Annotated in this window: 74 protein-coding genes, 4 pseudogenes and 5 riboswitches (1 of these 83 running past the window's edge); of the genes and pseudogenes, 41 read left to right on the forward strand and 37 right to left on the reverse strand. The window is 68.8% G+C overall.

What is annotated here, in order from left to right; all coding sequences use genetic code 11:
• On the reverse strand, positions 1-981 hold the 5' portion of the coding sequence (gene htpG / locus K3M35_RS11705; RefSeq protein WP_033096166.1) for a molecular chaperone HtpG. It extends 945 nt beyond the left edge of the window; only the first 981 of its 1,926 coding nucleotides appear in the window; it begins with the start codon at positions 979-981; its stop codon lies off the left edge, out of view.
• 122 nt (positions 982-1,103) lie between these two features.
• Here htpG and K3M35_RS11710 point away from each other — a divergent pair, with 122 nt between their 5' ends.
• The gene (locus K3M35_RS11710; RefSeq protein WP_220666445.1) at positions 1,104-2,354 is read left to right on the forward strand and encodes an FAD-binding oxidoreductase; all 1,251 of its coding nucleotides are present in this window, start codon (positions 1,104-1,106) and stop codon (positions 2,352-2,354) included.
• On the opposite strand, the pseudogene K3M35_RS11715 reads toward K3M35_RS11710, so the two are convergent.
• Positions 2,329-2,799 (reverse strand): annotated as a pseudogene (locus K3M35_RS11715) (PadR family transcriptional regulator); the annotation flags it as partial. The gene K3M35_RS11710 and the pseudogene K3M35_RS11715 sit on opposite strands and share 26 nt — an antisense overlap.
• Here K3M35_RS11715 and K3M35_RS11720 point away from each other — a divergent pair.
• The 13 genes and pseudogenes from K3M35_RS11720 (at position 2,789) to mnhG (ending at position 19,141) form a co-directional block, all read left to right on the forward strand.
• Positions 2,789-3,289 (forward strand): DUF1707 domain-containing protein, encoded by a 501-nt coding sequence (locus K3M35_RS11720; protein WP_235367122.1) that lies wholly within the window; start codon positions 2,789-2,791, stop codon positions 3,287-3,289. The pseudogene K3M35_RS11715 and the gene K3M35_RS11720 overlap by 11 nt on opposite strands.
• 55 nt (positions 3,290-3,344) lie before the next feature.
• Positions 3,345-6,839, forward strand: a complete 3,495-nt coding sequence (locus K3M35_RS11725) for a bifunctional RecB family nuclease/DEAD/DEAH box helicase (protein ID WP_220666446.1) — start codon at positions 3,345-3,347, stop codon at positions 6,837-6,839.
• A 111-nt stretch (positions 6,840-6,950) separates the two neighbouring features.
• On the forward strand, positions 6,951-7,415 hold the full coding sequence (locus K3M35_RS11730) for an SRPBCC family protein (protein ID WP_006553630.1): 465 nt from the start codon (positions 6,951-6,953) through the stop codon (positions 7,413-7,415).
• A gap of 116 nt (positions 7,416-7,531) precedes the next feature.
• Positions 7,532-8,254 (forward strand): phosphatidylserine decarboxylase, encoded by a 723-nt coding sequence (locus K3M35_RS11735; protein ID WP_024101805.1) that lies wholly within the window; start codon positions 7,532-7,534, stop codon positions 8,252-8,254.
• Positions 8,251-9,168 carry a phosphatidylcholine/phosphatidylserine synthase gene (locus K3M35_RS11740; RefSeq protein ID WP_006553633.1) on the forward strand — a complete coding sequence of 306 codons (918 nt, stop codon included), beginning with the start codon at positions 8,251-8,253 and terminating at the stop codon, positions 9,166-9,168. Before K3M35_RS11735 ends, K3M35_RS11740 begins: the two co-directional genes overlap by 4 nt.
• 71 nt (positions 9,169-9,239) lie before the next feature.
• A complete protein-coding gene (locus tag K3M35_RS11745) occupies positions 9,240-11,456 on the forward strand; it encodes an AAA family ATPase (RefSeq protein ID WP_033096170.1) in 2,217 nt (738 codons plus the stop codon).
• Between the two features lies 1 nt (position 11,457).
• Positions 11,458-12,651 (forward strand): hypothetical protein, encoded by a 1,194-nt coding sequence (locus tag K3M35_RS11750; protein WP_033096171.1) that lies wholly within the window; start codon positions 11,458-11,460, stop codon positions 12,649-12,651.
• Positions 12,652-12,852: 201 nt separating this feature from the next.
• Complete coding sequence (locus K3M35_RS11755) at positions 12,853-15,690, forward strand: Na+/H+ antiporter subunit A (RefSeq protein WP_121208847.1); 2,838 nt, start codon at positions 12,853-12,855, stop codon at positions 15,688-15,690.
• Positions 15,687-16,229: pseudogene (locus tag K3M35_RS11760) on the forward strand (Na(+)/H(+) antiporter subunit C); the annotation flags it as partial. The gene K3M35_RS11755 and the pseudogene K3M35_RS11760, both read left to right, overlap by 4 nt.
• Before the next feature lie 191 nt (positions 16,230-16,420).
• Complete coding sequence (locus tag K3M35_RS11765) at positions 16,421-18,010, forward strand: Na+/H+ antiporter subunit D (RefSeq protein ID WP_006553638.1); 1,590 nt, start codon at positions 16,421-16,423, stop codon at positions 18,008-18,010.
• A complete protein-coding gene (locus K3M35_RS11770) occupies positions 18,010-18,558 on the forward strand; it encodes a Na+/H+ antiporter subunit E (RefSeq protein WP_006553639.1) in 549 nt (182 codons plus the stop codon). The genes K3M35_RS11765 and K3M35_RS11770 overlap by 1 nt, the downstream gene beginning before the upstream one ends.
• Positions 18,555-18,815 (forward strand): monovalent cation/H+ antiporter complex subunit F, encoded by a 261-nt coding sequence (locus K3M35_RS11775; protein ID WP_006553640.1) that lies wholly within the window; start codon positions 18,555-18,557, stop codon positions 18,813-18,815. The genes K3M35_RS11770 and K3M35_RS11775 overlap by 4 nt, the downstream gene beginning before the upstream one ends.
• Positions 18,812-19,141 carry a monovalent cation/H(+) antiporter subunit G gene (mnhG, locus tag K3M35_RS11780; RefSeq protein WP_006553641.1) on the forward strand — a complete coding sequence of 110 codons (330 nt, stop codon included), beginning with the start codon at positions 18,812-18,814 and terminating at the stop codon, positions 19,139-19,141. Before K3M35_RS11775 ends, mnhG begins: the two co-directional genes overlap by 4 nt.
• A gap of 40 nt (positions 19,142-19,181) precedes the next feature.
• Here the strand turns inward: mnhG and K3M35_RS11785 are convergent, their stop codons facing one another.
• From K3M35_RS11785 to K3M35_RS11800, 4 genes are all read right to left on the reverse strand, one after another.
• Positions 19,182-20,303, reverse strand: coding sequence for a glutamate--cysteine ligase (locus tag K3M35_RS11785; protein ID WP_039585476.1), 1,122 nt, complete (start codon positions 20,301-20,303; stop codon positions 19,182-19,184).
• Between the two features lie 99 nt (positions 20,304-20,402).
• Positions 20,403-21,044: a superoxide dismutase family protein gene (locus K3M35_RS11790; protein ID WP_121208845.1), complete on the reverse strand. Its 642-nt coding sequence runs from the start codon at positions 21,042-21,044 to the stop codon at positions 20,403-20,405.
• A 91-nt stretch (positions 21,045-21,135) separates the two neighbouring features.
• Positions 21,136-21,780, reverse strand: coding sequence for a LytR C-terminal domain-containing protein (locus K3M35_RS11795; RefSeq protein ID WP_006553644.1), 645 nt, complete (start codon positions 21,778-21,780; stop codon positions 21,136-21,138).
• 77 nt (positions 21,781-21,857) lie between these two features.
• Positions 21,858-22,208 carry a DUF3263 domain-containing protein gene (locus tag K3M35_RS11800; RefSeq protein WP_006553645.1) on the reverse strand — a complete coding sequence of 117 codons (351 nt, stop codon included), beginning with the start codon at positions 22,206-22,208 and terminating at the stop codon, positions 21,858-21,860.
• Positions 22,209-22,340: 132 nt separating this feature from the next.
• Between K3M35_RS11800 and K3M35_RS11805 the strand changes: the two genes are divergently transcribed.
• The 3 genes from K3M35_RS11805 to K3M35_RS11815 are packed head-to-tail and all read left to right on the forward strand — an operon-like array spanning position 22,341 to position 24,747.
• Complete coding sequence (locus tag K3M35_RS11805) at positions 22,341-22,937, forward strand: peptide deformylase (RefSeq protein ID WP_006553646.1); 597 nt, start codon at positions 22,341-22,343, stop codon at positions 22,935-22,937.
• A 22-nt stretch (positions 22,938-22,959) separates the two neighbouring features.
• Entirely contained in the window at positions 22,960-23,925 is a 966-nt protein-coding gene (locus tag K3M35_RS11810) for an N-acetyltransferase (RefSeq protein WP_220666448.1), read from the forward strand.
• A gap of 18 nt (positions 23,926-23,943) precedes the next feature.
• Complete coding sequence (locus K3M35_RS11815) at positions 23,944-24,747, forward strand: exodeoxyribonuclease III (RefSeq protein WP_219129379.1); 804 nt, start codon at positions 23,944-23,946, stop codon at positions 24,745-24,747.
• A gap of 36 nt (positions 24,748-24,783) precedes the next feature.
• Here K3M35_RS11815 and K3M35_RS11820 read toward each other — a convergent pair whose 3' ends face one another.
• Complete coding sequence (locus K3M35_RS11820; protein ID WP_019291107.1) at positions 24,784-25,182, reverse strand: GNAT family N-acetyltransferase; 399 nt, start codon at positions 25,180-25,182, stop codon at positions 24,784-24,786.
• A 158-nt stretch (positions 25,183-25,340) separates the two neighbouring features.
• Here K3M35_RS11820 and thiD point away from each other — a divergent pair, with 158 nt between their 5' ends.
• On the forward strand, positions 25,341-26,186 hold the full coding sequence (gene thiD, locus K3M35_RS11825; protein WP_006553650.1) for a bifunctional hydroxymethylpyrimidine kinase/phosphomethylpyrimidine kinase: 846 nt from the start codon (positions 25,341-25,343) through the stop codon (positions 26,184-26,186).
• 12 nt (positions 26,187-26,198) lie between these two features.
• Here thiD and K3M35_RS11830 read toward each other — a convergent pair whose 3' ends face one another.
• The 7 genes from K3M35_RS11830 to thiO all read right to left on the reverse strand — a co-directional run bounded on the left by K3M35_RS11830 (position 26,199) and on the right by thiO (position 32,238).
• On the reverse strand, positions 26,199-27,671 hold the full coding sequence (locus K3M35_RS11830; protein WP_230809914.1) for a M20/M25/M40 family metallo-hydrolase: 1,473 nt from the start codon (positions 27,669-27,671) through the stop codon (positions 26,199-26,201).
• A 114-nt stretch (positions 27,672-27,785) separates the two neighbouring features.
• Positions 27,786-28,565, reverse strand: coding sequence for an ABC transporter permease (locus K3M35_RS11835; protein ID WP_033096179.1), 780 nt, complete (start codon positions 28,563-28,565; stop codon positions 27,786-27,788).
• Positions 28,565-29,494 carry an ATP-binding cassette domain-containing protein gene (locus K3M35_RS11840; RefSeq protein WP_220666449.1) on the reverse strand — a complete coding sequence of 310 codons (930 nt, stop codon included), beginning with the start codon at positions 29,492-29,494 and terminating at the stop codon, positions 28,565-28,567. The genes K3M35_RS11835 and K3M35_RS11840 overlap by 1 nt, the downstream gene beginning before the upstream one ends.
• 68 nt (positions 29,495-29,562) lie before the next feature.
• Complete coding sequence (locus tag K3M35_RS11845) at positions 29,563-30,096, reverse strand: hypothetical protein (protein WP_230809913.1); 534 nt, start codon at positions 30,094-30,096, stop codon at positions 29,563-29,565.
• A 90-nt stretch (positions 30,097-30,186) separates the two neighbouring features.
• Entirely contained in the window at positions 30,187-30,972 is a 786-nt protein-coding gene (locus K3M35_RS11850) for a thiazole synthase (RefSeq protein ID WP_006553655.1), read from the reverse strand.
• Positions 30,965-31,177 (reverse strand): sulfur carrier protein ThiS, encoded by a 213-nt coding sequence (gene thiS, locus K3M35_RS11855; protein ID WP_006553656.1) that lies wholly within the window; start codon positions 31,175-31,177, stop codon positions 30,965-30,967. The genes K3M35_RS11850 and thiS overlap by 8 nt, the downstream gene beginning before the upstream one ends.
• Entirely contained in the window at positions 31,174-32,238 is a 1,065-nt protein-coding gene (gene thiO / locus K3M35_RS11860) for a glycine oxidase ThiO (RefSeq protein WP_220666450.1), read from the reverse strand. Before thiO ends, thiS begins: the two co-directional genes overlap by 4 nt.
• A riboswitch (TPP riboswitch) is annotated at positions 32,235-32,347 on the reverse strand. Its footprint overlaps the gene before it by 4 nt.
• Before the next feature lie 26 nt (positions 32,348-32,373).
• Here thiO and thiE point away from each other — a divergent pair.
• Entirely contained in the window at positions 32,374-33,063 is a 690-nt protein-coding gene (gene thiE, locus K3M35_RS11865) for a thiamine phosphate synthase (protein WP_033096181.1), read from the forward strand.
• Positions 33,064-33,067: 4 nt separating this feature from the next.
• Here the strand turns inward: thiE and K3M35_RS11870 are convergent, their stop codons facing one another.
• On the reverse strand, positions 33,068-33,922 hold the full coding sequence (locus tag K3M35_RS11870) for an NUDIX hydrolase (protein WP_006553659.1): 855 nt from the start codon (positions 33,920-33,922) through the stop codon (positions 33,068-33,070).
• Between the two features lie 137 nt (positions 33,923-34,059).
• On the opposite strand from K3M35_RS11870, the gene K3M35_RS11875 reads away from it, so the two are divergent.
• The 3 genes from K3M35_RS11875 to K3M35_RS11885 are packed head-to-tail and all read left to right on the forward strand — an operon-like array spanning position 34,060 to position 38,677.
• Complete coding sequence (locus K3M35_RS11875; protein WP_006553660.1) at positions 34,060-35,412, forward strand: hypothetical protein; 1,353 nt, start codon at positions 34,060-34,062, stop codon at positions 35,410-35,412.
• Entirely contained in the window at positions 35,409-36,371 is a 963-nt protein-coding gene (locus K3M35_RS11880) for a transporter substrate-binding domain-containing protein (protein ID WP_220666451.1), read from the forward strand. Before K3M35_RS11875 ends, K3M35_RS11880 begins: the two co-directional genes overlap by 4 nt.
• A 5-nt stretch (positions 36,372-36,376) precedes the next feature.
• Positions 36,377-38,677, forward strand: a complete 2,301-nt coding sequence (locus K3M35_RS11885) for a serine/threonine-protein kinase (protein ID WP_198387757.1) — start codon at positions 36,377-36,379, stop codon at positions 38,675-38,677.
• 7 nt (positions 38,678-38,684) lie between these two features.
• On the opposite strand, the gene K3M35_RS11890 is transcribed toward K3M35_RS11885, so the two are convergent.
• The 5 genes and pseudogenes from K3M35_RS11890 to K3M35_RS11910 form a co-directional block, all read right to left on the reverse strand.
• Positions 38,685-39,899, reverse strand: coding sequence for an acetate/propionate family kinase (locus K3M35_RS11890; RefSeq protein ID WP_006553664.1), 1,215 nt, complete (start codon positions 39,897-39,899; stop codon positions 38,685-38,687).
• Positions 39,896-41,980, reverse strand: coding sequence for a phosphate acetyltransferase (gene pta, locus K3M35_RS11895; protein ID WP_094981023.1), 2,085 nt, complete (start codon positions 41,978-41,980; stop codon positions 39,896-39,898). The genes K3M35_RS11890 and pta overlap by 4 nt, the downstream gene beginning before the upstream one ends.
• Positions 41,981-42,163: 183 nt before the next feature.
• Positions 42,164-43,177 carry a glucose-6-phosphate dehydrogenase (coenzyme-F420) gene (gene fgd / locus K3M35_RS11900; protein WP_220666452.1) on the reverse strand — a complete coding sequence of 338 codons (1,014 nt, stop codon included), beginning with the start codon at positions 43,175-43,177 and terminating at the stop codon, positions 42,164-42,166.
• A gap of 125 nt (positions 43,178-43,302) precedes the next feature.
• Complete coding sequence (locus K3M35_RS11905; protein ID WP_217579530.1) at positions 43,303-44,163, reverse strand: DUF559 domain-containing protein; 861 nt, start codon at positions 44,161-44,163, stop codon at positions 43,303-43,305.
• Between the two features lie 155 nt (positions 44,164-44,318).
• Positions 44,319-44,759, reverse strand: a pseudogene (locus K3M35_RS11910) (LLM class flavin-dependent oxidoreductase); the annotation flags it as partial.
• Positions 44,760-45,077: 318 nt separating this feature from the next.
• Between K3M35_RS11910 and K3M35_RS11915 the strand changes: the two are divergent.
• A complete protein-coding gene (locus tag K3M35_RS11915; RefSeq protein WP_006552923.1) occupies positions 45,078-45,851 on the forward strand; it encodes a sulfite exporter TauE/SafE family protein in 774 nt (257 codons plus the stop codon).
• A gap of 63 nt (positions 45,852-45,914) precedes the next feature.
• On the opposite strand, the gene K3M35_RS11920 is transcribed toward K3M35_RS11915, so the two are convergent.
• The 7 genes from K3M35_RS11920 to K3M35_RS11950 form a co-directional block, all read right to left on the reverse strand.
• Positions 45,915-47,261 carry a bifunctional adenosylcobinamide kinase/adenosylcobinamide-phosphate guanylyltransferase gene (locus K3M35_RS11920; RefSeq protein ID WP_006552924.1) on the reverse strand — a complete coding sequence of 449 codons (1,347 nt, stop codon included), beginning with the start codon at positions 47,259-47,261 and terminating at the stop codon, positions 45,915-45,917.
• A complete protein-coding gene (locus K3M35_RS11925; RefSeq protein ID WP_006552925.1) occupies positions 47,261-48,073 on the reverse strand; it encodes an ABC transporter ATP-binding protein in 813 nt (270 codons plus the stop codon). The genes K3M35_RS11920 and K3M35_RS11925 overlap by 1 nt, the downstream gene beginning before the upstream one ends.
• A complete protein-coding gene (locus K3M35_RS11930; RefSeq protein WP_228045161.1) occupies positions 48,070-49,032 on the reverse strand; it encodes an iron ABC transporter permease in 963 nt (320 codons plus the stop codon). Before K3M35_RS11930 ends, K3M35_RS11925 begins: the two co-directional genes overlap by 4 nt.
• A gap of 107 nt (positions 49,033-49,139) precedes the next feature.
• Positions 49,140-50,045 (reverse strand): ABC transporter substrate-binding protein, encoded by a 906-nt coding sequence (locus tag K3M35_RS11935; protein ID WP_183079202.1) that lies wholly within the window; start codon positions 50,043-50,045, stop codon positions 49,140-49,142.
• 87 nt (positions 50,046-50,132) lie between these two features.
• Positions 50,133-50,262, reverse strand: a riboswitch (cobalamin riboswitch).
• Between the two features lie 19 nt (positions 50,263-50,281).
• Positions 50,282-51,505, reverse strand: coding sequence for an O-succinylhomoserine sulfhydrylase (locus tag K3M35_RS11940; RefSeq protein WP_006552928.1), 1,224 nt, complete (start codon positions 51,503-51,505; stop codon positions 50,282-50,284).
• Positions 51,502-51,912, reverse strand: coding sequence for a rhodanese-like domain-containing protein (locus K3M35_RS11945; RefSeq protein ID WP_006552929.1), 411 nt, complete (start codon positions 51,910-51,912; stop codon positions 51,502-51,504). Before K3M35_RS11945 ends, K3M35_RS11940 begins: the two co-directional genes overlap by 4 nt.
• 70 nt (positions 51,913-51,982) lie before the next feature.
• On the reverse strand, positions 51,983-52,429 hold the full coding sequence (locus K3M35_RS11950) for a membrane protein (protein ID WP_033096188.1): 447 nt from the start codon (positions 52,427-52,429) through the stop codon (positions 51,983-51,985).
• 292 nt (positions 52,430-52,721) lie between these two features.
• On the opposite strand from K3M35_RS11950, the gene K3M35_RS11955 reads away from it, so the two are divergent.
• The gene (locus K3M35_RS11955; RefSeq protein ID WP_033096189.1) at positions 52,722-54,119 is read left to right on the forward strand and encodes an FAD-dependent oxidoreductase; all 1,398 of its coding nucleotides are present in this window, start codon (positions 52,722-52,724) and stop codon (positions 54,117-54,119) included.
• A gap of 90 nt (positions 54,120-54,209) precedes the next feature.
• On the opposite strand, the gene K3M35_RS11960 is transcribed toward K3M35_RS11955, so the two are convergent.
• Positions 54,210-54,692 (reverse strand): DUF456 domain-containing protein, encoded by a 483-nt coding sequence (locus K3M35_RS11960; RefSeq protein WP_006552932.1) that lies wholly within the window; start codon positions 54,690-54,692, stop codon positions 54,210-54,212.
• Positions 54,693-54,799: 107 nt separating this feature from the next.
• Here K3M35_RS11960 and K3M35_RS11965 point away from each other — a divergent pair, with 107 nt between their 5' ends.
• Both K3M35_RS11965 and K3M35_RS11970 read left to right on the forward strand, forming a co-directional pair.
• Positions 54,800-57,583, forward strand: a complete 2,784-nt coding sequence (locus tag K3M35_RS11965) for a vitamin B12-dependent ribonucleotide reductase (RefSeq protein ID WP_259443933.1) — start codon at positions 54,800-54,802, stop codon at positions 57,581-57,583.
• A 23-nt stretch (positions 57,584-57,606) separates the two neighbouring features.
• Positions 57,607-58,035: a hypothetical protein gene (locus K3M35_RS11970; protein WP_200358561.1), complete on the forward strand. Its 429-nt coding sequence runs from the start codon at positions 57,607-57,609 to the stop codon at positions 58,033-58,035.
• A gap of 7 nt (positions 58,036-58,042) precedes the next feature.
• Here K3M35_RS11970 and K3M35_RS11975 read toward each other — a convergent pair whose 3' ends face one another.
• On the reverse strand, positions 58,043-58,423 hold the full coding sequence (locus K3M35_RS11975) for a VOC family protein (RefSeq protein WP_033096371.1): 381 nt from the start codon (positions 58,421-58,423) through the stop codon (positions 58,043-58,045).
• A 92-nt stretch (positions 58,424-58,515) separates the two neighbouring features.
• On the opposite strand from K3M35_RS11975, the gene K3M35_RS11980 reads away from it, so the two are divergent.
• Positions 58,516-58,893, forward strand: coding sequence for a nuclear transport factor 2 family protein (locus K3M35_RS11980; protein ID WP_037217988.1), 378 nt, complete (start codon positions 58,516-58,518; stop codon positions 58,891-58,893).
• 106 nt (positions 58,894-58,999) lie between these two features.
• The gene (locus K3M35_RS11985) at positions 59,000-60,097 is read left to right on the forward strand and encodes a CaiB/BaiF CoA-transferase family protein (protein ID WP_019291085.1); all 1,098 of its coding nucleotides are present in this window, start codon (positions 59,000-59,002) and stop codon (positions 60,095-60,097) included.
• Between the two features lie 51 nt (positions 60,098-60,148).
• Here the strand turns inward: K3M35_RS11985 and K3M35_RS11990 are convergent, their stop codons facing one another.
• The 3 genes from K3M35_RS11990 to K3M35_RS12000 all read right to left on the reverse strand — a co-directional run bounded on the left by K3M35_RS11990 (position 60,149) and on the right by K3M35_RS12000 (position 64,620).
• Positions 60,149-61,630 (reverse strand): PLP-dependent aminotransferase family protein, encoded by a 1,482-nt coding sequence (locus K3M35_RS11990; RefSeq protein WP_220666454.1) that lies wholly within the window; start codon positions 61,628-61,630, stop codon positions 60,149-60,151.
• Between the two features lie 33 nt (positions 61,631-61,663).
• A complete protein-coding gene (locus K3M35_RS11995) occupies positions 61,664-63,202 on the reverse strand; it encodes an alkaline phosphatase (protein ID WP_121208835.1) in 1,539 nt (512 codons plus the stop codon).
• Between the two features lie 128 nt (positions 63,203-63,330).
• Positions 63,331-64,620, reverse strand: coding sequence for an adenylosuccinate synthase (locus tag K3M35_RS12000; RefSeq protein WP_006552940.1), 1,290 nt, complete (start codon positions 64,618-64,620; stop codon positions 63,331-63,333).
• Between the two features lie 252 nt (positions 64,621-64,872).
• Here K3M35_RS12000 and K3M35_RS12005 point away from each other — a divergent pair, with 252 nt between their 5' ends.
• Positions 64,873-65,526, forward strand: coding sequence for a hypothetical protein (locus tag K3M35_RS12005; RefSeq protein WP_024101848.1), 654 nt, complete (start codon positions 64,873-64,875; stop codon positions 65,524-65,526).
• An 84-nt stretch (positions 65,527-65,610) separates the two neighbouring features.
• On the opposite strand, the gene K3M35_RS12010 is transcribed toward K3M35_RS12005, so the two are convergent.
• On the reverse strand, positions 65,611-66,189 hold the full coding sequence (locus tag K3M35_RS12010) for a TerD family protein (protein WP_006552942.1): 579 nt from the start codon (positions 66,187-66,189) through the stop codon (positions 65,611-65,613).
• 188 nt (positions 66,190-66,377) lie between these two features.
• Here K3M35_RS12010 and K3M35_RS12015 point away from each other — a divergent pair, with 188 nt between their 5' ends.
• From K3M35_RS12015 to K3M35_RS12055, 9 genes are all read left to right on the forward strand, one after another.
• The gene (locus K3M35_RS12015; RefSeq protein WP_220666464.1) at positions 66,378-67,448 is read left to right on the forward strand and encodes a glycosyltransferase family 1 protein; all 1,071 of its coding nucleotides are present in this window, start codon (positions 66,378-66,380) and stop codon (positions 67,446-67,448) included.
• On the forward strand, positions 67,445-68,524 hold the full coding sequence (locus K3M35_RS12020) for a glycosyltransferase (protein ID WP_006552944.1): 1,080 nt from the start codon (positions 67,445-67,447) through the stop codon (positions 68,522-68,524). The genes K3M35_RS12015 and K3M35_RS12020 overlap by 4 nt, the downstream gene beginning before the upstream one ends.
• A complete protein-coding gene (locus K3M35_RS12025) occupies positions 68,521-69,513 on the forward strand; it encodes a glycosyltransferase (protein WP_006552945.1) in 993 nt (330 codons plus the stop codon). The genes K3M35_RS12020 and K3M35_RS12025 overlap by 4 nt, the downstream gene beginning before the upstream one ends.
• A complete protein-coding gene (locus K3M35_RS12030) occupies positions 69,510-70,337 on the forward strand; it encodes a glycosyltransferase family 2 protein (RefSeq protein ID WP_220666455.1) in 828 nt (275 codons plus the stop codon). Before K3M35_RS12025 ends, K3M35_RS12030 begins: the two co-directional genes overlap by 4 nt.
• Before the next feature lie 17 nt (positions 70,338-70,354).
• Positions 70,355-70,482, forward strand: a riboswitch (cobalamin riboswitch).
• 35 nt (positions 70,483-70,517) lie between these two features.
• Positions 70,518-70,928, forward strand: a complete 411-nt coding sequence (locus K3M35_RS12035) for a hypothetical protein (protein ID WP_019291078.1) — start codon at positions 70,518-70,520, stop codon at positions 70,926-70,928.
• Positions 70,925-71,296 (forward strand): hypothetical protein, encoded by a 372-nt coding sequence (locus K3M35_RS12040; RefSeq protein ID WP_019291077.1) that lies wholly within the window; start codon positions 70,925-70,927, stop codon positions 71,294-71,296. The genes K3M35_RS12035 and K3M35_RS12040 overlap by 4 nt, the downstream gene beginning before the upstream one ends.
• On the forward strand, positions 71,289-71,936 hold the full coding sequence (locus K3M35_RS12045; RefSeq protein ID WP_033096198.1) for a (2Fe-2S)-binding protein: 648 nt from the start codon (positions 71,289-71,291) through the stop codon (positions 71,934-71,936). The genes K3M35_RS12040 and K3M35_RS12045 overlap by 8 nt, the downstream gene beginning before the upstream one ends.
• The gene (locus tag K3M35_RS12050) at positions 71,933-72,202 is read left to right on the forward strand and encodes a hypothetical protein (RefSeq protein WP_220666456.1); all 270 of its coding nucleotides are present in this window, start codon (positions 71,933-71,935) and stop codon (positions 72,200-72,202) included. The genes K3M35_RS12045 and K3M35_RS12050 overlap by 4 nt, the downstream gene beginning before the upstream one ends.
• 9 nt (positions 72,203-72,211) lie before the next feature.
• A complete protein-coding gene (locus tag K3M35_RS12055; RefSeq protein WP_220666457.1) occupies positions 72,212-72,379 on the forward strand; it encodes a hypothetical protein in 168 nt (55 codons plus the stop codon).
• A gap of 87 nt (positions 72,380-72,466) precedes the next feature.
• Here K3M35_RS12055 and K3M35_RS12060 read toward each other — a convergent pair whose 3' ends face one another.
• The 4 genes from K3M35_RS12060 to K3M35_RS12075 are packed head-to-tail and all read right to left on the reverse strand — an operon-like array spanning position 72,467 to position 76,522.
• The gene (locus tag K3M35_RS12060; RefSeq protein WP_019291075.1) at positions 72,467-73,297 is read right to left on the reverse strand and encodes an ABC transporter ATP-binding protein; all 831 of its coding nucleotides are present in this window, start codon (positions 73,295-73,297) and stop codon (positions 72,467-72,469) included.
• Positions 73,294-74,364 (reverse strand): iron chelate uptake ABC transporter family permease subunit, encoded by a 1,071-nt coding sequence (locus K3M35_RS12065; RefSeq protein ID WP_006552952.1) that lies wholly within the window; start codon positions 74,362-74,364, stop codon positions 73,294-73,296. Before K3M35_RS12065 ends, K3M35_RS12060 begins: the two co-directional genes overlap by 4 nt.
• Positions 74,361-75,446 (reverse strand): iron ABC transporter permease, encoded by a 1,086-nt coding sequence (locus K3M35_RS12070; protein ID WP_220666458.1) that lies wholly within the window; start codon positions 75,444-75,446, stop codon positions 74,361-74,363. Before K3M35_RS12070 ends, K3M35_RS12065 begins: the two co-directional genes overlap by 4 nt.
• A gap of 8 nt (positions 75,447-75,454) precedes the next feature.
• A complete protein-coding gene (locus tag K3M35_RS12075; protein WP_006552954.1) occupies positions 75,455-76,522 on the reverse strand; it encodes an ABC transporter substrate-binding protein in 1,068 nt (355 codons plus the stop codon).
• Between the two features lie 247 nt (positions 76,523-76,769).
• A riboswitch (cobalamin riboswitch) is annotated at positions 76,770-76,846 on the reverse strand.
• A 255-nt stretch (positions 76,847-77,101) separates the two neighbouring features.
• Here K3M35_RS12075 and K3M35_RS12080 point away from each other — a divergent pair.
• The 3 genes and pseudogenes from K3M35_RS12080 to K3M35_RS12090 all read left to right on the forward strand — a co-directional run.
• Positions 77,102-77,620, forward strand: coding sequence for a hypothetical protein (locus K3M35_RS12080; RefSeq protein ID WP_006552955.1), 519 nt, complete (start codon positions 77,102-77,104; stop codon positions 77,618-77,620).
• A gap of 306 nt (positions 77,621-77,926) precedes the next feature.
• Entirely contained in the window at positions 77,927-79,432 is a 1,506-nt protein-coding gene (locus K3M35_RS12085) for a PepSY domain-containing protein (RefSeq protein WP_220666459.1), read from the forward strand.
• A gap of 226 nt (positions 79,433-79,658) precedes the next feature.
• Positions 79,659-79,862, forward strand: a riboswitch (cobalamin riboswitch).
• Positions 79,863-80,005: 143 nt separating this feature from the next.
• A pseudogene (locus tag K3M35_RS12090) lies at positions 80,006-80,623 on the forward strand (5-methyltetrahydropteroyltriglutamate--homocysteine S-methyltransferase); the annotation flags it as partial.
• Positions 80,624-80,743: the final 120 nt, after the last annotated feature.

An 80,743-nucleotide genomic window follows, 5' to 3' on the forward strand; every position in this document is an offset into this window, starting at 1 on the left:
CTCGGGGACGAGATCCTCGCAGTCGTCCATGATGAACACGCGCTTGACGTACAGCTGCACGCCGGTGCGCCGTTCGCGGGCGAACAGGTCGAAGGGCGCGTGCTCCGGGATGAACAGCAGCGCCTGGTACTCGAAGGTGCCCTCGGCCTTGAGCGGGATGACCTCGAGCGGCTCGTCCCAGGCATGGGCGATGTGCTTGTAGAAGTCCGTGTACTCCTCCTCGGAGACCTCGTCCTTCGAGCGCGCCCACAACGCCTTCTGCGAGTTGAGGGTCTTGGTCTCGAAGGTCACCTCGTCGGTGCCGTCCTCCGACTTCGTGGTGCGCGAGACCTCCATGCGGATCGGCCACGCGATGAAATCCGAGTACTTCTTGACGATCTCCTCGAGCTTCCACTGCGAGGTGTAGTCGAACAGGTGGTCCTCGGCATCCTCGGGCTTGAGATGCAGGACCACCGAGGTGCCCTGGGGCGCGTCGTCGACCTCGGCGATCGTGTAGGTGGATTCGCCGCTGGACTCCCAGCGCGTACCGGTCTTCTCCCCGGCCTTGCGGGTGACGAGCGTGACCTTGTCGGCGACCATGAACGACGAGTAGAAGCCGATACCGAACTGGCCGATCAACTCCTCGGAAGCGGCGGCGTCCTTGGCCTCGCGCAGCTTCTGCCGGAGTTCGCCCGTGCCGGACTTCGCGAGGGTGCCGATGAGATCGACGACCTCGTCGCGGTTCATGCCGATGCCGTTGTCGCGCACGGTCAGGGTGCGCGCATCCTTGTCCACCTCGAGCTCGACGTGCAGGTCGGAGGTGTCGACGTCGAGATCCTTGTTTCGGAAAGACTCCAGCCGGAGCTTGTCCAGGGCGTCCGACGCGTTGGAGATCAACTCGCGCAGGAAGGTGTCCTTGTTCGAGTAGATCGAGTGGATCATCAGATCCAGCAACTGCCGCGTCTCGGCCTGGAATTCACGCTGTTCGACGTTCGTACTCATTCCGGGTTCCCTTTCCACAAGCAGAACTTCCCCGGAAATAGTAAGCCGTCCGCGAGTCCGGCCCGTTCGCGCTTCCGGGTCCATGATGGAGGTGCAGACTTCGTCGTTCACAGGAGGTTGCGATGACGGTTCGTCGGACAGTGGTCGTCGGTGCGGGCATCGTGGGTCTGTCCACCGCGTGGTTTCTGCAGGATCGAGGCATCGAGGTCACGGTGCTCGATCGGGTCGGCGTGGCGGGTGACGCCTCGTGGGGCAACGCCGGGTGGCTCGCGCCGGCACTGACCCTGCCGCTACCCGAGCCGGGGGTGCTGCGTTACGGCTTGCGCTCGATGTTCCGGCCGTCGTCGCCCGTCTACGTGCCGCCCACGACGGATGTGCGGTTGCTGCGCTTCCTCGCCGACTTCGCCCGGCACTGCACGAGACGGCAGTGGACGTCGTCGATGAAGGTCTTCGCGCGCGCCAACCGCCTCGCCCTCGATGCCTACGACGATCTCGCCCGCGGGTCGGGCGACACGATCGTCACCGAACCGACGCGGGTCGCCGATCCGTTCCTCGCGGCGTTCACCTCGGACGACGACCGTCGGCTGCTGGTCGAGGAGTTCGAGCACGCGCGTGCCGCCGGCAGCGAGATCGACTTCGACCTGCTCGACACCGACACGCTGCATTCGCTCGAACCGCTGCTCGGGGACTCGGTGCGGGTGGGTCTCCGGATCCGGGGGCAGCGGTTCATCGATCCGCCGCGGTTCGTCGCCTCGCTGGCGCACGCGGTCCGCGCCCGGGGTGCGGAGATCGTCACCGACGTCGACGTCGAGGAGGTGCGCGACACCGGTCGCGGGGTGGATGTCGTCGTGGCCGGTGGGCACTCGCGGTCGGCGGATGCGGTGGTACTCGCGAACGGAGCGTGGCTCGGGTCGCTCGCCCGGCCGTTCGGCGTGCGCACGCAGGTCCAGGCCGGTCGCGGCTACAGCTTCAGCGTGCGGCCGCCGAGCCTGCCGAAGAACCCGGTCTACTTCCCGGCCCAGCGGGTGGCGTGCACACCCCTCCAGGACCGTTTCCGGGTCGCGGGAATGATGGAGTTCCGCAGTCCCGACGCCCCGCTCGACCCGCGACGCATCCGGGCGATCGTCGACGCGACCCGTCCGCTGTTGCGTGAGATCGACTGGGACGGGCGCAGCGAGGAGTGGGTGGGCTCACGGCCGTGCACGGCGGACGGGCTCCCGTTGATCGGCCGCACCCGTTCGGATCGGGTGTACGTCGCCGGCGGGCACGGGATGTGGGGTGTGGCGCTCGGTCCCCTCACCGGACGGCTGCTCGCCGGGTCGATGACCGGCGAGCCGGATCCGTTGCTCAGGTCGTTCGATCCGCTGCGCTGACCGGTCCGGGTTCGAGACGGTCGCGCACGCGGTCGAACCATTCGAGGACGGCCCGTTCGTAGAGGATGCCGAAGTCGAGGGTCGCCGCGGCGTGCGGCGGGAGGATGTCGGCCGCCGCCTGCTGTTCGTAGGCGGCGAGCTGCTCCTCGTGTCTGCGGCGATGCTCGGCGAGCATCGAGGCGAGGCGCTCGGGCGAGAGGTGATCGCCGAAGGCGACGGTCAGCAGCAGCGGATGGCGGATGTTCTCATCGCCCGGTTCGCGGTCGATCCATTCGGCGAAAGCCGTGCGTCCGGCCTCGGTCAGCAGGTAGGGCTTGCGGTCGCGCGGGCCCTTCTCCCCTGCCTCGATCAGTCCCTGCCGTTCCATCGCGGCCAGTTCCCGGTAGACCTGGCTCGTCGTCAGCGACCAGAACTTGCCGATGCGCGCCTGTGCGGTGGACACCACCGGCCCCGGTATCGCGACATCGCCGCTGCGCGTCTCCGATGCCGAGCGCGAAACGATCGTGGAGGAGCTCGGGCGCCATCTCACCGCCGGACGGTTGACGATCGGCGAGTTCGACGAGCGTGTGGCCCGGGTCTACCGCGCCGTGACGCAGGACGACGCCGGCGCCGTTCTCGCCGACCTGCCGTCGACACTCGTTCCCACCCCGTCCCCGCCGGCCGGCAAACCGTTCCCACGTCTGCGCCTGCCGCTCCACCAGCGCATCGAATGGGGAGCATGGGCCACCGTGGGATCGATCAATCTCGTGGTGTGGGCACTGGTCTCGCTCGGAACGGCCTCGTCGATCTACTTCTGGCCGATCTGGGTCGTCGTTCCGTGGGGCATCGTGCTGGCGGTGCGCACCGCGCTCGGGGTCGAGGGCGGGCCCGGCCGCCGCAGTGTGCCCGGTGGGCGCGAGAACAATGGTCCGGCGGGTCCGACCTGTCTGCAATAGTCGGGACCAGCCGTGCCCATCCCGGGCATCCCGCACGCCGGAGACGGAGCTGCCGATGTTTCTTCTCGACGACAGGCTGGTCTTCGGCGCCGGAGATCTCACCCGCGCCGCCTCGTGCGAGTTCGCAGTGCTCCGCAACCTCGACTCGACGCTCGGTCGGCTCCCGCGCCCCGACACCGAACCCGACGCAATGCTCGACCGTGTCGCCGCACTCGGCGGCCGCCACGAGCAGCGCGTCCTCGACCGCTTCCGCGCGCAGGTGGGTGCGGAGAAGGTCGTCGAGATCGCCCGGCCCGAGTACACCGCGCAGGCGCTCACCGAGGCGGCGCAGGCCACCCTCGACGCCGTCCGGGCCGGCGCGCCCGTCGTCTATCAGGGCGCTTTCTTCGACACCGGTTCCTCCGACACTGCCCCCGATCCGCTCGGCATGATCGGCTTCTCCGACTTCCTCGTCCTCGAGGACGACGGCTACGCCGTCTACGACAGCAAACTCTCCCGGCACGCGAAGGTCGAGGCCCTGCTCCAGCTCGCCGCTTACGCGGACGCACTCGCGCGCACCGGGACGACGGTGTCCTCGCACGCGCATCTCGTCCTCGGCGACGGCTCGATCGCCTCCTACCCGCTCGCGGAGATCATGCCGGTCTATCGGCACCGACGCGCCTGCCTCGAAACCCTTCTCACGTCGCACCGCGCTGCCCCCGGGCCGGTGCGGTGGGGAGCGGGTGGGCACACCGCCTGCGGTCGCTGCGACGACTGCACCCCGGAACTCGAACGTCACCGCGACCTGCTGCTGGTCGCGGGGATGCGCAGTACCCAGCGGCTGCGGCTGATCGAGGCGGGCGTGTCGACCATCGACGACCTCGCCGCATGCGCGGCACCCGTCGACGGGATGGCGCGCCGCACCTTCGACGCCCTGCGCGCCCAGGCACGGGCGCAGCTCGAGGAGGAGAGGCGGGACAGTCCCTATGCGGAGGTCTACGACGCCACCCCGCTCGGCATCCTGCCCGCGCCCGACGAGGGCGACATCTTCTTCGACTTCGAAGGCGACCCACTGTGGTCCGAGGGCGGCAGTTCCGAGTGGGGACTCGAGTACCTGTTCGGCGTCGTGGAGGGACCGGCCGACGCACCGATCTTCCGGCCCTTCTGGGCACACGACCGCGAGCAGGAGCGGCAGGCACTGCTGGACTTCCTCGACTACGTCACCGACCGCCGGCGTCGCCACCCGAGGATGCACGTCTACCACTACGCCCCGTACGAGAAGACGGCGTTGCTGCGGCTGGCCGGGCGCTACGGCGTCGGCGAGGAGATCGTCGACGACCTGCTGCGCGAAGGTGTGCTCGTCGACCTGTACCCCGTGGTGCGCAACTCGATCCGGGTGGGTGCCCGGACGTACGGACTGAAGAAACTCGAATTGCTCTACACCGAGGAGAGCGAGGCACGCGACGGCGATGTCGCCGACGCGGGCGCCTCGATCGTCGCGTACGCCGATTACTGCGCACTGCGCGATGCCGGGCACCTCGAGGAGGCGGAACGCGAACTCGCGTCGATCGCCTCCTACAACGAGGCCGACTGCATCTCCACCCTGCGTCTGCGCGACTGGCTGCTCACCCACGCCCGCGACCACGGCATCTCCCCCACCGAGACGACCCACGACGAGGCCGCTCCCGACGCGCAGGCACACCCCGTCGAGACGAAACTCCTCGAATACGTCGGCGGTGCACTGGCGGGCGACCGCACCCCGGAACAGCAGGCGGCCGCACTCGTCGCCGCGGCCATGGGCTACCACCGGCGCGAGCGGAAACCTTTCTGGTGGGGACACTTCGATCGTCTGGCGACGGCTCCCGACGAGTGGGCGGACGCCCGCGACACGCTGGTCGCGGCGACGTGCACACTCGAGACCGACTGGCACAAGGCCACGCCCCGCCGGCGACTGCTCCGGCGTCGGCTGCGCCTCGCGGGCGAGTTCGAGCCGGGCAGCGCATTGCGCGCCGGGCAGGACGTCTTCCTGTTGTACGACGCTCCGGGACCGGACGGACTGCCCGACGGCGGCACCGGGACGCGCGCGTGGTCGCGCGGCGTGGTCGTCGAACGCACCACGGGGACGGACCATCCCGACGTGCTCGTCGTGGACGAGTCGCTACGGACGGACGAGGAGTACTCCGTGCTACCGGTGGCCGTCACTCCCGGCGCGCCGATCTCGTCGAAGAACATCGAAGCGGCGATCGCCTCCGCCGCCGAGGCGATGTGCAGCGAGTTGCCGGCTCTGCCGTCGACCGCGGCGGTGGACGTACTGCGCCGCATCCCTCCCCGCCTGCGCTCCGGTGCCGCGCTGCCGCCGCTCGGCGACGACGCGGCCGGCACGATCGTCACGACCGTTCTCAACCTGGAGAATTCGTACCTGGCGGTGCAGGGCCCACCCGGCACCGGCAAGACGTACACCGGGGCCCGGGTGGTGGCGGCGCTCGTGAACGAGCACGGCCGGCGCGTCGGCGTGGTCGCGCAGTCGCATTCGGTGGTCGAGAACATGCTGGCCGGGATCGTCGCCGCGGGAGTGTCGCCGGAACGGGTCGCCAAGGCGAAATGCCAGAGCCCCGATCCGACGTGGACCGCCTTCCCTGACGCGAAGTCCCTTGCGGCGCATATCGGTACATCCGCCACCGGCTATGTGGTGGGCGGAACGGCCTGGGACTTCACGAATCCGAACTGCATCGAGCCCGGCAGCCTCGACCTGCTGGTGGTCGACGAGGCCGGTCAGTTCTGTCTCGCCAACACCATCGCCGTGGCCACGGCGGCGTCGAATCTGCTGCTGCTCGGCGATCCCCGCCAACTGCCGCAGGTCTCGCAGGGCACCCACCCCGAGCCGGTCGATGAGTCCGCCCTCGGATGGCTCGCCGAAGGGCACGGTGCGTTGCCCACCGATCGCGGCTACTTCCTTCCGGTGACCTGGCGGATGCACCCGGATCTGTGCGCGCGGGTGTCCGAGCTGTCCTACGAGGGACGACTGCAGTCGAAGTCCGAGATCACCACGCGCCGCGCGCTCGACGGCGTCCCGCCCGGCGTGCGGCTCGTGGAGGTCTCGCACGAGGGCAATGCGACCTGCTCGCCCGAGGAGAGCGCCGAGATCGTGCGCGCCATCGCGGCCGTGCTCGGCTCGGCGTGGACGGACGACGCCGGCTCCCCGCCGCGACCTCTCGGCGAGGAGGACGTCCTGGTGGTCGCACCGTACAACGCTCAGGTCACCCGCCTACGGCAGGATCTCGCCGCCGCGGGTCTGCACCGGGTCCAGGTGGGCACCGTCGACAAGTTCCAGGGCCGCCAGGCGGCGATGGTGTTCGTGTCGATGACGGCCTCCGCCGTCGAGGACGTGCCGCGGGGCATGTCGTTCCTGTTGTCCCGCAACCGGTCGAACGTGGCCCTCTCACGCGGCAAGTGGTCGGCGGTGATCGTCCGGTCCGGCGCCCTGACCGATCACCTCCCGTCGACACCGGACGGCCTGATCGAACTCGGGGCGTTCATGCGGCTGACCGGAGCCGACCCGACCGGGGCGTGACCGCACTCACATCGTCCGTTAGGATCGACGACGATCCTGTTACCTCCGGTAGCAGATACACGGGACCCGGTCCCCCGGAGAAGACCCGGTCCCCCGAGCACAGGAGTACACGTGTCGAAGACCCTCGAGGCCACGATCGAGATCACCGCCTCCCCCGAGCAGGTGTGGCGCGTGGTGTCCGATCTGAAGCGGATGGGCGAGTGGAGCCCGCAGTGCCGTCGGATGATCGTGCGCGGTGGGCCGGTGTCGGCCGGCACCACCACGATCAACATCAACAAGAAGGGGCTGCTGGTGTGGCCCACGACGTCGAAGGTGATCGACTTCGAACCCGGCCGTCGCCTGAGCTTCCGGATCAACGAGAACCGCTCCATCTGGTCGTTCACCCTCGAACCCACCGCCACCGGCACGCGGGTCACCCAGCGGCGCGAGGCGCCCACCGGGACCAGCAAGGTCTCGCAGACCCTGGTCAAGTATGTTCTCGGCGGCACCGAGGCGTTCGACGACGAACTGACGATGGGGATGAACGCGACTCTCGCCCGTCTCAAGAACGAGATCGAGGCGGCCGCGCGGGTCTGACCTTCCCTCCTCGGCTCACGTACGCTGGAGTGCCTGTGGACCGACAGGACCCGCCCGCGAGACGGGCGGGTCCCCTGCGGTCCCGGACCACCGATCGCCAGCGATAAGAGGAGCCCGTGGCACGTAAGCCGACGCCCGCCGGAACACCCCCCACCAGCGGGGTAGCCCACATGGTCGACCTGGTCAGGCATGTCGTACCGCCCATGCATCCGGGCGGTATCCCCTTCGTCGCAGCTCCGCTGGCCGTGGCGACCCTCGGCCGCCGCAAGCCCTGGCTGCGCCGCGCCGGTCTCGCATCGGCACTGGCGTGCGCCACCTTCTTCCGGCACCCGCACCGCGTGCCGCCGAACCGCGCCGGAGTGGTCGTCGCTCCCGCCGACGGTGAGATCGCTCTCGTCGACCATGCCGTGCCGCCCGCCGAACTCGGGCTCGGCAGCGAGGAGCGCCCCCGGGTCAGCATCTTCCTGTCCGTCCTCGACGTGCACGTGCAACGCAGCCCCGTCGGCGGCACCGTCCGCTCGGTGGTCCACACCCCGGGCAAGTTCCTCTCCGCCGATCTCGCCGACGCGAGCGAGGTCAACGAGCGCACCAGCATGCTGATCGAGACGCGCGACGGCGCCGAGGTCGCCGTCGTCCAGATCGCCGGGCTGCTGGCACGGCGCATCGTCAACGACGCGCAGATCGGCGACACCCTGCCGATCGGCGACACCTACGGCCTGATCCGCTTCGGATCCCGGGTCGACACCTACCTGCCGGTCGGGAGCACCCTGCTGGTCGAACGCGGTCAGCGCACCATCGGTGCCGAGACCGTCCTCGCTCAGCTGCCCACGGTGTCGTGAGTCCGCACACGCAGGGTTCGCGTGCGGTCGCGACCGGGCGGTCCCGCAATCGGCCCAACGTCGTCCGCCTGCTGCCGAGCGTCATCACGGTCCTGGCGTTCTCCGCCGGACTGTCGGCGGTGAAGTTCGCGCTCGACGGACAACTCGGCACCGCGCTCGGCATGATCGGCGCCGCGGCCGTCCTCGACTCGCTCGACGGTCGCATCGCCCGCATGCTCGACGCGACCAGCAAGATCGGCGCCGAACTCGACTCGCTGTCGGACGCCGTCGCGTTCGGTGTCGCACCGGCGCTCGTGCTCTACGTGACGTTGCTCGACGGCAGCCCCTTCGGCTGGATCGTCGCCCTGCTCTACGCAGTGAGCCTCGTGCTGCGACTCGCGCGCTTCAACACCCTGCTCGAGGACGACAGCGTCCCCGCCTACGCACGCGAGTACTTCGTCGGCGTGCCCGCACCGGCGGCCGCCCTCATCGCGCTCGCACCCGTCGCCGCCCACATCCAGTGGGGCGACGGCTGGTGGACCGCCTACGGGCTGGTCGCGGTGTGGATCCTCGGGACGGCCGGGCTCGCGATCAGCCGCATCCCGACCTTCGCGATGAAGTCGGCGTCCGTGCCCGCGCGACTCGCCGTGGTGCTGCTCGTGCTGGTCGCGATGGCGGCGGCCGCGCTGGTCACCTATCCGTTCATCCTCATGCTCGTGCTGGTCGCGGTCTACCTCGCGCACATCCCCTTCGCGGTGCGATCGCGGCGCTGGGTCGCGGCCCGGCCCGAAACCTGGGACATCAAGCCCTCGGAGCGACGCGCACTGCGTGCCCGCAACCGCGCGCAGCGTCCGCGTCGTGTCGCCGCCCGGCGTGTCGCCACGTCGGCTAGATCTCAGGCGCGACTCGGGCTGCGCCGTCCGCGAGGACGATGACATGCACGACCCCCCAGGACGATGACATGCACGACCCGCGAGGACGCTAGTCACGTTCTAGGCTCGGCGGGGTGACGACCCCACAACTCTCACTCACCGTCCGGCTCAACACCTCCGCCGCCGACTCGCGGCGCGGTGTCGTGCGTCTGCACCCCGAGGCGCTGGCCGCGCTGGGCCTGCGGGAATGGGACGCGATCGCGCTGGTGGGAGCGCGTCGCACGGCGGTCGTGGCGGGTCTCGCCCCGGCCGGCACCCCGACCGGCACGATCTTGCTCGATGACGTGGTGCTGTCGAACACAGGCCTGAAGGAGGACGCGACGGTCGTCGTCGCGCCCGTGACGGTCTACGGCGCGCGCACGGTGACGGTCACCGGGTCCACCCTCGCGCGGCAGTCGATCCCGGAGACCACCCTGCGTCAGGCGCTGCTCGGGAAGGTCCTCACCGTCGGCGACGCGGTGTCGCTGCTCCCCCGCGATCTCGGACCGGGCACGAGCAACGCCGAGACGACGCGGGCACTGTCGCGGACGTTCGCGATCGCGTGGACCACCGAACTGCTCACCGTCTCCTCGGTCGATCCGGCCGGACCGGTGAGCGTGCAGCCGAACACCGCCGTCGTGTGGGGCGGTGGCCCGGGTGCCCTGCCGTCCTCCGTGCCGTCCGCTTCCGGATTCGTCTCGTCGGGGTTCGTCGCCTCCTCCCCCGCGACCGACCGTCCCGAATCGGCCCCCGCCACGCCTCCGCCACCGCCGGTCGAGGATCTCGTGGGTGTGCAGGCCCAGGTCGCGAAGCTCTCCGAGTGGCTCACCCTCTCGCTCGACGAACCCGAACTGCTGCGCACCCTCGGCGCGTCGCCGCATCTCGGGGTGCTCGTCACCGGTCCCGCCGGGGTCGGTAAGGCGACCTTCGTGCGCTCGGTGGTCGCCGACCGGCGTCTGGTCGAGGTCGACGGGCCGGGCGTGGGTGCACTCGCCGCCGACGAGCGGCTGCGCCGGATCTCCGCGGCGGCCGAAGCGGTGCGCGGTGGGGGCGTCCTGCTGCTCACCGACGTCGATGCCGTGCTCCCCGCCGACACCGAACCCGTCGCGACGTTGATCCTCGACGAACTGCGGCGGGTGGTCGACACCGAGGGCGCGGTGCTGATCGCGACCACCGCGCATCCCGACGACGTCGACTCCCGGCTGCGCGCCCCGGAGATCTGCGACCGCGAACTGTCCCTGCCGCTGCCCGACGGCGCGACCCGCCGCGCCCTGCTCGACGTGCTGCTGCGCTCGGTGCCGTCCACCGGTCTCGACCTCGCCGCCGTCGCGGGTCGCACCCCCGGTTTCGTCGTCGCCGACCTCGCGGCGCTGTGTCGCGAGGCGGCACTGCGCGCGGCGTCGCGGGCGAACCGCGACGACGACGAACCCTCGCTCGTCCAGGACGACCTGCTCGGCGCGCTCGAGGTGATCCGTCCGCTGTCGCGATCGGGTTCCGAGGAGCTGGCGATCGGCAGCGTGAGCCTCGACGACGTCGGCGACATGGTCGAGACGAAGCAGGCCCTGACCGAAGCCGTCCTGTGGCCGCTGCAGCATCCCGATTCGTTCGAGCGTCTCGGTGTCGATCCGCCGCGCGGTGTGCTGCTGTACGGCCCGCCCGGTTGCGGCAAGACCTATCTCGTCCGTGCTCTCGCCGGCACGGGACGTTTGAGCGTCCACGCCGTCAAGGGCGCCGAACTGATGGACAAGTGGGTCGGTGCGTCGGAGAAGGCGGTGCGCGAGTTGTTCGAGCGTGCCCGCAACTCGGCACCGGCGTTGGTGTTCCTCGACGAGATCGATGCTCTCGCACCGCGCCGCGGGCAGAGCTCCGATTCCGGGGTGTCCGACCGGGTCGTCGCGTCGCTGCTCACCGAACTCGACGGTGTCGAGCCGCTGCGCGACGTCGTGGTGGTGGGAGCGACCAACCGGCCCGACCTCATCGACCCGGCTCTGCTGCGTCCCGGCCGGCTCGAACGTCTCGTGTTCGTGCCGCCGCCGGACGCCGAGGCCCGGGCCGCGATCCTGAAGACCGCGGGCCGATCGGTACCGCTCGACGACGACGTCGACCTCGACGACCTGGCCGCCGGACTCGACGGCTACTCGGCCGCGGACTGCTCGGCTCTGCTGCGCGAGGCCGCGCTCGCGGCGATGCGGCGCAACGTCGACGCCGCCGTGGTCACCGCCGAGGACGTCGCGGTGGCCCGGGAGAAGGTGCGCCCCTCGCTCGATCCCGTGCAGGTCGCTCATCTGCAGGCCTACGCGGAGGGCCGTTGAGATGGCCGTGACCACCGCGGTCCGCGTCGCCGGACCGGCAGCCGTCCTCGCGGCCTTCCTCGCCGCCGGGGTCGCGATCCTCGTCCCGGCCGCGGGCGAATCGGTCCTCCCTGAGGGTGCGCGCAGCGAATGGGCACCCGTGGTCACCGCCGCGCTCGCCGTTCTCTCGGCGGCCGGGCTGCAGCGGACCGGCTCCCGACGTACCGCCTGGATGCTGGCCGCCGCCTCGATCGTGGTCCTCGGGTCGATCCGCTATCTCGTTCCCGCCGGCATCTCGGCCGACAGCCTGACGGTCGTCGGATGGGTGATCGCCGCGATCACCGGTGTGCTGCTCGGGGCGGCGACCGCGGGCTCGTGGGGTTCGGCGACCGGTCAGTGGGCCCTGATCGCCGGTGGGTGGGCGGCCTTCCTCACCGCCGCGGCCGTCGGTTCCGAGGTCCCCGTGGAGGCCATGCGCTGGACGGTTCCCCAGTGGGCGCTGGCCTTCGCACTCGTGGCAACGGTCGCCGCCGCGCTGACGGTGCCTGCCGGGATGCGCGTGCAGCGGGCCGATCCGCGGTTGCTCGCGATCATGGTGACCGCCGCGGTGGTGCTCTCGGTGGGCTACCGACTGCTGGGTGAATTCGTGGGTTCCCGCGCGAGCGACACGGGTGTGCTCCTGTGGCTGGTCGCCGGTGGGGCGCTCGCGGTGGCGGTCGTCGGTGCCGAGATCGTCGCGCGCCTCGTCCCGCCCGGAGACGACCGGTTCGTCCTCGCGGTCACCGGGGCCGTGGCCGCGGCGTACCCCGTCCTCGTCGAGTTGTGGTCGGGTATGCAGTCGGCGACCGTGCCGTGGTGGGTGCTGCTCGTCGCGGTGGCCGCCGTGGTCGCCGGGGTGCGGCTCTCCCCCTCCATGCCGTACGCGCTTCCCGGGCTGATTCTCGCCGCGTCGATCTCGGCGGCGACGGTGTGGTGGCCGGCGGAGATCGGCGAGGGAATCCCTCTTGCGGTGCGGGTGGCGCTCGTCGCGCTGGGCACCGGTCTCGCACTCGGGGCATCGTTGCCGGGCTCGGCGTCCGTCGCGGCTCTCGGCCTGGCGCTGCCGGTGCCGGCGACGGCCGTCGTCGGGGCGGTGTGGATGCTTCCGGCGGATGCGCAGTGGTCGGCGCTCGCACTGTTTACCGCGGCCGTGATCTGTGCGTGGCAGGTGCGCTAGCGCTCTCACCTCCCCGATTCGCAAGCGTGCGAAGACAACCGTTAGGATGTGCACGATCCGTTTTGCCCGATGACGGCGAGCGGCGTGCATGTCGGGGCGATCCCCGTTTCGGCGGTGTGCCGTCCGCTGTGACGACAGCGAGTCCCACGGCCCGCAGTCAGTTTCACCCCGCCGACAGGCCCGACCCCGACGGAGTGCCTTTTGATCGCCATACTCGTTGCCCATGCGGTCGCTGCCCTTCTGGCGCCGCTTCTGGTCCGAGTCATGGGGAGAAATGCATTCCTGCCGCTCGCGGTGGTGCCCCTCGCGAGTCTCGGCTGGGTCGTCACCAACTGGGGAACCGATCAGAAACTGCAGATCGTGTGGGCCTCGACGCTGTCGATGAATTTCGATCTGCGCTTCGACACGCTCGCGGCGATCATGTGCGTGCTCGTTTTGGGCATCGGCTCGTTGATCCTGCTCTACTGCTCGCGCTATTTCGAGGACGACGAGCCCCGCCTGGGCTTGTTCGCCGCCGAGATGGTCGCCTTCGCCGGCGCCATGTTCGGTCTGGTGGTCAGCGACAACATGTTGCTGCTCTACACCTTCTGGGAACTGACGACCGTCCTGTCGTTCCTGCTCGTCGGGCATTACGCCGAACGCGCCTCGAGTCGCCGTGCCGCCACCCAGGCCCTGCTCGTCACCACGGCCGGTGGTCTGGCGATGCTGGTCGGCATCATCATCCTCGGCGAGACGGTCGGCAGCTACAACCTGTCCGACGTCGTCGCGGCGGCACCTCACGGATGGCTCGCCGGCGTCGCCGTGGTGCTCGTGCTCGTCGGCGCACTGTCGAAGTCCGCCGTGGTCCCGCTGCACTTCTGGCTGCCCGGCGCGATGGCCGCCCCCACCCCGGTGTCCGGATATCTTCACGCCGCGGCGATGGTCAAAGCCGGCATCTACCTCGTGGCCCGGCTCGCACCCGGCTTCGCGGACAGCGCCGCGTGGCGGCCGATCGTCATCGGTCTCGGTCTCGCGTCGATGATCCTCGCCGGCTGGCGAGCGTTCCGCGCCTTCGACCTCAAGCTCATCCTGGCCTTCGGCACCGTCAGCCAGCTCGGCTTTCTCACTGCGCTGGTGGGTACGGGCAGCCGGGAAGCGGCCCTGGCGGGCCTGGCGATGGTGATCGCCCACGCCCTGTTCAAGGCATGCCTGTTCATGGTGGTCGGCATCATCGACCACTCCACCGGCACCCGCGACATCCGCAAACTCGCGCATCTCGGCTCTGCCGCCCCCTACCTGATGGTGATCGCGATACTTGCGGCGTCGAGCATGGCCGGTCTGCCGCCGTTCATCGGTTTCGTCGCGAAGGAAGCCGCGCTCGAGTCGTCGCTGGTGGCCGAGGTGCTCCCCGAATGGGCGCGGATCGCCATGACTGCGGGCATCGTGGTGGGCTCGATCCTCACCCTCGCCTACAGCATCCGGTTCATCTGGGGGGCCTTCGGTCGTAAGCAGCTCAAACGTCCGAGCCCCGCGGTGCAGAACCTGCACGCGCCCGGCCCGCTGCTGCTCACCGCCCCGAGCGTCCTCGCGTTCGCCGGTCTCGCCGCGGGCTTCGCGAGCTCGTGGATCGACCATCTGATCACCCCCTACGCCGACGAGCTGCCCACCGAACTCGACAAGCCCTACCACCTGGCGTTGTGGCACGGATTCTCCTTGCCGCTGGGTCTGACCGGCGTGGTGATCGTGGGCGGCACGGTCCTGTTCCTCGCGCACCGCACCATCGCGCGTCTGCGCTTCGAGCACCCGCCGCTCGGAAATGCCGACCGGATGTACGACGCGACCCTCCAGGGCATGGACACCCTGTCCCTGCGCCTGACCGCCTTCCTGCAGCGCGGTTCGCTCCCCCTGACCCAGGCGACCATCCTCATCACCCTGGTGGCGCTCCCGACGGTGCTGATGTTCTTCTTCGGGCTGAGCACGATGCCGTCGACGCGCGCGTGGGACTCGATCTGGCAGCTCGGGGTGGGGTTGATCATGATGGCCGCCGCGATCACCGCGACGGCCCTGCGCAACCGTCTCGGCGCAGTGTTGGTCGTGGGCGTGACCGGTTACGGGCTCGGGGTGCTGTTCGCCCTCCAGGGAGCTCCCGACCTCGCGCTCACCCAGTTCCTCGTCGAGACCGTCACCCTCGTGATGTTCGTGCTGGTCCTGCGCAAGCTGCCCGCCGAGACCGACCCGGCCGCGGTGATGGGCAGCAAGTTCGCCCGCGCGATGCTCGGCATCGCCGTGGGCGCGGTGGTCGCCGGGATCGGCGCCTACGCCGTCGCGGCACGCACTACCGATCCGATCTCGCTGCTGCTGCCCGACGCCGCCTACTACGGCGGTGACGGCAAGAACATCGTCAACGTCCTGCTCGTCGACATCCGCGCCTGGGACACGCTGGGCGAGATCTCGGTGCTGCTGGTCGCCGCGACCGGCGTGGCCAGCCTGGTCTTCCGCACCCGCCGCTTCGGCACCGCCCCGCGTGTGGCGGACGCACCCGCGGCGCAGCTCGACGCGGTCTCCGCCAGCAACGAGACGACCTGGCTGCTCGGCGGCGATCTCATCGATCCGCGCTACCGATCGCTGGTCCTCGAGGTCACCACGCGACTGGTCTTCCCCACCATGATGATCCTGTCGGTGTACTTCTTCTTCTCCGGGCACAACGCGCCCGGTGGCGGTTTCGCGGGCGGTCTCGTCGCCGGTCTCGCGCTGGTGTTGAGGTACCTGGCCGGCGGACGCTACGAGCTCGGAGAGGCGGTTCCCATCGACGCCGGCAAGATCCTCGGCATCGGACTCACCTTCGCCGCGGGCACCGCACTGGTGTCGATGTTCCTCGGCGCCCCGGCGCTGTCGTCGGCGACCCTCGAGCTCACGCTGCCTCTGCTCGGCGACATCAAGCTCGTGACCGCACTGTTCTTCGACCTCGGTGTGTACCTCATCGTCGTCGGACTGGTCCTGGACGTGCTGCGCAGCCTAGGTGCTCGCCTCGACGCCGAGACCGTGGGTGAGCGCCGATGACCGCGAACATCACGCTCCTCGCCGTCGTCGGTGTGCTCGTCGCGGCCGGTGTGTACCTGCTGCTCGAACGCAGCATCATCAAGATGCTGCTGGGCCTGCTGCTGGCCGGCAACGGAATCAACCTGCTGCTGCTCACCCTCGGCGGCCCCGCAGGTCATGCACCCATCGTCGGTGTGGAGAGCGACGTCGAGCCGGACATGGCCGATCCCCTCGCGCAGGCGATGATCCTCACCGCGATCGTCATCACGATGGGTGTGGCGGCGTTCGTGCTGGCACTGACCTACCGCTCCTACACCTACCGCGCACGGGACGAGATCGAGAACGACCCCGAGGACACCCTCGTGTCGCAGCGGCGCAGTCTCGCCGATCTACCGTCGCGAGACCGCTCCGACGACCCGCTCACCGGTATCCCGAGCAAGAGCGGCGACGCCTTCGACGCCGCGGGCAACCCGATCCCGCTCGATCAGCTCAAGAACATCGAGGACATCGAGGCGTACGAGGATCTGCACGACGGCGACTTCGACGACCCCACCGACTCGGCCTACACGCAGAACCAGGGGGGGACGGACGAGTCCGGCTCTGCCGAAGATTCGGGCGAGGCCGGCTCTATCGAGGATGCCGAGGACGCCGACGAGGACGTCCGCGCGGACGATCCCGACCCCGAGGCCCCCGACCCTGCCGAGGACGAGCGGACCGGAGACGACGAGAAGAACGGGAAGGAGGATCGCCGATGAACCCGAGCGTCGCGAACCTCGTTCCCCTCCCCGTCCTCATCCCCTTGCTCGCCGCAGCCGCAACCCTGATCGTCGGCCGCCGTCCGCGCGTCCAACGGTGGATCACCGTCTTCGCGCTGGTCGCCTCGCTCGTCGTGTGCGTGGCGCTGCTGTACTACGCCGACGCCGACGGCATCGCGGTACTGCAGATCGGTGGGTGGGAGGCGCCGATCGGCATCTCGCTGGTCGTCGACCGATTGTCGGCGTTGATGCTGGTCGTCTCGGCGATCGTGCTGCTGTCGGTGATGCTGTACGCAGTCGGCCAGGGTATCCACGACGGCAACGAGCAGCAGCCCGTCTCGATCTTCCTGCCGACCTATCTCGCGCTCACCGCGGGTGTCAACATCGCCTTCCTCGCGGGCGACCTGTTCAACCTCTTCGTCGGCTTCGAGGTGCTCCTCGCCGCCTCGTTCGTCCTGCTGACCCTGGGTGCGAGCGCCGACCGCGTCCGCGCGGGCGTCTCGTACGTCATGGTCTCGATGGTGTCCTCGCTGGTCTTCCTCGTGGGCATCGCCTTCGCCTACGCAGCCACGGGCACTTTGAACCTCGCCCAGATGGCACTGCGGATGGACGAGATCTCACCGGGCACCCGGGCCGCGATCTTCGGTGTATTGCTCGTGGCTTTCGGTATCAAGGCCGCGGTCTTCCCGCTGTCGTCGTGGCTGCCCGACTCCTACCCCACCGCGCCCGCACCGGTCACGGCCGTCTTCGCCGGCCTGCTGACCAAGGTCGGTGTGTACGCGATCATCCGGGCGCACACCCTGCTGTTCCCGGGCGGCGAACTCGACGACGTCCTGCTCGTCGCGGGTCTGCTCACGATGATCGTCGGCATCCTCGGCGCGATCGCGCAGAACGACATCAAGCGTCTGCTGTCGTTCACGCTCGTCAGCCATATCGGCTACATGATTTTCGGTGTCGCTCTGTCGTCGCAGACCGGTCTCGCGGGCGCCGTCTACTACGTCGGCCACCACATCCTCGTGCAGACCACCCTGTTCCTCGTGGTGGGTCTCATCGAACGCCAGGCCGGGTCGGCGTCGCTGCGACGCCTCGGCAGCCTCGCGCTCATGTCTCCGCTGCTGGCGGTCCTGTTCCTCATCCCGGCGCTCAACCTGGGCGGTATCCCGCCGTTCTCCGGGTTCATCGGCAAGGTCGCCCTGCTGCAGGCCGGCGCGGAGGACGGTTCGGTCCTGGCCTGGGTCCTCGTCGGCGGTGGTGTCGTGACCAGCCTCCTGACGCTGTACGTCGTCGCGCGTATCTGGACGAAGGCGTTCTGGCGGGCACGCGCCGACGCTCCCGAGGGCGATCTCGCGGACATCGGCCCCTCGGCGCTGATCGACGAATCCGCCACCGACATCTCCTTCGAGGAACGCCCGGACGTCGGCCGGATGCCGGCCGCGATGCTCGTCCCCACGGTCTGGCTCGTCGCGATCGGTGTGTCGTTGACGGTCTTCGCCGGTCCCCTGCTCGACATCAGCAACCGTGCCGCGGAGAACCTGCGCGACCGCACGGTGTACATCGAGGCCGTGCTGGGGGGTGAGCAGGAATGATGAAACGCGCCAACGTCCTGCGCATGTTCGTCGTGGGATGGACGACGCTGGTCTGGGTCCTGCTGTGGGGCACCTTCAGCATCGCCAACATCCTCGGCGGTGTGGTCGTCTCGCTCGTCGTCATGTTCGTGCTGCCGCTGCCGCGTGTACCCGTCGAGGGTCGCGTGCACGTCTGGTCCGCGATGCGGCTCGGCGCGGTGATCTTCGGCGAGACCATCCGCTCGACGATCAACGTGGCATGGCTCGCGATCCGGCCGTCCCCGCCGCCGGTCACCGGCGTGCTGCGCTGCCGGCTCACCATCAAGTCCGACCTGGTGCTGACACTGTGGACGGACATCATGAACAACATCCCGGGCACCATGGTGCTCGAGATCGACCAGGTGCGGCGGATCATGTACGTGCACGTCCTCGACGTGGGTACCGACAAGGCCGTGGCCGACTTCTACCGTTCCGCCCGCCTCATCGAGCGTCTTCTCATCCGGACGTTCGAACGCGAGTCGGAATGGCAGGCCAGCCCCTGGCGCAGCGGAACGGAGGAACTGACGTGACCGTGACACTGGCGATCGCGGGGGCACTGCTGTTCGTCTCCGCAATCCTGATCACCTACCGCGTGATCGCGGGCCCCAACTCCCTCGACCGGCTCGTCGGCGTCGACGCCCTGCTCGCGCTCGGCATCTGCGGCATCGCGATCTGGGCGGTGTACACACGCGACACGTCGGTGCTGCCCGCCACCGTGGCCCTCGCCCTGGTCGGCTTCATCGGGTCGGTGTCCGTGGCTCGATTCCGGGTGCGTGACGAAGGATGACGACGATCATCGACACCTTCGCCCACCTCCTGATCCTCATCGGGGCGGTCATCTCGTTGACCGCTGCGATCGGCGTGGTGCGTTTCCGCGACACCCTGTCGCGCATGCATCCGGCCACCAAGCCGCAGGTGGTGGGTCTGTTGTTCGTGCTGGGTGGCGCGATGATCATCCTGCGCAGTTCCGTCGACATCTGGATGATGGCGCTGGCGGGCATGTTCATGGTCCTCACGGCACCGGTGATCGCGCACCGCGTCGGTCGCGTCGCCTACCGGGAGCAGCTCGGTCGCGACGGCCTGCTCGACGAGGACGCTCCCGGCGGTGCGTGACAGGTGACGAGGAGCTGACGGCCGGGACGTCCTCGGACGATCACTCCTTCAGTTCCTGCACGAGCGAGTCCACCACCGCGACGAGATCGCCGTCCGTCCGTTCCGCGAGCCGGCGCTGACGCTGATAGGACGCTCCCCTCACCGGGATGTCCGCAACTCGCGCGAGTTCGTCGGCGCAGCCGAGCCGTACCGCGGTGGGCATGATCTGCTCGAGCAGATCGTTCAGGTCGTCGGTGACGAGCCGTTCGGTACACACCGGGTCGAGGATGACCTCGGCATCGAGTCCGTACCGCGCCGCACGCCACTTGTTCTCCTTGACGTGCCACGGTTGCAGCACAGGAAGTTCCTCACCGCGCTCGAGACGTTCGTCGAAGTAGACGACGAGTGAATGCACGAACGCGACGAGGGCGGCCAGTTCGGCGCGGTTGGTGATGCCGTCGAAGACCCGGACTTCGAGGGTGCCCCATTTCGGCGCGGGCCTGATGTCCCAGTGCATGCCTCCGGGGTGGCTGATGACGCCGGACTCGAGCTGGTCGGCGATGAATTTCGCGTACTGCGGCCAGTCGGCGAAGTGGTAGGGCAGGCCGGCGGTCGGCAGCTGCTGGAACATCAGCGCGCGGTTGCTCGCGTAGCCGGTGTCGTAGCCCGCCCAGATCGGCGACGAGGCCGACAACGCGAGCATGTGGGGATATTTCACGAGCATGGCGTTGAGGATCGGGATGATCTTCTCCGCGGAGGAGACTCCCACGTGGACGTGCACTCCCCAGATGAGCATCTGCCGTCCCCACCAGCGGGTGCGGTTGATCATCTCCTCGTAGTCCGGGGAGGGTGTGACGGTCTGGTCGGTCCACTGCGCGAACGGATGGGTGCCGGCACACATCAGGTCCACTCCGAGCGGATCGGCGGCGCGGCGAAGCAACGACAGCGACTCGGACAGATCGTCGACGGCCTCGGCGACGGTGTCGTGTACACCGGTGACGAGTTCGACGGTGTTGCGCAGGAACTCTTTGGTCAGCCGCGGGGTCTCCCCGGCGATCTCCTCCACCCTGTCGAAGACGACCGCCGCGCTGTTCGAGAGATCGCGGGTGGTCTTGTCCACCAGAGCGATCTCCCATTCCACGCCGATCGTGGGACGAGGTGATCCCGGAAACGCGACTGCCACGTCTCGATCCAACCACAGGGCCCCGCCGACGGATGTCCGTCGCGGGGCCCTGTGTCAGGAATTACCCGGGTACCGAGCTTCAGGGGATTCGAACCCTGCTCACCCGATGACGCCGCAGGCGAGGCGTGCGCCGAGGTTGTCCTGGTGCACGACCACAGAGGCGCCGTCCTCACCTTCGAGGTCCTCGAGGCCGAAGGCCGAGGTGGTGACGGTGGCGGTGGCGGTGCCGTCCTCGTGGACGACGAGCGAGACCAGGTCGCCGCTCTCCGGGACGGAGGTGTTGCCACCGGCCTGCAGGTGGGCACCGGCCGACAGGAAGGCGCCGGGCTCGCCGCCGTTCGGCGCGGTGGACTGGGGCTCGCAACGGCCGAACTCGTGGATGTGGACACCGTGGTAGCCGGGCTCGAGACCCTCGACCTCGATGGTCACCTCGACGTCGCCGCCGTTCTCGGCGAACGACACGGTGCCGGCCGACTCGCCGTCGACCGTGGTGAGCTCCGCGGTGAGCGCAGCAGCGGAGGCGGAGCCACCGGCGTGCGACTCGCTCCCACCCTCGGTGCCGTGGTCGTCGCCGTGGGCCTCGGAAGCGGGCACGGCGGATCCCGTCCACACCGGCGGAGTCGTCCCCGGCTCGGTGCTCGCCTCCTCGCTGTTCGAGCACGCAGTCAGGCCCACCGCGGCGATCGCGACGATCGGGGCCAGAGCACGCCAGGACATGCGACGGGTGGAACTGGAGACCATCAAACCGCTCCTTCGAAGTGCCGAAAAGTCACCCGATCATAACCGGGCGTCTCCGGCGACCACCCGGTGGCGGACCGACACGGTTCCGGCGCTAACGCGAAGTGACGATGACGATCACTCCGGGGGCGGCGTCGCGGATGCCCTCGAAGCGCGGTTGCGCGGTGACACCGAGCGACTCGGCGACGGCTGTCGCGGTCTGCTGCTCTCCGGGAGACGACCCGTAGAACACCGAGGTCTGCTGGAGCAAGCCCTCGCTGTAGTTGCCCGTTTCACTGATGGTGTACCCCTCGTCCTCGAGGTAGGCCGCGGTCTGCGCGGCGAGGCCCGCGACCTCCGAGTTGTTGAACACGCGCACCGGTGCCGTCGCGGAGGCCGAGGTGTCGGACGCGAACGCGGTTCCGCTCCCTACGGGCATGGAAGGAGCCGAAGACACGGCCGTGGTGGTGGTCGCACCGTCCCCGGCGTCGGACGTGCCCCCGTTCGCGGCAGCGGGCGCGGGCGCGGTGGGCACCGCGGCCGAGCGCGTGGACGGTGCGGCCGGCGCAGCAGCGGTCGTCGTCGTGGGTGCCGCCGCGGGAGCGGGTTCGTCGTCGGAATCACCGAGCGAGGCGAAACCGAGACCGGCGAACAGGATGCCCAAGGAGATCAGGACCATCGCGAACGCACGCAGAGGCGGTCCCGAGGGTGCGGGCGCGCGGCTGGGGATCTCGGGGGTTCTGCTCACGACCTCGACCATAGTTGCCCGAGCACACGCAGCGCTGCCGACCGGCCGCGCGTGTCGATATCGCATTATCCGGCCCGACGGCCGCCCGTCTAACGGGTGTCGAAACCGAGCCGGCGGGCCGCGCGGGCCTTCTGACGGCTCGCACGCAACCGCCGCAGCCGCTTGACCAGCATCGGATCGGCGGCGAGCGCCTCGGGACGATCCACCAGAGCATTGAGCACCTGGTAGTAGCGAGTGGCGGAGAGACCGAAGAGTTCCTTGATGGCGTCCTCCTTGGCACCGGCGTACTTCCACCACTGCCGTTCGAACGCCAGGATGTCGAGATCGCGACGGCTCAGGCCGTTCGCCTCGTCGCCGGTGGGTTCCTGCGCGGATGCGCCGTCGCCCTGCTGGGACACGAGATCGGACCGGTCGTTGCCGTGCGCTGCTGCGCCGTCCATTTCCCTCCTCGACTGACTGGATCACACCGTGACGAAGAGTCCTTGCGTCTCGGCGGAAGTCATTCAATCACGGGGTGGGGACACATACCGGTTCGAGAACGCCGCGAGTCGATCCCATTATCCTGTGTCACCATGGCCATTCTTCCCATCGTCATCGTCGGCGACCCCGTCCTGCACAACCCGACCCGGCCGGTGACCGAGTCACCCGCCGAACTCGCTCAGCTGATCGCCGACATGTTCGAGACGATGGACGCGGCCAACGGCGTCGGCCTCGCCGCCAACCAGGTCGGTGTGGACAAGCGACTGTTCGTCTACGACTGCCCCGACCGCGACGAGTCCGGCAAGGTCGCGCGCCGGCGTGGCGTCGTCGTCAACCCGATCCTCGAGACCTCGGAGATCCCCGAGACGATGCCCGACCCCGAGGACGATCTCGAGGGCTGCCTGTCCGTGCCGGGCGAGAACTTCCCCACCGGTCGCGCCGACTGGGCGAAGGTCACCGGTACCGACGAGAACGGTGAGCCCGTCGAGATCGAGGGCCACGGATTCTTCGCTCGCATGCTGCAGCACGAGGTCGGGCACCTCGACGGCTTCCTGTACGTCGACGTTCTGATCGGGCGCAACGCCCGCGCCGCGAAGAAGACCATCAAGCGCGCCGGATGGGGCGTCCCGGGCCTGACCTGGCTCCCGGGTTCGGTGGAGGACCCGTTCGGCCACGAGGAGGACGACTGACGAGGCGACCGGCGAACCGTCGATGACGACCGACCGTCCGGCCCCGTCCGTACCCCTCGGTACCCGGGTGGTGCTGCGGTACCGCCTGCCCGCCGGCTACAGCCACCCGATGACCGATGTCATCGGTGAACTCGTCTCCGTCGAACCGGTGGTCGCGGTGCGCACCGCCGACGGTCGTGTCGTCCAGGTGTCCCCCACCTCGGTCGTCGCGCTCAAGCCGATCGCGGCGCGGCCGATCCGCGTCTCGGAGATCCGCGCGCTCGAGCACGCCGCCGCCGCGGGGTGGCCCGGTCTCGAATCGGCCTGGGTGGACGGCTGGCTCGTGCGCGCCGGACACGGTTTCACCCGGCGCGCCAATTCGGCAACGCCGCTGGGTGAACGCGGCACCGTGGCGGACCCCGCCGATCCGGCGGTGCGCGCCCGGCTCCGTGAATGGTTCGCGGCACGCGGATTGCCGCTGCGGCTGCTGGTGCCCGATCGACTCGCCCGCATCCCCGAGGGGTGGCCGACCTCGGAGCCGGTGCTCGTGATGGGCGCCGACCTCGCGAACATCCCCTTGCCGCCGGAGCCCACCCCGGTCACGATCACCGAGCGGCCGGACGCCGACTGGATGTTGCTCCACCGCGCCGACGCCGACCCGCTGCTCGCGCAGGACGTGCTCGGCTCGGTGGCCGCGGGGATCCTCGGGTTCGGCCGCATCGGTGCACCCGGGCAGCCGCCCCTGGCGATCTGCCGCGCGGCGATCACCGATGCGCCGGACGGACGCCGCTGGGTGGGTCTGTCGACCGTCGAGGTCGCTCCCGAACACCGGCGTCGCGGACTCGGCACACTCGTGTGCGGTGCCCTGCTGCGCTGGGCACGCGAGCACGGCACGACCCACGCGTATCTGCAGGTCGAGGAGTCGAACACCGCGGCGCGCGCCCTGTATCGCGAACTCGGCTTCGTCGACCACCACCGCTACCGATACGCCTCCGAACCCGTCGGATAGGTCGCCTACAGTGGGCGTGTGCGCCTTGCTACCTGGAATGTGAACTCCGTCCGTGCCCGTACCGACCGCATCCTCGACTGGTTGCAGCGAACCGACACGGATGTGCTCGCGATGCAGGAAACCAAGTGCAAGGACGAGCAGTTCCCGTACGAACGCTTCGAGGGACTCGGCTACCGCGTCGCGCACGTCGGACTGAGCCAGTGGAACGGTGTGGCCATCGCGTCGCGCGTGGGCCTCGACGACGTGCAGATCGGCTTCGAGGACCAGCCCGGTTTCTCCAAGGACCCGGAGGTCGATCCGGCGCTCGAGGCGCGGGCGATCGGGGCGACGTGCGCGGGTGTGCGCGTGTGGAGCCTGTACGTCCCCAACGGCCGCGACCTCAACGACCCGCATTACACCTACAAGCTCGACTGGCTCGCCAAGCTGCGCGCCGACGCGCACGCCTGGGCCACCGCAGCGCCCGGGCAGCCCATCGCGCTGGTCGGCGACTGGAACGTCGCCCCCACCGACGACGACGTGTGGGATCCGGCCTTCTTCGAGGGCAAGACGCACACTTCGCAGCCCGAGCGCGACGCCTTCCACGCGTTCGCCGACGTCGGCTACACCGACGTCGTCCGTCCGTACGCGCCCGGCCCCGGGGTCTACACCTACTGGGACTACACCCAGCTGCGCTTCCCCAAGAAGCAGGGCATGCGGATCGACTTCGTCCTCGGATCACCGGCCTTCGCGGCACGGGTGACGGGCGCCGAGATCGACCGCAACGAACGCAAGGGCAAGGGCGCGAGCGACCACGCACCGGTCGTCGTCGACCTCGACCTCTGAGCAGGTCCCGCGTCGGGTGGACCGCCCGCACAGGCATCAGGCCTTGCGGGCAGGCACCTTGCGCTGCGGCTGCTTGCGCCGGGTCTCTTTGCGGTGGGGGTCCGTGCGCGGCAGCTCGAGAGCCACGACGACGTCGCGGTAGTTCTCGTGCGACGACACGAATCGCTGCACATAGGTGCACACCGGCCGCACCCGCCAGCCTCGGCTGCGAGCGAGATCGAGCGAACCACCGACGAGGACGGCCGCGAGACCCCGATGACCGAAATCCTCGACGATCACGGTGTGCATGAAGTCGACGACCGGCGGGTTCGGCGCCGGAACGCGTTCGAAGTCGTAGTACGCCAGGATGCCGACGAGATCGCCGTTGAGGCGCAGTTCGAACCGGTTCTGGTCGGCGTTGTCCGACACGGCGAGGTCCGGCGAACTCGTGTTCATGAGCGCCTCCAATAGGGGTGTTGCGTGATCGAACTGTGACCTGTGCCACTATAGAGCAACGAGGCGACCACCGGCAGCAACGCTGTCGTGTTTCGCAAAGTGCACCCGCCTCAGCGCCTCCCGGCCGTGTTCGAACACACCCTCGGTAGGGTGTCCGCGTGGACCTTCTGCCCCTGTCGCCTCGAGGCGAGACCCCGGTTCGAGCCCTCACCATCGCCGGCACCGACTCCGGAGGCGGAGCCGGCATCCAGGCCGATTCCCGCACGATGGCGATGTGCGGTGTGCACGCATGCGTCGCGGTGGCCGCCGTGACCGTCCAGAACTCCGTCGGCGTCCGCGGGTTCCACGAGATCCCCGCCGAGACCGTGGCCGACCAGGTGCGGTGCGTGGTCGAGGACATCGGGGTGTCCGCAGCGAAGACGGGCATGCTCGCCTCCACGCAGATCATCGAGGCCGTCGCACAGGTGTGCTCCGAGGTGGGCATCGGTCGCGACATGGAGGTACCGCTCGTCGTCGACCCGGTCTGCGCGTCGATGCACGGCGACCCGCTGCTGCACTCGGACGCGCTCGACGCGATCCGCGGGGTGCTCATCCCCCTCGCCACCGTCGTCACCCCGAATCTCGACGAGGTACGGCTGATCACGAGCATCGAGGTCGTCGACGACGCGTCGGCCCGGCGCGCCGCCGAAGCGCTCCATGCGCTCGGCGCCCAGTGGGTGATCGTCAAGGGCGGTCATCTGCGCAGCTCGGAGAAGAGCACCGACCTGCTGTTCGACGGCGACCGTTTCCTCGAGTTCAGCACGCCGCGCATCGAGACCGGCAACGACCACGGCGGCGGCGACACGCTCGCAGCCGCGATCGCGTCCGCCCTCGCGCATGGCCGGTCGGTGCCCGAGGCAGTCGAGTTCGCGAAGGAATGGATCACGAAGTGCCTCGAGTGGTCCTACGACCTCGGTCACGGCCACGGCCCGGTCAACCCGTTGTGGAGACTGCACGAGCGCTGATCGCGCCCGTCTTCACTCGGTGAACTCGGCGCGCACCTCGGCCCGCTGGTCCCCTGCGGGCACCCCGTCGGGTCCGTCGATCGAATTCGCGTAGACAGCCGTGCCGTAGGCGACGGCGGCGGCCGCCGCGGCGAACGCGTCGCGGTCGATGCCGGCCAGGGTGTCCTCGGGGGTGTGGTAGTTCGGGTCGAAGGGCTGGTCGGCGGTGCCACCCCACAGGTCGGCCTGTTCGGGGGTCTTGACGTCGTCGGCGCCGGTGAACACCCCGCCCGCGGGGATGCCGAAGGCGACGAACGGACCGTAATCGGAACGGCCGTCGAAATCCGTTCCGCCGACCTCGATTCCGCGTTCGTCGAAGAACTGCGCGAAGGTCCGTTCGATACCCGCCGAGCCCTCCGGTCCGGGTCCTTCACCGACGGCGTCGGAGTCGTCGCCGTCGAACACCAGATATCCGGCGTTGGGCGAGCCGAGCATGTCGAAGTTCAGGTACAGGGCGATGTCGAGTCGTTCCTCGTCGGACAGCGACTCGACGTACCTCGTGGAGCCGACCAGTCCGACCTCCTCGGCGCCCCAGAACGCGAACCGCACGGCGTTGGTCACGCCCGGCTCGCTGCCGAGTTGCAGCGCGGTCTCGAGGACGGCGGCGACGCCGGTTCCGTTGTCGTTGATCCCCGGTCCTTCGGGGACGCTGTCGAGGTGCGCGCCGACGACGACCACGTCGTCGGTCGAGCCGGTGCGCGTCTGCGCGATCACGTTGCGCGACTTCCGGTCCTCGGTGCGGGTCTGGAGTGTCACCGTCACGGTGGTCGCGGCGGACAGGCGCTCGGCGTCGGCCCCGGCCACGCCTCCGACCGGGATGCGGGGGGTCGATTCCGCCCCGAGACCGGCGGCGGCGAGCGGGCCGTCCTCGTTGTTGGCGACGAGCAGCGCGGCCGCTCCCCGTTCGGCGGCGACCTGCTCCTTGACGGCGAAGGTGCACACGCCGCGATCGACGATCACCACCGCGCCGGTCGCGTCGATGCCGTCGTAGTCGGTGGCCTCGCAGCCGGGGGTGTCGTCGGGGGCGATGCGCACGACGCGCGCGGTGAGCCCCTCCGGTCCCGTCGACGGCGACATGCCGAGTGCGCTCACGCCCATCGGCTCCCCGTCGACGGTGAGCTGCTCGTTCTCGACGGCGAACAGGGTCGTGTCGAACTCCGGTGTCTGCACGTCGAATCCGGCGTCGCGCAGGGCTCCGGCGACGTAGTCGACGCTCGCGTCGTAGCCGGGGGTCCCGAGCGAACGGTTTCCGTCGTTCTCGCCGGCGATCCGTTCGAGTTCCGTCAGGTGCGTCATGACGGCATCGAGTTGCACGGCGTCGGCGAGCGCCGTCGGGTCGACGGGCGGCGCCTCCACCTCCGCCTCCGAGCATCCCGCCGTCAGCAGTACACCGGCGGCGATCAGGGCCGCTCCCCGCATGCCGTATCTCGTCTGCGCCCACGCCATCGACCGAGCGTACACAAAAGCACTGCGCCGCACGGGGAAACCGTGCGGCGCAGTGTGCGGAGGCAGAACCTGCGGCGTATCGAGGTAGTACCTCAGGCGTGTCGAGACAGTACCTCAGGCGTCGCGGCGGTTGACCACCACGAGTGAGGCCGCGAACACCAGGAACGAGAAGGCCGCGAAGTACAGGAGCGATCCCCATGGACCCCAGTGGAATTCGATTCCCTGCCCGATACCCAGGAAGTTGTTCGCGTTCGCGAACGGCAGGAACGGCTGGATCTCGCGGCCCACCGAACCGAACAGCGCGAACAACGACTCGAGCAGCAGCGGCCACAGCATCAGCAGCGCGATCGTGCCGGCCGACTGCCGCAACAGCGTGCCCACACCGACCGCGAGGAAGACGCACAGGAACGCGTAGATCGCGGTGCCGTAGACCGCGCGCCACGCCGTGCCGCCGCTGAGGACGAGTTCGCGACCTGCGTCGGGCCCGGCCAGTGCCTTCGCGAGGTAGAAGGCACCGAACGAGACCGCGAGTGTCAGCACCGCGCCCAGCACACCGATGAGCAGGGCCTTCATCGTCAGGAGCAGGGTGCGGTTCGGGGTGGCCTGGAAGGTCGTGCGGATGACCCCGAAACGGTATTCGCTGGTGACCGACAGTGCCGCGAGGATCATGAGCACCAGCACACCGAAGCCGGTGACGCCGCTGACCGCGACGTCCACGGTCGGATAGAACCGTCCCAGTTCGTCGTCCATCCCGGCCGACGCGCGGGAGACCGACCCGAGGATCGCGGCCAGACCCAGGCCGAGGGCGACGATGACGAGGGTGCACCACAGCGGTGACTGCACCGACGTGAGCTTGATCCGTTCGGCCCGCAGTGTGTCGAGCGCCGTACTCATCACAGTCCACCCTTCATGACGTCGTCGACTCCGGATCCGTGGTATTCGACCTCGCCACCGGTGAGTTTCATGAACGCTTCCTCGAGCGACGCGTTGCGGCCCGCGAGTTCGTGCAGCACGATCGATCGGGTCGCAGCGAGTTCGCCGATCTCCGCCGCCGGAGCGCCCGAGACGTGCAGGGCACCGTCGTTCTCCCGCACAGTGTGCCCGCGTTCGGTGAGCGCGGTGCGCAGCTCCTCGAGTTGCGGGCTGCGCACGACGACGAACGAGTCGGACGCGCGGTCGACGAACGCCTTCACCGAGGTGTCGGCGATGAGCCGTCCACGGCCGATGACGATGAGATGTTCGGCGGTCTGCGCCATCTCCGAGAGCAGGTGGCTGGACACGAGCACCGTGCGGCCTTCCGTGGCGAGCGCCTGCATGAACCTCCGGATCCACACGATGCCCTCGGGATCGAGGCCGTTGACCGGTTCGTCGAACAGCAGCACGCGCGGGTTGCCGAGCAGTGCGGCGGCGAGACCGAGTCGCTGCGACATGCCGAGCGAGAAGCCGCCGGCGCGCTTGCCCGCGACCTCCGTCAGTCCCACCTGGCGCAGAACCTCGTCGACACGCGAGGCAGGCAGACCGTTCGACGCGGCCAGCCAGGCGAGATGCGACCGCGCCGACCGGTTGGGATGCACCCACTTCGCGTCGAGCAACGCCCCGACGGTGGTGAGCGGCCGTGTCAGCTCGCTGTACGGCTTCCCTTCGATCAGTGCGGTTCCCGAGGTCGGCCGGTCCAGCCCCAGGATCATGCGCATCGTGGTGGACTTCCCCGCGCCGTTGGGGCCGAGGAAGCCGGTGACGATGCCGGGACGGACCGTGAACGTCAGGTCGTCGACCGCGGTCGTGGACCCGAAGGTCTTGGTCAAGCCGGTCACTTCGATCATGCGCACCACCCTACGTGCGGCTCCGGCGAGCGCATCCGATCACACTCCCCGGAGCCGCACGCGGTGCGTCAGGGGACGAAGACCTCGGTGGTGACCGGGATGCTCGGTCGCTCGGTACGCATCGTCAGGGCGACGCGGCCGGGCCCGGGGAACACGTGCATGAACAACGGCCGGGTGCTCGTGTGGAAGGCCGGCACGAAGCGGGTCTCCGTACCGCGGGCACCGGTGTCGAGGTTGTGCCAGTCGAAAGCGACGGTGACGTCGCAGTTCAGGATGCTCGGCGTCCACTCGCCGAGAAGCGAGTAGCCCTGCGTGATCCGCAGTTCGATCCCGTGGGTGGCACCCGGCGCCGAGGAGTACTCGTAGAGCGGGCCGTCGAAGGCGGTTCCACCGGCGCGCACGATGCCGGCGCAGATGCCGTCGCCCAATGTCAGCACGGGTGGCGTGGACAACTCCGTCGTCGCGCACGACCTCGGTCCGGTGTTCGACCAGCCCATCTGACACGGTTCCTGGGCGCCCGCGACACCCGGCGCCGCAACGGCGACGACAGTGCCCATGAGCCCGGCAGCGGCGGCAGCGAGAATTCTGTGTGCAACTGTCATGCCCGGGGATCGTACAGACCGATCGGTAACCCGTCGCGCGACAATCGGAAACCCCTGAACACCAAGGTGCTCAGGGGTTTCCCGTACCGGTCACGGCTCCATCGGCGAAGATGCCTGGGCCCAGAAGCGTTTCGGGATCCGGCCGGCGTGCCGGGCACGGAATCCCGCTTCGACGGCGTGACGCATCGCCGACGCCATCAGCGCCGGATCCTTCGCGCGGGTGACGGCGGTCGCGAGCAGCACGGCGTCGCAACCGAGTTCCATCGCGAGCGCCGCGTCGGAGGCGGTTCCGATTCCCGCGTCGAGGATCACCGGCACACCCGCAGCCTCGACGATCATCTCGATGTGGTGCGGGTTCGAGATACCGAGGCCGGTCCCGATCGGCGAGCCGAGCGGCATCACCGCGGCACAACCGACGTCCTCGAGGCGCCGCGCGAGGACGGGATCGTCCGTCGTGTATGGCAGGACGACGAAGCCGTCGTCGACGAGTTGTTCGGCCGCGGAGACGAGTTCGATGGCATCGGGCAGCAGCGTCCGTTCGTCGGCGATGACCTCGAGTTTCACCCAGTCGGTCTCCAGCGCCTCCCGCCCGAGCTGCGCGGTCAGCACGGCTTCCTTCGCGCCGCGGCACCCGGCAGTGTTCGGCAGCGGTTCGATGCCGAGGCGGCGCAGCAGGTCGAGGACACCGGTTCCGGAGGCCGCGTCGACACGGCGCATCGCGACGGTGGTCAGTTCGGTGCCCGACGCGACGAGTGCCTCCTCGAGCACGGCCAGGTTCGCCGCGCCACCGGTGCCGGTGATCAGCCGCGACCCGAAGGTGCGGCCGGCGATGGTCAGCTGCGGCAGGTCGGCGCCGGGATCGTGTGTGTCAGCCACCCTGGACCGCCGTGAGGATCTCGATGCTCGCTCCGCGTGTGACCGGCTCCGACCAGCGGCCGCGCGGGCACACGACACCGTCGACGGCGACCGCGATGCCCTTCTCGGGCAGACCGAGCTCGTTCAGCAGTTGTGACACGGTCGGGGCCGCGTCGTAGTACTTGTCCTCACCGTTGACGGTGATGCCCACGGACACGTTCGTCATCCCACACTCGCTTCCGTAATTCGTCCAGGACAGGCGTACTGCGCGTCGGCCAGCGACCGCCCACCGAGTTCGGCGAGCACCGCGTCGACGGTGAGCGGCGTGAGCAGCACACCGTTGCGGCCGTGGCCGGTCGCGGCGACGACACGATCGGAGAGCCGGCCGATCAGCGGCAGGTTGTCGGGGGTCATCGGGCGCAGGCCCGCGCTCGCCTCGAACAGTTCGTACTCGCCGAGCGCAGGAAAGATCTTCTCGGCGTCGGCGATCAGATCGCGCACCCCGGCCACCGTGACCTGTGTGTCGGACGCCTCGTACTGTGTGGCGCCCACGACGAGGCCGTCGTGGCGGGGCACCAGATAGGCGGGGCGTCCGTGGACACTCGCGCGCACGGTGCGCTGCGGCGGCGGGGTCGCGCCCGGCCGCACCCGCAGGCGCAGGATCTCGCCCTTGACCGGACGGACCGGAAGGCCCGGCCACAGTCGCGCCGACGCCGAGCCGGCGGCGAGCACCACCTGATCGTCGGGAAGGTCGGCGAGATCGTGGACGGCGGCGTCGGAGAAACGCACCCCGGCCGCGGTGGCCGCGACGCGCAGGGCGTCGACGAGCGTACGGTTGTCGACCGACGACTCGGTGGGCGCGAGCAGTCCGAGACGCACCTTCGGCCCGAGCGACGGTTCGAACTCCCGGATCTCCGCACGGGAGAGCAGACGCATCTCGTGCCCCCGCTCCCCGACCCATTCGGCGACGGTCCGCAAGTCGGCCGCGTCCGCCGCGTCGAGCGCGACGGTCAGCGACTCCTCGGCGGTGAACACGTCGACGCCGGTCTCCGAGCGCAGTGCATCCGCGAATCCGGGCCAGCGGTCGAGCGAGGCCGCACCCAGGGACAGCACGTGGTCCTCACCGGGCCAGCCCTCGGACAGCGGGGCCAGCATCCCGCCGGCCACCCACGAGGCGCCACTGCCGGGATTCGGGTCGTGCACGGTCACGATGTGCCCCGAGCGGGCCGCGCGCCATGCGATCGACAGCCCGATCACTCCGCCACCCACGACGGCCACAGTTGCCATTGGTCCACCTCACTCCCTGCGCCGGCATGATCCGGGTCAGGTCATAACGGTCGGGGCCGGCAGGCCCCCTCTCAGCCCCGCGAACCTCGGGACTCCCGTGTCGTCACTTTCTGCTTAGAGGCTACCGTCTTGGTCGTGACCACCTATCGCGGCAACCATCCCGACCCGCGCGGCCGACTCGCGACCGCCCGGTTGTATCTGTGCACCGACGCTCGCCGGGACACCGGCGACCTCGCACGGTTCGTCGAGGAGGCCCTCGCCGGTGGGGTCGACATCGTCCAGTTGCGCGACAAGGACTCGGCCGGCGAGAAGAAGTTCGGACGCCTCGAGGCACGCGAGGAACTCGCCGCCCTCGAGATCATCGGCGAGGCGTGTGCACGCCACGGTGCGCTCCTGGCCGTGAACGACCGCGCCGACATCGCGCTCGCGTCGGGCGCCGACATCCTGCATCTCGGTCAGGGCGACCTGCCGGTGCGGCACGCGCGGCAGATCCTCGGCGACGAGATCGTCATCGGCCGCTCGACGTCGAGCCGCGCGCAGGCTGCGCTCGCCGACATCGAGGAGGGCGTCGACTACTTCGCATCCGGGCCGGTGTGGGACACACCGACCAAGCCGGGACGGACCGCAGCGGGGCTGGAGGTGACGCGCGAGGTCACGCAGTCGCAGCCGGCACGGCCGTGGTTCGCGATCGGCGGCATCGATCTCGAGCGACTCCCCGAGGTGCTCGACGCCGGTGCCACGCGGGTCGCGGTGGTCCGGGCGATCACGAAGGCATCCGATCCGCGGGCAGCCGCGGCGGCGCTGAAGGCCGCACTCCCGACCTGAGGCGTTACAGCCAGCCCAGCACGGCCGAGGGCGACATCGCGATCGTGCCCCTGGGCAACCGCGCGCGCAGGCCGCGATCCGCGGTGACCACGACCGTCACCCCGGGGTCGACCACGGCCGTCGTGGTGGAGGCCAGCCGGGTCAGTTCGTCGTCGCCGCTGCCGTCCGCGCTGTGCACCGGGATCCGGACGTCGTCGATCGTCGCGTCGCGGGCATGCCCTTCGAGGACCGCTTCGACGCGGGGGACCCAGCCGAACGTCCCGTCGGGAATTTCGACGGTGCGGGGCAGGACCGCGGCGAGGTCGGCGAGCAGGGCGCTCGTCGCGCCGGGGCGGTCGCGCCACCATCCGGTGGGGCCGCTCGCTCCGAGCACGTTCGCGGTGTCGAGCAGCATGCGTACCGGTGAGGTGCGCAGCGACGGCCACGCCTCGGCGAAGCCGCTGTGCAGCGGCATCGCCTCGACCTCCGGTTCGGGCACCCAGCGCAGTTCGGTGCTCTCCTGGTTGAGACTGGTCACGAGAGTTTCGGTGGCGTCGGCGACGACGGTGGTGTAGGTCCATCCGCCCGCGAGACCGGAGGTGACGCGTTCGGCGCGTACCGTCACGGCCGCGAGATCGATGCCGGCCTCCTCGTGGGCCTCCCGCACGGCGGCGTCGACGGTGCTCTCGTGCGAGTCGCGCGCTCCACCGGGAAGTGCCCACGTCCCGCCCTGGTGCGACCATGCCGCCCGATGCTGCAAGAGAACCGCGGGGCGACCGTCCGCGAGCGGAGCGCGCAGCAGCAGACCTGCGGCGCCGTGCCGTCCCCAGCGCTTCTCGCCGTCCGGTCCGACCGCCCAGCCGTCACCGTCTCCACGCATTGCGTCCGCCTCTCCGACCCGCCCTCGCCCGGACCTGTGCCCGGTACCGGATCCCCGCCGTCCGTGGACGGCAACAATACCGCCGGGCTGCTTATATGCTCCCCTCAGACCGCTCGACACGAGGAAGGGAGTGCCCGGTGGACGTACGGATCACCCCTCCCTTCGCTCCTGTCGAGAGCCACATCCGCGACGACGCCGATACGGACACTCCGGACGTCCGGTTCGACGACGCTCGTGCCCTGCTCCGGTCCACGCCGGTCCGGTTGGTGGTCCTCGGGGTGGTGCTCACCGTGCTGCTCGTCGCCTCGGCAGCGGTCTCCGCAACGATGGTGTCCGGCAGGCAGGCCACCCACGATCGTCTCCTCGCGTCCATCGAGCCGCTCGCCAGCGCGGCCCAGAATCTCTACAGCGCGCTGTCGGTGGCCGACGCCGCCGCCGTGACGGGCTTCATCTCGGGCGGACTCGAACCGGAGGCGGTGCGCAGTCGCTACATCCGGGCGACCAACGAGGCCGCGGAATATCTCGTCATCGCGGCGACCGGCCTGACCGATGCCGACCGCGAGACCGCGCACAACCTGACGGAGATCGGGCGGCTGCTGCCCGTCTACACGGGTCTCATCGAGACGGCTCGCACCAACAACCGCACCGGGCATCCGGTCGGCGCCGCATATCTCGGCGAGGCCTCGCACCTGATGCAGACCGAACTGCTCCCCGCCGCGCAGGAACTGCACACGCGCGGCGTCGCCGCGGTCGAGGACACCCAGCGCGACGCGGTGCGACCGCCCTGGCTCGCGATCGGATTGCTCCTCGTCACGGTCGCTGCCCTGTGCGTGGCGCACGCCGTCGTGAGCCGCCGCAGTCGTCGCACCCTCAATCCCGGAATCCTCGTCGCGATCGGCGCGACCGGCGCGCTGCTGTGCTGGTTGCTCGTCGCGGGCCTGGCCTCGTCGAGTGCCACCGAACGCGCCATCGAGCGCGGTGCGGCACCGCTCGCCGATCTCACCGAGGGCCGGATCCTCGCCCAGCAGTCGCGTACCGCCGAGACCCTGCTGATCGCCCGGCGCGACACGACCGGCGCGTACGACGACACCTTCGAGACCAACATGGCGCGGCTCGGCGACATCCTCGACGAGTACGGTCGCGATTCCGCCCTCGAGGCGGGCGCCGAGGCAGTGGAGACCGCCCGGTCGGCGCACGACGCATGGATCAACTCGCATGCACGCATGGTCGACGCCCTCGTCCGCGGCGACTACGCAGCGGCCTCGGTCCTCGCGGTCGGTGCAGGTCCCGGCGAGTCCACCGCCCGGTTCGTCGCTCTCGATGCGGCCCTGACGGAAGGAATCGACGACACCCGCACCGAACTGCGCGACAACGAGTTCCGCGCCTCCCGCACCCTCGCCGGCCTCGCACCGATGTCGGTGGTGCTGCTGACGGTGGCGCTGGTCGGCGTGTGGGTCGGTCTCCGGCCCCGGTTGAAGGAGTACCAGTGAGAGAGCGCGTTCTCGTCGCGGGCCTGTGCGTCGTCGCCGCACTCGCCGGCGGGTGCGCGACCGACCCCCCACCGCGCGCCCCCGGCCTCCAAGGGACGACGACCTCTCTCCCGCTTCCCGAGAACGCGCGGATGCTCGAGTCGTCGGTGGCCACACCGCCCGCCCCCGACTGCGGCGATCCCACCGCCTCGCTTCCCCCGGATCCGAACGCCACCGGACCTGCGATCGATCGGATCCGCACGCGCGGCCGGCTGATCGTCGGCCTCGACACCGGCAGCAACCTCATGAGCTACCGCGACACCGCGACCGGGCGCATCACCGGTTTCGACGTCGACATCGCACGTGAGCTCGCCCGCGACCTCCTGGGCAATCCCGACCTCGTCGACTACCGCATCCTGTCGTCGGCCGAGCGCGAGAAGGCGCTGCAGGACTCCACCGTCGACATCGTCGCGAAGACCATGAGCATCACGTGCGCCCGACGCGAGAAGGTCGACTTCTCCACCGAGTACTTCCGAGCCCAGCAGCGCGTGCTCGTCGTCCGGGGATCCGGCATCCGCTCCGCCGCCGATCTCGCCGGCCGGCGCGTGTGCATCGTCGAGGGCACCACCTCGCTGCTCCGGATGCGAGAAGTGCAGCCGTCGGCGTCGATCCTCACCGTGCCGTCGTGGGCCGACTGCCTCGTCGTCCTCCAGCAACAGCAGGTCGACGCCGTGAGCACCGACGACACGATCCTCGCCGGACTCGCCTCACAGGACCCCTATCTCGAACTCGTCGGCCCCTCCCTGGGATCGGAGCCGTACGGAATCGGAATCCGGCTGGGCAGCGACGAGCTCGTACGCTTCGTCAACGCCACCCTCGAACGGATCCGCTCCGACGGGACGTGGACGGCGCTGTACGAGAAGTACCTGCGGGTGCTCGGTCCCACTCCGTCACCCCCGACACCGAACTACCGGAAGTGACGGCCATGTCCGACGAACCCGAACCGGCCGATACCCCGTCGGCCGATTCCGGCCCCGCCACCGAACGCGGCCCCGGCCCCGTCCCCGCCACGCGGCCCGACTCCACCCAGCGCTCGTCGATCTGGTCCGGCTCGTCCTCCCAGCGTTCGTCCTCCCAACGTTCGTCGAACCGCCGCATCCGGCCGCGCGGAACCCAGCGTCGCCGCATCGCCGGCCTCGTCGACGTGCCGGTCCCCACCACGAAGGATCCGGTCGACGCCGTCCTCCGCGATCCTCACGTCTCCGAAGGCAAGAGGTTCTGCGCGAAGTGCGGACAACCGGTGGGACGCAGCACCCCGTCGGGGCCGGGTCCCACAGAAGGTGATTGCCCCCAGTGCGGAACACATTTCCAGTTCACTCCGGCCCTGCACCGCGGGGACCTCGTCGCCGGGCAGTACGAGGTGCAGGGTTGTCTCGCCCACGGCGGACTGGGATGGATCTACCTCGCGATCGACCGCAACGTGAGCGACCGCTGGGTAGTGCTGAAGGGCCTGCTGCAGAGTGGCGACGCCGAGGCCCAGGCGGTCGCGGTGGCCGAACGCCAGTTCCTGGCCGAGGTCAGCCATCCGAGCATCGTGCAGATCTACAACTTCGTCGAGCACCCCTCACCCGACGGCACCCCGATGGGATACATCGTCATGGAGTACCTGGGTGGTCACACCCTGCGTACCGTGCTCGACAACTATCCCCCACCGAACCGCATCCCCGTCGAGCAGGCCATCGCATACATGCTCGAAGTGCTACCGGCACTGCAGTATCTGCACGACATCGGACTGGTCTACAACGACCTCAAGCCCGAGAACATCATGGTCACCGACGAGCAGATCGAACTCATCGACCTCGGCGCCGTCTCCGCGATCGAGGGATACGGCTATCTGTACGGGACGCCGGGATACCAAGCACCCGAGATCGTCCGGACCGGGCCGACGGTCGCGAGCGACATCTACACGGTCGGACGCACACTCGCGGTGCTCACCCTCGACATGCCCTCGGACAAAGGCCGTTACCGCGACGGTCTGCCCACCCCCGAGCAGGCTCCCCTGCTCGACGAGTTCGACTCCTTCCACCGCCTGCTCCTGCGGGCCACGAACCCCGATCCGCAGCAGCGCTTCTCGTCCGCCGACGAATTGCACGGACAGCTCACCGGTGTGCTGCGCGAGATCCTGTCGAAGAAACTCGGCACCGAACACCCCGGACTGTCCCGGCTGTTCAGCCCGCCCCGCACGACCTTCGGCACCGACGAGGCACTCGTCCCCACCGACGTGTACGCCGACGGGATCGAGCGCGACCCCAAACTGCGGGGCCAGGATGTCGCGGCGGCACTGCCCGTCCCCCTGCTCGACCCCAACGATCCGAGTGCCGCGCTCCTCGCCGCCGCGGTGCACAGCGAACCGCAGCAGACCCTCGACTCGCTCCGGCACGCGCGCGAGAACGGGGTCGGGCGGGTCGTCGGAGCATCCGACGTGTCGTTCTCCAAGGAGATCACCCTCGCCGAGGTCCGCGCCCATCTCGATCTCGGGCAGGTCGACAGCGCGGTGGAGATCCTCACCCGCCTCGAGCGCGAGTTCGGCGACGACTGGCGCATGGACTGGTACGCCGGCATCGCCGAACTGCTGCAGGACGACTACGAGGCAGCGTTCACCCGGTTCGACAAGGTGCTGCACGCGCTTCCGGGTGAGATCGCCCCGAAGATCGCACTCGGGGCCACCGCCGAACTGACGCTGCAGCATTGGGAGAGCGACGACCCCGACGCGTGGCGACGCTTCTGCGAGCAGTCCTACCGGGTCGTGTGGCGCACCGATCACGCCGTCGTCAGCGCGGCCTTCGGGTTGGCACGCCACCTCACCGCCCGCGACGAGATCCGCGCCGCCGTGGACGTGCTCGACGAGGTCCCCACGACCTCCCGGCACCACAGTGCCGCGACCATGACCGCCGCGCTGATCCTGTTACGAGGCGGTCGCGTCGAGGAGATCTCCGAGGCGGATCTGCGCGAGGCCGCGCACCGGATCGCGTCGCTGCCTCCCGACGAGGGTCGCGCCCTGCAGATGCGCGCACTGGTCCTCGGGACAGCGCTCGAATGGGTGCGCAGTGGACGGGCATCGAGTCGCGAGTACGACCGCATCCTCGACGTACCGTTCACCGAGAAGGGACTCCGCCTGGGCACCGAGGCGGCGCTGCGGCAATTGGCGCGCAACGCCCCTTCCCGCACACACCGCTACACCCTCGTCGACCTCGCGAACGCGATCCGGCCGCGCAGTTTGACCTGATCAGAAGTCAGCGCCGGGCGAACTGCACGGCCGCGCGGGCGATGGCGAGTTCCTCGTTCGTGGGGATCACGAGCACCTCCACCTGCGACGAGTCGGCCGAGATCCGGCGTTCCCCGTCGTCGTCGGCAGTGTTGCGCGCATCGTCGACGACGATGCCGAGCCGGTCGAGGCCGGAGAGGCTGTCGCGCCGGACGTCGACGTTGTTCTCCCCCACCCCACCGGTGAACACGATCGCGTCGACGCCGCCGAGCTCGAAGGTGTAGGCGCCCACGTACTTCCGGATGCGATGCACGTAGACTTCGTACGCGAGTCGCGCGTCCTCGTCGCCCTCGCCGACGAGCTTCAGCAGAGCCCGGAAGTCGTTGACACCCGACAGCCCCTTCAGGCCCGAATGCCGGTTGAGCAGGTCGTCGATGGCGTCGACCTTCAACCCGGCCGCCCGGTTGAGGTGCATGACGACACCCGGATCGATGTCGCCGCTGCGCGTGCCCATGACGAGACCCTCGAGCGGGGTCAGTCCCATCGAGGTGTCGATCGGGCTCCCACCTGCGACCGCCGACGCCGACGCACCGTTACCCAGATGGAGCACAACCAGATTCAGGTCCGCGATGTCGCGTCCGAGGAACTCCGCGGCACGCCCCGACACGTATTCGTGTGAAGTACCGTGGAATCCGTACCGCCGGATGTCGTGCTTGTGGGCGATGTCGCGGTCGATCGCATAGGTCGCCGCGTGCGGCGGAAGACCGTGGAAGAAGGCGGTGTCGAAGACACCCACATGGGGGATGTCGGGCAGTTCCTCCCGCGCGACCTCCATTCCCACGACGTTCGCCGGATTGTGGAGGGGCGCAAGGATCGACAATTCGTCGACGGCGCGGACCACGTCGTCGTCGATCAGGGTCGGTTCGTAGAAGACCTTGCCGCCGTGCACGAGTCGGTGTCCGACGGCGACGATGCCCACCTCGTGCAGCGGACGGCCCAGCCCTTCGAGCATCTCCAGTACCGCACGCAGTCCGGTCCGGTGGTCGGCGATAGCGTCGTTGCGTTCGTCCGCCCCCGCCGTGTGGTGGAAGACGATCCGGCCCTCCGGTTCCCCGATCCGCTCGATCAGTCCGTGCGCCAGCGACTTTCCGCTCTCCGGTTCGATCAGCTGGAACTTGATCGACGACGATCCGGAGTTGAGGACCAGGACGGTGCCTGCGGTGACCGGGTTCGGGCTGCTCACGCGTCTTCCTCCTGCGCCTGGATCGCGGTGATGGCGATGGTGTTGACGATGTCCTGGATCAGGGCGCCCCGCGAGAGGTCGTTGACCGGCTTGTTCAGGCCTTGCAGGACGGGTCCGACGGCGACGGCACCGGCGCTGCGCTGCACGGCCTTGTAGGTGTTGTTGCCGGTGTTCAGGTCCGGGAAGATGAACACCGTGGCGCGTCCGGCGACGTCGGAGCCGGGCAGCTTCGCGCTCGCGACCGTCGGTTCGATCGCCGCGTCGTACTGGATCGGACCTTCCACCAGCAGGTCGGGTCGCCGCTCCCGCACCAACGTCGTGGCCGAGCGGACCTTGTCGACGTCGGCACCCGAACCGGATTCGCCGGTGGAGTACGACAGCATCGCGACCCTCGGGTCGATGCCGAACCGGGCGGCGGTCGCGGCGGACGAAATCGCGATGTCGGCGAGCTGGTCGGCGGTCGGGTCGGGGACGACGGCGCAGTCGCCGTACGCGAGGACACGGTCGGCGAGGCACATCAGGAAGATGCTCGACACCGTGGAGACGCCCGGTTCGGTCTTGATGATCTCGAGGGCGGGGCGGATCGTGTGGGCGGTGGTGTGGGCCGCGCCCGAAACCATGCCGTCGGCCAGTCCCAGGTGCACCATCATCGTGCCGAAATATGAGATGTCGCGCATGATCTCGCGCGCACGTTCGACGGTCATGCCCTTGTGGGCACGCAGCCGCGCGTACTCCTCCGCGAACCGGTCGGCGTGCTCGGAAGTGCGCGGGTCGAGGATCTGCGCCTGCGACAGGTCCACCCCGAGTTCCGACGCCCGCTGGCGGACGGCTGCCTCGTCGCCGAGGATCGTCAGCTTCGCGATGCCACGCTGGAGCACGCGTCCGGCGGCTCGAAGGATGCGGTCGTCCTCGCCCTCGGGCAACACGATGTGCCGCTGCTGGGCCCGCGCGCGGTCGATGAGCTGGTATTCGAACATCTGCGGGGTGGTCACGGACGGTCGCGGCAGTCGCAACCGGTCGAGCAGAGAACGGGAATCGACGTGTCGTTCCATGAGCGCGAGTGCCGTGTCGATCTTGCGCTGTGCGCCGAGGGCCATGCGGCCTCGGGTGCGGTCGGCAGCCGAGGCGGTGTCGAAGGTGCCGAGTTCGGTGGTGAGTATCGGCAGCGACGGCTTCAAGGCCGTGACGAGCTGCGCGATCATCGGGTGCGGCAGCAGGCCCCCGTTCATGATGATGCCGGCGAGCGTCGGGAATCCTTCGGCGGCATTGGCATTGACCAGCGCGAGGATGACGTCGGAGCGGTCGGCGGGAGCGATTACGACGACGCCGTCGGTGAGCCGCTCGAGAATCCGTTCGGCGGTCATGCCACCGACCATGATCCGCAGCGCTTCCCGCTGCAGCAGGTCGGGGTCACCGCTGTAGAGCTCGCCTCCGATCGCGGTCTGCAGCTCGGCCATCGTCGGCGCGACCAGTGCGGGCACCTCCGGGAGCGTCCACACCGGTTCGGTGCGGTCGCCGAGAGCCCGGGCGATCTCGTCGAGTGCATGGGGGTCGCAGCGGTTCACCACCACCGCACCGAGATGCGCGTGCTGTCCCGCGAGCTCGTTCGCACACACACCGGCGAGCTGGGCGATCTCCGAGGGCGTGCGGCGGGAACCGCGCAGGACGAGCAGTACCGGGGCGTCGAGGTTCGCCGCGATGCGGGCGTTGTACGACAGTTCGCTGGGGTTGGCGATCTCGGTGTAGTCGCTGCCGACGATGACGACGGCGTCGCAGCGGTCCGCCACCGCGTGGTACTTGCCGACGATGTCGCTGAGCGCGGCGTCCGGGTCGTCGTGGACGTCGTCGTAGGTGACGCCGATGCAGTCCTCGTAGGCGAGGTCGACGGTGGTGTGTTCGAGCAACAGTTCGAGGATGTAGTCGATGTCGCTGTCGGAGCGCGCGATGGGACGGAAGACACCGACGCGGGCGGTGGACGCGCACAGCGTCTGCAGCACGCCCAGGGCGACCGTCGACTTCCCGGTGTCCCCTTCCGGAGCTGCGATGTAGATGCTCGAGACGGACCCTGCAGCAGCACTCATGGATTCCACCCTAACTGCAAACTTTGCTCCGTCCCGCGTACCCGCGCACACGCCCGGCCGGAGGTGTCCGGCCGGGCATGGGAGTCGCGGGATGTCAGGAATGGGTCTGCAGCACGCGCGGGGTGTCGGGCTGCTCGGTGCCGCTCCTACTCAGCGGAGAAGCGGCACCTTGCGGGTCGGACGTCAGGTGAGTGCGCGCAGGCGCGGGGCGAGGTCGCGCTCGAACAACTCCAGGAACCGCTTCTGATCATGACCCGGCGCATGGAACACCAGATGATTCAACCCCGCATCGACATACGCCCTGACCTGCTCGACCGCCTCGTCCGGATCCGACGCCACGATCCACCGCTTGGCGACCTGCTCGATCGGCAACGCATCCGCCGCCGCCTCCATCTCCATCGGATCATCGATCGAATGCTTCTGCTCCGACGTGAGCGACAACGGTGCCCAGAAGCGGGTGTTCTCCAACGCCTTGTCCGGATCGGTGTCGTACGAGATCTTGATCTCGATCATCTTGTCGATCCCCGCGACATCCCGCTCCGCCTTCTCCGCCCCCTCGGTGACGGCCGGCAACAGCTTGTCGGTGTAGAGTTCCATGCCCTTGCCGGAGGTGCAGATGAACCCGTCCCCCGCGCGTCCGGCATAGCGGGCCACGACCGGGCCGCCGGCGGCGACGTAGACCGGGATGCCGCCTTCGGGCACGTCGTAGATCGACGCCCCCTTGGTGGTGTAGTACTCGCCCTCGAAATCGACCCGGTCTCCGCGCCACAGCTCACGCATCAACCGCACCGATTCGCGCAGCCGGGCGAAGCGTTCCTTGAACTCCGGCCACTGGCCGGCGTAGCCGGTGGCGATCTCGTTGAGTGCTTCGCCGGTGCCGACCCCGAGGAAGATCCGTCCCGGATACAGACACCCCATCGTCGCGAAGGCCTGCGCGATCACCGCCGGGTTGTACCGGAACGTCGGCGTGAGCACACTCGTGCCCAGCTGCAACCTTTCGGTGCGCTCCCCCACGGCGGTCATCCACGCCAACGAGAACGGCGCATGCCCACCGTTGTGCCGCCACGGCTGGAAATGATCCGACACCGTCGCCGAATCCATCCCGTGCGCCTCGGCCAACACACCCAACTCCACCAGCTCGCGCGGCCCGAACTGCTCCGCCGACGCCTTGTATCCCAACTTCAAACCCTGAGCCACAGATTCCTCCGACCGTTCGCGTTCCGATGTCCCCGAGTATGCCCACCGGACGCTCGTCGTCGGTCGAGACCGACGTTGTGTTCGAAATTCACCGAAAAATCGCACACAACACCGGTCTCGACAGGTCACCCGAGGGCACCGGCGCGGTGCAACGCGCGTCGCACCCTTTCGACGAGGACTTGAGGTCGCCGATACAGCAGGTCGGCGCCGACACGCACCACGGTCCAACCGAGCTCCGACAGCAACGTATAGCGGTCGATGTCGATGGTCCGCTGTACTCGATCGGTCCAGTGCTGCGCACCGTCGTACTCGACGAGGACCCTCCACTGCTTCCAGCCCATGTCCGCGCGTGCCACGAACCGCCCACCGTCGTAGATCTCGATCTGCGTCTCCGGCACGGGCAGACCGGATCGGACGATCAGCAGCCGCGTGTGCGTCTCCGGTGGTGACGCGGCACCTCCGTCGACGAGTTCGAGAACCTTCCGTACGGACGCGAGGTGCCGAGCGCCCTTGTTCCGAGCGGCCACCGCTTCGATCTCGTGGACCTTCGTTCCGGTCGCATTGCAGAGCGCGTCCACCATTTCGACGCACCGATCGAGGTCCGCACCGCGCGCGAGGTCGAAGGCCGTTCGGGCCGGTATCGTCACCGTCATTCCGTCGACGACGCAGGATTCGATGTCGTCGACGCTGCGAACGATGATGCCCGGCGTCGAGTGCAGTTTTCCGGGTCGCACCATCTCCGCCGGCAACGACGCGTCGAGCCAACGGGTCCCGTGCACGGCGGCTGCGGACGGTCCGGCCAGTACCCCTCTACCTCCCGCCCACAGCCAGGCTGCCTTCGCGCGTAGAAGTGCGGTCGCTTCGACTCCCGGAGCAACGTACACATTGCGATGCAGCTTCACGAAGTGGTGCCGGAGTCGGTACCGCGTCACCGATCCGGCCGCCAGCGCATCGGTGCCGGCGAACGGTTCGTGGAAGTCGACCATGAGCGCGAGCGTGCCCGGTCTCCGGTCCCTCCGGTACCCCGAATCCGCCGTCTGTGGAGAACTTTCGACGTTATCCCCAGGCGCCCCGAAACGAGACCGGTGTTGTTGTCGATTTCTCGCGATTTATCGACAACAACACCGGTCTCGACGAACGATCACGCGGCGCGGACCCGCGCCAATCCCCATTCGCGGGCCAGCAGTTCGTAGGAACGCAGACGGTCCTCGTGGCCGTGGGTGACCGAGGTGACGACGAGTTCGTCGGCGTCCGTTACTCGGCGGAGGGTGTCGAGACGCTCCGCCACCGAGCTCGGCGCCCCCACGAACTGGGTGACGATGCGGTCGTCGACGAGGGCTCGCTCCTCGTCGGTCAGCGGCGGGGTGGTCTCCGGGTCCGGGTACGGGATCGCGCCGTGGCCCGAGCGGATGCTGTGCGTCCAATGCCCGTAGGTCGACGCCAACTCGCGTGCGGTGGCGTCGTCGTCGGCGACCACCGCGTCGGCCGAGACCACCAAGTAGGGCTTCCTCAGGATCGGCGACGGACGGAACGCCGACCGGTACGCCTCGACCGCTTCGACTGTCGTGCCCGGGTGGACGTGCTCACGGCGACGTCCTGGGGGCGGGAGCCATCGGAATGGGCCTTTCGGGAATGCGGGGGTGTGGGAAAGCGGGGGTGCAGACGTGGGTCCCGGCGGTAGCACCCGCACCCGCGTACGGGGGGTTGCTGCGACGTCGTAGAGCCAGGTCTCTCGGTCGCTCTGGATGGTCGCGGCTAAAGCTACGGAGTGCGGCACGCCGCGGAAAGGTTTCTCTCACTGTGACGGAAATCCGTTCCTCGTCGAGACCGATGTCGATGTCGACGCGGTGCCCCGGCATCGACGACAAGGCCGGTTTCGGTACGCCGTAGACTCGCCTCGGTGACCCCGCTCGAACTCTTCCTCGTCGCATTGGCCGGGCTCGGCGCCGGAGCGATCAACTCCCTCGTCGGATCCGGCACTCTCATCACCTTCCCGACGCTCGTCGCGTTCGGTGTGCCCCCGGTGACCGCGACGATGTCCAACGCGATCGGCCTGGTCGCTGGAGGTGTGTCAGGCACCTGGGGGTATCGGCGCGAGCTGCGCGGGCAATGGGAGCGGCTGCGATGGCAGATCCCGGCGTCGTTCTGCGGGGCACTGGTAGGAGCGTGGCTCCTGCTCCACCTGCCTGAGACCGTCTTCGAGACGGTCGTACCCATCCTGCTCCTCCTGGCCCTTACCCTCGTCGTGTTCCAGCCGAAGATCCAGGCGTGGGTGGCCCGCAGAACCGGCGGCGACGCCGACGGCCACCTCGGACCGGTGCGGATGACACTGCTCGTCGTCGGCACTTTCGCCGTCGGCATCTACGGCGGCTATTTCACGGCGGCGCAGGGCATTCTGCTCATGGGTTTGTTCGGAGCGTTGCTGCACGACCACATCCAGCGACAGAACGCGGTGAAGAATCTGCTGTCGCTGGTGGTGAACGTCGTGGCAGCGTGCGCGTACATCCTGGTGGCGTTCGACCGGATCGACTGGACCGTGGCCGCACTGATCGCGGTGGGTTCTTTGATCGGTGGCTATCTCGGCTCGCACTACGGCCGACGCCTGTCGCCGGTCGCGCTGCGGGCGGTGATCGTCGTGGTGGGGCTGATCGGTCTTTACCGACTGCTCGCCTGACGCACCACTTTCCGGAATTCACCTCTGCCGGGGTTGTCCGCAGCGTTACGAGAAGAACAGGTATCAATCCGATTTCAGAGAAATGGGAATCCCCGCCACCACGAGAGTTGCCGACTCACTGGCCTCCGCGACCCGCGCATTGAGCCGGCCAAGCATGTCGCGGAACAATCGGCCCGAAGAGGTCGCGGGCACCACTCCGCTACCGACCTCGTTGCTCACGGCGACCACCGGCACCGCACACTTCCGCCACGCCGCGATCAACTCGTCCACATCGGAGTGGACAGGGTCGAGGTCGCCACCATCCCAGACACCGTGGATATCGAGCCGTGCCGTCAACCACGTTCCGAGACAATCGATCAGCAGCGGTTCCGTAGCGGTGCACAGCACCTCGGCGACATCGACCGTCTCCACCGTCGACCATGAACCGGGACGTCTTTCCCGGTGCAGTGCAACACGTTCCGCCCACTCCGCGTCACCCTCTCGTGTCCCGCCGGTGGCGACGTAGGTGACGGACGGGCAGGACGCGAGTAGTTCCTCGGCGTGCCGCGACTTGCCCGACCGCACTCCCCCGAGAACCAGCGTCCGATGCGGCACGACCGGAGTCCCTTCACCCACGTGGACCACCTCACCGTCACGACCGGGACGAGCATCCACCTGCTGCAGACGATTCCGCAGTTCGTCGATGGGCGGATTGTGGTGGCCCAGATGCACTGCGACCACCTCGGTGTTCTCGGTGACGGCACCGACACCGCGCAGACCATCCACCATCGCGCCGAACTCGGGCAGGCCGAGGTGACCCTCGGACAGTTCGGAACGGTCGCCGAAGGTTTCCTCGAGGAATACCGCGTCGAACCGGGCGTCGCGCACGGCCTCGAACCACTCGGCGAGCCACATCCCGGTGTCGCACGCCCACAGCAACCGCGACCCGCCCGGGCCCGACAGGTCGTACAGCACCGCGTCGCCGTCGCGGAAGACCTTGTGCCGTGCGGGAAGAACGCGCACCGAGTAGTCGCCGACGGTGAGCGAGTCCCCCGGCTCGACCGGAACGAAACGCACCGGCGCGTCGGGAGCCACCCAGGGTCTACAGGTGTCGAGCGCGTCGGCGGGACCTATCACATCGAGTTCGACGCCGGCGGCCACCCACGACCGGAACAACAATGCCTGCGGGCCCAGATGATCTGCATGGGCGTGGGTCAGGAGGATATGCCGCACCTGCGCCAGCGACCTGCCGTGCCGCACGGCCGCGCGGGGCGCCTCAGGACCGCAGTCGAGCATCAGCACATCGTCGACGAGTGCCGCGGTCTGCCCGCGGATCTCGCCGCGACGCGCGGCATCCGCGCAGGATGCACACGTGCAGAACGGGTTCGGCCACCCGTCCGCCGCGCCGGTTCCCAGGAGCACGACCTCCATCAGCGGTCCTTCGTGCTGTCGCGGAGCGGGAGGACGGCGCGACCCGCCGGGCGGTCGAGGATCTCGACGCGGGCGCCGTAGACCTGCGCGATGCGTTCGGCGGTGAGGACGTCGTCGGGCGCTCCGTCGGCGACGACGTGCCCGCGATCGAGCAGTACGAGCCGTTCCCCGTATTGGGCGGCGGAGGTCAGGTCGTGCATCGCGGCGATGACGGTGAGGTCGCCTTCGGTGCGCATCGAATCGACGAGTTCGAGTACCTGCTGCTGGTGTCCGATGTCGAGTGCGCTGGTGGGTTCGTCGAGGAGCAGCACCCGCGGTTGCTGGGCGAGAGCGCGTGCGAGCACGACGCGCTGCAGCTCACCGCCGGACAGTTCGGTCGCGAGTCGCGGTGCGAACGCTTCGAGCTCGAGCCGTTCTACGATCCGGTCCACCACCTCGCGGTCGTGCGCGGTCTCGGATCCGAAGCGCGGGATGTGCGGGGTGCGGCCGAGATGGATCAGTTCCCTGACGGTGACACCTTCCGGCACCACGGGGCGTTGCGGCATCAGCGCGACCGCGCGTGCCATGTCCCGACGTCCGGCGCGCCCCGGCACGATGTCGGCGACCTGCAGGTGACCGGTGGCCGGCACGAGACCGGCGAGGACGTGCAGCAGGGTGGTCTTGCCCGACCCGTTGGGTCCGACCAGCGATAGCCAGGAGCCGGCGGTGACGTTCAGGTCGATCCCGTGCAGCACCTCGACGCCACCGCGTTCGGCGCTGAGCTGCCGGCACGACACCGTCATGGTCGGGGTGGTGAGAACATCGCTCTTCATCGGACACCTCGGCTCCGTCTGAGCACGACGAGGAAGAAGGGCGCCCCGATCGCCGCGGTGACGACACCGATCGGCAGTTCGGCGGGCGACATGACGGTGCGGGCCAGGACGTCCGCGAGGACGAGGAAGGACGCACCCACCAGCAGCGACAGCGGCAGCAGGAGACGGTGGCCGGGTCCGGCGAGCAGCCGGACCGCGTGGGGGACGACGATGCCGACGAACCCGATGAGACCGCTCGCCGAGACGACGGCCGCGGTTCCGAGGGTCGCGACGCAGACGAGCAGCAGCCGCACGCGCGCCGGGTTGATCCCGAGGCTCGCGGCTTCGACGTCGCCGACCGCCATGACATCGAGTGTGCGCCGATGCAGCGCGATGATCGCGACGGTGACCACGACGTACGGCAGGACCACGACGACGTCGGACCAACCGTCGGTGGACAGGCGGCCGAGCATCCACGAGTACACCTGCCGCAGGGTGTCGTCGTGCAGCTGCATGAAGAACGTCTGGATCGCGTTGGCGAAGGCCGCGACGGCGACACCGGCGAGGATGATGACGACTTCCGAGCGGCTGCCGCCGACGGTGCGGCCGAGCGAATACGTCGCGCCGACGGCGAGCAGGCCCCCGGCGAAGGCCGCGATCGGGACACCGGCGAACCCGGCCGCGCCGCCCACGACAATGGCGAGGGTGGCACCGAGACCGGCGCCGCTGGAGACCCCGAGCAGATAGGGATCGGCGAGCGGATTGCGGAAGACCCCTTGGTAGGCCGCACCGGCGATGGCCAGCATCGCACCGACCAGCACCCCGAGCACGACGCGCGGCATCCGGATGTTCCACAGGATCGCCTGCTGACGCGTGCTCAACCCGGAGTCGACGTCGACGAGCGGCAGGCGGTCGGCGATGTCGAGCAGCACCCCGCCCGGGGTGAGACCGGCGGGCCCGACGAGGATCCCGACCAGCATCGCGGCGAACAGGGCGAGCACCGCGCCGGTCAGCGCGAGCGCGTTGCGCGGCAGTACCCGCGCACCGCCGGGTGGCAGGGCGCGGGTACTGCGTCGCGACAGAGAGATCAAGGCGTGGGCTGGGCCGCGGGGATGCCGCCGACGATCCGGGCGATCTCACGCATCAGGTCCACGACGCGCGGCCCCCAGCGACTGGCGATGTCCTCGTCGAGGACGTAGACGCGACCGTCACGGACGGCGCTGAGCTCGTTCCAACCCGCACGCTGTGCGACGACCTCGGGCGTGACGCCGCAGCACTGTCCGTCGGCCAGGAAGATCACGTCGGGGTTCTGCTCGAGGACGTACTCGGCGGACAGCTGCGGGTAACCGTTGCCGCCGGTCGCGATCGAGGTCAGGCCCAGCATCGAGTAGATATCGCCGATATAGGTGTCGTCGGTGACGGTGTAGAAGGTGTTATCGAGCTCGTGGTAGTAGGTCAGCGGGGTCTCACGCTCCGGGAGGCCCGCGAGGATCCCGTCGATGTCCGTCTTCATCTGCGCGACGAGCTCGGCGGCGTCACCGACGTGTCCGGTGGCGGCTCCCAGCTGCTCGATCTGGGCGTAGGTGTCGTCCAGGTTCTCGGCCGCGGGAAGGATCAGCGTCTCGACACCGGCCTGCTCGAGCCCCGCGACGAGATCGGCGGTGTCGGCGTTGGCGACGACCAGGTCGGGTTCGTAACCGAGGATCGCCTCGACGTTCGGGGTGTACCCCGACAGATCGGTGACGGGCGCGTCGGCCGGATAATCGGATCGGTCGTCGACCGCGACCACCTGGTCGCCGGCACCGACGGCGTAGAGCATCTCCGTGCTGGTGGGGCTCAGCGACACGATGGCCTGCGGGACGTCCGCGGAGGTGGTGTCGGTGTCACCGGACGGTGACGAATCGTCGCTGCTCGAGCACCCTGCGGCGAGGAGCGCGAAAGCGGTCAGTCCGGCGGCGAGCAGCCGTCGGTGGTTGTCGAGTGGCACAGCCATCCTCCGTTGTTCGGAGGACGAAAACAGCACGGCTGCAACAGGCGGTTGCGGCACGCCACCGTCCTTCGTCCGAGGACCAGTACGTACGGACCCTCCGCGCCGGCCGACCTGGCTCACCCCGTATCGGGACTTACAGTTGCGGGACAGCGCCGGAATCTCACCGGCTTCACCGAAAACGCAGCGGGTGCCCTACCGGATCGGCAGGACACCCGCAGCGTAGCTCACGGCGTCCCAGGTCAGGACAGCGCCTGCTGGAGATCCTCGAGCAGATCCTCGGGATCCTCGAGGCCCACGGACAGTCGCACCACGCCGTCGGACAAACCGATCGCGGCCCGGCCCTCCGGTCCCATCGCCCGGTGGGTGGTGGTCGCCGGGTGGGTGATGAGCGACTTGGAGTCGCCGAGATTGTTCGAGATGTCGACGATGCGCAGCTTGTTCAGCAGCTCGAAGGCACGCTTCTTGCCCTCGCCCTCGGGGGCGTCGAGCTCCAACGTGATGATCGTGCCACCGCCACTCATCTGCGACTTCGCGAGTTCGTACTGCGGGTGCGACTCGAGATACGGGTACTTGACCCAGCGCACCGCATCCTGCGATTCGAGGAACTGCGCGATGCGCAGCGCCGAATCGACCGAGGCGCGCAACCGCACCGGCATGGTCTCGAGACCCTTGAGCAGCGTCCACGCGTTGAACGGGCTCAGCGACGGCCCGGTGTGGCGGATGAGCTTCTGCACCGGCCCGTCGATGTAGTCGGCGGGTCCGAGGATCGCTCCGCCGAGCACGCGGCCCTGACCGTCGATGTGTTTGGTGCCGGAGTAGACGACGATGTCGGCACCGAGATCGAGGCTGCGCTGCAGCAGCGGGGTGGCGAAGACGTTGTCCAGCACCACCTTCGCGCCCGCCGCATGCGCCATCTCGGAGACGCGACGCACGTCGACGAGGGTCTGCATGGGGTTCGAGGGGGTCTCGAAGAAGACCGCGGTGGTGGGCACCGACAGTGCCTTCTCCCACTGGTCGAGATCCTCGCCGTCGACGAACACCGTCTCCACGCCCCAGCGGGGCAGAATCTCGTTGCACACGACGAAGCACGAACCGAAGAGGCTGCGTGCCGCGACGAGACGGTCGCCCTTGCCGAGCAACGCGGCGAGCGCGGTGAACACCGCGGACATGCCGGACGCGGTGGCGTACGCTCCCTCGGCACCGTCGAGCAGGCGCAGGCGCTCCTCGAACATCTTCACCGTGGGGTTGCCGTAGCGGGAGTAGACGAAATGGTCGACGTCGCCGGTGAAAGCGGCCTCGGCGGCCTCGGCCGACTCGTAGACGAACCCGGAGTTGAGGTAAAGGGCCTCGGAGGTCTCCTCGAAACCGGATCGGAGGGTGCCGCCGCGCACGCCGAGCGTGGCGGGGCGAACGGTGGCGGGCAGCGCCTTGTCGAACGCGCCGCCCTGGGGGATGGAACTCACGACTGCCTCCACGGCAGGCCCGCGGCCCGCCAGCCCTCGGCACCGCGATGGCTTTCGCCGTCGAGAGCGCCTTCGAATCCTTCGAGAACGTTATAGGCGGGGGTCAGGCCCGCAGCGGTGGCGGCCGTGGCCGCTCCGATGGAGCGCTGCCCCGAGCGACACAGGAAGATCACCGGTCCGCTGCCGATACCCGCTGCCCTCAGATCCTCGACGAAGTTCGGGTTGGGGGCGCCGTCGGGGTAACGAACCCACTCGACGAACACGGTCCGGCGACCGAGCGACGAGGTCTCGGGGACCCCGACGTATTTCCACTCGGCTTCGGTACGCACATCGACGAGCACGGCATCCGGATCACCTTGCAGCAGGTCCCATGCCTGCTGCGGCGTTATATCACCTGCGTAGCTCACCGGAACATATTTTCACAGGTCGGACTGTGACGTACACGCGGGCACCGCTTCGTATACGCACGGCGACACGTCAGAACCGGCAGATCCGCCACACGTCGTCGATGCGGACGACCTGCCACGTCTCGGTCTGCGTCTCCCCGTCGAGGCCGGTCCGGACGTCGACGGTGGCCCGATCGCCGTCCACGGCGATGTTCTGCGCGGCCTGCAGCTCCACGCGTCCCTCGACGTCCGCGAGCGGTGCTTCCTCGGCGGGCAGATCGCTGCACCGCAGCCGGTCGAGGATCGGTCCGTCGTTCTCGTTGTGCGCGGAGACGTAGTCGGTGACGGCGCGGCGCACCATCTCGTCCTCGGTGAGGTCGTCGCCCGCCGGGGAGAAGAGCTGGGCGCCGAAGACGACGAGGACGAGCACCACCAGGACCGCGAGGGCTCCGAGGAAAGGCCCTATGCTGCTACTGGTGGGACCGTCGGGATCCGGGCCGGGATCGGGTTCGGGTTCGGGGGCTCCGCGCTTGGCCATGCGCCCGATCCTAGTGGGCGCGAGGTCGCGGCCCGTCACGACCGCATTTGCCCTAAAAACCCTCTCGAGGTAGGAATTGTCGCATGGCCACCACGCAGCTCGTTCGACGCCTCGCCGTCGACCTGTGTCGTATGGGTGCCCACATGTGTTGTCGCTGAAGCGATTCGCTCGACGGCTCGATTCGTCCTCCTTCGCCGTCATCCCCGCGCGACCTGCGCCGAGCCCACTGAGGGCAGCCTTAATTTAAGCTGGATATGTCCGTCCGCACACCGAAGAGGTAGTTGATCCCCTGATGACCGATCAGACTCGTCCCCTTCGCGTCGCGATCGTCGGTGCCGGCCCTGCCGGTATCTACGCCGCCGACGCACTAATGAAGTCCGACACTGCGCAGGATCCCGGGGTCAGCATCGACCTGTTCGAGCGCATGCCGGCGCCGTTCGGTCTGATCCGCTACGGTGTCGCGCCCGACCACCCGCGCATCAAGGGCATCATCACCGCCCTGCACAAGGTGCTCGACAAGCCGCAGATCCGCCTGCTCGGCAATCTCGACTACGGCAGCGACTTCAACCTCGACGACCTGCAGCGTTTCTACGATGCGGTGATCTTCTCGACCGGCGCGAACGCGGACCGCGCGCTGAACATCCCCGGCATCGATCTCGACGGCAGCTACGGCGCCGCCGACTTCGTGTCCTGGTACGACGGTCACCCCGACGTGCCGCGCACCTGGCCGCTCGAGGCGGAGAAGGTCGCCGTCCTCGGTGTCGGCAACGTCGCGCTCGACGTCGCCCGCGTGCTCGCCAAGACCGGCGACGAGCTGCTGCCGACGGAAATTCCGCCGAACGTCTACGAGGGTCTGAAGAACAACAAGGCCGTCGAGGTGCACGTCTTCGGTCGCCGTGGTCCGGCGCAGGCCAAGTTCACGCCGCTCGAGCTGCGCGAACTCGACCACTCCCCGACCATCGAGGTCATCGTCGACCCCGAGGACATCGACTACGACGAGGGCTCCGAGCAGGCACGTCGCAACTCCAAGCAGGTCGACATGGTCGCCAACACTCTGCAGGACTGGGCGATCCGCGATGTGGGCAACCGCCCGCACAAGCTGTTCCTGCACTTCTTCGAGTCCCCGCACGAGATCCTCGGTGAGGACGGCAAGGTCGTCGGTCTGCGCACCGAGCGCACCGAGCTCGACGGCACCGGCAACGTGCGCGGCACCGGCAAGTTCAACGACTGGGAGGTCCAGGCCGTCTACCGCGCGGTCGGCTACCTCTCGCAGAACATCGCCAAGCTGCCCTTCGACGAGCAGGCCGGCACCGTGCCGAACGAGGCCGGACGTGTGCTCGCCGACGAGAACGCCGAGGGTCCCGACCGGTTCATGCCGCACACCTACGTCACCGGCTGGATCAAGCGCGGCCCCGTCGGCCTGATCGGCCACACCAAGGGCGACGCGAACGAGACCGTCGCGAACCTGCTCGAGGACCGGGCCGCCGGCCGGCTGAACACCCCCGAGGATCCGTCCGAGGACGCGATCGTGAAGTTCCTCGAGGACAAGCAGCTGCCGTACACCACCTGGCAGGGCTGGTACCGCCTCGACGCGCACGAGCGCAGCCTCGGTGAGGCCGAGGGCCGCGAGCGCGTGAAGGTCGTCGAGCGCGAGGACATGTTCCGCGCGAGCGAGCCGCACAAGGCGTGACAGCAGCCTGAACTGCACGAACGAGGAGGGACCCATCCGCGCGGATGGGTCCCTCCTCGCTTTCGGGTCTGCTCGGCTTTCCGGGTGCGCTCAGGTGAACAGGACGGCGCCCAGCCACACCGACGCCGCGACGAGTCCGCCGAACAGTTCGACGAGGATCGACAACGCGACCGCCTTGGTCGCCGCGACCGTCGAGACCCACGCGTCGCGGTGGGTGCGATGCCGCTGCACCTCCGACAGGTACATGCCGAGCAGGAAGCCCAGGAACAGCCCGACGACGGGGACGACGAAGAACCCGACGATGCCGAGCAGACCGGCGAGGATCAACGAGCGGTTCGGCACCCCGGCCTGCTGCAGTCGCTTGCCGGGCCAGGTGTACTTCACGATGCCGGTGACCAGCAGCGCCACCGCCGCGACGCCCAGCACGATCCATGCGGTGGTGCCTCCCGTGAGGAACGCCCATACGGCGATCGCGCCGAAGATCAGCAGGACGCCGGGCAGGACCGGCAGCACGATCCCGAGCAGGCCGACGAGGATCGCCAGCCCGACGAGCAGTTCGCCGCCGGCACTCACGGCGCCACCGAGCGGGTCGAGCGGGCGGAAGACAGCGGAGTACCGGGACGCGGTGGCAGCATGGTGGGACTATATGTGCCACCGGTCCACGCCCCCGGGAGGACGCGATGAGCAGTACCAGGCCTCACAGCAGCCCGAAGAGTGCATCGGACGCCGCAGCCGCCGCGGTGCGCGGCGACGTCCGGTACTTCACGACGCCCGGTGTCGATCCCGCCGAGGCGGTGGAGTGGCAGCGCCGCGACGCGCGGATCGTCCACCACGGCACCGGTCGTGTCGTCTTCGAGCAAACCGATGTGGAGTTTCCTGCCTTCTGGTCGCAGAACGCCACCGACATCGTCACGCAGAAGTACTTCCGCGGGCAGCTCGGACACCCGGATCGTGAGCACTCGTTGCGCGACGTGATCGCGCGCATCGTCGACACGATCACGGCGTGGGGGCACACCGACGGTCATCTCGACGATCCGGAGGCGTTCGCCGCCGAGCTGACCTATCTGCTGATCCACCAGCGGGCCTCGTTCAACAGTCCCGTCTGGTTCAACATCGGGGTGCCGAACACTCCGCAGCAGGCCAGCGCGTGTTTCATTCTGTCGGTCGACGACAGCATCGACTCGATCCTCGAGTGGTACCGGCAGGAAGCGGTGATCTTCAAGGGCGGGTCGGGCGCCGGGGTGAACCTCTCCCGGATCCGCTCGTCGGCCGAACCGCTGACCGGTGGCGGAAGCGCATCGGGGCCGGTCAGCTTCATGCGCGGCGCCGACGCCTCCGCCGGCACCATCAAGTCCGGCGGCAAGACCCGGCGGGCCGCGAAGATGGTGATCCTCGACGTCGACCATCCCGACATCGAGGAGTTCGTCGACTGCAAGGCGATCGAGGAACGCAAGGCGCGGGTGCTCGCCGAGGCCGGTTTCGACATGGGTCTCGACGGCACCGACATCCATTCGGTGCAGTACCAGAACGCGAACAACTCGGTGCGCGTGACCGACGAGTTCATGCACGCGGTGGTGGCCGACGCCGAGTGGCCGCTGCGTACCGTGACGACTGGCGAGACGGTCCGGACTGTCCGCGCGCGAGAGTTGTTGCAGCGCACCGCCGCCGCCACCTGGGAGTGCGCCGACCCGGGCATCCAGTACGACACGACGATCAATGCCTGGCACACCGCCTCCGCGACCGGCCGGATCAACGCGTCGAATCCCTGCTCGGAGTACATGCATCTCGACGATTCGGCCTGCAACCTCGCGAGCCTGAATCTGCTGACCTTCTTGCGCGAGGACGGCACCTTCGATGTCGACGGTTTCCGTCACTCCGTGGCGGTGATGCTCACCGCGCAGGAAATCCTCGTCGGCCGCGCCGACTACCCCACCGAGCGGATCGGTGAGACGTCGCGGCGGTTCCGGCAGCTCGGGCTCGGTTACGCCAACCTCGGTGCGCTGCTCATGGCTTCGGGCCTGCCCTACGACAGCGAGGCCGGACGCGCGACGGCTGCGGCGATCACCGCCCTGATGACCGGTCACGCCTACGCCGTGTCGGCGGACATGGCGAGGCGCCTCGGACCGTTCGACGGTTTCGACGAGAACCGCGCGCCGATGCTCGACGTGCTGGGCAAGCATCGTGGCGCACTCGATGACATCGACGCCGATCTCGCACCGGCCGACGTGCTCGATGCGGCACGACAGGCGTGGGACCGCGCCGTGGCCGACGGCTCTGCCCACGGTGTGCGCAACAGCCAGGTCAGCGTGCTCGCACCGACCGGCACGATCGGGCTCGCGATGGATTGCGACACCACCGGGATCGAACCGGATCTGGCGTTGGTGAAGACCAAGAAGCTCGTCGGCGGCGGCAGCCTCACGATCGTCAATCGCATTGTGCCGCGCGCACTGTCGCGTCTGGGTTACAGCCCGTCGGAGGTCGCCGATATCGTGGCGCACCTCGATCTGCATCACGATCTCGCCGGTGCGCCGCACGTGCGCGACGAGCACGCACCGGTGTTCGCGACGTCCATGGGCGACAACGTCATCTCGCCGCGCGGCCACGTCGCGATGATGGCCGCGGTGCAGCCCTTCCTGTCGGGTGCGATCTCCAAGACGGTGAACCTGCCCGAGTCCGCGACCGTCGACGACATCGCCGACATGTATGTCGACGCGTGGCGCCTGGGCGTGAAGGCCCTTGCGATCTACCGTGACAACTGCAAACTGGGACAACCGTTGTCGACGGCGTCGCGCCCTGCTGTCGCAGAAGCGGCTCCGTCCACGGCGCCTCGCCGCGAGCGGCTCCCGCGCACCCGCACTTCTCGGACGTTCGAGTTCCGGGTGGCGGACTGCAAGGGCTTCGTCACGATCGGTGAGTACGACGACGGGCGTCCCGGCGAGATGTTCCTGCGCGTGTCCAAACAGGGCTCGACGCTCGCCGGCATCATGGACGCCTTCTCGATGTCGGTCAGTTACGGTCTGCAGTACGGGGTCCCGTTGCGCACCTTCGTCCGGGCCTTCACGAGTACGCGTTTCGAGCCGGCCGGGATCACCGACGATCCGGATCTGCGGATCGCCACGTCGATCCTCGACTACATCTTCCGGCGACTGGCGATCGACTATCTCGAACCCGACGAGCGCGCCGAACTGGGCATCCTCACCGGCGCCGAGCGTTCGGTGCCCGACACCCCTACGCTCACGCCGTACACGAGCACGCCGCCGGTGCGTGAGCCCGATCCGCCGGCGACCGCGCCGCGGGGCACGCACAGCACGAGCAGCGCGAGCACGTCCTCCCCGGGTGGTCTCGCTGCTCCGTCACCGTCGAATCCGGACGCGCCGTACTGCATGCAGTGCGGAGTGAAGATGCAACGGGCCGGGTCGTGCCACGCCTGCCCGTCCTGTGGGAACACCAGCGGCTGCAGTTGAGGTGATGCGTCCATACTGGCGGGATGGTCCTGGGAGTCGACACCGAACTGACACTGACGGCCGCGGGTGCGGTCTTCCTTCTTGCGCTCGCTCTCGGCGTGTGGAAGTACCGGCAGATGGCGACGTCCGACGACCACCTCGCGCACCCGTACGTCGACATCGCCCACCGATCGGCCCTGATGTATTCCTTCGCGACGCTGCTGGTCGCGGTGTTCGTCGAGCTCAGCGCGTGGCCCACCGCAGTGAACCTCGCCGCGGCCGCGGTGATCGTGGTGTTCTTCGTCGGCGCGATCGCGAGCTATGTCGTGCACGGTGCGCTGCGCGACACCACGAATCAGTTCGCGCATCCGGTGCGCGGGACGGGTCTGGCGATGGCCGCGCTGATCGTCGGTGAGATGGGTGGCTTCGCGGTGCTGTTCGCCGGCTTCCTGTGGGGTGCCTTCGCAAGCTGAGGCCGCGTCAGGTGCGGTGTTCGAGCAACGACAGGACGTTGCCGTGCGGGTCGCGGAACCATGCGACCCGCATACCGTCGGGTGCGGTCCACGCGTCGTGGTCGTCCTGATCCATGCCGTTGTACCGGATGAACTCCACGCCGTGCTCGCGCAGTTGTTCGACGGTGCCGTCCAGATCGGATACCCGCCAGCCCAGCACGGTGTAGCCGGTCTCCTCGCGCGACTGCACGAGGGTCACCCGGACCGGTGCGCCGCCGCCTCCGTCGAGGACGAGCGCGAAGGGGTCGCGGGAGAGCTTCCGGAAGCGCAGGGTGTCGACGTAGAACATCTCCGAGACGTCGAGGTCGGTGCTCGGGACGAAGCTCACGAGTTGGCCGGTGATCGTCATACGTCCACTGTGCTCCGGAGCGCCCGAGTGCGACAGCGGATTCGGCGGATTCACGCCCCCACCTCGGCGATCCGGCGACTAGGCTCTCGATCATGAGTACTTCGGAGATCGCTACGGTCCTGGCCTGGCACGACGCTGTGAACAGCAACGACATCGACACGCTCGTGCAGTTGTCGAGCGACGACATCGTGCTCCCCACCCCCGACGACGATCCCGACCAAGGACTCGACGAACTGCGCGAGTGGGCGACGACGGCAGGGGTCACGCTGCAACCGGGCCGCCTGTTCGTCCACCACGGAATCGTGGTGGTCGAGGAGACGGTGACCTGGGCGTCCGATCCGGGTCCTCGCGACGAGGCGATCGCCTTCCGGGTGGTCGACGACCAGGTGGTCACCGTCGTCCGCCACGCCGATCTCGGCGAGGCCTTCGAGGCGACCGGACTGAGCGAGGCCGACCTCTACGAGGAGTGATCCACTCCCGACGACCGGAACCCCAGCGACCGGAGCCATATTCTGAACGCTCGCTAAGGTACTCTCCGTTGCGACAGTCCCTACACATCGGAGCGAGGTTCGTCGAGTGTCCGCTGAAGCTGTTGAGAAGAAGGGTCCGCTCGCGGGTGTCCGCGTCGTCGAGTTCAAGGGTCTCGGTCCCGGCCCACACGCCGCGACCCTGCTCGCCGATCTCGGCGCCGATGTCGTCATCGTGCAGCGCCCCGGCGAGATCCCGCCGGAGGGACAGCGCGATCCGATTCAGCGCAACCGTCGCATCGTCGAGGCCAACCTCAAGGATCCCGCCGACATCGAGAAGGTCCTGACCCTGCTCGAGCGCGCCGACGTCCTCATCGAGGGCTTCCGTCCCGGCGTCACCGAACGACTCGGCCTCGGACCGGACGTAGTCCTCGAGCGCAACCCGCGCATCGTCTACGGCCGCATGACCGGCTGGGGCCAGGAGGGCCCGCTCGCCAACGCCGCCGGCCACGACATCAACTACATCTCCCTCACCGGCGTCCTGCACGCCATCGGCCGCCAGGGCGAGCGTCCGGTGCCGCCGCTGAACATGGTCGGCGACTTCGGTGGCGGTTCGATGTTCCTCGTCTTCGGCATCCTGTCGGCCCTCGTCGAGCGTCAGACCTCCGGCAAGGGCCAGGTCGTGGACGCGGCGATGGTCGACGGCGCCCTCGCTCTCTCGCACATGATGTGGGCGTTCCGCGGTCGCGGCGCGTGGTCGGACGAGCGCGGCGTCAACATGCTCGATACCGGCGCCCCGTTCTACGAGGTCTACGAGACCAAGGACGGCAAGTACATGGCCGTCGGTTCCATCGAGCCGCAGTTCTACGCGCTGCTGCTGCAGGGCCTCGAGCTCGATCCGGCCGACCTGCCGCACCAGCTCGACACTTCCCGCTGGGCGGAGATGAAGAAGATCTTCACCGACAAATTCCTGTCGAAGACCCGCGACGAGTGGACCGAGATATTCCTCGGTACCGATGCCTGCGTCTCCCCGGTCCTCACCTGGGCCGAGGCGGAGAAGAACGAGCATCTCGTCGCACGCGGGTCGCTGATCGAGATCGACGGCGTCGTGCAGCACGCACCGGCGCCGCGCTTCTCCCGCACCCCCGCCGGCGAGCCCGTCGGTCCGGCGGCCGAGGCCACCGACATCGACACCCTCTGGGTCTGATCCGGCAGCCCGAGCCCGCCGACGCTCCGACGATCGTCCTGGCGCACAGGATCAGACGACGAGCCGCGCCTCGTCGGGTGTGCGCCCGGAGGCGACCTGCTCGTAGGCGGCGGCCATCGCCTCGACGGCGTCGTCGAGGACCTCGACATCCTGCGTGTACGGCAGACGCACGAAATGTTCGAACGCACCCTGCACACCGAAGCGCGGACCGGCGGAGAGCAGCACACCGTGGGACGGCGCGGCGGCAGCCAGCGAGGTCGACACCGGCTCGGGCATCCGCGCCCACAACGACATCCCGCCCTGGCCCGGCGTGTACTCCCAGTCGGGCAACCGCCGGTCCAAAGCTGCGCGCAGCGCACGGCGTCGTTCCCTCAACGCGGCGCGGCGACGTTCGAGCACTTCGTCGACTTCGGAGAGCAGATGCGCGGCCGCGAGCTGTTCCATGACAGGCGTGCCCAGGTCGACCGCGGTCCGTGCCCCGGCCAGCCGGACGATCGTGTCGCGGTCGGCGCGGATCCATCCCACCCGCAGGCCACCCCACAGCGACTTCGCCGTCGAACCCACCGTCACCACCGACGCGCCGGCAGGCATGGCTGCGACGGGAGGCGGCGGCGGGGCGTCGAGCCAGAGATCGACCATCGACTCGTCGACGACGAGCGTGGTTCGCGTGTCGCGCATGATGCGGGCCAGTTCGGCGCGGCCGTCCTCGTCGAGGCACAGGCCAGTGGGGTTGTGGAAGTCGGGGACGAGGAAGGCGGTGCGCGCCGCGGTCTGCCGGACGGCACTGGCGACACCGTCGAGATCCCAGCCGCCGTGCGGGCCGTTCTCCGGGCGCACCGGAACCGGCACCGGGCGCGCGCCGTAGCGGCGGATCGCTTCGAGCGCATTGGGATAGGTGGGGTGGTCGACGACCACCCGGTCGCCGGGGTCGTCGAGCACACCGAGCAGCAGGCGCATCGCGTGCTGCGCCCCGGAGGTGACCATGATCTGGTCGGGCGAGGTGGGCAGTCCACGCTCGCGGTAGCGGCGGGCGATGACCTCGCGCAGCACCGACACCCCTATCGGTTCCATGCCGTGCGAGTCCAGATAGGTCGACATCGACCGCAGCGCCGCGGCATACGCCGCTTCGATCTCCGCTGCCGGCGCGGGCAGCGAGGCGTTGCTCAGATCGATCGCCGGGCCGATCGGCATCCGGGACCCGGTGTTCTCCGCGCCCCGGCGAGCGGGCACGGCGACCGTGCTGCGGGCACCCTGCCGACTGCGCAGATAGCCTTCTTCCCGCAGCGCCGCATAGGCGGACGCGACGGTGGTGCGGCTCACCGACAGCGCCGCGGCGAGTTCCCGCTCGCTGGGCAGGGCGACCCCGAGCGGGACGCGGCCGTCGTGCACGAGCAGGCGGATGCTGTCCGCGAGCGCCCGGTAGGCGGGTCTGGGATCGGGGCGAGCGGAGCGACGGGAATGCGACTGCCCCGAATCCTGCCAGTTCCCGAGGTCGCGGACGAGCGACACGGCTCCGATCGCTCGAGTGATCACCGATCCAGTATGCCCCGCATCGCGCGGGCGGGATCAGGCCGGTGGATCGAGCACCTGACGGAACAGGACCGTCCCTCGCGAGTCGAGCAACTCCACCCGCATCTGCTTCGTCGCGCCGTCGATGAACACCTCCCCGAAGTGCTGATATCCGTCCATCGGCGAGGTGTTCGCCGCCGGGGGCGCGTGCACGAAGACGGCCTCGGGACCGAACGTTCCGTCCAGCTCGTTGGGTCCGAAAGCACCGGCGTTGAGCGGTCCCGAGACGAACTCCCAGAACTCGTCGAAGTCGGTGAACGAGGCGCGGTCCGGCGAATAGTGATGCGCGGCCGTGTAGTGCACGTCGGCGGTCAACCACACGGTGCCGGTGATCCTGCGCGCTTCGACCGCCGACAGGACCCGCGCGATCTCCGATTCCCGGCCCGAGGGAGCGCCGTTGTCCCCGTTCGCGATTCCTTCGAAGGCCGTATCGCCGTCGGGTACGACCAGGCCGATCGGCAGGTCGGCGGCGATGATCTTCCAGGTGGCGGTCGAACGGGTGAGTTCGTCGATGAGCCACTGCGTCTGCGCGCTGCCGAGCACCTGCCCCGCCGCGCCGACGTTGGTGCCGTTGGCGTCCTTGTAGGTCCGCATGTCGAGTACGAAGACGTCGAGCAGCGGTCCGTACCGCACGACCCGGTGGATGCGTCCGTCGACGGCCTCCGCCGGATCGAGCGGGAGCCACTCGTGGAAGGCACGGAAAGCCCGTTCCGCCAGGACGTCCACGTTCTTCTCGGTGTACTGCTCGAGATCCAGGATCTCACCCGCGTACCAGTTGTTGACGGTCTCGTGGTCGTCCCACTGCACGATCTGCGCGACGGAGGAGTTGAACCGCCGATAGTTCTCATCCATGAGGTTGTAGGCGTACTGGCCGCGGTACTCGTCGAGGGTCTGCGCCACAGCACTCTTGGCCTCGGTGACGATGTTGCGCCAGATCCGGCCGTCCGGCAGCTCGACGGTCTCCTTCAGCGGATTGTCGGCGTACACGACGTCGCCGGAATGCACGAACAGGTGCGGGTCGCGACGGGCCATCGTGTCGAAGATCGTCATCCCACCGATGTCGGGGTTGATACCGAAGCCCTGACCGGCGGTGTCGCCGGACCACTGCAGCCTGATGTCGCCGGGTGTGGTCGGGGCGGTGCGGAACAGACCCGTCACCGGCTCGGACGTGGCGCCGTCCTCGCCTTCGAGGACGACACGATAGTGCACCTGCTCGCCGGCCGGCAGTCCCGTCAGCCGCAGTCGGCCGGTTCCGTCCGTCTCGGGCGTCAGCAGACCACCCACGTGCCGGACGGGATCGGTGAAGGATTCGGTGGCCGCCGTCTCCACGACGAGCCGCGCCGGTCGATCCGAGCGCGCCCACACGAGCGCCCCGTCGGCCCGCACGTCGCCGGTGGCCACACCGTGGGTGAGGATCGGCCGCTCACGGACGAGGCTCGGCGTTGCAACGGAACTTCCCGACGAGCACGCCACCGCCGGAGCCGCGAGGGCTCCGAGCGCGACGGTGCGCAGCAGGGTTCGACGGGACACGTACATGGTTCTCCCCGGGGTCCGACGGACTGTGCGGGACGAGCGTGCACAGTCCGTGCGAACCGTCGGTGAACATGCAGTGAGGGATCGGCGCCCGTCCGACGACGAATCGGCGCGGGCCGGGAGCTACCCCGTCAGCGGATGACGTCGCGCCGGACGATCGTCTCGTCGCGGCCCGGCCCCACACCGATGCAGGAGATGTAGGCGCCGGAGAGCTCCTCGAGACGCAGCACGTAGTTCTGCGCGTTCTTCGGCAGCTCCTCGAAGGTGCGGGCGTGGGTGATGTCCTCCCACCAGCCCGGCATCTCCTCGTAGATCGGCTTGGCGTGGTGCACGTCGGTCTGCGTCATCGGCATCTCGTCGATACGCACACCGTCGACCTCGTAGCCGACGCAGATCGGCACGGTGTCGAGACCCGACAGCACGTCGAGCTTGGTGAGGAAGTAGTCGGTGATGCCGTTGACGCGGGTCGCGTAGCGGGCGATGACGGCGTCGAACCATCCCGTGCGGCGGGCGCGACCGGTGGTGACACCGACCTCTCCACCCTGCTTGGCGAGGTAGGCGCCGTGGTCGTCGAACAGCTCGGTCGGGAACGGACCCGAGCCGACGCGGGTGGTGTAGGCCTTGAGGATGCCCAGCACCGTCGAGATCTTCGCCGGGCCGATACCCGAACCGACAGCGGCGCCGCCGGCAGTGGGGTTGGACGACGTCACGTACGGATAGGTGCCGTGGTCGACATCGAGCAGCGTGCCCTGCGAACCCTCGAGGAGGATCGTGTCGCCGCGCTCGAGCGCCTTGTTCAGTTCGAGGCGCGTATCGGTGATGCGGTGCTTGAAACCCTCGGCCTGGGTGAGGACCTCGTCGACCACCTGCTGCGGGTCGAGCGCCTTGCGGTTGTATATCTTGACGAGCACCTGGTTCTTGAATTCCAGTGCGGCCTCGACCTTCTGGGTGAGGATCTTCTCGTCGAGCACGTCGGCGACCCGCACGCCCACGCGGGCGATCTTGTCCTGGTAGCAGGGGCCGATACCGCGTCCGGTGGTGCCGATCTTCTTCTTGCCGAGGAAGCGTTCGGTGACCTTGTCGATGGCCACGTGGTACGGCATGATCAGGTGCGCATCGGCCGAGAGCAGCAGACGGGACGTGTCGACGTCGCGCTTCTCGAGGCCTTCGAGCTCGGTGAGCAGCACACCCGGATCCACCACGACACCGTTGCCGATGACGTTGTTGACGCCGGGCGTCAGGATGCCCGACGGGATCAGGTGCAGGGCGAACTTGTCGCCGTTGGGCAGCACGACCGTGTGACCGGCGTTGTTGCCGCCCTGGTAGCGCACGACCCACTGCAGACGTCCGCCGAGTAGATCGGTAGCTTTGCCCTTGCCCTCGTCGCCCCACTGGGCTCCGATCAGGACGATTGCCGGCATGTCGCGCTCTCCTCAGGCAGGTGTCTACGTGCGGGCGGTCTCGCCTGCAGGGTCCTGCCCAACCGGGCAGCAGCCGGGACCACAGTGTAGTCCACCCTCCGACGAGCGCGAATGACGGGACTGCAGAAGCGCCGGAGCTGCGGCGCGCGGTGGCGGGTCGCCGCCGCCCTCCCCCACCGCCTTCCCATTACAGTGGACGCAGCCGAGAGCCCGACGAACCCGACCCCTCGAGGAGACCCGTTGACCCCGGTAGTGCTCAGATGCGGTGACGTGCCATTGCCGTTGGCGCTGACCCCCGTGACCGCACTGTCTGCGCCTGCCCTCCCCGAGAAGGACGACTTCGAGGACGTCTTCGCGCATCTCGAGTCGGTAGAGGACCCTCGTCTGATCCTCGTAGGCAACGACGCGGCGTTCGCCGCGACCGTCACCCGGCTGATGCGCACCGAACGCCTCGACCTGGAGGTCGCGTACGTCCCGGAGACACGAACCCCGGCCACGGAGGCGTACGGGTTGCGGACGGGGTCGAAGGCCGCCACCGTCGCCCTGCAGGGGGTCGCGAAGCCGTTGCCGCTCATCCGCGACGACGCCGGTATCGCCCTCGTCGGCCGTGCGCTGCTGTGCGGTGAGAACGGCGATGCGCTCGTCGGGGAGGCCTACGTCGATGACACCCGCCTGTTCTCCGGCACGGTGCCCGGCATCCGCGTCGAACCCACACCCGCGATGCCCGGTCTGCGGGCCGCGATCGACCGGCCGCGCTGGTTCGGCGGCTACAAGTGGCTGACGGGCCGGGCCATGCAGTTGGGTTCCCCCGCCGCAGTCGTCACCCGCGACGGGGTCGCGAACCCCCGGGCTCTCAAGCGGTCGACCTTCTACCGGCACGACAAGAAGTGGAAGCTCGTCCGCTGAAACCCATCTTCAGCCGACGTTGACCCCTCTCGGCTCAGCCGACGTTGACCCCTGTCGGCTCAGCCGACGTTGACCCCTGTCGGCTCAGCCGACGTTGACGCCGTAGTCCCGTGCGATGCCCGCCAGACCGGAGGCGTAGCCCTGGCCGATGGCGCGGAACTTCCACTCGCCACCGTGGCGGTACAGCTCACCGAAGACCATCGCAGTCTCGGTGGACGCATCCTCGGTGAGGTCGTAGCGGGCGAGTTCCCGGCCGTCGGCGCGGTCGACGACGCGGATGAACGCGTTGCGCACCTGACCGAACGACTGGCCCCGCGCGTCGGCGTCGTGGATCGACACCGGAAAGACGATCGACTTGACCTCCGCGGGAACGGCGACGAGGTCGACGTTCACGCTCTCGTCGTCGCCCTCGCCCTCACCGGTGAGGTTGTCGCCGGTGTGCTCGACGGAGCCGTCCGGCGAACGCAGGTTGTTGTAGAAGACGAAATGCTGGTCGGACAGGACCTTGCCGTTCTCGCTCGTCAGCAGTGCACTGGCGTCGAGATCGAAGTCCGCGCCGGTCGTCGCGCGCACGTCCCAGCCGAGACCCACCGTCACCGCCGTCAGGTTCGGAGCCTCCTTCGACAGCGAAACGTTGCCGCCCTTGGCCAAGCTCACACCCATACCGAATCCTCTCGCTCGATGATCGTTGCCTACCGCCACCCTAGTGAAGACCGGACGAGTCGGGCAGGACGTGTGAAGGCCGTCCCGCGGGGGTAGCCGCAGGGCACCGGACGATGGCCGGGGACGGCGTTCCCGGCCTTTCGGTGTGTACGGCGAATGTCGCGCGAGGGAGAAGAGGGTCGGTTGTGGTGATTCGAGTCGCGTCGGTGCCTGCGTCGCACGTCTACGTCCGGCACCTCGCCTGCCCGGAGGGCGACGACGTGATCCGGTTGACGGATCCGGTTCCCGCCGACGGCCGCAAGGTTCCCGGGGGCTGGTGGCCGCCGTTGATGCTCGAACCGGGCTGGGTGAGCGACCACCACGAGGAATTCGACGTCTTCCACATCCATTTCGGATTCGACGCGATCGGCGCGGAGCAGCTGCAGGACGTCGTCGCCGAACTCGCCGAGCACGACAAGCCTCTCGTGTACACGGTGCACGACCTGCGGAACCCGCACCATCCCACCCCCGGTGAGCACCACAAGCAACTCGACGTGCTGATTCCGGCCGCGGACGAACTGATCACCCTCACGCCGGGCGCCGCCGAGCGGATCCGTCTGCGCTGGGGCCGGGAGGCGACGGTCCTGCCGCATCCGCACGTCGTCGAACAGCACTGGCTCGAGCGACCGCGTCGCGACGAAAGTCCGTTCGTCGTGGGAGTCCACGCGAAGAGCCTGCGCGCGAACATGGATCTGTTCCCGGTGCTCGACACGCTGGCCGAGACCGTGCGCTCGCTACCCGATGCGGTGTTGCAGATCAACGTGCACGACGAGATCTTCGATCCCGACAATGCGTACTGGTACAACCCGGAAGCCGGTTCCCGCATCCTGCAGTACGGCGAGCAACCCCAGGTGGACGTGCGGGTGCATCCGTACTTCTCCGACGACGAACTGTGGCAGTACCTCTCGGATCTGTCGGTGTCGGTGCTGCCCTACCGTTTCGGAACCCATTCGGGTTGGCTCGAGGCGTGTTTCGACCTCGGCACCGCTGTGATCGCGCCGAGTTGCGGCTTCTACGGCGAGCAGCGTCGGTGCGGGGTGTACACCTACGACGAGGACACCTTCGAAGCCGACTCGCTCGCTCGTTGCGTGCGAGAACTGTACGAGAGCAGGGATCTTCCGCGAGCCGACTGGTCGCAACGTATGGACGAACGTCGCGCGCTGGCCCGCGCCCATCGCGATATCTACCTGCGCGCGATGAGCAGCCGGAGCAGATCATGACGCCGTTGCGCATCGCACTCGTCGCGTCGAACAGATATCCGATCCGCCAGCCCTTCGCCGGCGGACTCGAAGCGCACGTGTGGCATCTCGCCCACGCGCTCGGCAAGGACGGCCACGAGGTGACGCTCTTCGCCGCACCGGGATCCGATCCGGAACTTCCGGCCTCGTTCCTCGAGGTGCCGTCCTTCGAGGTCAGCGAACTCGCACGCAGCGACGTGTCGATGCCCCCGGCGAACGGCTTCCTCGGCGACCACCACGCCTACCTGTCGCTGATGCTCGATCTCGCCGGACCGTCCGCCGATGCCTTCGACGTCGTGCACAACCACAGCCTGCACTACCTGCCGATAGCGATGGCCCGCATGTTGCACACCCCGCTGCTCTGCACGCTGCACACGCCGCCGACGCCGTGGCTCGAGTCGGCGATGGCGACTCCGGGTGGGTGCCCGGGCACGTTCGTCGCGGTCAGCCGGCACACCGCGACGGCCTGGGAACACGTCACGCCCGGTCCGGTGGCGGTCGTGCCCAACGGTGTCGATCTCGGAGCGTGGCCGGTCGGTTCGGGAGGTGAGGATCTGATCTGGTTCGGCCGCCTCGTGCCGGAGAAGGGCGCGCATCTCGCGATCGAGGCCGCGCGCCGGGTCGGTTACCGGCTGCGGATCGCGGGCCCGATCAGCAACCGGGGGTACTTCGCGGAACACGTCGAACCGTTCCTCGGTCCCGACGTGATCTATCTCGGTCATCTTTCCCAGCCGGATCTCGCTGCCGCGGTGGGACGTTCGGCAGCAGCACTCATCACCCCGCAATGGGACGAACCGTACGGGCTCGTCGTCGCCGAGTCCCTGGCATGCGGGACACCCGTGGTGGCCTTCGCGCGCGGCGGCATCCCGGAGGTCGTCGACGAGAGCAGCGGATGCCTGGTCGCGCCGGACGACATCAACGGCCTGGCCGAGGCGGTACCCCGCGCTGTCGGTCTGTCCCGTGCCTCCGCCCGAGCCCGCGCGGAGGAGCGTTGTTCGGAACGCACGATGGTCGATGCCTACGTCTCGCTGTATCGGGAACTCGCGGGAGCGGCATGATCGGCTACTACATCCATCACCACGGGCACGGACACCGCACCCGCGCGAGCAGCATCTGCGCGGATCTGCGGACGCCGGTGACGGCATTGTCGTCGGCGCCGCTCGGCACTGCCGCCGACGTCTTCGACGACGTCGTGCTGCTCCCCCGCGACGACCTCGCCGTCGACACCGCGCAGGACACGACGGCCCACGACGTCCTCCACTGGGTTCCCACCCACGACGACGGTCTCCGCGAACGCATGCACGCGCTGGGGTCGTGGATCGCCGCGACCCGCCCGAGCCTGCTGGTAGTGGATGTGTCGGTGGAGGTGACGCTCCTCGCCCGCTTGTACGGGATCCCCGTCGTGGTGCTCGCGATGCCGGGCGAGCGCACCGATACCGCCCACACGCTGGCCTACCGCGTCGCCGACCATCTCATCGCACCGTGGTCGCAGGACGTCTACGATCCGCACTGGCTGCGCTCGTACGCCACCTCGTACGTCGGCGGGATCAGCCGTTTCGACGGACGCCCGTCTCCCACCCGCACAGCCGGTGAGAAGCCGAGGGTCCTCGTCATGAGCGGCAGCGGCGGATCGTCGATCACCGTCGACGATCTGCACCGGTTCTCGTCACGCTACCCCCAGTACGTGTGGGAGGGTCTCGGTGTCGCGGGCGGCCCGTGGGTCGACGATCCGTGGCCCGTCCTCACCGGCGCCGACGTCGTGATCGGGCATGCGGGCCAGAACACCGTCGCCGACATCGCGGCCGCCGCGCGACCTGCGGTCGTGATCGCCGAACCCCGTCCGTTCGACGAACAGCGTTCCACCGCAACGGCTTTGGAGAAGTCCGGACTGGCGGTGGGTCTCGACGGGTGGCCCGACCCGGACCGCTGGCCCGAACTGATCGAGCGAGCACGCGGCCTCGACCCCGTCGAATGGAAACGCTGGCAGGTCGACGGTGCCGCGGCGCGCGCGGCGGCGATCCTGGACGACCTAGCGGAGCGATCGTGACCGTCTCGGTCGTCACGGTCGCCGCAGGTCGCAGCACGCATCTGCGACGCCAACTCGACGGCCTCGCACGCAGCACCCGGACACCCGACGAGCACATCGTTGTCGCGATGGGTGACCCGGAGGTCACGGAGGTCGTCGCCACGGCCGGCTCGTCGGCGCGAGTGGTGGAGATGGACGTCGACTCCGCGAAACTGCCGGTCGGAGAGGCACGGAATCTGGGCGCGCGGACGGCGTCGTCGGATCTGTTCGTCTTCCTCGACGTCGACTGCATTCCGGCTCCCGACCTGATCGAACGGTACGCCGAGGCGGCCGGCCGGCACCCGGCTGCGCTGCTCAACGGTCCGGTCACCTATCTGTCCGAACCGGGCGCCGACGGCTACGACCTCGACCGGCTGGGCGACGCGATCGATCCGCATCCGGCCCGTCCGTTCCCCTCCTCGGGTGAGATCGTGCTGGACGATAGACACGAATTGTTCTGGTCGCTGTCGTTCGCGTCCCGGTCGCTCGTGTGGGACCGCATCGGCGGGTTCTGCACCGCATACAGCGGATACGGCGGCGAGGACACCGATTTCGGACAGAAGGCCGCCCGTGCCGGAGTCCCGATGGCCTGGGTCGGCGGCGCCCATGCCTTCCACCAGTACCACCCGGTGTCGAGCCCGCCGGTCGAGCATCTCGACGACATCCTCACCAATGCCGCGCTGTTCCACCGGCGTTGGGGGTGGTGGCCGATGCGGGGGTGGCTCGACGAGTTCGAGCGGACGGGACTCGTCTCCTTCGACCCCGACACGCAGCGGTGGACGAAGGTGCGGACGACCGGCCCGTGAAGACTTTTCGTTCCGTGTGCTAATTTCGGCACCGTCATTGCGACGACGCACGAGGAAGTCGGTGTGATTCCGGCGCGGTCCCGCCACTGTGACCGGTAGAGCGATCTCCGGGAGCCAGATACTCACGTCGCCGTACCTCCTTGCCCGGGGCGGACTTCCCCGAGAGAGGGTGTAATCGCCGTGCGTGTACGCGCAGCCTTCCCGAAGCTCCTTGTCGCGTTGACCTCCGCGAGCCTTCTGCTCGCCGGATGTTCGACGGCGGGTTCCGACACCGAGAACGACGCCTCGGACGAGTGCATCACCGACTTCGATGCCTCGGTCGACTACTTTCCCGACAAGTCCGAGATAGTCGACGCCGATTTCGAAGCCGTGGTCGCGCAGGCGGCCGACGCCCCGACCTGGCTCGTGGGTGGCGGCGTCGGCGGGTTCACCGCGGGGCTGGCCGGACTCGGCCGCGCCGGTGTGGTGATCGCCGCGGCGCTCGGGGCCACCGTGTTCCCCCTCAACGCCGTCACGGCCATCGTGGAGGCGCCCGTGGTCATCGCCGTCCTGATTCGTTCACGGCGTGGAACACTGGGAGCGGCACTGTGACCTCCACCGGCGTGGAACTACGCGATCTGACCATCGGCCACGCCCGTCGTCGTGCCTTCCGTGGCAGGACGGTCACGGAGATCGCTTCGAAGGTGAACGTTGCTCGACGGGGTGAACTCGTCGACGTGCTCGGACGCCTGGCGCGCGAGCAGAATCTGGCGGTCGTCATGTCCACCCACGAACTCGAACTCGCACTACGGGTGTCCGACCGGATGTGGCTGCTCGAAGCAGATCGCACACTGACATGCGACACTCCCGCTGCTCTCACCGAATCCGGCCGTATCGGAGAGGCGTTCGATCGCGGACGCATGCGGTTCGATCCTCGTAGGATGGTGTTCGACCTGGAAGCGGAGGACAGCCGTGTCTGATGCGATCGGGGTTCTCGAGCGAATCGCCGTATGGAGCCCGTACTTCCGCGTGAGTACCGGACCTGCCGACGACAGATGGCGTCCCACCGCAGATCTGGCCGACCCCGCGACCCGCGACGCTCTGGTGGCCGATACTGCCGCGCGGATGGACACCGACGAACCGCGCGTGGCGGCATCGACCCTCTTCTTCGGATACGTCGCACGCGTGTGGTCGGTGGCGATCGGTTCCGTCGTCGACTCCGGACGATGCATCCGGCTCGATCCCGAGCAACTCCTGTGGCGGAACGACGCCGGACTGCACCTGCACATCACCGAACCCGGATTCGGCGACGACATCGTGACGGAAGTCCTCGACCGGCAGATCGAACCTCTCGTCCATGCGTGGCGCGACGTGGTCGCGGCCGGCCTGTTGTGGGGCAACGCGGCATCCGCTCTGATCGGTGCCGGTCGGGTGATCGGTTCCGATGCACAGCCTCTCGTCGATGACCTTCTGTCCGATCCGCGTCTGGCGGACACTGTGGACCCGGCGACCGGCCGTCGCCGTAGTTGCTGTCTTTACTACCGCACACCCACCGGCGGGGTCTGCGGCGACTGCGTCTTCCCCACCCCGCCGGACGACCGCTCGAAGGAGATGCCGTGACAGTCGTGTTCGTTCCCGAGAACTATTGGAACGACATGTGGTTCGGTCTGCTCATCGAAGGCTCGGCACTGGAGGTCGCGGCCCCGAACGCACCGAAGAAGATCGGGATGTACGACGGGTACGTCACCGTCGACTTCGGTCGGTGGCACTTCCATCTCTGCATCGGCGAACACACCGCGAGTGGGCCGGAACTCGGCCGGATCCGCCGCTGCAGTCGCGCCGAGTTGTACCGCAGGATCGGCAGGGACGACACCGTCACCTCCTAAGGTCTGCGCATGTTCAACGGCCGGGACGAGCAGATGCTCACGATCATGCTGCCCACCCCGTTTCTCACCAACACCCAGCGACTGACGGAGGAACCGGTCTGGGAGCACCTCGAGGCGTGGGACCGCATCCGCGGAATTTCTGGGGCTGGAACCCGATCCACGCGATCGCACAGGTAGGGGCTTCCGGCACACATGAGTGTGAAGCCGGGCGCCGACCGAGGTCCGGCGCGGAGCGGTCCGTCCGCGAAGGCAGAACGCGCCCGGTCACCGGGCGGCCTCGATGTCGACCGACCGGTGGGGCAGGACCAGCGGTGTGCCTGCGACGGGATCGGTGATCACAGTGGCCTCCACACCGAAGACGTCGCGCACCATCTCGGAAGTGATGACTTCGCTGGGCGGTCCGGCGGTCACCAGCGTCCCCGCTCGCATCGCCACAAGGTGATGGGCATAGCGACTGGCCATGTTGAGATCGTGCAACACCAGCACGATGGTGCGTCCGAGCCGGTGGTTGAGGGAAGCGAGCAGATCGAGCACCTCGATCTGATGGGCCAGGTCGAGGAAGGTCGTGGGCTCGTCGAGCAGCATGATGTCGGGATCCTGGGCCAACGCCAGCGCGATCCACACGCGTTGGCGTTGGCCACCGGACAGTTCTTCGATCGGGCTCTCGGCCAGCTGGTCGACGCCGGTCGCCGCCAGTGCGGCAGCCACCGCCCGCTCGTCTTCGGCACTCCACTGTCGGAACCACCGTTGATGGGGATGCCGGCCCCGGCCGACGAGATCGGCGACGGTGATGCCGTCCGGGGCAAGGGGCTGCTGCGGCAGCAGACCGAGGGCGCGGGCCAGTGTGCGCGCCGGCATCTCGGTGAGCTCGGTACCGTCCAGAAGGACTCGGCCGTGCTGCGGCGACAACAGGCGGGCCAGGCCCCGCAACAGCGTCGACTTGCCGCACCCGTTGGGTCCGACGATCGCCGTGATACGGCCGGCAGGCAGGCTCGTGCTCACCTGGTCGACGATCAGCGAGGATCCGTAGCCCAGGCTGAGCTGCTCGGTCGTCAACGAGACCGACCGGATCGCGTGTGCTGGCTGTGGTGTCATCCGGCGGCTCCGATGCGGTGGGCGCGGGCGAGGAGATAGAGCAGGACCGGCGCTCCGAGGATCGCCGTGAGGACTCCGACGGGCATCTCCGACGGCGCGAAAATCGAACGGCCCGCCAGATCGGCGCCGACCACCAGAAGGGCGCCGACGGCGGCAGAGGGCGCAAGGCCGATCTGCCGCTCGGCGAGGATGCGGCGAGTGATCTGCGGCGCCACCAGCGCGACGAAACCGATGGGTCCGGCAGCTGCGGTCGCCATCGCGGCGAGGACCACTGCAATCAGCAGCAACAACACCTTGCGGCCTTGACCGGCTCCGGTCAGGGTGCGGGTGAGATCGTCGCCGAGCTCGAGCAGCCGCAGGTGCCGCGACTCCACGATCAGGACCGGGACCGTCGCCGCCAGCGCGATGACAATGATGGTCACGTGCAGCCCGCTCCGATTGGCCAGGCTGCCGGTCAGCCAGGCAGCGGCACTCATGGCTCGGTGGATGTCGGAACGGGTGAGCAGATAGGAGATAGCGGAGGAAAGCATCGCCGCGACACCGATCCCGACCAGCACCAGCCGGAAGCCGTGCAGACCGCGCCGGTAAGCGATGAGCACGATCATCAGCGCAGCGAGGACCGCGCCGGCCAGCGCACCGAACACGAGCTGCAGACCGCTGCCCCCCACGACAAGCAGCACGGTCAATGCGCCCATCGCCGCCCCGGAATTGATGCCGATGATGTCGGGGCTGACGAGCGGATTGGCGGCGATGCGCTGCAATATGGCCCCCGAGAGCGCAAAAGCCGCGCCGACACCGAGCCCGGTCAGTGCCCGGGGCAGGCGGTCGCCCAGCACGACCTCGCGCTCGATGAGGGTGCCTCCGCCTCCCACGATGGTGACGGCGTCGGAAACCGAGATCGGGTACACCCCGAGGACCAAGGAAGCCGTGGCGACCGCAACGGCGGCCACGCCGGCGAGGACGGTGAGCAGCACCGAGGAGCGGCTGATCCGAAAGGAGACCGGGGTACCTCGCGGGGCCACCAGGAGCGTGTCGCGGGTTGGACCGCGGCGCACCGGCGAACTCATGTGCCGACCACCTTGCGGTTGCGGACCAGGTAGAGGAAGAACGGGGCGCCGACCAGGCCGGTGATGATCCCGACCTGCAGCTGTTCGGGTTGGACCAGGAGTCGTCCGACGATGTCGGCGATCAGCAGCAGCATGGGCGCGAGCACGATGGTCCAGGCGAGCACCCAGCGGTAGTCCGAGCCCGTGATCATCCGTGCGATGTGGGGTACCACGAGCCCGATGAACCCGACCGGACCTGCGATAGCGGTAACGCCACCCGCAAGCAGAACCACAGCGAGAGCCCCCGCGATGCGGTCGACCCACACACGGGCACCGAGGCTGCGGGCGAGATCCTCACCCAGAGCCAGAGCATTCGACGCGCGGGTCAGGCCAACAGCCAGGACGACACCGACGGCGATGAACGGCGCTACCGCGGCCAAAGCGTCACTGTCCGAACGGGTCAACGATCCCACGACCCAATAGCGGAAGTCCTCCATCGTGGAGGCGTCCTGGAGGGTGATCATCGTGGTGACCGCGCCCAGGAGCGCGGTCAACGCCGACCCGGCCAGAGCGAGCTTCACCGGCGTGGCACCACCCGGACCGAGCGAGCCGAGCATGTAGACGAAGACGGCGGCCACCGCAGCTCCTGCGAAGGCGAACCACACGTAACCGGCAGCGCTCGTGATGCCGAGACCGACCATCGCCGAAACCACCGCCAGCGCCGCGCCGGCGTTGATGCCCAACAGTCCGGGTCCCGCCAAGGGGTTGCGGGTCAGACCTTGCATCACCACGCCGGCGAGGCCGAGCGCCATCCCGGCCAGCAATCCGGTCACGGTCCGCGGGATGCGGATATATCGCACCACGCGCTCGACGTCACTGTCCGCCGAACCTGTAACGGCCCCGACCACGTCGGAGAGGCCGACCGGCAGGGTGCCGAGCAGGACCGAGCCGAGGGTCACGGCCACCAGAACAGCCGTGGCCACCGCGAGCCCGAGTAGGCGAGTACGGTTGCCGCTCAGCAGGCCGGAACGCACGACAGGCGCGCCGGCAGCCGAGGCCGGACCGTCCGCAGACCGCTCCGGGGTCGTTGCCGCCGTCGTCACCGCCTACCTCACTCGCCCCCGTCTTGTCCGGTCTCGTCCTGGATGGCCAGGTCGGGGTGCAGCAGCGAAGCCAGCAGCTCGATTGCATGGGCGATGCGGACTCCGGCGGCGCGGTCAGCGAACAGGAAGGGATGCACGGCACCGTTCTGCACCGCCGACAGGCCCGCGAGCGCCGGGTTCTGCACGATCGTCTGCGCCTCCTCGGCGCCGTCCTGGCGGGTATAGGAGGCGTCGCAGCAGGTGCTGGTCAAGATGACATCGGGGTCGCGACGGATCAGCTCTTCGAGGTCGATCGCGACGTGGCGTCGCTCGACGAGGTCGGCGAAGGCGTTCACGCCCCCGGCCTGCGCGATGATCCGGGTACCGAAGTCGATGCCACCGGCGACGCGGATGCCACCGCCCTCATCGAGTAGGACGATCGCGACGCTCGGGCGGTCCGCCCCGGCCAGCACCTGGTCGACCGCCGCGATGCGCTGCTGTTGATCGGCAATGACCTCCTCGGCGCGCTCCTCGACGTCGAACAGGGCCCCGAGGTCGCGCAGGTCGTCATAGATCGTCTCGACGCTCACGGTGGCGGGGTCGATCGCCTCGTCCGACAGTCCGTCCGCGCTGGGGCACAGCGGGCTGAGGATCCAGCTCTGTATGCCGAGCCGGGTCAGACTCGCCCGCGTGCCGAAGCTCTCGTCGCCGGCGCCGTCCTCGGTGAACACGTTGTTGTACCCCGACAGGATGAAGTCGGGCCCGGTGGCCAGAAGCGCCTCACGACTGGGGAGCTTCTCGACGTACGGCACCTGCTCCTGGGCATCTGCGTACTCGGGCAACACCTGAGCATCGAGGAAGGCGGTCTCGATCAGGCGGTCGCTGATGCCCAGCGCATGCGCAATCTCGATGGCCGGCTGGTAGGCGGCATACACGCGTTCCGGTGGCGCTTCCACGGTGACGTCGATCCCGCAGTTCTCGACGGTCATGGAGTCGGCCGACGCGGCGTTCTCCTCGTCTGCGCCACATGCGCTCGCGCTGATCAGCGTCAGACATGCGGCGGCGACGCTCAGCGTCCGACGGTTCAGCGGAGTCATGCGACGGCCGTCCTTTCGATGCGCTGGGGGAATCGGCACTCGGGCCGGATCAAGGCATGGAAGGTGCGGGTCGCAGCGACCTGATCACTGATTCCCGGTGCGTGGGCGATCGCGATGGCGCGCCCTTCGACAGGATCCGGACGCCGAAGAGGTACAGCGGAGACAGAATGGGAGAGAGATGGGTGCACGGCTTCGCGCAGCCTTTCTCGGGGTAGGCCGCCCCGATGCTGAAAGGTACGAATGGGGTGAGTATCTGGCTCGCAGACGCTTGTCGAAGCGCCGCTCACAGTGGCGGTACCGCGCCGGATTCACACCGGCTTCCTCGGATCCCATCGTGATGGACGAACTGAGGCTAGCAGGAGCCGACCATGCCCGAATTCCCGGCTCGGCCGAAGTAGGAGCCGGGGGCGGTGCAGGTCGGTGGTGGCGCAACGCCACTCGAACGGCGTAGCGGTTGTGTCCTGTTCGACGCCGGTACCACCGCTGTGCGGGAGACCGACGTCATCGCCCGGCCCTGTCCCGGCACCGGAGAAGAGACCCGAGGGGAATCAACGCTATCCTCGCGGCGTGGACTCACGGATGCCGGTGCTTGCGCAGGTGCGCGGTGCTGCCGTGGGGTCGGTGTCGGGGGCGGTGAGTATCGCCGCCCATGGTGTGGCCGGTGGCGGGATGCCGCCGAGCCAGTCGGCGGTGGTGTTGCTGCTGGCGGCGTGCGCCGGCGTCGGTGCCGCGGTCGCCGCCGTCACCGTGCGCGATCGGAACTGGGTGTTTCTCCTCGCGGCACTGACTGCCGGACAGGTGGTCGGGCACACCACCCTCTCGGTGGTCGACGACCACGCGCACGGGCTGGAACTGTCGCCCGCGATGATCGCCGCCCACCTTGCCGCTGTTGCGGTCTCCGCCGCTGCGGTGCGCGCCGTCGAAGGTGCGTGCCTGCACGTGTTGGGGGCGTTCACCCGCGTGATGCTGGTGCTCGTTTCTGTCCCGCCTGCGCAGACCGTGGTCTGGTCGGCGACCCCGCTCTATCGGGCGACGCTGTCGTTGTGGTTGCTGGCCGGCGCCGCCGCCGGTACCCGCGGACCGCCGACCGCGGCGTAGTCGGCCTCCCTACCCGATCCGCCTGCTGCGCCGTCCCCGGCGCGGGAGAGCACGCGATCGCCGACGGGTGTCCGACATTCTTCTTCCGCCGTCCTGCCTTCGCCCCGTGCTGGGATGCCGAGTGTATGGCGTGCGTGCCCTCAGCGGCATCGACCGGATTCGATCTGCCAAGTCCCCTCGATGCCCGCCTTTCCTGACGGTCGCCTCACCGACCGCATCTCCAGCGGTGCCCGTGCTCCTGCACGGACACCGCCGAAAAACGCGCACACGGTGAGCACCTCACGACAGCCGAATCGAGACACACTCATGTCCGTTCCCGAACTCGACCGCGGCACCATCGCCGCGGACAATTCCGCCGCCGAGCCCGCCCGGGCTGCGGCGCAGGATTCTTCACCGCCGCGCAGCATGCGGCCGCTGATCATGCGGCTGCACTTCTACGCCGGGATCCTGGTGGCCCCGTTCCTGCTGATCGCGACGATCAGCGGGGGCCTCTACGCGATCGCCCCGACCCTCGAACAGGTGCTCTACCGCGACCTGCTGCACGTCGATTCCACCGGTCCGGCACTGCCGGTCGCCGAGCAGGTCCGCGCCGCCCAGCAGCTACGCCCGGACCTGACCGTCTCAGCGGTACGCCCCGCATCCGAGGTCGGTGAGACCACCCGGGTGCTGTTCACCGATCCGTCCCTCGGTGAATCCGAGCGCACTGCCGTGTTCATCGATCCCGCGACCGCCTCGTCGACCGGTCAGTCGGTGGTCTACGGCAGTAGCAGCGCGCTGCCGGTACGCACCTGGATTTCCCAGCTGCACCGGCACCTGCATCTGGGTGAGCCCGGCCGGATCTACAGCGAACTGGCCGCCTCCTGGTTGTGGGTCATCGCTCTGGGCGGGGTGTACCTGTGGGTGCAGCGCTACCGCACCCAGCGCACCCGCACCCGGCAGTCGGCGCGACTGCTGACCTTCGACCGCGGCGCGCGGGGCCGCAACCGCACCCTCGGCTGGCACGGCACCACCGGCCTGTGGATCGCGGTCGGCTCGATCTTCCTGTCGGCCACCGGGTTGACCTGGTCCACATATGCCGGGGCGAATGTGGGCGAGTTGCGTACCGCGTTGAGCTGGACCACCCCGACGCTCGATACCACCCTCGGCGTCTCGGACACCGCGCCTGCAGCCGGTGGACACGACGGCCACGACGGCCATACTGCCGCTGTTGCCGATACGGGCGCACTCGATCGCAACATCGGCGCTCTGGACCGCGTCCTTGCCGCCGCTGCCGAGCATCGAGTGACCGAACACGTCGAGATGAGCATCCCGGCCGACGGCCACACTGCCGTCACCGTCACCGAAACCCGCCAGCCCTGGCAGTTCGTCACCGACGCGGTCGCGATCGACCCGGCCACCGGGGCGGTGACCGCCACCAACACGTTCGCGGACTGGCCGCTGGCCGCCCAGCTCACCACCTGGGGCATCGCCCTGCACATGGGCATCTTGTTCGGGCTGCTCAACCAGCTGGTATTGCTCGCTCTCGCGGTCGCGTTGGGCACGGTCATCGTGCGCGGCTACCAGCTGTGGTGGCAGCGTCGCCCCACCCGCGGATCGCGCCGGGTGGCGCGCCCACCGCTGCGTGGGACGTGGCGACGCCTGCACCCGGTCACCGTCGTCGCGGTGGTCGCTGCTGCGGTGACCGTCGGGTGGTTCGCTCCGCTGCTGGGACTGAGCCTGCTCGCATTCCTGCTCGTCGACGTCGCGGTCGGTCTGCTGCGGCGCCGGCGTTCGCCCGAGCACTCCCCCGAGGGGACCTCCGCGACCGGCTGAGTCTCGCTGTCTCCGGCCCGGCGGCTCGGATCCTGCCACCGGATCCGAGCCGACCGGGCAATCCTCACACTCCCGAGTTCGTATACAGAGGAACGCATTCCGGACCTGGTAGAGCGTCGTCCAGCCCACGGACGCCGAGGAAGGAGGTGATCCTTGTATAGTCGGCGCTGCGATCGGTTCGCCGCATGTCGTCGTGAGGAGCCCCGAAGACCTCATGTGCGCGCCGAAGCACCCGATGCCGACAGGTATCGGGTGTGAGAGGGAACCCGGTGGGAATCCGGGACTGTCCCGCAGCGGTATGCAGGAACGACCGCCGTCACCAAGCACTGGACCACCAGGTCCGGGAAGCGACGGCCACTAGGTCCATCCCGACGGAATCGGGAATGGGTGCCTGCGAGTCCGAAGACCTGCCGATCGTGTCGGGCACGCCGTGCCCGACGGTATGCCGCCTCGTGGAATGGGCGCGCGCCGATCGGCAACACCTCGACCACAGGTCGAGAACACGGGGCTCGTATCGGGATGCGCGTTCATCGGGCGGTAGACCACCCAGCGACGAACACCGGAGAAAACCTGATGTCTGCTCCGACAGCATCCTCATTCACCGCCACCGTGCTCGGCTCCGCACGCATCGGACCGAACCGCGAACTGAAGAAGGCCACCGAAGCCTACTGGGCCGGGCGCCTCGACCGCAGTGGCCTGGAATCGGTTGCCGCACAACTGCGCGCCGACACGTGGTCACGTCAACACACAGCCGGGCTGGACTCGATCCCGGTCGGAACGTTCTCGTTCTACGACCACGTCCTCGACACAGCAGTCATGCTCGGGGCGTTGCCTGCCCGGGCCGCAGATATCGCCGACGACCTCGACCGCTATTTCGCCGCAGCACGCGGCACCGACGATATCGCCCCACTCGAGATGACCAAGTGGTTCGACACCAACTACCACTACCTCGTCCCCGAGATCGGACCCGACACCGTCTTCGAACTCGATGCCACAAAGATTCTGGGTGAGATCGCACAGGCACGCGAGCTCAGTGTGCCCGCTCGCCCCGTCGTCCTGGGTCCACTGACCTTCCTGCTGCTGTCGAAGCCCGTCGACGGGCAAGGACCGCTGCTCGGCCGCGTCGACGAGCTCGTTCCCCTCTATCTGGACCTGTTGGCGCAGCTCGCCGACACCGGGGTCGACTGGGTGCTGAATCGTCCCTGGTTTCATTGAGGGTGAGCCAGATATCCCGGAAGGATCACCCCAGACTCACCATGGCGAACTACAAATACCCACAGGAACTGCGCGAGCGAGCGACCCGACTCGCCG

It is taken from the genome of Rhodococcus sp. DMU2021 (assembly GCF_019641445.1).
GTDB classification, from domain to species: Bacteria; Actinomycetota; Actinomycetes; order Mycobacteriales; family Mycobacteriaceae; genus Rhodococcus; species Rhodococcus pyridinivorans.

Excerpts from the sequence above, each read along its gene's own strand:
- K3M35_RS12075 (WP_006552954.1), bottom strand. The coding sequence starts at position 76,522 with ATGACTCCGCTGAACCGTCGGACGCTGAGCGTCGCCGCCGCATGTCTG.
- K3M35_RS11965 (WP_259443933.1), top strand. The coding sequence starts at position 54,800 with ATGAGCAGTACCAGGCCTCACAGCAGCCCGAAGAGTGCATCGGACGCC.
- K3M35_RS11935 (WP_183079202.1), bottom strand. The coding sequence starts at position 50,045 with ATGGCTGTGCCACTCGACAACCACCGACGGCTGCTCGCCGCCGGACTG.
- K3M35_RS12055 (WP_220666457.1), top strand. The coding sequence starts at position 72,212 with ATGTTCAACGGCCGGGACGAGCAGATGCTCACGATCATGCTGCCCACC.
- K3M35_RS11920 (WP_006552924.1), bottom strand. The coding sequence starts at position 47,261 with ATGGAGGTCGTGCTCCTGGGAACCGGCGCGGCGGACGGGTGGCCGAAC.
- K3M35_RS11830 (WP_230809914.1), bottom strand. The coding sequence starts at position 27,671 with ATGGCGTGGGCGCAGACGAGATACGGCATGCGGGGAGCGGCCCTGATC.
- K3M35_RS12010 (WP_006552942.1), bottom strand. The coding sequence starts at position 66,189 with ATGGGTGTGAGCTTGGCCAAGGGCGGCAACGTTTCGCTGTCGAAGGAG.
- K3M35_RS12060 (WP_019291075.1), bottom strand. The coding sequence starts at position 73,297 with ATGACACCACAGCCAGCACACGCGATCCGGTCGGTCTCGTTGACGACC.
- K3M35_RS12065 (WP_006552952.1), bottom strand. The coding sequence starts at position 74,364 with ATGAGTTCGCCGGTGCGCCGCGGTCCAACCCGCGACACGCTCCTGGTG.
- K3M35_RS11975 (WP_033096371.1), bottom strand. The coding sequence starts at position 58,423 with ATGACGATCACCGGCCAACTCGTGAGCTTCGTCCCGAGCACCGACCTC.
- K3M35_RS11930 (WP_228045161.1), bottom strand. The coding sequence starts at position 49,032 with ATGCTGGTCGGGATCCTCGTCGGGCCCGCCGGTCTCACCCCGGGCGGG.
- K3M35_RS11970 (WP_200358561.1), top strand. The coding sequence starts at position 57,607 with ATGGTCCTGGGAGTCGACACCGAACTGACACTGACGGCCGCGGGTGCG.
- pta (WP_094981023.1), bottom strand. The coding sequence starts at position 41,980 with ATGAGTGCTGCTGCAGGGTCCGTCTCGAGCATCTACATCGCAGCTCCG.
- thiS (WP_006553656.1), bottom strand. The coding sequence starts at position 31,177 with ATGACGAACGTGTCCGTGGGCATCACCGTCAACGGTGAGGACAAGTAC.
- K3M35_RS11835 (WP_033096179.1), bottom strand. The coding sequence starts at position 28,565 with ATGAGTACGGCGCTCGACACACTGCGGGCCGAACGGATCAAGCTCACG.
- K3M35_RS11845 (WP_230809913.1), bottom strand. The coding sequence starts at position 30,096 with ATGACAGTTGCACACAGAATTCTCGCTGCCGCCGCTGCCGGGCTCATG.
- K3M35_RS11870 (WP_006553659.1), bottom strand. The coding sequence starts at position 33,922 with ATGCGTGGAGACGGTGACGGCTGGGCGGTCGGACCGGACGGCGAGAAG.
- K3M35_RS11885 (WP_198387757.1), top strand. The coding sequence starts at position 36,377 with ATGTCCGACGAACCCGAACCGGCCGATACCCCGTCGGCCGATTCCGGC.
- K3M35_RS12080 (WP_006552955.1), top strand. The coding sequence starts at position 77,102 with ATGCCGGTGCTTGCGCAGGTGCGCGGTGCTGCCGTGGGGTCGGTGTCG.
- K3M35_RS11795 (WP_006553644.1), bottom strand. The coding sequence starts at position 21,780 with ATGGTCGAGGTCGTGAGCAGAACCCCCGAGATCCCCAGCCGCGCGCCC.
- K3M35_RS11840 (WP_220666449.1), bottom strand. The coding sequence starts at position 29,494 with ATGATCGAAGTGACCGGCTTGACCAAGACCTTCGGGTCCACGACCGCG.
- K3M35_RS11820 (WP_019291107.1), bottom strand. The coding sequence starts at position 25,182 with ATGAACACGAGTTCGCCGGACCTCGCCGTGTCGGACAACGCCGACCAG.
- K3M35_RS11725 (WP_220666446.1), top strand. The coding sequence starts at position 3,345 with ATGTTTCTTCTCGACGACAGGCTGGTCTTCGGCGCCGGAGATCTCACC.
- K3M35_RS11710 (WP_220666445.1), top strand. The coding sequence starts at position 1,104 with ATGACGGTTCGTCGGACAGTGGTCGTCGGTGCGGGCATCGTGGGTCTG.
- K3M35_RS11805 (WP_006553646.1), top strand. The coding sequence starts at position 22,341 with ATGGCCATTCTTCCCATCGTCATCGTCGGCGACCCCGTCCTGCACAAC.
- K3M35_RS11765 (WP_006553638.1), top strand. The coding sequence starts at position 16,421 with ATGAACCCGAGCGTCGCGAACCTCGTTCCCCTCCCCGTCCTCATCCCC.
- K3M35_RS11800 (WP_006553645.1), bottom strand. The coding sequence starts at position 22,208 with ATGGACGGCGCAGCAGCGCACGGCAACGACCGGTCCGATCTCGTGTCC.
- K3M35_RS11750 (WP_033096171.1), top strand. The coding sequence starts at position 11,458 with ATGGCCGTGACCACCGCGGTCCGCGTCGCCGGACCGGCAGCCGTCCTC.
- K3M35_RS11905 (WP_217579530.1), bottom strand. The coding sequence starts at position 44,163 with ATGGTCGACTTCCACGAACCGTTCGCCGGCACCGATGCGCTGGCGGCC.
- K3M35_RS11980 (WP_037217988.1), top strand. The coding sequence starts at position 58,516 with ATGAGTACTTCGGAGATCGCTACGGTCCTGGCCTGGCACGACGCTGTG.
- K3M35_RS11995 (WP_121208835.1), bottom strand. The coding sequence starts at position 63,202 with ATGTACGTGTCCCGTCGAACCCTGCTGCGCACCGTCGCGCTCGGAGCC.
- K3M35_RS11955 (WP_033096189.1), top strand. The coding sequence starts at position 52,722 with ATGACCGATCAGACTCGTCCCCTTCGCGTCGCGATCGTCGGTGCCGGC.
- K3M35_RS12000 (WP_006552940.1), bottom strand. The coding sequence starts at position 64,620 with ATGCCGGCAATCGTCCTGATCGGAGCCCAGTGGGGCGACGAGGGCAAG.
- K3M35_RS11810 (WP_220666448.1), top strand. The coding sequence starts at position 22,960 with ATGACGACCGACCGTCCGGCCCCGTCCGTACCCCTCGGTACCCGGGTG.
- K3M35_RS12020 (WP_006552944.1), top strand. The coding sequence starts at position 67,445 with ATGACGCCGTTGCGCATCGCACTCGTCGCGTCGAACAGATATCCGATC.
- K3M35_RS11925 (WP_006552925.1), bottom strand. The coding sequence starts at position 48,073 with ATGAAGAGCGATGTTCTCACCACCCCGACCATGACGGTGTCGTGCCGG.
- mnhG (WP_006553641.1), top strand. The coding sequence starts at position 18,812 with ATGACGACGATCATCGACACCTTCGCCCACCTCCTGATCCTCATCGGG.
- K3M35_RS11770 (WP_006553639.1), top strand. The coding sequence starts at position 18,010 with ATGAAACGCGCCAACGTCCTGCGCATGTTCGTCGTGGGATGGACGACG.
- K3M35_RS12025 (WP_006552945.1), top strand. The coding sequence starts at position 68,521 with ATGATCGGCTACTACATCCATCACCACGGGCACGGACACCGCACCCGC.
- K3M35_RS11950 (WP_033096188.1), bottom strand. The coding sequence starts at position 52,429 with ATGGCCAAGCGCGGAGCCCCCGAACCCGAACCCGATCCCGGCCCGGAT.
- K3M35_RS11790 (WP_121208845.1), bottom strand. The coding sequence starts at position 21,044 with ATGGTCTCCAGTTCCACCCGTCGCATGTCCTGGCGTGCTCTGGCCCCG.
- thiO (WP_220666450.1), bottom strand. The coding sequence starts at position 32,238 with ATGGCAACTGTGGCCGTCGTGGGTGGCGGAGTGATCGGGCTGTCGATC.
- K3M35_RS12085 (WP_220666459.1), top strand. The coding sequence starts at position 77,927 with ATGTCCGTTCCCGAACTCGACCGCGGCACCATCGCCGCGGACAATTCC.